This is a genomic window from Enterovirga sp. GCM10030262 (genome assembly GCF_042666435.1).
In the GTDB taxonomy this organism is placed as follows: Bacteria; Pseudomonadota; Alphaproteobacteria; order Sphingomonadales; family Sphingomonadaceae; genus Allosphingosinicella.
Window position 1 is genome coordinate 781390 of sequence record NZ_JBHTDC010000002.1, and the last position, 115033, is coordinate 896422.

At 66.8% G+C, this 115033-nt stretch carries 100 protein-coding genes, 2 tRNA genes and 1 other RNA gene (2 of these 103 running past the window's edge); 71 read left to right on the top strand and 32 right to left on the bottom strand.

Features of this window, described 5'->3' with window-relative positions; genetic code table 11:
• Together ccmA and ACFQRC_RS13100 are read right to left on the bottom strand one after the other, a co-directional pair.
• Positions 1-471, bottom strand: partial view of a heme ABC exporter ATP-binding protein CcmA gene (ccmA, locus tag ACFQRC_RS13095; protein WP_379961951.1) — the 5' portion only. It extends 105 nt beyond the left edge of the window; only the first 471 of its 576 coding nucleotides appear in the window; the start codon lies at positions 469-471; the stop codon falls past the left edge of the window.
• Positions 468-869: a metallopeptidase family protein gene (locus ACFQRC_RS13100; RefSeq protein ID WP_379961953.1), complete on the bottom strand. Its 402-nt coding sequence runs from the start codon at positions 867-869 to the stop codon at positions 468-470. The genes ccmA and ACFQRC_RS13100 overlap by 4 nt, the downstream gene beginning before the upstream one ends.
• 51 nt (positions 870-920) lie before the next feature.
• On the opposite strand from ACFQRC_RS13100, the gene ACFQRC_RS13105 reads away from it, so the two are divergent.
• The 6 genes from ACFQRC_RS13105 (at position 921) to ACFQRC_RS13130 (ending at position 6144) form a co-directional block, all read left to right on the top strand.
• Entirely contained in the window at positions 921-1238 is a 318-nt protein-coding gene (locus ACFQRC_RS13105) for a 4a-hydroxytetrahydrobiopterin dehydratase (protein ID WP_379961955.1), read from the top strand.
• A gap of 23 nt (positions 1239-1261) precedes the next feature.
• Positions 1262-1352 (top strand) — tRNA-Ser (locus ACFQRC_RS13110).
• Positions 1353-1439: 87 nt separating this feature from the next.
• Positions 1440-2651 (top strand): hypothetical protein, encoded by a 1212-nt coding sequence (locus ACFQRC_RS13115; protein WP_379961957.1) that lies wholly within the window; start codon positions 1440-1442, stop codon positions 2649-2651.
• Positions 2651-4390 (top strand): PIG-L family deacetylase, encoded by a 1740-nt coding sequence (locus tag ACFQRC_RS13120; protein WP_379962431.1) that lies wholly within the window; start codon positions 2651-2653, stop codon positions 4388-4390. Before ACFQRC_RS13115 ends, ACFQRC_RS13120 begins: the two co-directional genes overlap by 1 nt.
• 154 nt (positions 4391-4544) lie before the next feature.
• Positions 4545-5447: a glycosyltransferase family 4 protein gene (locus ACFQRC_RS13125; protein ID WP_379961959.1), complete on the top strand. Its 903-nt coding sequence runs from the start codon at positions 4545-4547 to the stop codon at positions 5445-5447.
• A 10-nt stretch (positions 5448-5457) separates the two neighbouring features.
• A complete protein-coding gene (locus tag ACFQRC_RS13130) occupies positions 5458-6144 on the top strand; it encodes a sugar transferase (RefSeq protein ID WP_379961961.1) in 687 nt (228 codons plus the stop codon).
• On the opposite strand, the gene ACFQRC_RS13135 is transcribed toward ACFQRC_RS13130, so the two are convergent.
• From ACFQRC_RS13135 to ACFQRC_RS13145, 3 genes are all read right to left on the bottom strand, one after another.
• Positions 6141-7247 carry a DegT/DnrJ/EryC1/StrS family aminotransferase gene (locus tag ACFQRC_RS13135; RefSeq protein WP_379961963.1) on the bottom strand — a complete coding sequence of 369 codons (1107 nt, stop codon included), beginning with the start codon at positions 7245-7247 and terminating at the stop codon, positions 6141-6143. The genes ACFQRC_RS13130 and ACFQRC_RS13135 overlap by 4 nt on opposite strands.
• A gap of 70 nt (positions 7248-7317) precedes the next feature.
• Positions 7318-8307 (bottom strand): Gfo/Idh/MocA family protein, encoded by a 990-nt coding sequence (locus ACFQRC_RS13140; protein ID WP_379961965.1) that lies wholly within the window; start codon positions 8305-8307, stop codon positions 7318-7320.
• A gap of 218 nt (positions 8308-8525) precedes the next feature.
• A complete protein-coding gene (locus ACFQRC_RS13145) occupies positions 8526-9017 on the bottom strand; it encodes a hypothetical protein (RefSeq protein WP_379961967.1) in 492 nt (163 codons plus the stop codon).
• Between the two features lie 226 nt (positions 9018-9243).
• Here ACFQRC_RS13145 and ACFQRC_RS13150 point away from each other — a divergent pair, with 226 nt between their 5' ends.
• Positions 9244-14523: a sulfatase-like hydrolase/transferase gene (locus ACFQRC_RS13150; RefSeq protein ID WP_379961969.1), complete on the top strand. Its 5280-nt coding sequence runs from the start codon at positions 9244-9246 to the stop codon at positions 14521-14523.
• 112 nt (positions 14524-14635) lie between these two features.
• Here ACFQRC_RS13150 and ACFQRC_RS13155 read toward each other — a convergent pair whose 3' ends face one another.
• Positions 14636-16519: a PQQ-dependent sugar dehydrogenase gene (locus tag ACFQRC_RS13155; RefSeq protein WP_379961971.1), complete on the bottom strand. Its 1884-nt coding sequence runs from the start codon at positions 16517-16519 to the stop codon at positions 14636-14638.
• 125 nt (positions 16520-16644) lie between these two features.
• Here ACFQRC_RS13155 and chrA point away from each other — a divergent pair, with 125 nt between their 5' ends.
• On the top strand, positions 16645-17988 hold the full coding sequence (chrA, locus tag ACFQRC_RS13160) for a chromate efflux transporter (RefSeq protein WP_379962432.1): 1344 nt from the start codon (positions 16645-16647) through the stop codon (positions 17986-17988).
• A 41-nt stretch (positions 17989-18029) separates the two neighbouring features.
• A complete protein-coding gene (locus ACFQRC_RS13165; RefSeq protein ID WP_379961975.1) occupies positions 18030-18470 on the top strand; it encodes an RrF2 family transcriptional regulator in 441 nt (146 codons plus the stop codon).
• Here the strand turns inward: ACFQRC_RS13165 and ACFQRC_RS13170 are convergent.
• Both ACFQRC_RS13170 and ACFQRC_RS13175 read right to left on the bottom strand, forming a co-directional pair.
• Complete coding sequence (locus ACFQRC_RS13170; RefSeq protein ID WP_379961977.1) at positions 18467-19807, bottom strand: sensor histidine kinase; 1341 nt, start codon at positions 19805-19807, stop codon at positions 18467-18469. The two genes, ACFQRC_RS13165 and ACFQRC_RS13170, sit on opposite strands and share 4 nt — an antisense overlap.
• Complete coding sequence (locus ACFQRC_RS13175; protein ID WP_379961979.1) at positions 19797-21194, bottom strand: sigma-54-dependent transcriptional regulator; 1398 nt, start codon at positions 21192-21194, stop codon at positions 19797-19799. The genes ACFQRC_RS13170 and ACFQRC_RS13175 overlap by 11 nt, the downstream gene beginning before the upstream one ends.
• Before the next feature lie 226 nt (positions 21195-21420).
• Between ACFQRC_RS13175 and ACFQRC_RS13180 the strand changes: the two genes are divergently transcribed.
• The 13 genes from ACFQRC_RS13180 to ACFQRC_RS13240 all read left to right on the top strand — a co-directional run bounded on the left by ACFQRC_RS13180 (position 21421) and on the right by ACFQRC_RS13240 (position 38790).
• The gene (locus ACFQRC_RS13180) at positions 21421-21609 is read left to right on the top strand and encodes a hypothetical protein (RefSeq protein ID WP_379961981.1); all 189 of its coding nucleotides are present in this window, start codon (positions 21421-21423) and stop codon (positions 21607-21609) included.
• Between the two features lie 133 nt (positions 21610-21742).
• Positions 21743-23053 (top strand): efflux RND transporter periplasmic adaptor subunit, encoded by a 1311-nt coding sequence (locus ACFQRC_RS13185; RefSeq protein WP_379961983.1) that lies wholly within the window; start codon positions 21743-21745, stop codon positions 23051-23053.
• A gap of 13 nt (positions 23054-23066) precedes the next feature.
• The gene (locus ACFQRC_RS13190) at positions 23067-23747 is read left to right on the top strand and encodes an ABC transporter ATP-binding protein (protein WP_379961986.1); all 681 of its coding nucleotides are present in this window, start codon (positions 23067-23069) and stop codon (positions 23745-23747) included.
• Complete coding sequence (locus ACFQRC_RS13195) at positions 23744-24241, top strand: Rid family hydrolase (RefSeq protein ID WP_379961988.1); 498 nt, start codon at positions 23744-23746, stop codon at positions 24239-24241. The genes ACFQRC_RS13190 and ACFQRC_RS13195 overlap by 4 nt, the downstream gene beginning before the upstream one ends.
• Positions 24242-24263: 22 nt before the next feature.
• Positions 24264-26762, top strand: a complete 2499-nt coding sequence (locus tag ACFQRC_RS13200; RefSeq protein ID WP_379961990.1) for an ABC transporter permease — start codon at positions 24264-24266, stop codon at positions 26760-26762.
• A gap of 10 nt (positions 26763-26772) precedes the next feature.
• Positions 26773-29277, top strand: coding sequence for an FtsX-like permease family protein (locus ACFQRC_RS13205; protein WP_379961992.1), 2505 nt, complete (start codon positions 26773-26775; stop codon positions 29275-29277).
• Positions 29278-29292: 15 nt separating this feature from the next.
• On the top strand, positions 29293-31797 hold the full coding sequence (locus ACFQRC_RS13210; protein WP_379961994.1) for an ABC transporter permease: 2505 nt from the start codon (positions 29293-29295) through the stop codon (positions 31795-31797).
• Positions 31798-31809: 12 nt separating this feature from the next.
• The gene (locus tag ACFQRC_RS13215) at positions 31810-34299 is read left to right on the top strand and encodes an ABC transporter permease (protein ID WP_379961996.1); all 2490 of its coding nucleotides are present in this window, start codon (positions 31810-31812) and stop codon (positions 34297-34299) included.
• Positions 34300-34307: 8 nt separating this feature from the next.
• Positions 34308-34538, top strand: coding sequence for a hypothetical protein (locus ACFQRC_RS13220; protein WP_379961998.1), 231 nt, complete (start codon positions 34308-34310; stop codon positions 34536-34538).
• 128 nt (positions 34539-34666) lie between these two features.
• A complete protein-coding gene (locus ACFQRC_RS13225; RefSeq protein ID WP_379962000.1) occupies positions 34667-35809 on the top strand; it encodes a calcium-binding protein in 1143 nt (380 codons plus the stop codon).
• Between the two features lie 21 nt (positions 35810-35830).
• Positions 35831-37894 carry a hypothetical protein gene (locus ACFQRC_RS13230; protein ID WP_379962002.1) on the top strand — a complete coding sequence of 688 codons (2064 nt, stop codon included), beginning with the start codon at positions 35831-35833 and terminating at the stop codon, positions 37892-37894.
• Positions 37846-38190, top strand: a complete 345-nt coding sequence (locus ACFQRC_RS13235) for a hypothetical protein (RefSeq protein ID WP_379962004.1) — start codon at positions 37846-37848, stop codon at positions 38188-38190. The genes ACFQRC_RS13230 and ACFQRC_RS13235 overlap by 49 nt, the downstream gene beginning before the upstream one ends.
• Positions 38191-38280: 90 nt before the next feature.
• Complete coding sequence (locus ACFQRC_RS13240; protein ID WP_379962006.1) at positions 38281-38790, top strand: hypothetical protein; 510 nt, start codon at positions 38281-38283, stop codon at positions 38788-38790.
• A 3-nt stretch (positions 38791-38793) separates the two neighbouring features.
• On the opposite strand, the gene ACFQRC_RS13245 is transcribed toward ACFQRC_RS13240, so the two are convergent.
• Both ACFQRC_RS13245 and ACFQRC_RS13250 read right to left on the bottom strand, forming a co-directional pair.
• Positions 38794-39087: a hypothetical protein gene (locus ACFQRC_RS13245; protein WP_379962008.1), complete on the bottom strand. Its 294-nt coding sequence runs from the start codon at positions 39085-39087 to the stop codon at positions 38794-38796.
• A gap of 1 nt (position 39088) precedes the next feature.
• Positions 39089-39595, bottom strand: coding sequence for a hemerythrin domain-containing protein (locus ACFQRC_RS13250; protein WP_379962010.1), 507 nt, complete (start codon positions 39593-39595; stop codon positions 39089-39091).
• An 81-nt stretch (positions 39596-39676) separates the two neighbouring features.
• Here ACFQRC_RS13250 and ACFQRC_RS13255 point away from each other — a divergent pair, with 81 nt between their 5' ends.
• The 3 genes from ACFQRC_RS13255 to glf all read left to right on the top strand — a co-directional run bounded on the left by ACFQRC_RS13255 (position 39677) and on the right by glf (position 44742).
• Positions 39677-40177: a CinA family protein gene (locus ACFQRC_RS13255; protein WP_379962012.1), complete on the top strand. Its 501-nt coding sequence runs from the start codon at positions 39677-39679 to the stop codon at positions 40175-40177.
• A 1-nt stretch (position 40178) separates the two neighbouring features.
• Positions 40179-42236 carry an NAD(+) synthase gene (locus ACFQRC_RS13260; protein WP_379962014.1) on the top strand — a complete coding sequence of 686 codons (2058 nt, stop codon included), beginning with the start codon at positions 40179-40181 and terminating at the stop codon, positions 42234-42236.
• A 280-nt stretch (positions 42237-42516) separates the two neighbouring features.
• Positions 42517-44742, top strand: coding sequence for a UDP-galactopyranose mutase (gene glf / locus ACFQRC_RS13265; protein WP_379962016.1), 2226 nt, complete (start codon positions 42517-42519; stop codon positions 44740-44742).
• Positions 44743-44766: 24 nt separating this feature from the next.
• Here glf and ACFQRC_RS13270 read toward each other — a convergent pair whose 3' ends face one another.
• Together ACFQRC_RS13270 and ACFQRC_RS13275 are read right to left on the bottom strand one after the other, a co-directional pair.
• On the bottom strand, positions 44767-46938 hold the full coding sequence (locus ACFQRC_RS13270) for a family 1 glycosylhydrolase (protein ID WP_379962018.1): 2172 nt from the start codon (positions 46936-46938) through the stop codon (positions 44767-44769).
• A gap of 97 nt (positions 46939-47035) precedes the next feature.
• Positions 47036-48034: a ligase-associated DNA damage response exonuclease gene (locus ACFQRC_RS13275; RefSeq protein WP_379962020.1), complete on the bottom strand. Its 999-nt coding sequence runs from the start codon at positions 48032-48034 to the stop codon at positions 47036-47038.
• A 67-nt stretch (positions 48035-48101) separates the two neighbouring features.
• Here ACFQRC_RS13275 and ACFQRC_RS13280 point away from each other — a divergent pair, with 67 nt between their 5' ends.
• Together ACFQRC_RS13280 and ACFQRC_RS13285 are read left to right on the top strand one after the other, a co-directional pair.
• Positions 48102-48299 (top strand): hypothetical protein, encoded by a 198-nt coding sequence (locus ACFQRC_RS13280; protein WP_379962022.1) that lies wholly within the window; start codon positions 48102-48104, stop codon positions 48297-48299.
• Between the two features lie 9 nt (positions 48300-48308).
• Positions 48309-50735: a ligase-associated DNA damage response DEXH box helicase gene (locus ACFQRC_RS13285; protein WP_379962024.1), complete on the top strand. Its 2427-nt coding sequence runs from the start codon at positions 48309-48311 to the stop codon at positions 50733-50735.
• Here ACFQRC_RS13285 and ACFQRC_RS13290 read toward each other — a convergent pair.
• On the bottom strand, positions 50732-51640 hold the full coding sequence (locus ACFQRC_RS13290; RefSeq protein WP_379962026.1) for a hypothetical protein: 909 nt from the start codon (positions 51638-51640) through the stop codon (positions 50732-50734). The two genes, ACFQRC_RS13285 and ACFQRC_RS13290, sit on opposite strands and share 4 nt — an antisense overlap.
• A 190-nt stretch (positions 51641-51830) precedes the next feature.
• Here ACFQRC_RS13290 and ACFQRC_RS13295 point away from each other — a divergent pair, with 190 nt between their 5' ends.
• From ACFQRC_RS13295 to ACFQRC_RS13310, 4 genes are all read left to right on the top strand, one after another.
• On the top strand, positions 51831-52853 hold the full coding sequence (locus tag ACFQRC_RS13295) for a lyase (RefSeq protein WP_379962028.1): 1023 nt from the start codon (positions 51831-51833) through the stop codon (positions 52851-52853).
• Positions 52850-53242 (top strand): c-type cytochrome, encoded by a 393-nt coding sequence (locus ACFQRC_RS13300; protein ID WP_379962030.1) that lies wholly within the window; start codon positions 52850-52852, stop codon positions 53240-53242. Before ACFQRC_RS13295 ends, ACFQRC_RS13300 begins: the two co-directional genes overlap by 4 nt.
• A 36-nt stretch (positions 53243-53278) precedes the next feature.
• Positions 53279-55288, top strand: a complete 2010-nt coding sequence (locus ACFQRC_RS13305) for a putative bifunctional diguanylate cyclase/phosphodiesterase (protein ID WP_379962032.1) — start codon at positions 53279-53281, stop codon at positions 55286-55288.
• A gap of 81 nt (positions 55289-55369) precedes the next feature.
• The gene (locus ACFQRC_RS13310; RefSeq protein ID WP_379962034.1) at positions 55370-55657 is read left to right on the top strand and encodes a hypothetical protein; all 288 of its coding nucleotides are present in this window, start codon (positions 55370-55372) and stop codon (positions 55655-55657) included.
• 86 nt (positions 55658-55743) lie between these two features.
• On the opposite strand, the gene ACFQRC_RS13315 is transcribed toward ACFQRC_RS13310, so the two are convergent.
• Complete coding sequence (locus ACFQRC_RS13315; protein WP_379962040.1) at positions 55744-57273, bottom strand: M20/M25/M40 family metallo-hydrolase; 1530 nt, start codon at positions 57271-57273, stop codon at positions 55744-55746.
• 68 nt (positions 57274-57341) lie between these two features.
• Here ACFQRC_RS13315 and ACFQRC_RS13320 point away from each other — a divergent pair, with 68 nt between their 5' ends.
• Genes ACFQRC_RS13320 through ACFQRC_RS13330 form a run of 3 tightly spaced genes read left to right on the top strand, consistent with a single transcriptional unit; the run spans position 57342 to position 60317 of the window.
• Positions 57342-57797, top strand: coding sequence for a hypothetical protein (locus tag ACFQRC_RS13320; protein WP_379962042.1), 456 nt, complete (start codon positions 57342-57344; stop codon positions 57795-57797).
• Between the two features lie 4 nt (positions 57798-57801).
• Positions 57802-59091, top strand: coding sequence for an APC family permease (locus ACFQRC_RS13325; RefSeq protein WP_379962044.1), 1290 nt, complete (start codon positions 57802-57804; stop codon positions 59089-59091).
• 47 nt (positions 59092-59138) lie between these two features.
• Positions 59139-60317: an LL-diaminopimelate aminotransferase gene (locus tag ACFQRC_RS13330; RefSeq protein WP_379962046.1), complete on the top strand. Its 1179-nt coding sequence runs from the start codon at positions 59139-59141 to the stop codon at positions 60315-60317.
• A 19-nt stretch (positions 60318-60336) separates the two neighbouring features.
• Here the strand turns inward: ACFQRC_RS13330 and ACFQRC_RS13335 are convergent, their stop codons facing one another.
• The gene (locus tag ACFQRC_RS13335; RefSeq protein WP_379962048.1) at positions 60337-60723 is read right to left on the bottom strand and encodes a hypothetical protein; all 387 of its coding nucleotides are present in this window, start codon (positions 60721-60723) and stop codon (positions 60337-60339) included.
• Between the two features lie 49 nt (positions 60724-60772).
• Here ACFQRC_RS13335 and glpX point away from each other — a divergent pair, with 49 nt between their 5' ends.
• From glpX to ACFQRC_RS13350, 3 genes are all read left to right on the top strand, one after another.
• Positions 60773-61759 (top strand): class II fructose-bisphosphatase, encoded by a 987-nt coding sequence (gene glpX / locus ACFQRC_RS13340; RefSeq protein WP_379962050.1) that lies wholly within the window; start codon positions 60773-60775, stop codon positions 61757-61759.
• Positions 61760-61885: 126 nt separating this feature from the next.
• On the top strand, positions 61886-63679 hold the full coding sequence (gene recJ / locus ACFQRC_RS13345; RefSeq protein WP_379962052.1) for a single-stranded-DNA-specific exonuclease RecJ: 1794 nt from the start codon (positions 61886-61888) through the stop codon (positions 63677-63679).
• A 46-nt stretch (positions 63680-63725) separates the two neighbouring features.
• Positions 63726-63800 (top strand) — tRNA-Glu (locus ACFQRC_RS13350).
• 15 nt (positions 63801-63815) lie between these two features.
• Here ACFQRC_RS13350 and msrA read toward each other — a convergent pair.
• The 3 genes from msrA to ACFQRC_RS13365 form a co-directional block, all read right to left on the bottom strand.
• Positions 63816-64451, bottom strand: a complete 636-nt coding sequence (msrA, locus tag ACFQRC_RS13355; RefSeq protein WP_379962054.1) for a peptide-methionine (S)-S-oxide reductase MsrA — start codon at positions 64449-64451, stop codon at positions 63816-63818.
• 67 nt (positions 64452-64518) lie between these two features.
• The gene (locus ACFQRC_RS13360; RefSeq protein ID WP_379962056.1) at positions 64519-65454 is read right to left on the bottom strand and encodes an aldo/keto reductase; all 936 of its coding nucleotides are present in this window, start codon (positions 65452-65454) and stop codon (positions 64519-64521) included.
• A 15-nt stretch (positions 65455-65469) separates the two neighbouring features.
• Positions 65470-66456: an LD-carboxypeptidase gene (locus tag ACFQRC_RS13365; RefSeq protein ID WP_379962058.1), complete on the bottom strand. Its 987-nt coding sequence runs from the start codon at positions 66454-66456 to the stop codon at positions 65470-65472.
• 216 nt (positions 66457-66672) lie between these two features.
• Here ACFQRC_RS13365 and ACFQRC_RS13370 point away from each other — a divergent pair, with 216 nt between their 5' ends.
• From ACFQRC_RS13370 to ACFQRC_RS13385, 4 genes are read left to right on the top strand one after another with little or no spacing between them, the layout of a single operon-like run.
• Positions 66673-68061 (top strand): TIGR03013 family XrtA/PEP-CTERM system glycosyltransferase, encoded by a 1389-nt coding sequence (locus ACFQRC_RS13370; RefSeq protein ID WP_379962060.1) that lies wholly within the window; start codon positions 66673-66675, stop codon positions 68059-68061.
• Entirely contained in the window at positions 68061-70145 is a 2085-nt protein-coding gene (gene prsK / locus ACFQRC_RS13375; RefSeq protein ID WP_379962062.1) for an XrtA/PEP-CTERM system histidine kinase PrsK, read from the top strand. Before ACFQRC_RS13370 ends, prsK begins: the two co-directional genes overlap by 1 nt.
• Positions 70142-71518, top strand: coding sequence for a PEP-CTERM-box response regulator transcription factor (gene prsR, locus ACFQRC_RS13380; RefSeq protein WP_379962064.1), 1377 nt, complete (start codon positions 70142-70144; stop codon positions 71516-71518). The genes prsK and prsR overlap by 4 nt, the downstream gene beginning before the upstream one ends.
• Positions 71515-73446 (top strand): tetratricopeptide repeat protein, encoded by a 1932-nt coding sequence (locus ACFQRC_RS13385; protein ID WP_379962066.1) that lies wholly within the window; start codon positions 71515-71517, stop codon positions 73444-73446. The genes prsR and ACFQRC_RS13385 overlap by 4 nt, the downstream gene beginning before the upstream one ends.
• 22 nt (positions 73447-73468) lie before the next feature.
• On the opposite strand, the gene ACFQRC_RS13390 is transcribed toward ACFQRC_RS13385, so the two are convergent.
• From ACFQRC_RS13390 to pip, 3 genes are all read right to left on the bottom strand, one after another.
• Positions 73469-73954, bottom strand: a complete 486-nt coding sequence (locus ACFQRC_RS13390) for a hypothetical protein (protein ID WP_379962068.1) — start codon at positions 73952-73954, stop codon at positions 73469-73471.
• 84 nt (positions 73955-74038) lie between these two features.
• Complete coding sequence (locus tag ACFQRC_RS13395) at positions 74039-75883, bottom strand: ABC-F family ATP-binding cassette domain-containing protein (protein WP_379962070.1); 1845 nt, start codon at positions 75881-75883, stop codon at positions 74039-74041.
• Between the two features lie 123 nt (positions 75884-76006).
• A complete protein-coding gene (pip, locus tag ACFQRC_RS13400) occupies positions 76007-76957 on the bottom strand; it encodes a prolyl aminopeptidase (RefSeq protein ID WP_379962072.1) in 951 nt (316 codons plus the stop codon).
• 94 nt (positions 76958-77051) lie between these two features.
• Here pip and ACFQRC_RS13405 point away from each other — a divergent pair, with 94 nt between their 5' ends.
• Entirely contained in the window at positions 77052-78932 is a 1881-nt protein-coding gene (locus tag ACFQRC_RS13405; protein WP_379962074.1) for an ABC-F family ATP-binding cassette domain-containing protein, read from the top strand.
• 4 nt (positions 78933-78936) lie between these two features.
• Here ACFQRC_RS13405 and ACFQRC_RS13410 read toward each other — a convergent pair whose 3' ends face one another.
• From ACFQRC_RS13410 to ACFQRC_RS13420, 3 genes are all read right to left on the bottom strand, one after another.
• Positions 78937-79296 (bottom strand): hypothetical protein, encoded by a 360-nt coding sequence (locus tag ACFQRC_RS13410; RefSeq protein ID WP_379962076.1) that lies wholly within the window; start codon positions 79294-79296, stop codon positions 78937-78939.
• A gap of 99 nt (positions 79297-79395) precedes the next feature.
• Positions 79396-79944, bottom strand: a complete 549-nt coding sequence (locus ACFQRC_RS13415) for a hypothetical protein (RefSeq protein WP_379962078.1) — start codon at positions 79942-79944, stop codon at positions 79396-79398.
• Positions 79945-80055: 111 nt separating this feature from the next.
• Entirely contained in the window at positions 80056-81636 is a 1581-nt protein-coding gene (locus ACFQRC_RS13420; RefSeq protein ID WP_379962080.1) for an amidohydrolase, read from the bottom strand.
• A 134-nt stretch (positions 81637-81770) separates the two neighbouring features.
• Here ACFQRC_RS13420 and ACFQRC_RS13425 point away from each other — a divergent pair, with 134 nt between their 5' ends.
• The 8 genes from ACFQRC_RS13425 to ACFQRC_RS13460 all read left to right on the top strand — a co-directional run bounded on the left by ACFQRC_RS13425 (position 81771) and on the right by ACFQRC_RS13460 (position 88999).
• Positions 81771-82088, top strand: a complete 318-nt coding sequence (locus ACFQRC_RS13425; protein WP_379962082.1) for a PepSY domain-containing protein — start codon at positions 81771-81773, stop codon at positions 82086-82088.
• Between the two features lie 97 nt (positions 82089-82185).
• Positions 82186-82851: a response regulator transcription factor gene (locus ACFQRC_RS13430; RefSeq protein ID WP_379962084.1), complete on the top strand. Its 666-nt coding sequence runs from the start codon at positions 82186-82188 to the stop codon at positions 82849-82851.
• Between the two features lie 99 nt (positions 82852-82950).
• Complete coding sequence (locus ACFQRC_RS13435; RefSeq protein ID WP_379962086.1) at positions 82951-84327, top strand: sensor histidine kinase; 1377 nt, start codon at positions 82951-82953, stop codon at positions 84325-84327.
• A 55-nt stretch (positions 84328-84382) separates the two neighbouring features.
• Positions 84383-84646, top strand: coding sequence for an AbrB/MazE/SpoVT family DNA-binding domain-containing protein (locus ACFQRC_RS13440; protein ID WP_379962088.1), 264 nt, complete (start codon positions 84383-84385; stop codon positions 84644-84646).
• Positions 84643-85029 (top strand): type II toxin-antitoxin system VapC family toxin, encoded by a 387-nt coding sequence (locus ACFQRC_RS13445; RefSeq protein ID WP_379962090.1) that lies wholly within the window; start codon positions 84643-84645, stop codon positions 85027-85029. The genes ACFQRC_RS13440 and ACFQRC_RS13445 overlap by 4 nt, the downstream gene beginning before the upstream one ends.
• Complete coding sequence (locus ACFQRC_RS13450; RefSeq protein WP_379962092.1) at positions 85026-86042, top strand: polyprenyl synthetase family protein; 1017 nt, start codon at positions 85026-85028, stop codon at positions 86040-86042. The genes ACFQRC_RS13445 and ACFQRC_RS13450 overlap by 4 nt, the downstream gene beginning before the upstream one ends.
• 106 nt (positions 86043-86148) lie before the next feature.
• Positions 86149-88683, top strand: a complete 2535-nt coding sequence (hrpB, locus tag ACFQRC_RS13455) for an ATP-dependent helicase HrpB (protein WP_379962094.1) — start codon at positions 86149-86151, stop codon at positions 88681-88683.
• 37 nt (positions 88684-88720) lie between these two features.
• Positions 88721-88999 (top strand): ETC complex I subunit, encoded by a 279-nt coding sequence (locus ACFQRC_RS13460; RefSeq protein ID WP_379962096.1) that lies wholly within the window; start codon positions 88721-88723, stop codon positions 88997-88999.
• 179 nt (positions 89000-89178) lie between these two features.
• Here the strand turns inward: ACFQRC_RS13460 and ACFQRC_RS13465 are convergent, their stop codons facing one another.
• The 4 genes from ACFQRC_RS13465 to ACFQRC_RS13480 form a co-directional block, all read right to left on the bottom strand.
• Positions 89179-89733 (bottom strand): NUDIX domain-containing protein, encoded by a 555-nt coding sequence (locus ACFQRC_RS13465; protein ID WP_379962098.1) that lies wholly within the window; start codon positions 89731-89733, stop codon positions 89179-89181.
• The gene (locus ACFQRC_RS13470; protein ID WP_379962100.1) at positions 89730-90410 is read right to left on the bottom strand and encodes a TPM domain-containing protein; all 681 of its coding nucleotides are present in this window, start codon (positions 90408-90410) and stop codon (positions 89730-89732) included. Before ACFQRC_RS13470 ends, ACFQRC_RS13465 begins: the two co-directional genes overlap by 4 nt.
• Positions 90404-91150: a TPM domain-containing protein gene (locus tag ACFQRC_RS13475; RefSeq protein WP_379962102.1), complete on the bottom strand. Its 747-nt coding sequence runs from the start codon at positions 91148-91150 to the stop codon at positions 90404-90406. The genes ACFQRC_RS13470 and ACFQRC_RS13475 overlap by 7 nt, the downstream gene beginning before the upstream one ends.
• Before the next feature lie 136 nt (positions 91151-91286).
• Positions 91287-91892, bottom strand: a complete 606-nt coding sequence (locus ACFQRC_RS13480; protein WP_379962104.1) for a LemA family protein — start codon at positions 91890-91892, stop codon at positions 91287-91289.
• Positions 91893-91965: 73 nt separating this feature from the next.
• Between ACFQRC_RS13480 and mscL the strand changes: the two genes are divergently transcribed.
• From mscL to ACFQRC_RS13505, 5 genes are all read left to right on the top strand, one after another.
• Complete coding sequence (gene mscL / locus ACFQRC_RS13485) at positions 91966-92421, top strand: large conductance mechanosensitive channel protein MscL (protein WP_379962106.1); 456 nt, start codon at positions 91966-91968, stop codon at positions 92419-92421.
• Positions 92408-92789: a transfer-messenger RNA gene (ssrA, locus tag ACFQRC_RS13490) on the top strand. The genes mscL and ssrA overlap by 14 nt, the downstream gene beginning before the upstream one ends.
• A gap of 219 nt (positions 92790-93008) precedes the next feature.
• The gene (locus tag ACFQRC_RS13495; RefSeq protein WP_379962108.1) at positions 93009-93287 is read left to right on the top strand and encodes a hypothetical protein; all 279 of its coding nucleotides are present in this window, start codon (positions 93009-93011) and stop codon (positions 93285-93287) included.
• 135 nt (positions 93288-93422) lie between these two features.
• The gene (locus ACFQRC_RS13500; protein ID WP_379962110.1) at positions 93423-93911 is read left to right on the top strand and encodes a flavin reductase family protein; all 489 of its coding nucleotides are present in this window, start codon (positions 93423-93425) and stop codon (positions 93909-93911) included.
• 78 nt (positions 93912-93989) lie between these two features.
• Entirely contained in the window at positions 93990-94436 is a 447-nt protein-coding gene (locus tag ACFQRC_RS13505; protein WP_379962114.1) for a hypothetical protein, read from the top strand.
• Positions 94437-94469: 33 nt separating this feature from the next.
• Here the strand turns inward: ACFQRC_RS13505 and ACFQRC_RS13510 are convergent, their stop codons facing one another.
• Together ACFQRC_RS13510 and ACFQRC_RS13515 are read right to left on the bottom strand one after the other, a co-directional pair.
• On the bottom strand, positions 94470-94877 hold the full coding sequence (locus ACFQRC_RS13510; RefSeq protein WP_379962116.1) for a hypothetical protein: 408 nt from the start codon (positions 94875-94877) through the stop codon (positions 94470-94472).
• A gap of 66 nt (positions 94878-94943) precedes the next feature.
• Positions 94944-95363 (bottom strand): VOC family protein, encoded by a 420-nt coding sequence (locus tag ACFQRC_RS13515; protein WP_379962118.1) that lies wholly within the window; start codon positions 95361-95363, stop codon positions 94944-94946.
• A 158-nt stretch (positions 95364-95521) separates the two neighbouring features.
• Between ACFQRC_RS13515 and ACFQRC_RS13520 the strand changes: the two genes are divergently transcribed.
• From ACFQRC_RS13520 to ACFQRC_RS13535, 4 genes are all read left to right on the top strand, one after another.
• A complete protein-coding gene (locus tag ACFQRC_RS13520) occupies positions 95522-96649 on the top strand; it encodes a hypothetical protein (RefSeq protein WP_379962120.1) in 1128 nt (375 codons plus the stop codon).
• A gap of 9 nt (positions 96650-96658) precedes the next feature.
• Positions 96659-98323, top strand: a complete 1665-nt coding sequence (gene lnt / locus ACFQRC_RS13525; RefSeq protein ID WP_379962122.1) for an apolipoprotein N-acyltransferase — start codon at positions 96659-96661, stop codon at positions 98321-98323.
• Between the two features lie 71 nt (positions 98324-98394).
• Entirely contained in the window at positions 98395-99576 is a 1182-nt protein-coding gene (gene metK / locus ACFQRC_RS13530) for a methionine adenosyltransferase (RefSeq protein WP_379962126.1), read from the top strand.
• 16 nt (positions 99577-99592) lie between these two features.
• The gene (locus ACFQRC_RS13535; protein WP_379962128.1) at positions 99593-100273 is read left to right on the top strand and encodes a tRNA (guanine(46)-N(7))-methyltransferase TrmB; all 681 of its coding nucleotides are present in this window, start codon (positions 99593-99595) and stop codon (positions 100271-100273) included.
• A 16-nt stretch (positions 100274-100289) separates the two neighbouring features.
• Here the strand turns inward: ACFQRC_RS13535 and ACFQRC_RS13540 are convergent, their stop codons facing one another.
• Positions 100290-101195, bottom strand: a complete 906-nt coding sequence (locus tag ACFQRC_RS13540) for an FtsW/RodA/SpoVE family cell cycle protein (RefSeq protein ID WP_379962130.1) — start codon at positions 101193-101195, stop codon at positions 100290-100292.
• A 25-nt stretch (positions 101196-101220) separates the two neighbouring features.
• Positions 101221-102381, bottom strand: a complete 1161-nt coding sequence (locus ACFQRC_RS13545) for a PQQ-dependent sugar dehydrogenase (RefSeq protein WP_379962132.1) — start codon at positions 102379-102381, stop codon at positions 101221-101223.
• A gap of 92 nt (positions 102382-102473) precedes the next feature.
• Here ACFQRC_RS13545 and ACFQRC_RS13550 point away from each other — a divergent pair, with 92 nt between their 5' ends.
• The 12 genes from ACFQRC_RS13550 to pnp all read left to right on the top strand — a co-directional run.
• Entirely contained in the window at positions 102474-103538 is a 1065-nt protein-coding gene (locus ACFQRC_RS13550) for a type III polyketide synthase (protein ID WP_379962134.1), read from the top strand.
• Positions 103535-104035, top strand: a complete 501-nt coding sequence (locus ACFQRC_RS13555) for an isoprenylcysteine carboxyl methyltransferase family protein (RefSeq protein WP_379962136.1) — start codon at positions 103535-103537, stop codon at positions 104033-104035. Before ACFQRC_RS13550 ends, ACFQRC_RS13555 begins: the two co-directional genes overlap by 4 nt.
• Positions 104036-104044: 9 nt before the next feature.
• Positions 104045-104662, top strand: a complete 618-nt coding sequence (locus tag ACFQRC_RS13560; RefSeq protein WP_379962138.1) for a hypothetical protein — start codon at positions 104045-104047, stop codon at positions 104660-104662.
• 209 nt (positions 104663-104871) lie between these two features.
• Positions 104872-105417 carry a ribosome maturation protein RimP gene (gene rimP / locus ACFQRC_RS13565; protein ID WP_379962140.1) on the top strand — a complete coding sequence of 182 codons (546 nt, stop codon included), beginning with the start codon at positions 104872-104874 and terminating at the stop codon, positions 105415-105417.
• Between the two features lie 3 nt (positions 105418-105420).
• The gene (gene nusA / locus ACFQRC_RS13570) at positions 105421-107061 is read left to right on the top strand and encodes a transcription termination factor NusA (protein WP_379962142.1); all 1641 of its coding nucleotides are present in this window, start codon (positions 105421-105423) and stop codon (positions 107059-107061) included.
• A gap of 91 nt (positions 107062-107152) precedes the next feature.
• Positions 107153-107821, top strand: coding sequence for a DUF448 domain-containing protein (locus ACFQRC_RS13575; protein WP_379962144.1), 669 nt, complete (start codon positions 107153-107155; stop codon positions 107819-107821).
• A gap of 1 nt (position 107822) precedes the next feature.
• Positions 107823-110357 carry a translation initiation factor IF-2 gene (gene infB / locus ACFQRC_RS13580; protein ID WP_379962146.1) on the top strand — a complete coding sequence of 845 codons (2535 nt, stop codon included), beginning with the start codon at positions 107823-107825 and terminating at the stop codon, positions 110355-110357.
• A gap of 103 nt (positions 110358-110460) precedes the next feature.
• Complete coding sequence (gene rbfA / locus ACFQRC_RS13585; protein WP_379962148.1) at positions 110461-110862, top strand: 30S ribosome-binding factor RbfA; 402 nt, start codon at positions 110461-110463, stop codon at positions 110860-110862.
• Entirely contained in the window at positions 110859-111398 is a 540-nt protein-coding gene (locus ACFQRC_RS13590) for a GNAT family N-acetyltransferase (RefSeq protein WP_379962150.1), read from the top strand. Before rbfA ends, ACFQRC_RS13590 begins: the two co-directional genes overlap by 4 nt.
• Positions 111377-112369, top strand: coding sequence for a tRNA pseudouridine(55) synthase TruB (truB, locus tag ACFQRC_RS13595; RefSeq protein ID WP_379962152.1), 993 nt, complete (start codon positions 111377-111379; stop codon positions 112367-112369). The genes ACFQRC_RS13590 and truB overlap by 22 nt, the downstream gene beginning before the upstream one ends.
• Complete coding sequence (gene rpsO / locus ACFQRC_RS13600) at positions 112366-112635, top strand: 30S ribosomal protein S15 (RefSeq protein WP_379962154.1); 270 nt, start codon at positions 112366-112368, stop codon at positions 112633-112635. The genes truB and rpsO overlap by 4 nt, the downstream gene beginning before the upstream one ends.
• A gap of 155 nt (positions 112636-112790) precedes the next feature.
• Positions 112791-115033 carry the 5' portion of a polyribonucleotide nucleotidyltransferase gene (pnp, locus tag ACFQRC_RS13605; protein WP_379962156.1) on the top strand. 109 nt of this gene lie beyond the right edge of the window, so only the first 2243 of its 2352 coding nucleotides appear in the window; its start codon is at positions 112791-112793; the stop codon falls past the right edge of the window.

Genomic DNA, 115033 nt, shown 5'->3' on the forward strand with positions numbered 1-115033 from the left:
CCTCTCCCGTCCCTCGGCATCGAGCCCGTTGGCCGGCTCGTCGAGCAGCCACAAGGGCGCGCCGCTCGCTACCGCCCGCGCCAGCACCGCCCGCTTCTTCTGCCCGGTGGACAACATCCGCACCGGCACCCCGGCGAGCGGAACCAGCCCCATCGCCTCCAGCCCCGCCCCCGCATCGACACCGTCGATCCGCGCCCAGAAAGCGAGCGCACGGCCGAGGGTCAGCCGCTCGTCGAGGGCGGTGCGCTCGTCGGCGAGCGCCGCCGCCCCTGCCCGCTCGACCCGCCCGGCGGCCGCGCGCAACAGGCCGGCCGCGACCCTGAGCAGGCTCGACTTGCCGGCGCCGTTGGGGCCGGTAACCACTGCCGCCGCCCCCGGCTCCAAAACGAGGTTCAGCCCCTCGAACAGCAGCCGCCCGCCGCGAACGCAGCTCAGCCGTTCGATCCTCAGCAGCAGCAGCTCGGCCGTCACCCGGCGGCGTCCTCAATGGCGTGCATGTCGTCGTCGGAGAAGCCGAAATGGTGCCCCACCTCATGGACGATGACGTGGGTGACCAGCTCCTCCAGGCTCACGCCCGTCTCCGCCCATTCGTCGAGCAGGGGACGGCGATAGAGGTGGATCATCGCCGGCAGCTCGCCCGACAGCATCGACGATTGCTCGCCCAGCGGCCGGCCGGTGTAGAGGCCGGAAAGCTCGAACGGATTGTCGATGCCGAGCTCTTTCAGCACGGCTTCGTCGCCAAACTCCTCGACGCGGAAGACGACGCCGTCGAGATGCCGCCGGAAGCCTTCCGGGAGCCGCGCCACCGCCGCGTCCGCCAGCCGCTCGATCGCCGCCGCGTCGGGCGCGAATGTTTGACCCTCGCTCACCAAGAGCGACATAAAGGGGAAGAGGCGGCGAGGCCAGCGAGGGAGAGGATTATGATCGAGAAACTGTCGGACGCGGAGCGGAACGAGGCGTTGCCGGCGCTTGCCGGATGGACCCACGATCCGGCCCGCGACGCCATCTCGAAGCGCTTCAAGTTCGCCGATTTCGGCGAGGCCTTCGGCTTCATGACCCGGGTCGCGCTCGCCGCCGAGAAGGCCGACCACCACCCCGAATGGCGCAACGTGTGGAACCGGGTCGACATCCTCCTCACCACCCACGAGGCTGAGGGACTTACGCGGCGCGACATCGCGCTCGCCGAAAAGATCGACGCCATCGCCGGCCAGCTTGCCCTGGGCCGCGCCGCCGACTAGAGGGCGTTCCTTCCAGTGCATGCGGAGCGGTGGCCGAGTGGTCGAAGGCGCTCGCCTGGAAAGTGAGTATACGTCAAAAGCGTATCGAGGGTTCGAATCCCTCCCGCTCCGCCACCGACCCGCGGCACCGGCCGCTGCTTCAGGGACTTCCGCGAACAGGCGTAGCGCCGCTCGGCCGCACTCGCCGAGGGGCAGCCCCTCATGGCCTTGGGCCTGCGGCGCCCAACGCCACAACTCCGCTCACCGGGACAAGTCGCGATTGGACTGGCAGCACTTTCCGAAGCTATGGTAGCGCCGGGGCGGCACCGAGATTGGGGTGGGAACGGGTGGCGAATCAAGGCGGGCTCTATGATTGAGAGCGGCGAAAAAGGCGCGCGCGTCCTCATTTGCTGCGCGGAGTTCCATGGCTATCACAATATCTTCAAGGCGGCGTTCGAGCGCTCGGGCTATCGCTGCGAATTGTTCGACGAACGGGACTGCGCCAATTCCACGAGCAAGGCGCTGACGCGGCTGAACCTCCGACAACGCTTTCCTTGGGCGATGCGGGCCTATCGCGCGAAGCTCGTGCGCCGGGCCCGGGAATTCCGCCCCGACGTGATTATCGTCATCACGCCGGAGATGATCGATCCGCGCGCCGTGCAGGCGCTGCGCGCCGCGGCACCGGGTGCCCGGATCATCCTGTACATGTGGGAAGCGCTCCTCCGCAAACCGAAAGGGATCGCATTGATCGATATGGTCGACGCTGCCTTCAGCTACGATCCGCTCGACTGCGAAGTGGTGCCTGGCCTGCAGTTCCTGCCGCTCTTCCATACGCTGGGCGATGTGCCTTCTATTTCCGAATCAGGTGCCGGCCATGACGTCGTCTTCATCGGGTCGGTGCAATTCGCGCGTTTGCAGGCGTTGGCGACGATTTCCAAGACGATCGCCAGGCAAGGCCGGCGCGGTTTCTTCTTTCTCTATGCTCCGACGCTGATTCATTGGGGGATCTTCGCGATTGCTGCGCGAACGCTCGGCTTTCGCGGCAGGATATCGCGCAAGCAGATACCCCATCGGGAGTACCTCCGGCTGCACGACGAGGCGCGCTGCGTGATCGACATACAGCGGGGCACCCAGTCCGGTCTGGCGCTCCGCTCGCTCGACGCGATCTTCGCCGGCAGGCCGTTGCTCACGACCAATAAGCTCATCCGACGCTATGATTTCTTCGACAAGGCGCCCGTCGGCGTCTTTTCCCCGACGGACGACGTCCTGACCTTTCCCGATACAAGCGACGACCTCTGGCCGGACGCGGAACTGCATGACCGCTATAGCCTATCAAGCTGGGTCGCCATATTGATGGGCCGGAGGGCGCCGGGCGCATATTTCCTGCCACCCAAGCCCGGCCGGATCGCCGACGCCGAGCTATCTCTCGCGTGATGAGCGGCAACCTTCGCCTGCTCGCGATCGTCCCGCATCCCGACGATGAATCCTTCTTCATGGGCGGTACGCTCGCCAAATATGCGGCGGTTGCGCAAGTCGGGCTGGTCGTGGTGACCGATGGCGGCATGGGCAAGCGAGCCCGGCTGGACGCAAAGGGACGATGGTCCACGAACGCAGGCGGTGGAGAAGAATTGGATTGCGGCCCGGAGCTTGGCCGCGTGCGAGAAGATGAGCTGGCGGGAGCCGCGCGGGAACTGGGCGTCAGGGAGATTGCCTGGCTGGGGTGGTCTGAGAACCTCGAGACGTCCGCGCAATTCCTGCGCTCCGCAATTCGTCGGCAGATCAGATCCTTCGACCCGCACGTGGTCATCACCTTGAATGAAGCGGGGATTACGCGCCATGCGGACCATAGCTGGCTGGCGCTGGCCAGCCATCGGGCTATTCTCGATCTGGCGAACGACCCCTCGCTATCGCTCGAGCGCTTCTACACCGTCTCCTTGCCCGCGGCGTGCGGCCGGTTCGATTATTGGGGCGAGGTCCTCACTCGTCCGGACCAGAGGGTGGAGATCGACGTCGCGGATGCCCGGGCGCGGAGCCTGGCCGCGTGCCACCGGCACCGATCTCAAGCGCATTGGGTGAGCTACCTGGACTCGGTTGGTCTGCTCGCCCCCGACAAGGAAATCTTCATTCCCCGCTGGTCACGAAATAACCGGGGATCGAACCGGACCGACCTGTTCGCCGAGTCACCCGCGGGCGACACGGGCGCGCCGGTAATGCCGATGCCGGCCGCCAACCCCGCCGCCTACACCTCCGATCAGCCGGATCTGGCGGAAACGATCTTTTGGCGTGACCGCCGCTTGCGCGACAATTCGATGCGAGCGGTCATCCTGGCGTCGGGCCACGGGACGCGCATGAACAACCCGTCGCTGCCAAAGAGCATGGAAGTCGTGGCCGGGCACCCTATGCTCCACTACCCGCTCACGGCTCTTTCCGAAGCCAATGTCGATGAACGCCCTGTGGTCGTCACGGGCCCCAGGGGGCAGCCTATCCGCCAAGCATTTGCCTGTCTTGAGTTCGTCGACCAACCACGGCCGCTCGGCACCGGCCACGCTCTGAAGCAGAGCCGGCAAACACTGCGGCGATCCGGCGCGCGGCATGTCTGCGTGACCTATGGCGACATGCCGATGATTTCCGCGGCTAGCATCAGGCGCTTGGCGAGTTGTCATTGCGAAAGCGGCAGCGTCCTTTCCCTCGCCACGATAAAGGTCGCGGACTTCACGGGTGACGGCCGGCATTTCAAACGGCACGGCCGGATCACGCGCGACGCCGATGGTGGCATCACTGGCATCATCGAGTTCAGCGACGCCGATGATGAGCAAAGGGAAATCACCGATCTCAATCCAGGCATATATTGCTTCGACACGAACTGGCTCTGGCCGGCGCTGGACAGGATCGAAAGCCGTAACCGGCAGGATGAGTTCTACCTGACCGATCTGGTGAGCATCGCGGTGGCCGACGGGAGCGCCGTGGCGGAGATCGTCATCCCTGCAATGGAAGGCCTGGGCGTGAATTCGCGCGAAGACCTGGCAGTGGCCAACGCGCTACTGGGTGGTGGACGCGAAGCCAGCGACGGTCGCGGCAACCCGACGGTGGCCGGCAAGTTGATTTCGGTCCAGTGCACTGCCGGTCACCCCGGACTTTCGGCACCGCCCAAGTCGAGGATCGGCATTGGCTGAGTATCGATCGGCAATGGCCAGGCATTCGCGCGTCTTCTTCTCCGGGCAATTCCAGCCGGCCGTGAGCGGTCAGGCCGTCGCCACGCGGGATTTGGCGAACTTGCTCGAGAGCAGGGGGGTGGTCCTCCGGCGGCACGTCACGTCCGGCGCGGCCTTGACGCGTCTCTGGCGCTATCTATCGGGCACCGTCCTGATCTTGTTCGGCCCCGAGCGGATCGTCTACCTGTCGGTCAACATGCGGCGTGGGCTGCCCTTCAACATATTGATGGCAGCGGCGGCGCGCCTGGCAGGCAAAGCGCTGCGTGCCCACCATCACAATTACGGGACGATCGCCCGCTTCCACCCATTGATGGCTGCCTTCGTCCGCGTAGCCGGCAAGGACTGCGTCCACTTCTCAAACTGCGTTCCGATGGGACGGGAGATGGAAGAGAGGTACCGGGCGATCGGTCGGGTCGTGAGTCTTTCGAACATTGGGTCGGTCGATGACAGGCTCCATCCGGTGTGCCGCCCCGATCGGCCGGTTACGATCGGTCATATGAGCAGCCTGATGGAGGAGAAGGGCATCGACACCGTGATCGATGCCGTCATCGCCATGCGGGCCGGAGGCGTGCCTGCCAGGCTCGTCCTGGCCGGCCCGGATCTGGAGCCGTATGCACGAGGACAAATCAGGCGGACACAGAGTGCATTGAAGGATGATTTTCGCTTTGTGGGGCCGGTGCATGGCGAAGCGAAGCAGGCGTTCTTCGACTCAATCGATATCTTCGCTTTCGCGACCCGCTATGCCGAGGAGACGCAGGGAATCGTCAACCTCGAGGCCATGGCTTGCGGCAAGCCGGTGGTGGCGTTCGCCCAATGCTGCATCGCCAGCGATATCGGCGAGCAGGGCGGCGTGGCGGTCTCGCCAGGGTCCGATTTCAGTGCTGCTCTCACGGGTTACGCCGAACATTTTCTAGGCGATCCCGCGACCGCCAGCCGAAAGGCGCGTGCGAGGTTCGAGACGTTGCGGGAGGAATATCGGAGCGAGGTCGAACGAGTCGTCGAGACGTTTCTCCTATGATCGGGTGCCGATGCCGCGCCCGGTGAGAGCAATCGAGACGATCGACTCATCGCCAGGTCGGGTCAGCGTCCCGATCCGGGGCAAGCGTTTCCTCGACATGGTCGTCTCAGTGACCTTGCTGCTGGTGCTCGCGCTGCCGTTCTTCGTGATCGCCACTTTGGTTGCCCTGGATCTTCGCGCCTTCCCGATCTTTCGAGGGCAGCGGGTTGGATGGAAGGGAGAGCCATTCGCGATCTACAAGTTCCGCACCATGAGGAGAGACTATCGGCCGACCCGATCCGCCGGCGACGCCGAAATCTCGTTTCTCCATGTGCCGCGTGATGATCCGCGCATTACGCCGCTGGGCAAATTCCTGCGACGGTACAGCATCGACGAGACGCCGCAGCTGCTGAACATATTTCTGGGAGACATGAGCCTGATTGGACCGAGGCCGTTCGATGCGGAGGAATTCGAGCAGGGGCCGTTTCCCGACCCCGGTTATCACGAATGGCTTCGGAAACGCCATTGGGTCCGGCCCGGGATGGCGGGATTGTGGCAGGTGTCTGGCCGCAATGACACCAGCTTCGCCGACCTTGTCGCCCTCGACCTGAAATACGTACAGGAATGGACGCCCGGGCTGGAATGTTCGATTTTTTGGCGAACCTTCGGCGGGTGGTACGTGGGACCGGCGCGAGTTGAGCTTCGTTCCGCCTGCTAGCCTTTGCGCATGGCCGCGCGCGCGACATCGCACACCTCGTCGACCTGCCCTTCGCTCATTTCCGCGAATAACGGCAGCGAAAGGGTCCTCTCCGATATCCGCTCGGCGACGGGGAAATCACCCCGGGAGTAGCCGAGGTTGGCATGGGCAGGCTCCAGATGCACCGGGCGCGGATAGTGGATTCCTGTCTCGATCCCGGCTCGGGCCAAGTCGGCGCGAACGCGGTCACGATTGGCGATTTCGATCGCGAACACATGGTGGACATCGCTGCATCCGGCGAGTGCGAGTGGATGGTAGGCGATGCTGTCTGCGAGCCCTCGCGCGTAGCGGCATGCATGACGCTCCCGCGCCTCCGACCAAAGGTCCACATGATTTAGTTTGACGCGCAACATCGCCGCCTGCAGCGCATCCATGCGCATGTTGAACCCGGCAAGGTCGTGTTCGCCTTTTCGCGTCTGTCCCCAGTTGCGCAGCAGGCGCGCGCGTTGGGCGATCTCCGGATCTTGGGTGATAATGGCGCCGCCTTCCCCCAGCGCGCCGAGGGGCTTCGCGGGATAGAAGCTGAACGCGCCGACATCGCCGATACCCCCGACGCGGCGGCCGCCGTGACGGGCGCCGTGAGCTTGCGACCCATCCTCGACCAGCCACAGGTCATACTCTTCCGCGAGCGCGGTCAATGCCGTCATATCGGCGGGGCGGCCATGAAGGTGAACGGGAACGATGGCCTTGGTCCGCGGCGTGACGGCCGCCCTGACCGCGCTGGCATCGATCGTCCAGGCTCGAGGTTCGATGTCGATCAGCACCGGCCGCGCGCCGGTAAATCGGATCGCCGCGACGGTCGCGACGAAAGTGAACGCTACGGTGATGACTTCGTCGCCTGGGCCGACGCCGCAGGCCAGCAGGGCGAGCTGCAACGCCGACGTGCCGGAATTGACGGCCACGGCATAGGGCGCCTCGCAATAGTGCGCGAAAGCGTCTTCGAAGCCTTCAACCTCAGGCCCAAGGCCGTAACTGCCGGATCGGATGACTCGAATGGCAGCGGATTCAAGAGGCTCGCGGATGGAGGCATTCTGCGCTTCAAGATCGACGAGCGGGATTTTCACTTCGTCGCCCCGAGCGCTCTGAGAAAGTTTGTCGATCGGGCATGCTGGATGGACTTCCTCGACTGCATCCTCACCGGCCGACTTCCGTCCACTGTCCCACTCCTTTGGCGGAACAGAGGCAGGCATCGAGAATGGCCGCGAGACGCACCCCCTGCCACCCGTCGGAGGCGGGCCTCTCTCCGGTTCGGATGCAATGCAAGAAGTTCTCGACCGCGTTCGCCAAAGTTTCTGTCGTGCTTTCCAAAGGCAGGACGCTGCCATTATGCCGACCGGAGCCAATATCGCCGAAATTGATTGCCGGTGCGCCGGGACTGAGATGTTGGTGGATCCTCACCTTGTCACGCAATTGTGTGTCATCGAATTCGATAGACTGATCATGGGAACTGATCGTGATTCGTCTGACCCGATCTGGAGCGCACCAGTTGACGCGGATTTCAGCCTTGAGTCCTGACGAATAAGTCAGGGCAATATGTTGCTCCTCATCCTCCGCCTGCCCTGTCACGGCAACGGCGAGAGGACCCTCCCCGACCAGGAAATCCAATATTGCGAGGTCATGAACCGCAAGATCGTGAAAAATGGACGAGTCTTTGCGCGCCCGGCCATTATTTATCCTGACGGAATGATAACGCTGCATTTCACCGAAATCTTTTTCGGCCATCATCTGTTTAATTAATCTGATGCTGTCGCTGTAAATATGGGTGTGATCGATGAAGAGAAGACGCTTCCGCTCCTGCGCCAGCAAGACCAGCGCCGTCGCCTGTTCCGCCGTTTCCGCGACGGGTTTCTCGATCCAGACGTGCTTCCCGGCCTCCAGAGCAGCTTTGGCGATTTCGTGATGCGTGTTCGATGGCGTGGCGATCACCAGAACGTCGGCATCCTCCATGTCGACGGCTTCGGCCGATGTCGATGTCAGCACGGCGTTCGCGAATTGGCGCCGCGCCTCCACGAGCCTTTCCGGCGCGATGTCGGCGATACAGCAAATCTCGACGTGGGGAGCGCGCGCAAAGCAGCGGGCGAGGATCGTGCCCCAATATCCGAACCCGATGATTCCAATACGCATGTACCCCCCTGTCAGACAGAGCCTGCCAGCGCACGAACGGCGTTACAAAGACTCAAGGAAGTCCCCGTCTTTGATCATCCATTCTGGAAGTAAAAAGCAATCCATGACCGCTCTCAGGGCTGTCGGCGGGCTGGAGTGCGCAGGCCAAGGCGACGAGGGCCAGCGCCGGCGCGAAGGCGGTCACCTTCATCCGCTGCTTCTCCTCGGTGGACGGCGGCTCAGCCGCGCGGGGCGTTGTCGACGCACCATGCGACGGCGGCCTGGCGGAGCGGCGCGGGCGTCGGCTGGAGCATGTTGACGCTGCTGCCGATCATCTGATTGGCCTCCGTCTCGCCGCCGAGCTCCCGCGCGAGGCCGCGCCGCCAGGCATCGCTGGCGTTGTCCAGGGCTTCCTGCTGGCCGACCGGCACGGGATCCATTTGCCCGATATGGACCACGCAATCCGCCGCGTCGTAGCTGCCGTCGGGCGCGACCTGCTGGCGGAGCTGCGGGTCGTCGATCCCCGCGAGAGCGGCTTGAAGCTCGTCCGGCGACGGGACCGTCAGTCCCACTTCCGTCAAGTCCGCGCCCTCGCCCGGCGCCGCAACGCTGTCGGCGGCGGCGGGCGGCGCCTCCGCCGGTTGCCCGGTACGGACCTCTTCACCTGATGCCCCGTCGCAGCCGGCGAGGCAGACGCTCATTGCAAGCGTACAGATGCGGATCACCATCATCGTTTGCCCCCCACTTTTTCAAGACGTCAGCCTGGCATATAGAAATTGCGGGCCTCGTCGAGCTTGCCCGGGCAGGTGACCTTGGTGGACTGCAAAGCGCCTTGCGGTTTCTACCGCAGGAGACCCCCATATCCTCGTCAACGGATGGCCGGTAATAGGGTCGCCGCGGCATCGGCCGCGAGTAACCTTAACGGAGGCGCGGCGACAGTCCGCCGCGCGGGCTGCCATGAATTTCGTTTCCATCACCTTCGATGATCTCAACGCCTTCGCCTTCCTCAAAGCGCTCTACGGCAGCCAGCTCCACACCCCCAACATCGATCGCGTGATGGCGATGGGAACGACGTTCGACAATGCGTTTGCCCAGGTCGCGATCTGCAACGCGTCGCGGACTTCGGTGCTGAGCGGCCTCGATCCGGCCGCCACCGGCGTTCACGCGAATTTCGAAATATGGCATGAATTCGTCGATCCGGCGGGAACGCTGCCGGCGCTGCTCAAGGATGCGGGCTATTCGACCAGCATCATCGGCAAGGTCTTCCACCAGTCGGACATGCCCGAGCACGTGGCGTCGGTGGTCGCCGACTACATCTTCCGGGCGCCGGGCGATTCCTACGAGGATTCCACCGTGATCACCACCCGCCCGTCGACCGGCGGGGCGGAAGCGCAGGGAGACTATATCAACGTCGATCACGCGATCGACATCGTGAACGCCGCGGGGTCGGACCCGTTCGCGCTGTTCCTCGGCATCTTCAAACCGCACCTCGGCTGGGTCGTTCCCCAGGAATATTTCGATCTCTATCCGCTCGACCAGATCGAGCTTCCCTTCGCATTGGATGGCGACCTTTCCGACGTCCCGGAATTCATGAGAGCTCTCGTCCATGACGACCTCCACGCCGACGTTCTGGCGGCCGACGCCTGGAAGACGGCGCTGCAGGGCTATTTTGCGAGCATCAGCTTCGCCGACGCGATGGTGGGCCGGCTGCTCGATACGCTGGAGGCCAACGGCCAGATGGACGACACGGCGATCCTGCTGTGGACCGACCACGGATACCATCTCGGTGACAAGGACAATTGGCACAAGTTCACCTTGTGGGACGAAGCAGGCCGCGCGCCCTTCATCCTCGCCCTCCCCGGAACAGGGGATGACGGGCAGAGAGTTCAGCAGGTTGTCGAAATGGTCGACATCATGCCGACCGTGCTCGATCTATTCGACATCGCGCCGCCTCCGGGGCTCTCCGGCCGCTCGCTGCTGCCTTTCATACAGGATCCGGCGCTCATCGACGATGGCGTCGCCGTCACGACGATGTATGGCAGCGCCGCCATCCGCACGAACGGCTATCGCTATATACGCTACGAAGACGGCTCCACGGAGCTTTACGATATCGTCGCCGACCCGAACGAGTGGCGCAATCTGGCCGGCGACCCCGCATGGGACGCGGTCGAGGCGGAGCTGGACGCACGGCTCCGGTCTGACCTTTCCAGCCAGGGATGGGTCTGGGTCGATGCGGACGCATCGGCCGCGGGCACCGACATCTCCGAGCTGTTCGTTCTCGCTTCGGGCACCTCCGCGAGCGCCGGAGGCCGGGGCGACGACACCTATTTCATCAGCGACAGCCAGACCCTTGTGCTGGAGGAAGCGGAGAGCGGCGAGGACACGGTCTATACGTCGGTCAGCTTCACCCTCCCCGATCATGTCGAACATCTCTATTTCCGGGTGCCCAGCCGCAACCCGGACATGGTCCTGATCGGCAATGGCGGCGACAACATCATCGTCGGCATCCATCGCGTCGAAGGGCTGGATGGAAATGACAGCCTGCGCATGTGGGGCGCGGGCCTGGCCGACGGCGGCCTTGGCGACGATGCCGTTCAAGGGTCTCAGTGGCACGACGATCTGCGCGGCGGCGACGGGGCCGACGTCATCACTGCCAGCCGCGGCGACGATGTGCTCGACGGCGGCCTCGGCGATGACAGCCTCCACGGCGGCGACGGCGCGGATACGGCGTCCTACGCTTCGGCAAGCACGGGCGTGTCCGTGACCCTGGGATTGGTCGACGAGCAGGACACACTGGGCGCTGGCATAGACAGGTTGAACTGCATCGAAAATCTCGTCGGCTCGGAATTTGCCGATTCCCTGACCGGCGGCGACGAAGCCAATGTCATCGACGGAGGCCTGGGGCACGACTGGCTGGAGGGCGGCGCGGGCATCGACACCGTCTCTTTCGCATCCGCTATCGGCGGAATTGTGGTCAATCTCGCGCAAAGGCTGCAGCAGGATACGGGCGGCGCCGGCATCGACACGATCTCCGGCTTTGAAGGCATTGCCGGCTCTGCCTTTGCCGACAGCCTGACAGGAGATGGGGGTGCCAACCGGATCGACGGCGGATCGGGCGACGATGTGATCGATGGCGGGGAAGGCGACGACAGCCTGCTGGGTGGCGACGGCGACGACACGGTTTCTTATGCCGGAGCTGCGGGCGGGGTGACGGTCAGCCTCACCGAACGGGGGGTTCAGGCGACCGCCGGCGCCGGGGCGGACACGCTGGCGGATATCGAGAATTTGGTCGGGTCCGGCTGGAACGACAGCATCACCGGAACGGTTTCCGCCAATCGTCTGCTCGGCGGCACCGGGGAAGACATTCTCGAAGGGGTCGCCGGCGATGACGATCTGGAAGGCGGCGACGGTAACGATATGCTGCTCGGCGGCGGCGGCGCCGACCGGATGCGCGGCGGGCTGGGCGACGACGTTTTCTATGTTCAGGAAGAAGGCGATGTCGCCATCGAGGAAGCCGAGGGCGGCCACGATCAGGTTCGGGCGTTCCTCGACCATGCGCTGGCGGACAGTTTCGAGGAGTTGCGCCTCTATGGCGACGCGCGAAACGGGACGGGCAATACGAGCTCCAACTTCATCGCCGGGACTGGTTACAACGACATCCTCCAGGGTCTTGGCGGCGAGGACAGGCTGCGTGGCCGAAGCGGCGACGATGAGCTTGGCGGCGGAGCCGACGCGGATCTGATCGAAGGGGGGACCGGTGGCGACCGGCTGGCGGGCGGCGACGGCGACGACCGGCTCGCGGGAGAAGAGGGCGATGACATCACCGAAGGCGGAGCGGGCGCCGACGCGATGGACGGAGGCATCGGCCTCGATACCCTGTCTTACTCGACGGCCACGGCGGGCGTGGCGATCAGCCTCGCCGTCACCGTTGCGCAGGACACGATCAGCGCCGGCAGCGACACCGTTGCCGGGTTCGAAAACCTCGTCGGATCGTCCTTTGCCGATCATTTGACGGGAGACGCGGCCGCCAACCTGATCGTCGCCGGCGACGGAGACGATATGTTGGAGGGCGGCGCCGGGGGCGACACGCTCGATGGCGGTATCGGGGCGGACGCCATGACCGGCGGGATCGGCGACGACATCTATCTCCTCGACGATGCCGGCGATGTCGTGACGGAGGCCTCGGAGGAAGGGCAGGACGAAATCCGCACCGGGCTGGCTCAAATGGTTCTGGCGGACAATGTCGAAGGGCTGACCGGCACTTCGGGCGCAGGCCAATCGCTTGCCGGCAACGCACTCGCGAACAGAATCACTGCCGGAGACGGAAGCGACATCCTGGAGGGCGGTGGTGGAGCCGACACGCTCGAAGGCGGGTTCGGCGCCGACGCCATGGCCGGCGGGTTCGATGACGATGTTTATTTTGTCGACGACCCGGGGGATGTGGTGACGGAGGGCGTCGAGGAAGGAGGGGACGAAATCCGCACCGGGCTGGCCGAAATAATCTTGGCGGACAATGTCGAAACACTAACCGGCACCTCCGGCACGGACCAGTCGCTCACCGGCAACGCCCTTGCGAACAGCATCGGCGGCGGCGCGGGCAATGACAGGATCGACGGCGGCGGCGGCGCCGACATCATGTCGGGAGGGCTCGGCGACGACGTCTATTTTCTCGATGACGTCGCCGACATGGTCCTCGAGGAGGATGGCGGGGGAAGCGACGAAGTCAGCACCAGCCTTGTCGCCTACACGTTGGCGCACAATGTCGAAATATTAAGCGGCACCGCCACCGGTGGCCAGGCACTGACCGGCAATGGACTGGCCAACGTGATCCGGGGCGGCGCGGGCGACGATGTGGTCGACGGCGCCGGCGGCGCGGACGCCATGGCGGGCGGTCTCGGCGATGACATTTACGTCATCGACGATTCCGGAGACGTTGTCGCCGAAAGCCTCGAAGGCGGCCATGACCAAGTTCGCACGGAGCTCGGCTCTTATGCGCTGGGCGACAATTTCGAGGCGCTGATCGGCTTGTCCGCCACCGGCCAGTCGCTCACCGGCAACGCCCTGGCCAACGTGATCGCCGCCGGAACCGGCGACGATCGGCTGGCCGGCGGCGAGGGCGACGATATGCTGACCGGCGGCGCCGGCGCCGACACCGCGAGCTATGTCTCGGCCACGTCCTCCGTTGTCATCGACCTGTCGCTGACGACGGCGCAGCAGACGGGCGGCGCCGGGATGGACACGCTGGCCCAAATCGAGAGCCTCGCCGGCTCCTCCTTCGCAGACGCTCTGACCGGCTCCGCGAAGGCCAACGTCCTGGACGGCGGCGCGGGCGCGGACAAGATATTCGGCGCGTCCGGGGACGACATGCTTTTTGGCGGCGACGGCGACGACACGCTGACCGGCGGCCGGGGCATCGACATCTCGGCCGGAGGGCTGGGCGACGATCTTTACCGCGTCGGCAATGCCGAGGACGCCGTGGTCGAGACGGCCGGCGAAGGGTATGACGCTGTGCGGGCCATGGTCGATCATGTGCTGGCGGACAATGTCGAGGAGCTGCGCCTGATCCGCGACGCTCGTAACGGTACAGGCAATGAGTCCGACAATCGGCTCTTCGGTTCGGCCGGCGACGATATGCTCGCCGGCCTGGATGGCGACGATTCTTTGCGCGGCCTGGATGGGGCCGACAATCTTCAGGGCGGCACCGGCGATGATATTTTCTATGGCGGTTCGGGCGCCGATCGCGGATTCGGCGACGATGGCAGCGACCGGCTGAACGGCGAAACCGGCGACGACTGGCTCGAGGGCGGCGGCGGCGACGACGCCCTGTACGGCCGCGCCGGCGCCGACAGCCTGTTCGGCGGCGACGGAAATGACGGCCTGGTCGGCGGACTGAACACCGACGTTCTAAGCGGCGGCGGCGGCGCCGACGGCTTCCTGTTCGACATCGGCCATTCCAGCGCGGACCGCCTGTTGTCGGACGTGATCGCCGATTTCAACAACACCGAGGGCGACCGGATCAACCTGAAACATATCGACGCGGACGCCCGCGACTCCGTCGATCAGGCCTTCGCCTTTATCGGCGGGGCGGCGTTCACCGGGGCGGCGGGGGAGCTGCGCTGGGAAGCGTTCGAAGGCGGAATCTATGTCGAGGGCGACGTCAACGGCGATGCCCTGACCGATTTCGCAATCCGGCTGGACGCTGTCGCGACGATTTCCTCTTCGGATTTCAATCTGTGACGGGGCCACTGCGCGGCGGCGACGGACGGGGTTGGATGAATGCCGGCCAGGCCGAGACGCGCTCTTCACGCGCTGGACCCGATCGCCGAAATTGCGGGCTCGCCGCGGCCGGCTAAATCAGGATCTGACCCGCCAACTGCTCCAGGGTCGTATCCGCGACGATCAGCGATTCGGCGCCGTCGAACCGGAAGACGACATTGCCGTTGCCGAGGTTCCGGCCATGGCCGAGCGCCTCCCCGGCATCGGCGAAATCGAAGGCGCGGAGGTCGATCCGGTCGTTGCCCTGAAAATCCCTGAAACGGTCGTTACCGTCCCCGGGCGCGAAGATCAGGGTGTCGATGCCCGCGCCGCCATGGCTATCGTCGTCGCCGGCGCCTCCGACCAGAAGGTCGTCGCCCGCGCCGCCCCGCAGCATGTCGGCTTCGGCGCCGCCCTCGAGCCGGTCGGCGCCGTCATCGCCGGCCAGGCGATCCGTTCCGGCGCCTCCGAACAGGCGATCCTCGCCAAGGCCGCCGAATAGCCGGTCTGCCCCATCGTCGCCGTGCAGCCTGTCGAACCCTGCGCCGCCATAGGCCGAATCGTCGCCGGCCCCGGCGCGCACCAGATCGTCGCCGTCCGCCGCGCCGGGCGAGGGATCGAGCCGGTAGATCTGGCCCGGAAAAGCGAGGACGTAGAGATTATCGGCGGCATCGGCCGCGAACGATACGATTCCGCCGATGCTTCCGGCGTTCGTGACGATGCGGTCGCCGAGATTGGTGAAATCGACAGCCGCGCCATCCTGGACGCGGAAGGTGGCGATCCGGCTCGATCCGAAATCGCCGAAGATGTAGAAGCCGTCCATGCCGGCCGAAGGGCCGCGATAGACATAACCGCCGGTCACCGAGACGCCATTCTCCTCGCTATGGGCGTAGACGTGAACAGGATCGACCAGGCTCGGATCTTCGGGCGAAGGATTGCCGGGCCTGTCGTCGCGGCGGACTTCATATCCTTCCTTCACCACCCAGCCGTAATTCTCGCCGCCGCCGCTCGATGCGGGCTGCCAGTTCACCTCCTCGAAGCGCGCCTGGCCGACGTCTGCGATGTAGAAATCGCCGGTCGCGCTGTCGAAGCTGTTGCGCCACGGATTGCGCAGGCCGAAGGCCCAGACCTCGGCCGCGCCGCCCCCGTCCACGAACGGATTGTCCGGGGGAATCGCGTAATTGCGGTCGGAATCGCCGGGAAAATCGTCGCCGTTCACATCAATGCGCAATATCTTGCCGAGCCACGAGCTGGTGTCCTGCGCTTCGTTGTTCGGGTCGTTGCCCGGCCCGCCGTCGCCCGACGCGATATAGAGATAGCCATCCGGTCCGAAATCGATCCAGCCGCCGCCATGATTGGTCGCCTCGGGGTTGCGCGGGAAGGTCCAGACCAGGGTCTCGCTGGCCGGATCGACCCGCGTCGGATCGTCGGCGAACGTTTCAAACCGGAGTATTTCCGTCTCCCCGGCGGAGTTGGTGAGGCTGACGAATAGCTGGCGATTGTCCTCGAAATCGGGATGGAAGGCGAAACCGAGAAACCCCTGCTCGCCGCTGGAGCCGAGCCGCGCATTGTCGAGATCGAGGAAGGGCGTCGGCGCGATGGTTCCGGAAGCGATATCCAATATGCGGATATCGCCCGTCCGAAGCTCGCCGACGTAAAGATGGCCGGGATCGCCAGGAGCGGCCGTGGCAAAGACGGGACGGTCGAGGCCGTTCGCGACGCGGGTCGCGGCGATGGCGCCGGCCTCGGGATCGCGCCGGCCGTCGCCATGGCCGAAGAGGATGTCGTCGCCGGCGCCGCCGAACAGGCTGTCGGAACCGTCGCCTCCCCGAAGGATATCGATATCGTCGCCGCCGTTCAAGGCGTCGCGCCCGCGTCCGCCGAGCAGCCGGTCGCGGCCGCCAAGGCCGCGCAGGACGTCGCCTTCGTCCCTGCCGCGAAGCAGGTCGGCGCCTCCGTTTCCGGTGAATTCCGCCATGATATCCTCCTGCGCGGCCAGCCTGGACAACGAACATTCCGCGAAATTGTGTCGCGCTTGCCACTTGCACCGGTTGGGCTACGGGCTCAACTGGCGCGGTGGGCCGGAACGACGACAATGCGGCGATGGGGCACGGCATCGGCTTCGGCGAGGCGGCGCGTGTCTGGGCGCGGATCGCGCTGCTGAGCTTCGGCGGGCCGGCCGGCCAGATCGCCGTCATGCACCGCATCCTCGTCGACGAGAAGAAGTGGATCGGGGAGGACCGATTTCTTCACGCGCTCAACTTCTGCATGCTCCTCCCCGGCCCGGAGGCGCAGCAACTCGCAATCTATATCGGCTGGCTGCTCCACAAGGTGAAAGGCGGCCTCGTCGCCGGCATCCTGTTCATCCTCCCCGGCCTCGTCTCGATCATGGCCTTGAGCTGGCTCTACGTCCTCTACGGCGATGCCGGCCCGGTCGAGGCTTTGTTCTTCGGCCTCAAGGCGGCGGTGCTAGCAATCGTCTTCCAGGCGGTCGTCCGGATCGGCGGCCGCGCGCTTGGCAACCGCGCCCGGCTCGCCGTCGCGGGCGGGGCGTTCCTCGCCATCTTCCTGTTCGCCCTGCCCTTTCCCCTGATCGTGATCGGCGCGGGGCTGATCGGCTATCTGGCCGCGCGGGGCGGCGGCACGGCGTTCGCGGCGGGCGGAGGACATGGTTCCGGCGCGGCGGCGGCGCCGAACTCCGACAGCCTGCTCGGCGCGACGACGCCGAACCACGCCCGGGCCTACGGCCGTACGCTGCCGCGCCTGGCGCTCATGCTGCTCCTGCTCTGGCTCACGCCGGTGGCGCTGCTGATCGCCACCGGCGCGGGTACTTATGCCGACATCGCCTTGTTCTTCTCGCAGATGGCGGTCGTCACCTTTGGCGGCGCCTATGCCGTGCTCGCTTATGTCGCCCAGGCGGCGGTGGAGACCTATGGCTGGCTCGCGCCCGGCGAGATGCTCGACGGGCTCGGCCTCGCGGAGACGACGCCGGGGCCGCTCATCATGGTGACCCAGTTCGTCGGCTTCCTCGGCGCCTATCGCGATCCCGGCGCGCTGCCGCCACTCGTCGCGGGCACGCTCGGCGGCCTGCTCACCACCTGGGTGACCTTCGTCCCCTGCTTCCTCTGGATCTTCGCCGGCGCGCCCTTCATCGAACGGCTGCGCGCGAACAAGGCGCTGACCGGCGCGCTCGCCGCGATCACCGCCGCGGTGGTCGGCGTGATCCTCAACCTCGCTTTGTGGTTCGCCCTCCACTATTTGTTCGGCGCCGTTTCGGAGCGGCGATACGGCCCGCTGAGGCTCGATCTGCCTGAGTGGAGCAGCCTCGATCCGACGGCGACGCTCCTCGCGGCGGCCGCCCTCGTCGCCGTGCTTCGCTTTCGCGCCGGCATGGTCGCCGTCATTATCGGCTGCGCCATCGCCGGGATGGCGGTAAGGGGACTTTAGCCGCGGTTGCCAAGCGCCCGGCCAGCGGTCATTAGCCAGCCATGCTTTCTCAACGGACCCGGTATACAATACGTGCTTTGCTCCACCTCGCCGACCGTTACGGCCAGGGGGCGGTCCAGTTGGGAGAGATCGCCGAAGCGCAGAATATCCCGCCCAAATTCCTCACCGTGATGCTCTCGCAGATGAGCCGCGACGGCCTCATCGCCAGCCGGCGCGGGCGCGACGGCGGCTATTGGCTGGCAAGGCCGCCGTCCGAGATCAGCTATGGCGAGATCGTCCGCCTGACCCGCGGCTCGCTGGGCCTCCTCCCCTGCGCGAGCCGGCTCGCCTATCAGCAATGCGCCAATTGCATCACCGAGGAGAAATGCCGGCTCCATTGGGTGATGCTGATGGTCCGCGACGAGACGGCGCGGATTCTGGACGGGCTCAGCCTCGCCGACCCGGTCCCGATCGACACGTTCGAGCCGGCGCCGCTCGCCTAGATCATAATCCGGAACAACGCGCCGCCACTGCCGCTCGTCACCAGGTCGATCGAGCCGCGATGGGCCAGCACCAGCTGGCGGGCGAGGCTGAGGCCGACACCGGTGCCCTTGGCCTTGGTGGTGAAGAAGGGAAGGAAGATATCGTGGCGCAGCGTCTCCGGCACGCCGGCGCCATTATCCGCCACTTCGATCCGGACACGGCCGCTCTTGGCCGCGCCGAAGGACAGCGAGACGGCGGGCTCAGGGGCATGGGCGGCGGCGGCCTCAGCGGCGTTGCGCATCAGGTTGATCAGGACCTGGGCGAGCAGGTCGGGATCGGCGTCCAGGGTCAGATCGGGCGGCTCGACCGCGAGCGCGAACGCGACGCCGGCGGCGGCATCGCTCGCCCGGAACAGGGCTTCGAGCTCGCGCGCCCAGGGCAGCGCCTCATAGACCCGGCGGCGCACCTCCGGGGTGCGGCTGATCTGACGGTAGCTTTCGACGAAATGCATGACCCCGTCGGCGCGGCGGGCAAGGGTCTCGACCGCGGCCCGTGCGTCGGCGATCAGGGGGTCGCCGCCGGTGTCCGCCTCGGCGATCAGCGTCGCGGCGGTCTGGGCGAGCGAGGTCACCGGAGTCATTGAGTTCATGATCTCGTGAGTGAGCACGCGCACGAGATCGCTCTGCGCCGCGATCTCGACCGCGTTCAATTCACCCTGAATGGGCTGGACCGCGACGACCCGGACCTTCGACCCGAGCCGGTGGACCGTCGCCGCGCTTACCATGGCCGTCTGGGGCACGGAGTCGAGGGTGAGCGGCACCAGCTTCGGCCGGCCGACCGTGGCGTCGGCGAGGCTGTTGGCGAAGGCGTCGCCATAATCGCGGAAATCCTCGATCCTGACGCCCGAATGACGCACCAGCAGCCGCCGCGCCGCCTTGTTGGCGAGCTCGACCTTGCCGTCGCCGTCGACGGTGAGCAACGCGGTCGGCGCATCGTCGAGCACCGCCTCGAAGAAACGGGTGTCGTCGCTCAGCCGGTGGCGCTCGTCGCGCAGCCGCCGCATTCCCTGATCGAGCGCCTCGCCGAACTCGCTGAAGCCGCTGCCCTCATGGCGATGCGTGAAATTCTGCGACAGGTCGCCGAAGCGAACGGCGTCGACGAAGCGGGCAAGCTCGACATTGGTGCGCTGGATGAAGCGCCACAGGCCCGCGACCGCGCCCACACACAGCAAGGCCGCCAGCAGCCGCGCCGCGCCCAGCCCTTCCATGTCCAGCGAATAGACGAACAGGAAGGCGGCCGAGAGCAACAGGCCGACCCGCCACGCCAGCCCCAGGATGAAGCGGCGCTTAAAGCCCATGCTTGTCCATGCGGCGGTAGAGCGAGGCGCGGGTGAGGCCGAGTTCGGCGGCGGCGAGCGAGATATTGTAGGAATGCTTCTTGAGCGCCGATTCGACCATGTGCCGCTCCGCGCGGTCGAGGTTGAGATCGTCGCCCGGCGACGGCGATGGCGGCGCGGAAGGCTTGGGCGCGGTGCCGCGCGACAGCGAGAAATCCTCGACCGTGAAACGATCCTCGCCGGCGAGGATGACGGCGCGCTCCGCGGCGTGGCGCAGCGCGCGCACGTTGCCCGGCCAGTCATAGGCCTGGAGCGCGGCGGCGACGTCGCCCGGCAGCTCCCGCACCGGCTTTCCGTATTTCTTCGCATAGAGCGCAACGAAATGGTCGACGAGCAGAAGGATGTCCTCGCGCCGTTCGCGCAGGGGCGGCAGCTCGATCTCGACGGTGTTGAGACGGAAGAGGAGATCCTGCCGGAACAGGCTCTCGTCGGCGAGTCGATCGGGCGGCAGGTTGGTGGCGGCGATGACCCTGACGTCGATCGGCACCGGCTTGTTGGCGCCGACGGGGATCACCTGGCGCTGCTCGAGCGCGGTCAGCAATTTGGGCTGGAGGTGGAGCGGCAGATTGCCGACCTCATCGAGGAACAGGGTGCCGCCGTCCGCCGCCTGCAGCCGGCCGATGCGATCGCCGCGCGCATCGGTGAAGGCGCCCTTCACATGGCCGAACAATTCGGATTCGAAGAGATTTTCGGCGACCGCGCCGAGATCGACGGAGACGAGGACGCCGTCGGTGCGGCGCGAGCGTCGGTGAAGCTCGCGCGCGACCAGTTCCTTGCCGGTGCCGTTCTCGCCCAGGATCAGCACGTTCGCCTCGGTCGGCGCGGCGCGATCGATCAGCGAGAAGACGCGGGCGATGAGCGGCGACTTGCCGAGCAACGGGGTCTCGCCGCCCGCGGTCGGGGTGGTGACGGCGGCGGCGCGGCGGCGCTCGGTGACCGCCTCCTCGCGCGAGCTGCGCAGCGCCGCCGCCGTCCGCACCGTCGCCAGCAATCGCTCGTTGGACCAGGGCTTGGAGACGAAATCGGTCGCGCCCCGCTTCATCGCCTCGACCGCGATCTGGACGCCGCCATGGGCGGTGATCATCACCACCACCGCCTGCGGATCGTGCTTCAGGAATTCCGCCAGCCAGTGGAAGCCCTCCGCGGCGTTGGTCGCGCCGCGGCCGAAATTGGCGTCGAGCAGGATGACGTCCGGCAGCGCTACGTCCATCGCCGCCATGGCCTCGTCGGGCGAGGTGAAGGTCGCCACCTCCTCGAACAGCTCGCGCAGCAGCAGCCGCGCCGACAGCAAGATGTCGGGATCGTCGTCGACGACGATGCACCGTGAAAATTTTGGTCCCCGCTTCACGGCCCCTACTCCTAAAGCCTGCCTTCCCCCCGACAATCAAAATTCGTGCCACCGCCGTCCGCTTTCGCGCACCGGCGGCCGGGCGACGTCCGAATGCGGACAGTCGCGGCGCCCTCGCGACCGGCCGAGACGGCCCCGATTTCGCGGAATTCCGCCATTCCCGCCGACTGGCACGGCCGATGCGTGAGGGGAGGCGACAGGGAATTTCAAGCCGGGGAGACACGACATGACCAACGCTCGTTCGATCGCAGGCGCGGCCGCCTGGATGATGGTGACGCTGACCCTCGCTTTCGCCGCTCTGGCGCCGGTCGAGGCGGCGAGCCCGTGCGAGCAACCGAAGATGATGGTGGGGCAGGTCTGCACCAACCTCGTCACCGGGGCGGCGGCATCCGGTTGCAAGCCGATCCTGGCCTGAGCATTGTCCGCACACGAACAGTCGATGTCCGAAACCGGACAGAATCGGCCGGCGCGGTTCGCGTCGTCCCTTGGATCGCGGCCGCTCCGCTCCTGGCACGGCTTTTGCCAATGGAAGGCGGGAGGGTTCCTGAATGAGCGTGATTAAGATGAAGGCGTCTGACGGCGAGGCAAGTCCGCTGAGCGGCGGCGGAATGGACCGCGTGGTCGAGAAGAAAGGCCTGTCGAAGCGCGTGAAGCTCGGCATTGGCGGCGCCTTGCTGCTCGTGGCCGCCACCGGCTTCTACACGATGGCGCCCGATGCGAGCAGCCAGACCGTGGCCGCGGATCGTGTAACGGTCTCCACCGTGGAGCGCGGCACCTTCGACGACTTCCTACCCTTGCGCGCCCGCGTCACGCCCCTCGTCAGCGTCTATCTGGACGCGGTCGAAGGCGGCCGGGTCGAGGAGGTGCTGGTCGAGGACGGCGCGCAGGTCCAGAAGGGCCAGCTGCTTGCGGTCCTGTCCAATTCCGACCTCCAGCTCAACCTGCTCGCCCGCCAGACCGAGGTCTCGCGCGAGGTCAACTCGATGCGCAGCCAGGAGCTCGCGCTCGCGCAGACCCGTGTGCAGGACGAACGTTCGGTGATCGAAGCCGAGCTGGCCGCCGAAAAGGCGCAGCGGCAATATGAAGTGCAAAAGCCGCTCGCCGCGAAGGGCTTCGTTCCGGGAAAGGTGTTCCGCGACAGCCGCGACGAATATCTGTCCGCACAGAAGCGCGCCGATGTGCTGCGGCGCGGCCAGGCCGTCAACGAGCGGTTGCAGACGAGCCAATTGGCCCAGTTGCGCCAGTCCAACGCGGCCTTGAGCGGCAGCCTCGACATCGCGCGCGCCACGCTCGACGCGCTCAATCTGCGCGCGCCGGTCGCGGGGCAACTCACCGCTTTCTCGATCCAGGTCGGCCAGTCGATGAACCGGGGCGAACGGCTCGGCCAGATCGACACCGAAGGCAACAAGCTGGTCGCGCAGGTCGATGAATTCTATCTCGGCCGTGTCGAACCCGGCCAGACCGCGACCGCAGAGTGGGGCGGCAAGACCTACAAGATGAAGGTCGCCAAAATCTATCCGCAGGTTCGCAACGGCACGTTCGAGGTGGATTTCCACTTCGTCGGACCCGCGCCCGCGGACGTGCAGCGCGGCCAGACGCTCCAGACCAAGCTGACGCTCGGCGATCCGGCGCCGGCTTTGCTCATCCCCAACGGCGCCTTCTACAATGAGACGGGCGGAAGCTGGGTCTTCGTCGTCACCCCCGACGGCGGCGAGGCGGTGAAGCGCACGGTGCGCCTCGGCCGGCGCAACGCCAATTATATCGAGGTCCTCGAAGGGCTGGAGCCCGGCGAGAAGGTCCTCACCTCCCCCTATACCGGTTTCGCCGACAAGGATCGGCTCGACCTCGAATCCCAATGAAGGAGCTGATCTTATGCTGAACATGCGCGACCTTTCCCGGGTCTATCGGACCGACACCGTCGAGACGACGGCGCTGGACGGCGTCAATCTGGACATCGAGGACGGCGAATTCGTCGCCATCATGGGTCCGTCGGGCTGCGGCAAATCGACCTTGCTCAACGTGATCGGCATGCTCGACAGCCCGTCGAGCGGCTCCTACGTCTTCAACGGCGAGGAAGTGGCCGGCCTGCCCGAGGCCAAGCTCGCCGACGTCCGCAAGAAGAATCTGGGCTTCATCTTCCAGAGCTTCAACCTGGTCGACGAGCTGTCGGTCCGCGAGAATGTGGAGCTCGCGCTTCTCTACCACGACGTGCCCGCCTCCGAGCGGCGCCGCCGCACCGACGAGGTGATGGACAAGGTCGGCATCGGCCACCGCGCCAAGCATCGTCCGAGCCAGCTTTCGGGCGGCCAGCAGCAGCGCGTCGCGGTCGCCCGCGCATTGGTCGGCAATCCCAAGCTGATCCTTGCCGACGAGCCGACCGGCAACCTCGACACCCACCATGGCGAGGAAGTGATGAAGATGCTCCAGGCGCTCAACGCCGAAGGCTCGACCATCGTCATGGTGACCCATTCGCCGGGCCACGCCGATTATGCCGGCCGCGTCGTCAACATGCTCGACGGCCGCGTCCTGCAAGAGCGGCGGCGGGCCGCGTGAGGCCGGCGCCCGCCATCCGGGCCGGAGCGGCCCTCGCCGCGTTGGTCGCCACGGTCTTTCCGGGGCCTGTATTCGGCCAGGCGCGGACGGAGTCGACCGTGCTGATGTCGACCAACGAGCAAGCGCGGGCGGACCAGGAGCAATATGGCTATGCCGACGCCGTCATCGCCGGCGACCTTATCTTCCTGTCCGGCATCGTCGCCGGCCGCGCGCCCGGCGAGACCGACCTTGTCCCTGCTTACGAGCGGGTCTTCCGGCACATCGGCGCGATCCTCAAACGCGCGGGGGCGGACTATGAGGATATCGTCGACATCACCAGCTTCCACACCGACATCACCGCCGAGATCGGCGCGATGTCGGAAGTGCAGAAGCGTCATTTGAAATCGCCCCCGCCGGCCTGGACCGCGATCGATATCGACCGCCTCCTGCCCGACGGCGGCGTCACCGAGATCAAGGTCATCGCGCGGCGCCCGGGCGCCGCCAGGTCCGAATAGCTCTGCGCGGGAGGACATCACGATGTGGCGGAATTACCTGACGGTCGGCATCCGGGCCCTGGCCAAGAACAAGACCTACGCCTTCATCAACATCTTCGGCCTCGCCATCGGCATGGCGGCCTGCCTGATGATCCTCCTCTACGTCCGCTACGAGATGAGCTACGACAAATGGATCCCGGAGGCCGACCGGGTCTACCAGATCCAGAGCTGGTACAAATCGAGCGAGACGGGCGAGGAAACCCAGCTCCAGATGACGCCTTATGCGTCCGGCAAGGCGCTCCAGAAGGATTTCCCGCAGGTCGAGAGCCAGGTTTATCTATTCAACAACAACCCGGTCTTCGTGAAGGACGGGCAGGCGACGTCGAGCGAGGACTTCCTGTTCACCGACGGCGACTTCCTGGGAACCGTGCCGCTGCCGCTCGCGCGCGGCAGCCGCGATGCGCTCGGCCAAGTGAACACGGTCGTGCTGACCGAGAGCGAAGCGCGGCGGCTCTACGGCACCGACGACGTCGTCGGCCAGACGCTCAGCATGATCACCCGCGGCATCACCCGCGACTTCCGCATTACCGGCATTCTCAAGGACCTGCCGAAGAACACCCATTTCAAGATGACCGGCGTCGCGCGGCTCGATTATCCGGGCTATAATTTCGACACGCCGGACGTATTGACCTGCTGGGGCTGCCAGAACGGCCACGTCTATGCCAAATTGAAGCCGGGCGCCGACGCGGCCGCCATCCAGGCCGGCTTCCCCGCCTGGGAAAAGCGCAACATCCCCGATCAGAATGCCGGCGAAGCGAAGTTCAATGCCGGCGACGATCAGGACTGGCACATCGTCAATATCGAGGACGTGCATCTCGGCAAGGCGCAGGCCGGCGCGATGTCGGTCGGCAATGATCGCACGACGATCATCACCTTCGGAGTGATCGCATTGCTCATCCTCGGCATGGCGGTGGTCAATTTCACCAACCTCGCCACCGCCCGCGCCAGCCAGCGCGCCCGCGAGGTCGCGTTGAGGAAGGTCCTAGGGGCGACGCGGCGGCAGTTGATCGTCCAGTTCATCGGCGAATCCATCATCGTCTCGGTGGTGGCGATGCTGATCGCGCTGGCGATGGTCGAGCTTGCGATCCGGCCCTTCGCCGCCTTCCTCGAAGCGGACCTCTCCGTCTCCTATCTGGGCGCCGGAGGCATATTGTTGCCGGTGCTCCTGCTGGTGCTGATCGTCGGCATATTCGGCGGCCTCTACCCGGCCTTTTTCCTGTCGCGCTTCCAGCCCGCCTCGGTGCTGAAGGCGAACAAATCCTCGGCCGAGACGCCGGGCAGCGGACGGCTGCGCAACGCCCTCGTCATCGCCCAGTTCGCGGTGTCGATCGGGCTCATCATCTGCACCGCCGTCATTTACGGCCAGACCGTCTACGCCCGCACCGTCGATCCCGGCTACAACCGCGACAACATCCTGCAGGTCGACGAGCTCTCCCGCTACCAGTTGATCGACAAGGGCGAGATGATCGCCGAGCGGACGAAGCGGGTTCCCGGCGTGGAGGCGGTCGGCCGCACCACGATCGGCGTCGCCACCACCAACAACAACAATACCGGCTTCATGGTGCCCGGCAACCCTGAGCCGATCTCGATCGGCACCTACCAGGTCGACGAGGGCTTCAAGGAAGCGATGGGGCTGACGCTCGCCGCCGGCCGCTGGTTCGAGGAAGGGCGGCCGATGGACGACATGACCCTGCCCTATCCGCCCGACGACGCGACCCAGCGTGTCATGGCCCAGCGCGGCGGCAACATCATCCTCAACGAACTGGCCACCGAGCGTCTCGGCTTCAAAGAGCCCGCCGACGCGGTTGGCAAGACCTTGAAGGCGGCGCTCGTCGACAACGAGATCGGCCTCGTACCGGTGACGATCATCGGCGTGGTCAAGGATTCCCGCTTCCGCTCGGTCAAGCTGCCGCTCGATCCGATCATGTTCTCCAACTGGAACAGCGGCCACACCCACATGATCGTGCGCTACAATGGCGATCCCGCCGCGGTGCGCGCGAACGTCGAGCAGGTGTGGAAGGGCATCACCACCGACGTGCCCTTCGATGCCGAATATAGCGACGACATCATCGGCGAGCTCTACGAGGCCGAGGATGCGCGGGCCCAGACCTTCGCCGCCTTCGCGCTGCTGGCCGTCGTCGTGGCCTGCCTCGGCCTGTTCGGCCTCGCCGCCTTCACCGCCGAGCGCCGCACCAAGGAGATCGGCATCAGGAAGGTGATGGGCGCGCGCTCGCGCGACATCGTGCGCCTGCTCGCCTGGCAATTCTCGAAGCCGGTCATCATCGCCAACCTCATCGCCTGGCCCGTCGCCTGGTGGATGATGCGCGACTGGCTGAACACGTTCGACGCGCGCATCGACCTCGGCCCGGGGCCGTTCGTCCTGGCCGCCCTGCTCGCCCTCGTCATCGCGATCGGCACGATTGCCGGCCACGCCTTCAAGGTCGCGCGCTCCAACCCCATCCACGCCCTTCGCTACGAATAGGATAAGAACCATGTGGCGCAATTATGTGACCGTCGGCTTTCGGGCCCTGGCCAAGAACAAGACCTACGCCTTCATCAACATATTCGGCCTGGCGCTGGGCCTCGCCGCGTGCCTGATGATCCTGCTCTATGTCCGCTATGAGCTGAACTACGACAAGCAGCTTCCCGGAGCCGAACAGGCCTATCAGTTCCAAACCTATTATCAGAGCGACGAGACCGGTGAGGAGATGAACCTCCAGATGGCGGCCTATGTCACCAAAGCCGCGCTCCAGAAGGATTTCCCGCAGATCGACAAGGCCGTCCATGCTCTGGGCACCGCTCCCGTCGTGTTGAAGGACGGCGAAGCGAGCGCGACCGAGGATTTCCGTTTCGTCGACGGCAATCTGTTCGAAATACTGCAATTTCCCTTCGTCCAGGGCGATCCGGCCACCGCGCTCGATGAAGTCGGCTCGATTGTCCTGACCGAGAGCGAGGCCGTCAAGCGTTTCGGGTCGCAGAACCCGATGGGCCAGATCCTGACCCTCGCCGCCGCCGGCAAGCAGACCGATTACCGCGTCACCGGCATCCTCAAGGACCTGCCGAAGAATTCGCACTTCGAGGCGACCATGGTCGCCCGCTACGATCCGGCCACCTATTTCGCGGACACTCCCGATTTCCTGACCAATTACGGCTGGCAGTCGGGCTGGGTCTATCTGTCCCTGAAGCCGGGAGCCGACCCGTCGGCGATCAACGCCCAGCTCCAGGCGTGGGAGAAGCGCAACATCCCCGACGAGAATTTCGGCGGGCAGACGTTCAACCAGGGCGACGAAGGCGATTTCGCCCTGGTCAACGTCCAGGACGTCCATCTCGGCGAAGCGCAGCGCGGGTCGATGACGCCGGGCAACGACAAGCGCACCATCGTCACGTTCGCGATCATCGCCGCGCTCATTCTCGGCATGGCCTGCGTCAACTTCACCAACCTCGCCACCGCCCGCGCAAGCCAGCGCGCCCGCGAAGTCGCCCTGAGGAAGGTGCTCGGCGCCAACCGCCGCCAGCTGATCGTCCAGTTCCTCGGAGAATCCATCCTGGTAGCGGCGATCGCGATGCTGGTCGCGCTGGCCTTCACCGAGCTCGCCCTCCCCTTCTTCGCCAAATTCCTCGATGCCGATCTCAGCCTCGATTATGTCGGCGAGGGCGGCCTGCTCTTGCCGATCATCGGCCTGGTGCTGCTGGTCGGGGCGGCGGGCGGACTTTATCCGGCCTTCTATCTCTCCCGCTTCCAGCCGGCGCAGGTGCTCAAAGCCAACAAGTCGTCGGCCGAGGCGCAAGGGTCCGGGCGACTGCGCAACGCCTTGGTCGTCGCCCAGTTCGCGGTTTCGATCGGCCTCATCATCTGTACGGCCATCGTCTATACGCAGACCGTCCATGCCCGCACCGCCGATCCCGGCTACAACCGTGAAGGATTGCTCCAGGTCGAGAATATCGGGCGCCGCGAGGTCTTCCCCGTCATCGACACGCTGAAGCGCGAGATCGGCGCCATCGACGGCGTCAGCGCGGTCGGCATGACCGGCATCGGCATCGCCACCGGCAACAACAGCGAAACCGGGATACAGCTGCCCGGCCGCGACGAGCCGGTGACGCTGGACACCTATGCCGTCGATGCAGGCTTCTTCGAGACGATGGGCATCGAGCGCATCGCCGGCCGCCTGTTCGACGAGAACCGCCCGGCTGACGACGCCACCACCCCGTTCCCGGAGGATCCGGCGGCGGAGCGGGCCCTGGCGGCGCGGGGAGTCAACATCATAGTCAACGAATTGGCGGTGAAGCGCATGGGCTTCGCCAGCCCGGCCGAGGCCGTGGGCAAGCCGGCTAAGCTCTCCTTCGCCGAGGAATATGGCGGCATCCTCCCCGCCACGATCATCGGCGTCGTCAAGGATTCGCGCTTCCGCTCGATCCGCGATCCCATCGATCCGATCATGTTCCGCTTCAACCGCGTCGGCCAGAACTGGCTTCTCGTCCGCTACAATTCGGCCAATCCGATTGCCGTCCGCAACGAAGTGGAAGCGGTATGGAAGCGGGTCGTGCCGGACGTGCCGTTCGATGCCGAATATAGCGAGGAGATCGTCCGCGAGCTGTATGAAGCGGAGGAAGCGCGCGCGCAGACCTTCGCGGCCTTCGCCTTGCTCGCCGTTATCGTCGCCTGCCTCGGCCTGTTCGGGCTCGCCGCCTTCACCGCCGAGCGGCGGACCAAGGAGATCGGCATCAGGAAGGTGCTGGGCGCCCGCTCCCGCGACATCGTCCAGCTGCTGGCCTGGCAATTCTCCAAGCCGGTGGTGCTGGCCAATTTGATCGCTTGGCCGATCGCCTGGTGGGTGATGCGCGACTGGCTGAACACGTTCGACGCGCGGATCGCGCTCGGCCCGACGCCGTTCCTGCTCGCGGGCGTGCTGGCGCTGGCCATCGCGATCGGCACCATCGCCGGCCACGCCTTCAAGGTCGCCCGCGCCAACCCGATCCACGCATTGCGCTACGAATAAGGGAGGCCAGGGGGCATGTGGCGCAACTATCTGCTGATCGCGACCCGGCTCCTGGCGCGCAACCGGGTCTATGCCGCGATCAACATCGGCGGGTTGGCGCTCGGGCTGGCGGGGTGCCTGCTGATCCTCAATTATGTCCGCTACGAGCGCAGCTACGATTCATGGCTGCCGGACAGCGAGCGCATCCACCAGGTCCAGTCGACCTGGCACGAGCCGGGCCAGCCGGTCACGCACGCGCAGACCAGCCCGTTCCCGATCCGCGAGACACTGGCGGCCGGCTTCCCGCAGATCGAGGCGCTGACCGTGCTCAGCAGCGGCCAGACCGTGACGATGCGCGACGGCCAGGCGATATTCCTCGACTGGGCCAGCGTCGACCCGAGCTTCTTCGACATCTTCCAGCTGGAGTTCGTCAGCGGATCGGCGAAGACGGCGCTGCCGGACACCAACACGATCGTCCTGACCGAGAGCGAGGCGATCCGCCAATTCGGCACCAGCGACGTCGCCGGGCGGACGATGACGCTCGGCGCGGGCGAGGGGAAGCGGGACCGTAAGGTCGGGGCAGTGCTCAAGGACCTGCCGAGCAACAGCAGCCTCAAGCTGACGGTGCTAGCCCTCTGGAATCCCGCCGATTACGACTGGATGCCGGCCGAAGCCAAAGGCTGGGGCAACATGAACCAGCAGCATTATGTGAAGCTGCGTCCCGGCGGCGACGCGGCGGCGATCAACGCCGCCCTTCCCGCCTGGGAAAAGCGCGTGATCGCGCCCCAGATCATCGACGGCACGCCTTCGTCCCAGGCCGACATATTGGACCTCAGGCTGATTCCGATCGGCGATGTGCATCTGGGCGAGGCGCAGGCCGGCGCGCTTACCCCCGGTGGCGATCCCCGCGCGCTCGCCACCTTCGCGGTCGTGGCGCTGCTCATCCTCGGCATGGCGGTGATCAACTTCGTCAACCTCTCGACCGCGCGCGCCACCCAGCGCGCCCGCGAGGTGGCGTTGCGCAAGGTGCTCGGGGCAACGCGCGCGCAGCTCGTGGTGCAATTGCTCTGCGAATCCCTTTTACTGGCGGCGGCGGCGATGCTGCTCGCGCTGACGGCGGTGGAGCTGGCGACGCCGTGGATCAGCGCCTGGGTCGGTGCCGATCTGCGGATCGACTATTTCGGCGAGGACGGCATGCTCGTTCCCGCGCTGGCCCTGTTCGCGTTCACCGGATTGCTCGGCGGCCTCTACCCCGCTTTCTATCTGAGCGGTTTCCAGCCCGCTGCGGTGCTCCGCGCCAACAAATCCTCGGCCGAAACGCCGGGCAGCGGGCGGCTGCGGACGATGCTGGTGGTGGTCCAGTTCGCGATCGCGATCGGGCTGATCGTCTGCACCTCCGTCATTTATTCGCAGACGCGTTACGTCGAGACGGTCAATCCCGGCTTCCGCCGCGACGGGCTGGTCCAGATCGACGCGGCCTGGCGTTTCGCGGGCGACAACAGCCGCTACGAGGCGGCGCGGCGCGAGATGCTGGCGATACCGGGCGTGGTCGCGGCCGGGCGGACCAATCTCGGCCTCGCGGCGACCAACAAGAATTTGCTGGCGGTGCGGCGCGACGGCGGACCGCAGGATCTGTCGATCGGGGTGTATGACGTCGATCCCGGCTTCTTCGCGACGATGGACATGCGGCTGCTCGCCGGCCGTTTCCTGGACGAGCGCTACGCCAGGGACCGCGCGCCCGGTTCCGGCGACTATAGCGATGCCGCGCTGGCGGCGGCCGCGGCGGAGCTCGCCGCGCGCGGCCTGAACGTGGTGGTCAACCGCAATGCGACGGCGGCGATGGGCTTCCAGTCTCCACGGGCCGCGGTCGGACAGACGATCAAGGTCGGCATCGGCGGCGGCAATCTCGCGCCGGCGACCATCGTCGGGGTGGTCGAGGATACGCGCATCCGCACCGCGCGGGACCGGATCGAGCCTCTGGTCTACAGCTACAATCCGGAGCGGACGAGCCAGGTCGTCGTCCGCTATGCCGAGGCCAGGCCGGGCGAGGTGATGGCGGGGCTCAACCAGGTGTGGCGGCGGTTCGAGCCGGAGATTCCGTTCCAGGGCCGGTTCGCCGAGGACATCGTCGCCGAAGTCTATGCCGCCGATCGCGCGCGCGGCGCCCTGTTCGCCGCCTTTGCGGCCCTGGCGGTGGTGATCGCCTGCCTCGGCCTCTACAGCCTCGCTTCGTTCGCCAGCGAGCGCCGCACTAAGGAGATCGGCATCCGCAAGGTGGTCGGCGCCAAGGTCCGCGACATCGTGCGCCTGCTCGCCTGGCAATTCTCCAAGCCCGTCATCCTCGCCAACCTCATCGCCTGGCCGGTCGCCTGGTGGGCGATGCGCGACTGGCTGAACACGTTCGACGCACGCATCCCGCTGGGGCCGACTCCGTTCGTCCTGGCCGGTCTGCTGGCGCTGGCCATCGCCATCGGCACGGTGGCGGGCCACGCCTTCAAGGTGGCGCGGCTCAACCCCATCCACGCCTTGCGTTACGAATAAGGAGAGCGGGCGATGTGGCGCAATTATCTGACGGTCGGCTTCCGGGCGCTGACCAAGAACCGCACCTACGCTTTCATCAACATCTTCGGACTGGCGCTCGGGCTCGCCGCCTGCCTGCTGCTATTGCTCTACGTCCGCTACGAGACAAGCTACGATGCGTGGCTGCCGCAAGCGGAGCGTGTCTATCAGGTGCAGAGCATCCGCACAGACCCGGAGACGGGCGACGTCCGGCGCCTGCAGGCCGCGCACGGCGTCGTCACGGAAAGCCTGGCCAAGGATTTCCCGCAGATCGAAGCGATCGCGCGAGCGGATTCGTCCGAGCTGGTATTCCTCGAAAACGGACAGGCGACCTATGGTGACGTTTATTTCGCGGACGCCAGCTTCTTCGACATCCTCCAGCTTCCGTTCGTGGCGGGTGACCGGGATACCGCGCTCGATGAGGTCGACAGCCTCGTCATCAGCCGTTCGGAAGCGATCCGGCGGTTCGGGACGGCCGACGCGGTCGGCAGGACGACCACGCGCGTCCGCCGCGGCGAGAAAGCGGACATGCGGGTCACCGGCGTGTTCGAGGATATCCCGCGCAACAGCCATCTCGAACTTCACATGGTGTCCCGGATCACGCCGGAAATGGCGGCGGAATGCGGCTGGGGCTGCATCAACGGCTATGTCTATCTTAAGCTGCGCCCGGGCGCCTCGGCCGAGGATATCGCGCGCGGCCTGCCGGCCTGGGAAAAGCGCAACATCCCGGTGAACACGGTCGGCGACGTCCAGACCAGCGAAGGCGAAGCGTTCGACTGGCGGCTCGTCAACCTCGCGGACGTGCATCTGAGCGAAGCCGAGGGCGAGCCCGAGCGCCCGGTCAACGACCGGCGGACCATCGTCACCTTCGCCGTGGTGGCGCTCCTGATCCTCGCCATGGCCGCGATCAACTTCATCAACCTCGCCACCGCCCGCGCCAGCCAGCGCGCGCGCGAAGTGGCGCTCCGCAAGGTTCTCGGCGCGCGCCGCGAGCAGCTCGTGATCCAGTTCCTGGCCGAATCCCTGCTGCTGACCGGCGTCGCCATGCTGATCGCGCTGGCGCTGGTGGAATTGCTGCTGCCGATGTTCGGGCGCTTCCTCAACGCCGAGTTCGAGCTTCATTATCTGGGCGAGGGCGGCATGCTGCCGCCGATCCTCGCCATGCTGCTGGCTGTGGGGCTGGCCGGCGGTCTGTACCCGGCATTCTATTTGTCGCGCTACCAGCCGGCGGCGGTGCTGAAGGCGAACCGGTCCTCGACCGAGCCGGCGGGCACCGGACGCCTGCGCAACATCCTGGTCGTCGGCCAGTTCGCGGTCTCGATCGGCCTCATTATCTGCACCGCGATCGTCTATGCCCAGACGGAATATGCGCGCTCGGCCGATCCCGGCTTCCGGCGCGGCGGACTGATCCTCGCGAGCAACATGAACCGCGCGGCGATGGTGCCGGTCGCCGAAACCCTGATCCGCGAGATTGCCAGGGTCGACGGCGTGGAGAATGTCGCCGGAACGAGCATCGTTCCCGCTACCGACAACGTGACCAACACGCTCGTCCAGGTTCCCGGCCGCGCCGAGCCGGTGACGATCGGCAATTACAGCGTGACTCCGAGCTTCTTCGACACGATGGACATCCAGCTCCTCGCCGGCCGGACCTTGTCGCGCCGCTACGCCAACGATTACGCCTGGACACCCTACGAGCCCGAGGAGGCGGTGGCGCCGGCCGAGCGGGCCTTGGTGGCGCGCGGGATCAATGTCGTCGTCAACCGGCTGGCGGCGGAGCAACTGGGCTTCGCCGAGCCCGGTGCGGCGATCGGCAAGACCGTGAGCCTGAGCTTCTTCGGCGATGAGATCGGGTTGCTCCCCGCCACCATCGTCGGCGTCGTCGAGAATAGCCGCTTCCGCTCGATCCGCGAGCCGTTCGAGGCGCAGCTTTTCTACGACCGCGGCATCTATTCGGACCTCGTCGTCCGCTATGCCTCGGCCGATCCCGAGGCGGTGCGGAGCCGGATCGGAGATATCTGGAGGAACCTCGCCCCCGAAGTCCCGTTCGACGGCGCCTTCGCCGATCAGCGCCTGGCCGAATTGTACCGCACCGACCGCGCCCGCGGCCAGACCTTCGCCGGCTTCGCTTTTCTCGCCATCGTCATCGCCTGCCTCGGCCTGTTCGGCCTCGCCGCCTTCACCGCCGAGCGGCGGACCAGGGAGATCGGCATCAGGAAGGTGTTCGGCGCGCGGGTGAAGGACATCGTGAAGCTGCTCGCCTGGCAGTTCTCGAAGCCGGTGATCCTCGCGAACCTGATTGCGTGGCCGGTCGCCTGGTGGCTGATGCGCGACTGGCTGAACGGCTTCGACGCGCGCATCGACCTCGGGCCGACGCCCTTCCTGATCGCGGGGCTGCTCGCCCTCGCCATCGCCGTCGGCACGATCAGCGGCCACGCCGTCAAGGTCGCCCGCGCCAATCCCATCCACGCCCTCCGCTACGAATAGGACAATCGATGACGACCGCATTGATCTGGGCGGGCGCCGCCCTCGCCATCACCGGGATGCTCAGCCTCGCCTTGCTGAAGGGATGGCGCGGCTGGCTCGACCTCAGGCGCTACGAGATCGCGGCCGATCGCTCGGCGCCGGAGGCGCTCGACCCCACCCCCGGCGTCCGCATCGAAATGGCCGACCTCAAGGAACGTCTCCGCCGCCTCGAGGCGATCGCGCAGGGGGTTGATCTCTGACGGACGGCGGGCCCGACTCTGTCGCCCACCCCTTCTTTAGTCCCCGCGCCGGCGGGTCGCCATCCGCGCTTTCTTGTCCGCGCGGCTTTCGATAAGGTTCTCGTCTCCACGGACGAAAGGACGAGGCCATGGCGATCATCGACGGCACGAGCGGGAACGACGCTTTGTTCGGGACTCGCCTGGGCGACGAGATTAACGGGCTGGGCGGCAACGACGTGCTGCGCGGGCGGAGAGGCGGCGACCGGCTGAACGGCGGCGCGGGGGCGGACGAGATGCGCGGCCGGTTCGGCGACGACCTCTATTTCGTCAACCACAAGGGCGACCGGGTGGGCGAGCGCTTCGGCGAGGGCACAGATACGGTGTACGCGACATTGGCCTATCGGTTGCAGCAGCATATCGAGAATCTGGTGCTGATCGGCACGGCGAAGATCGGCCGCGGCAACGATCTCGACAACCGGCTGGACGCTTCGGACCAGCAGGGCGCTCCCGGCTCGGGCGTGCGGGCGATCGCCAACATCCTCGACGGCGGCTCGGGCGCCGACGTGATGGCCGGCGGCTACGGCCGCGACACTTATTATGTCGACAATGCAGGCGACACGATCGAGGAAATGGGGTCGCTTTCCACGGCTCCTAATTCTGGCCCTCCCGTCGCTGACGACTCCAATCTCGACCAGGTGTTCAGCTCCATTACCTACATTCTGCCCAGCCGTTTCGACGAGGATGTCAATGTCCATATCGGCGTGGAGAACCTGATCCTCACCGGGACGGCCGACCTGAGCGGCACCGGCAATGCGGTCCAGAACCAGATCACCGGCAATGACGGCAACAATCTCCTCCGTGGCCTCGGCGGCGCCGACAACCTCAGCGGCGGCGACGGCAACGACCGGCTGGAGGGGGGGGATGGTAGCGACGTCCTCAATGGCGGAGTAGGCAACGACATACTCATCGGGGGAGAGGGCGGAACAACCTTCAGATTCGACAGCTTCGATGCCGACACCACCGACTGGAAGCGCGGAGACACCATTAGGCTCGACGTGAAGGTTTTCACGGAGCTGCGTGATTTTGACAACCGTCCAAGTCGGAGCATTGATGAAGAAGCGTTCACAGAAGCGACATCCGCTTCGCAAGCGGACCATCGGATAATTTATAATTCAGCGAGCGGAGAGCTTTTCTACGATCCGGATGGATCGGGAGCGCAAGCGCAAGTCCTGTTTGCGACCGTAAATCCCGGATCACAAATGTTTTGGCTGGACCTTTCTACCTATGGATAAGGGCTGAACGGGGGGTGACGAGTGCCTACAGACTTTTCAACGAGAGAATTCCTAAAGGATGTTGATGCCGACGATGTCTATGTTGTCGTTCCCGACGGCGTCGCCATAATCACCGACGAACCCGGCAAGCAGGGCACGCGCTGGATCTGGAACCCCGGCGACCAGTCCGGCACATTGGCAACCGGCTCGATCACGATCCAGCCGACCAGCGAGCCGGGCCACATCGTCAACATCGATGGCCATGAGTTCACCCTCACCGATGGCTCGATCTCGCCGTCGCCGGCGAGGCCGGTAACGATCGGCGCCGACGCCGCCGCGACGGCCGAGAATTTGCGTTCCGCCATCGCCGGCCTCGCCGCCGACCCGACATTTCCCGCCACCGCCACCCGCTCGGGCGCCATCGTCCGGCTGAAGGCGAAGAAGAAGGGGCTTTCCGGCAATTACATCGCGCTGAGCACCATCCCACGCCGCCCGCCGATCAGCTTCAAGCTCAGCGGCCCGCTGCTCGCGGGCGGCCTCTATTCGGCGGCGGCCGACCGCTACATGGTCGAGACGGAAATCTCGAATAATGGAACTGTGGCGACCTTTTCGTTCGACGCGGAAGTGCGGTTGGCGCCGAGCAGCGCGGCGGGCGGCGGCAGTGGCGCCTGGTTCTATTCGCCGGACGTCGATGCGACTTACGCAAAGCCCAAGATCACGCCTTATTTCTTCGGCCGCTACATCAGTGCCGATCCCACGCACAATCGGCGGGTTCTGCAAGCCGCCGTAGAGACTTCGTCACGGTTCGGCTGGGTCGTCGAGTTGGATGGGGACGATCCGGACAATCCCCTACCGGGCGGCGAATGGATCGTCGACGGCCTCATCCGCCTCACCGACGACTGCGACCTGCGCGGCGAAAAGGGATTCACGATCGTGTCGATCAGCCGGCAGGGCGCCGGTTTCCGCGCGCCGGTCAAGCTGGGCGGCTATGCCAGCGCCTTCGTGGCGAACAACGATTTCGCTTCGACGCTGCCGGACGGTCCCCGCTGGTGGCAATATGTCGACTGGATCGACTGCACGCAGGCGGATTCCACGACCCTGACGGTCGATCCCTCCATCGACCATATGCTCCCGGTCGGATCGATGCTCCTCATCCGCGACCGGAGCTATTATCCAACCAAGGGCGGCCAGAGGCCCTTTGTCCTGATGCCCAACGTGCGGGTCGATCCGGCCACGGCGGGCACCGGCGCGATCAAGCTCGAAAGGCCGCTCGACATTCCCATCGCCCACGCGCAGGTCGCGTTCGCCACCTGCCCGGTCAGTCTGGTCGGGGCGGACGATGTCATCCGCCCTGACCTTCCCGGCCTCGTGAAGGGCAAGGTGCTCAAGGATCACGCCGGGCAACGAGGCTATTATGAGGGCGGCTACATGGGCGTCGCCAGAGGCGTCCGGGTACGGCGGGTATCGCTGGAAAGCCGGGGCCAGACGGTAGTGACGCCGCAAGGGCCGAAGGTCTACACGCCCGGTCCGGTATTCGCGATCGGTATCGCGGCCTATGATTGCCACCTCAGCCTCGACAGTGCGATCGGCCGGTCGGTCGCCTTCCTCAACTGCTTCGCTTATTCGGACCTCCACATCGCCGAGGCCGAGGCGTGGGAAAAGATCGCCGAGATCGCGCTCGGCGGCGGGGAGAGCACGATCACGATCGATCGGGCGACTGCGGTGCCGCCGCCCGTCGTGCCGGACGATGACGATGACGATAATGAGGATGAGGATGACACCGAGCAGGATGTCGGATCGATCGTTCAGCTCGGCGAGAATGTGAACGGGACGACCGTCACCATCGATCGGCTGATCGTTCAGCAGGATTATGAGGACAGCGCCGCGGTCGCGGTGATCCGCTCCGCCTCCAACTGCACGTTAGACATCGTCAATCTCAAACTTCCCGAGCCGCCAGCGACGACCTGGAGTGGAGCCGTGCTGTCGATCCAGAACGATCTAAGGGACGAAGTCGATTCCGGCCCCGACGAGGCTCAAAGCGAACCAAGAACAACACCGTGTTCGCGCGCTACGTCTGGGGCGGGCCGTGCGCCGGTTATCTGGTGATGGACAATGACGGCAGCCAATTGATCGGCGCCGACGTGACCGCGAACTTCAATATCGACCTGACTCCGAAAGCTTCGGGGGAGCTTCCCTGGGCCCTGCTCCTGCGCGGAGCGAACGTTAAGGTTCGGGGCCGTATCAAGGAGGGGGACGTGAACGTCGCCCACACGACCGACGTCGATGTCGAGATCGAGAGCGGAAGCCCGGATTCCGATGTGGCGGGGGAGTCGTTCGCCTGTCCCAACCCGCCTCACGTCATCATCGACAAGCCGCCATCCCAGGCGGTGGCGGCGGAATAGTCCCCGGCTGAGCATCTCTGATTTCGGTTCGCTTCCACCCCTTTCCCGGCTAATCCTGCTTATATCCATTGCGCGGCGGGAGAGACGTCTTTGAAAGAGTCCCACCCCAAGCTCGGCAGCCGGCTGCTGATCGGCGCCATCGCCGGATTCGCGGGCACGCTCGCCATGACGGCGGCGATGCGGCGGATGCACGAGAGGCTGCCGCCGAAGGAGCTTTATCCGCTTCCGCCGCGCGAGATAATCGATTCCGCGGCCGAGCTGGTCGGCGCGCCGCTCCCGAACGAGGCGGCGAAGGACGCCGCCACCGCCGGCCATTTCGCTTATGGCGCGGCAACCGGCGCCCTGCTCGGCGCGGCCAATGTGATGATGGGGCCGGTCAGCGGCGGCGCGGCGGGCGTCGGCGTGTGGCTGGCAAGCTATATGGGCTGGATTCCGGGCATGGGCATATTGAAGCCGGCGACGCGGCACCCGGGCCGGCGCAACATGCTGATGATCGCCGCCCATATCGTCTGGGGCGCCGCCACCGCGCGGGCGATGCGGGAGCTCGCCATCGCGCGGGAGACGATTTTCACCGAGGGCGCCGACCGGGACGCCGCCTGAAATTCAGTCCACGTGCGGGCTGAGGTTGGGCGGGTCGCTGGCCGGGAAGCTCTCGTCCGAGGCCTCGTCCACCTTGTCCCACGTGCGCGGCGGATCGCGCATCGCGCCTCGGCCGGCGGAGCGGACATTGCCGCTGTCCCCCACCGGCCCGGGCGGGCGGCCATGCTTCAGCGCGGGCGCCGGGCGGTCGGCATTGTTGCGGTGGCGTATGAGCCGGGTCGCGACATAGCCCGCGCCGGCGGCGAGCGCCGCGCCGAGGCCGGTGATGAGCGCCGACTTGCGGTTCCATTCGGCCATGTCAGGCGGTCTCCACGGCAGTCGTCGTGGCGGGCGGCAGGCCTTCGCTCTTCGCCATCCGCATCAGCTCCGCCTTGCGCGCCGCCATCTGCTCGCCAAGCGCGTCGAGATCGACATCGGCGGCGCGGGCCTGCTGGAAGATGTTGCCGTGCATCTTCTCTTCTTCCTCGACATGATGCTCGATCTGCTCCTGGAGCACCTTCACCTTGGCGTCGTAAAATTCCTCGTCGGGCTCGGCGGCCTCGATGTCGTTGATGAGCAGCTTGGCGCCGTCATGCTCCACATAGGCTTCGTCGAGATCGTCGCCGTCGATCTTGCCGCGCAGCGCCGGATAGAAAATCTCCTCCTCGATCATCGCGTGGATCTTGAGCTCGGTGCAGATTTCCCGGGCCAGCTTCTCCTTCGACGAAGCGCCCGTCGCCTTCTCGAATTTCGCGAACAATTCCTCCACCTCGCGATGGTCCCGGGCGAGGAGATGAGTCGCGTCCTGCTTGCCTTCACGTGCCATTTCATGCCTCCTGATTTCGGAAGGGGAACATTCGGAGCGGCGCGCCGGTTCCCGCCTCGCCGAGCAATGATGGAGCCACGAGTGGCCGAGACCGAGACCCTCTCCCCCGTCCTGACCGACGAGATCGAGCAGGCGACACGCCGGCTGCTCGAAAAAGCCTGCGAGCGCGACCTGACCCTGGCGACGGCGGAGAGCTGCACTGGCGGGGTGCTGGCGTCGCTGCTGACCGATGTGCAGGGCTCGGCCCATGCCTTCGACCGGGGCTTCGTCACCTATACCGACGTATCCAAGGCGGAGATGCTCGGCATCCCGCTCGACCTCATCAAGCGCGAGGGCGCGGTCTCAAAGGCGGTGGCGATCGCGATGGCGGAGGGCGCGCTGGAGCGGTCCAAGGCCAATATCGCGCTCTCCGTGACCGGATTCGCCGACCAGGGCGAGGAACCGGGCCTCGTCCATTTCGGCTGCGCGCGGGCGGGGCGGACCACCGCCCATCGCGAGGAACATTTCGGTCCCGTCGGAAGAGGTGCTACGCGCGTCGAAAGCCTGCGCGTGGCGATCGAGATGATGACGGAGATGCTCTGAAATGGCGACCAAGGCCCCGTTCGAGGCGATCCACCGCCATGGCTATGTCCGCGCCGCCGCCGCGACCCCGACCGCTTCGTCGGGCGACGTCGCCTTCAACGTCGCGCAGACGATCGCGCTCGCCAGGGAGGCGGATGCCCGGGGCGTCGACCTGGCGGTCTTCCCCGAGCTCAACATCTCCTCCTACGCCGTCGATGACCTGTTCCTGCAGGAAGCGTTCCTGGACGCGGTGGAGACGGGGCTCGACGCAATCCGCGCCGGCACGGCGGACCTGGGCACCGTCCTCGTCCTCGGCGCTCCGCTCCGCCGCAACGGCCGGCTCTATAATTGCGGAATCGTCCTCTCCCGGGGCACAATCCTCGGCGTCGTTCCCAAGAGCTTCCTGCCGAATTACCGCGAATATTACGAGAAACGCTGGTTCGTGTCCGGCGTCGGCCTCGACGGCATCGACATCGCGGTCGCCGGCGAGACCGTGCCGTTCGGCACCGACCTGATCTTCGCCGCGACCGATCTCGCCGACTTCATCTTCCACGTCGAGATTTGCGAGGATTATTGGGCGCCGCAGCCGCCCTCCACAATCGGCGCGCTGTCGGGCGCGCTGATCCTGTGCAACCTCTCCGCCTCCAACATCACCATCGGCAAGGCCGACGAGAGAAAATTGCTCTGCGCCTCGCAGTCGAGCCGCTGCTGCGCCGCTTACGTCTTCGCCGCCGCCGGCCCGGGGGAAAGCACGACCGACCTCGCCTGGGACGGGCAGGGCCTGATCTACGAGACCGGGGAGCTGCTCGCCGAATCGAGCCGGTTCGACCCCGAACCGGAGCTGTGCGTCGCCGATGTCGACGTGCAGCGCTTGCGGCTCGAACGCATGCGGATGCCGACCTTCAACGACAATGCGGTCGCCGCCGGCCATCCCGAGAAAAAGGCGCGCCGCATCGCCTTCGAGCACCAGCCGTCGCTGAAGGATATCGGCTTCGAGCGCAGCCTCCGCCGCTTCCCCTTCGTCCCCAACCGGCCCGAGCAGCTCGATTTGGACTGCTACGAAGCGTTCAACATCCAGGTCCAGGGCCTCGCCAAGCGCTTTACCGCGACGTCCGGATCGAAGCTGGTGATCGGCGTTTCGGGAGGGCTGGACAGCACCCACGCCCTGATCGTCGCCGCCAAGGCGTGCGATTTCCTCGGGCTGCCGCGCTCGACGATCCTCGGCTTCACCATGCCCGGCTTCGCCACCGGCGAGACGACCAAATCCAACGCGTGGGCGCTGATGAACGCCCTCGGCATCGTCGGCGAGGAGATCGACATTAGGCCGGCCGCCCGGCAGATGCTGGGCGACATGGGCCATCCCTTCGCCAGCGGGGAGCCGGTCTACGACATCACCTTCGAAAATGTGCAGGCGGGCCTTAGGACCGACTATCTCTTCCGCCTCGCCAACCAGCGCCGCGGCTTCGTGGTCGGCACCGGCGATTTGTCCGAGCTGGCCTTGGGCTGGTGCACCTACGGCGTCGGCGACCATATGAGCCATTACGGCGTCAATGCCGGCGTGCCCAAGACCCTGATCCAATATCTCATTCGGTGGTGCGTCAAATCGAACCAGTTCGACGCCGAGACCGATCGCGTGCTCACCGCCATACTCGACACCAAGATTTCGCCCGAACTGGTGCCGCCCGACGAGCAAGGCGAGATGCAGAGCACGGAGGACCGGATCGGCCCATACGAGTTGCACGATTTCTTCCTGTTCCACACGTTGCGGAGCGGCCAGCCGCCGTCCAAGATCGCGTTCCTTGCGTGGCAAGCATGGCAGGATGCCGAGCGGGGACTGTGGCCGATCGGCTATCCCGACCAGCTCAAGCGCGCCTACGACCTCCCTACCATCCGCGGTTGGCTGGAGGAGTTCCTCACCCGGTTTTTCAAGACCAGCCAGTTCAAGCGATCGGCGCTGCCCAATTCGCCGAAGGTGTCGATGGGCGGCAGCCTGAGCCCCCGTGGCGACTGGCGCGCGCCTTCGGACGGCGTCGCCACGCTTTGGCTTGACGAACTGAGGGACGCGCTGGACCCTGCCTGACCCGGTCACGGCGCTTACTGCACCGCAGCATCTACCGGCGAACCGCCGGACGCCTCCGACCGGCGCGAATTAACATCGATCAGCACGGTTCCCCGGAACTCGTTACGCCCCCTGACGTTCTCCAAAAGTCCTTTAAACTTCAGGGGTTCACGTGATCAGCTTCTCCACAGCCTCTCAACAGGGGCACGCCGTCTCCTCCCGCGCCCTTCCCCCCGGCCACACGCTGATCTGTTTCTCGCATTTGCGGTGGAACTTCGTTTTCCAGCGCCCCCAGCATCTGATGAGCCGCTTCGCGCGCGACCGGCGGGTCGTCTATTGGGAAGAGCCGGAAGCCGCGCCGTCCGATTGCGAGCCCGCGATCGGCGTCCGCACCTGTGCCGAAACGGGCGTGACCGTCGTGACTCCGTCGCTCCCCGAAACATTGGGCGACAGCGAGCGCGAGGCGGCGTTGGGGCATATGCTAGACGCCTATCTCGCCAGTGAAACGCAACCGCTCATCCGCTGGTATTATACGCCGATGATGCTGCCTTTCTCGCGGCACCTCGATTCCGCCTGCACCGTCTACGACTGCATGGACGAACTGGCCAATTTCCGCTTCGCGCCGCCGCAATTGCTCGGCCTCGAACGCGAGCTGTTCGCCACCGCCGACATCGTCTTCACCGGCGGCTACAGCCTGTACGAGGCGAAGAAGAACCGGCACCCGAACGTGCACCCTTTCCCATCCAGCGTCGACCGCGCCCATTTCGCCCAGGCGAGGGCGACGGACGCCGCGCCCGACGACCAGGCGATGCTGCCGCGTCCGCGCCTGGGCTTTTACGGCGTGGTCGACGAACGGATGGATCTTGAGCTGCTCGCCGCGCTGGCGGACGCCCATCCCGACTGGTCGCTGGTCATCGTCGGCCCGGTGGTGAAGATCGACCGCGCCGACCTGCCGCAGCGCAGCAATATCCATTATCTCGGCGGCAAGACCTATGAGGAGCTGCCCGCTTATCTCGGCGGATGGGACGTCGCGTTGATGCCCTTCGCGATCAACCCGTCCACCCGGTTCATCTCGCCGACCAAGACGCCCGAATATCTCGCCGGCGGCAGGCCGGTGGTTTCCACACCGATCACCGACGTCATCCGCCATTATGGCGACCTGGAGGCGGTGTTCATCGCAGAAGACGGCGCGTTCATCGAGGCCTGCGAGGAAGCACTGGCGCTCGCGCGCAGCGGCGGCAACTGGCTGGACGAGGTCGATGCCAAGCTCGCCCATCTGAGCTGGGACACGACCTATGCCCGCATGGCCGGCCTAGTCCACGAAGCGATCTCCGTCCCGACCGCGGGGCCGCGCCTCGTCACGACGGCCGGGAAGAAGAAATACGATTATCTGGTGGTCGGCGCCGGTTTCGCCGGCTCGGTGCTGGCCGAACGGCTGGCCAGCCAGCACGACGCGCACGTGCTCGTCATCGACAAGAGACCGCACGTGGCGGGCAACGCCTACGATCATCTCGATGAAGCGGGTGTGTTGATCCACCAATATGGGCCGCACATCTTCCACACCAATTCCGACGACATCGTCGATTATCTGTCGAAGTTCACGCGGTGGCGGCCGTACGAGCATCGTGTGCTCGCTTCGGTGCGCGGGCAACTCGTGCCGATCCCGATCAACCGCACCACGCTCAACCGCCTGTTCGACCTCGCTCTCCAGACCGACGAGGAGGCGGCCCAATATCTGGCGTCGCGCGCGGAGCCGGTGGTGGATGTCCGGACCAGCGAGGACGTGGTCGTCTCGGCCGTCGGGCGCGAGCTCTACGAATTGTTCTTCCAGGGCTATACAAGGAAGCAATGGGGCCTCGACCCGAGCCAGCTCGACAAATCGGTGACGGCGCGCGTGCCCACCCGCACCAGCACCGACGACCGCTATTTCTCGGACAAGCACAATATCATGCCGGCGGACGGCTACACGGCCATGTTCAACGCGATGCTCGATCACCCGAACATCGACGTGCTGCTGAGCACCGATTATCGCGACGTGCAGGAGGAGGTGGTCGCCGACCATATCGTCTTCACCGGGCCGGTCGATGAGTTTTTCGGCTTTCGCTACGGCAAGCTCCCCTATCGGAGCCTCCGTTTCGAGCATCAGGTGAAGGATGTGGAGCAATATCAGCCGGTCGCGGTGGTGAACTATCCCGATCCCAAGCTGCCCTACACCCGCGTCACCGAATATAAGCATCTGACCGGGCAGCGGCATCCGCGGACCAGCATCACCTTCGAATATCCAAGCGCGGAAGGGGATCCTTATTATCCCATCCCACGTCCCGAGAACCAGGCCCTGTTCAAGAAGTACGAGGCGCTCGCGCTGGCCACGCCCAACGTGACGTTCGTCGGACGGCTGGCGACCTATCGTTACTACAATATGGACCAGGTGGTCGGGCAGGCGCTGGCCACGTTCCGCAGGCTGGACGCGAAGCGGAAAGCCGCCGAGGCCAGCAGGCCCAGCGTCTGGACCGAAGCAGCGGAATAGGATTCCCCTGCGGGAGGCGGCGTTCTACTCCGCCGCCTCCCGCCAAAGGCTTCGATTTTCCTCGCAATAATCGTCGATCGCATGATCGAGCGGTCGCAGCATCGCGCCGCGATTGCTGACGAGAGCCGTATTGGCGTGCTCGCCATCGATGGGAATGATGAGGGCGGCATCGTAGCCGGCGCCCTCCGCCAACCTGGTAGCGAACTGGTGCCAGCTGAGCTTCCCCTGATTGGCGAGATGCCACAGCCCGGTTTCGCCGTCGATCAGCAGATCCAGCGTCGCGTGGCAGAGGTCCGGCACATAGGTGGGCGACACGGCGACGTTCCGATCCGCTCGCACCGGATCGCCGCGCGCCAGCGAATCGAGGATCGTCCGGGCGAAATTATACTTGTCCCACGGGCCGAAAAAGGCGCTTGTCCGGATGACGAGGGCGGCTTCGGCAATGCCCAGAACGTGCTGCTCGGCTTCGGCCTTGCTGAGCCCGTAGACGCCGGTCGGACGCACCTCGTCATGTTCGGCATAGGCCCGGCCGAGCTTGCCGTCGAACACCAGGTCGGAGGAGAAGGTGACGAGCGGCAGCCCCGCTTCCGCGCAGGCGCGCGCGAGCTTCTCCGGGCCGGTCGCATTGGCGCTGAAGCACGCGTCCCGCTCATTCTCCGCATCGGCCACCCGCACAAAACCAGCGGTGTTGACGATCGCCCAGGGCCGGAAGCGCGCGATGGCGGCCGCGATCGACGTCTCCCGCGTGATGTCGAGATCGTCGCGGGTCGTCAGGCAGAAGGGAATGCCGCGATGCTCGGCGATGCGGGCAAAAGCCTGGCCTAGGGTGCCGGTGGCGCCTGTGATGAGCAGCTTGCGGCCGCCGCCGCCAATATCCTGGCATCGGCCATGCCAGGGATAAAGCCGATCCGGGCGCCGCCACCAGCCGGGCGTGTCGAGCACCGGATGGTCGTATCGCAAGCCACGTGAATAGCTTCGGGCCGCCTTCGCGAGCGCCGTCGGACGCGGCTCCGGTCCCCGCACGTCGAACGCGCCGACATCATAGACACCCTCTTTTCGCGTCAGCAGCGAGCGCCAGTCGACCGCGCCGAACAGCGACCACAAGGTCACCGCGCGCAGGTCGACACCTTCCTTGCGAAGCTCGCGGGCGGCCTCCCACACCTCGGCGAACCAGCGCAACTGCTCGTCGCGAGTGCAGCCATGGTGGACCTCCGAGACGATTATGGGGAGGCGATAGCGCCGCCAGGCCTCGCGCAGCCGCGGCGCGATGCCGGTCCGTTCGTGCAACCGCTTCACCCGCACCGCCTCGGCGTCGATATAGATATCCCGGCCGTTTCCGCCCGGCCGGAGACCCGGATAGAAACCGAGGCGGTGGTCGAGGAACCTCTCGCTAGTGAGATAATGGTTGATCCCGAGCATGTCCGGCGTCGCCGCGCCATCCGCGAACGTCTCCAGCTCGGCCTCCGCGATCCCGTTGTCGCGCATGATCCGCCACCAGCCGTGGCGCTCGTCCACCCGGCCGGAAAGAAGGTCGAAACTGAGCCAGCGCCGCTCATTCTCATGCGCGGCCTGGTAACGGAGCGGCGCGGTCGAGAAGGTCTTCCCCAGATCCTCGGTCTGGAGCAGCTGCGCACGGGGATTGACGGCGCGGATGGCCACCATCGCCGCGGCGATGCCCCTGCACTGGTTGACCAGCGCCCGCAGGAAGGTGGGATAGTCGCTCCCATGCGGATACCAATGGCCGTAGAGGCCGGAGAAGCGCGCGGTCGTCAGCGGCTCGTTGATCGGCGTCCACAGCTCGATCCAGGGGTAGCGCTCGGCCACGCGCGCCGCGAAATCGGCGAACTTCCGATAAAAATCGGGATCCAGCAAATCGGTGTATCGCGGCCCCGACCCATGATGCAGTAGACCGCCCACCACCCTGATCCCTCGCTCCCTCAGCAAGGCGAGGCGATCGTCGGTCCAGGCGAAATCGCAGCGATCGGACCGGTCGGGCGCGATCGATTCCCACAGGATCGGATATCGTATCGTCGAGATACCGAGATCGGCGATCCGCGCGATGTCGTCGCGCCGGACGAGATGTCCCGTCTCGGCTACTTCGTCCCGAAATTCGTCGCCGACGCGGGCGGTCGTGCACTCGACGCCTCCCCAGAGTTCCGGCGGCGAGGCCTCTTGTGTCTCGGGCGGGTGGATCATAGGCGGTTCAAGGTTCCTGACGCTTGCGTCACGAACGGGTGGGGAAGCCGGGCGTTCCACGAAAAGAACAGCCGCCGGAGCAGTTTAGGCGCCGCGCCTAATCATCCTCATCCTCGTAGCCGACAAGGTTCAGCTCGCGCGCCTTGATCTGGCGCATCGCGCACCAGTGAATCAGCGCCTCCTCGCGGCCGTGGGTGACCCACACTTCGCTGGGCGCGATTTCGGCCAAGGTGGTCGTCAGCTCGTCCCAGTCGGCATGGTCGGAGATGATGAGGGGCAGTTCGACATTGCGCTGGCGGGCGCGCTGGCGGATGCGCATCCAGCCCGACGCCATGGCGGTGATCGGATCGGGCAGGCGCCGCGACCAACGGTCGTTGAGGGCGCCGGGGGGGCACAGGATGATCCGGCCCTTCAACTCCTCCTTTGCCGCGCCGGTGGCGGGGCGGAGGTCGCCCAGCTGGACTCCATGCTCGACATAGAGGTCGCACAGCCTTTGCAGCGCGCCGTGGATGTAGATGGGATCGTGGTGGCCGCGGCACCGCGCTTCCATGACGACGCGCTGCGCCTTGCCGAGCGCATAGGCGCCGACCAGCACGCAGCGATCGGGATTTTCGTGGAGGCGCAGCAGCAGCCGGTCGATTTCGCTCGCCGTCTCGGGATGGCGGAAGACGGGCAGGCCGAAGGTCGCCTCGGTGATGAAGATGTCGCACGGCACGGGTTCGAACGGGGCGCAGGTTGGGTCGGGTCGGCGCTTGTAATCGCCCGAGACCACGACCCGCTCCCCGGCATGTTCCAGCACGATCTGGGCCGAGCCGAGGACATGGCCGGCGGGGACGAAGCGGACGTCCACCTCGCCGATGCGCAACGTCTCGCCATAGCCGACGGCATGGCCTGTCTGGGGCCCGTAGCGGCATTCCATGATCGCCAGCGTCTCGGGCGTCGCCCACACATTTTCGTGGCCGCCGCGCGCATGGTCGGCATGGCCGTGGGTGACGAGCGCCCTGGACCTGGGCCGGCTGGGATCGACCCATGCGTCCGCGGGCGCGACATAGATACCTTCGGGAAAAGGCTCTATCCAGGAACCGAGACGGACCATCGGGAGCTATATGGTCGGACAGGCGGCCCGGTTCCACGGACACCGCCCACAGGATAGGAGGAAATGCATGGACAGCCCCAGCGGAGCCTTTTGGAGCATCATCACCATCGCCGGACCGCTGCTGCTGGGAGCGGTCCTGCTCTGGGCCCTGCTGCGCAACCGCAAGGCCGCCCCCCGCGACGACGCGCGCACCGAAGAGGCGACACGAGAGCTCTACGACGAGGAGGATCGCGCCCATCGTGGCGAGGGCGACAATGTGCCCTGACGGCGAGCGGTGAGGAACGACGACGCACGGGATCTTCCGCCGGTCATCGCCGGCTGGTTCGCCGCCAAGGGCTGGAATCCGCGACGCCACCAGCTTGAAATGCTCGCCGCCGCCCGCGCGGGGCGCAACGCCCTGCTCGTCGCGCCCACCGGCGCGGGCAAGACGCTGGCGGGCTTCCTCGCCAGCCTGATTGAGCTCGTCGAGCGGCCGACGGACGGCCTCCACACCCTATACGTCTCGCCGCTGAAGGCGCTGGCGGTCGACGTTCAGCGCAACCTCCTGAAGCCGATCGCGGAGATGGGCCTCGACATACGGGTCGAGACGCGCACCGGCGACACGCCGTCCGACCGCAAGGCGCGGCAGCGGGCGCGGCCGCCGCAGATGCTGCTGACCACGCCCGAATCGCTGAGCCTGCTGCTCAGCCACGAGGACAGCCCGCGCCTGTTCGCGGACCTCAGGACCATCGTCATCGACGAAGTCCACGCTTTCGCCACCGGCAAGCGCGGCGACCTTCTCTCCTTGTCGATGGCGCGTCTCCAGCGGCTGGCCCCCGACATGCGCCGCGTCGCGCTCTCGGCCACCGTCGCCGATCCCGAAGCCTATCAGGGCTGGCTCGCACCCGACGCCGATATCGAGACCGTGGACCTGGTGCTCGGCGATCCCGGCGCCGAGGCGGAGATCGGCATCCTGCTCCCGGAGGACGAGCGCATCCCCTGGTCCGGTCACAGCGGCCGCTGGGCGGCTCGGCAAGTGATGAAGGAGATCGAGCGGCACAAGACAACCCTCATCTTCTGCAACACGCGCAGCCTCGCCGAGCTCATCTTCCAGGATCTGTGGGCGGTGAACGACGATCATCTTCCGATCGGCATCCACCACGGTTCCCTTTCGATCGAGGCACGGCGCAAGGTCGAGGCGGCGATGGCGGACGGGCGGCTTCGCGGGCTGGTGTGCACGGCGAGCCTCGACCTCGGCGTCGATTGGGGCGACGTCGACCTCGTCGTCCAGATGGGCGCGCCCAAGGGTTCGTCGCGCCTGCTGCAGCGAATCGGCCGCGCCAACCACCGTCTCGACGAGCCGAGCCAGGCGATCCTCGTCCCCGGCAACCGCTTCGAATATCTCGAAGCCCGCGCCGCGCTCGACGCGATCGACGAGGCCGAACTCGACCCCGAGATATTCCGCCCGGGCGCGCTCGACGTGCTCGCCCAGCATATCATGGCGGCGGCCTGCGCCGGGCCGTTCCGCGAAGAGGAGATGCTGGCCGAGGTCCGCTCGGCCGCGCCTTATGCGGGGCTCGCCGAAGGCGTTTTCCGGCAGGTCCTGAGCTTCATCGAGAATGGCGGCTATGCGCTTCGCGCCTATGACCGATTCCAGCGGCTGAGCCGCGATTCCGAGGGGATATGGCGCGTATCCCACCCGCGCTTCATCCAGCAGCATCGGATGAACGCCGGCATCATCGTCGACGCGCCTCTCCTCGACGTGCGCTTCAGGAACGGGCGCAGGCTCGGCACTGTCGAGGAGGGTTTCGGAGCGACCCTGTCTCCCGGCGACACCTTCTTCTTCGCCGGGCTCGTGCTGGAGGTGGAGAAGACCGACGGCACCGACCTGATCGTGCGGGCCTCGTCGAAATCCGCCCGCATCCCGACCTATATGGGCGCGCGCATGGCGATGAGCACCAACCTCGCCGACCGCGTCCGCGGCTTTCTGGACGACCGCGGGCAGTGGCCGCGCTTTCCCGACGACGTGCGCGACTGGCTGGAGGTGCAGGATTATCGGTCGGTCCTGCCGCGCCCCGATCAGCTCCTCGTCGAGACATTCCCCCACGAAGGCCGCCACTATATGGTCGCCTACAGCTTCGAGGGCTGGAATGCGCACCAGTCGCTTGGCATGCTGATCACGCGGCGGATGGAGAGCGCCGGGCTCAAGCCGCTGGGCTTCGTCTCCAACGATTATGCCCTCGCCTGCTACGGGCTGGAGCCGATCGAGGATCCCGCCGCCCTCTTCTCCGCCGACATCCTGGAGGACGAGTTCGTCGATTGGGTGCAGGGATCGAACCTGTTGAAGCGCGCCTTCCGCGAAGTGGCGGTGATCGGTGGCCTGGTCGAGCGCCACCATCCGGGCAAGCGCAAATCCGGGCGCCAGGTGACCTTCTCGACCGACCTCATCTACGACGTGCTTCGCCGCTACGAACCCGACCATCTTTTGCTCAAGGCCGCCTGGGAGGATGCGAAGGCGCGGCTGACCGATGTCGGCCGCCTCGCCAGCCTGCTCGACCGCGCCGCCGGGACGATGCTCCACGTCGAGCTGGACCGCGTCTCGCCGATGGCGGTCCCCGTCCTCGTCATCGTCGGCCGCGAACGCACCGCCACCGGCACCGTCGACGACGCGCTCTTGATCGAGGCCGAAAGCCTCGCCGAGATCGCAATGCGGGTCGATTAGGCGCCGAGCGCGGCCAGCAATTCCGCTTCCGGCAGGTTCGGGTCGGCCAGCTTGTTGGTTCCGTTGACCTGCGCATACCAGTCGTTGACCGGCGGCGCCTGCGGGCGTGAGAAGCGGATCCAGTCGACATCGAGTGCCATGTCGACGCGGGCGTCCTTCAGCACGAGAGCATTGATCCGCCCGGCATCCTCCGGCTCATCGGGCACGTCGACGCTGTGTGTGTAGGCGATGAGGCCGACCTGCATGTAGGGCGAGCCCTCCATCCGGTAGAAGCGGTCCCGCACCTCCCAGGGGCTGCTCTCGTCGGGGCGGGCAAGCGCGAACAGCGCCATGCCGACGCGGACCAGCCTCAACTCCATCCAGCCGCTGCCATAGGGCCTGAGTTTCAGCGACGAATAGCTGTTATAGGTGCCCTTGGTCTCTGTCATCGTCCTGCCGGGCTCGTGGCCGACGCCGGTGGTGATGAAATGCCAGTTTTCCGCGCGCGGTTTCCAGGCCTCGGCCTTGATCCCGTTCGGCACCCGCACCATCAGCCCGCCCAGCGACCAGGTGCCGCCCGGCACGGCGCCGTCCAGCCCGCGCACCCGCACCCGGGCGCGGACGTCGAAATCGCCCGCCACGGTCTTGAACAGGAACGGCGCGTTGAGATCGCGCACCCAGGCGGAATGATAGGGCTGAAGGGTCAGCACGCCGGGCTCGGCGGCGCCCACGTCCAGCGCCTTGATCTTGTCGGGCCAGCCATAAGCCGAGTGGAAAAGACTCCATTCGGGCGCGAGCGCGATCCCGTCGAATTCGTCGCCGAGGGTTGCCGGATCGGCCGGCAGCGGTGGCGGCGCCTGAGCCGACAAAAGTCCCGCGGCCAGAGGCGCGAAGGCAAGGAAGCGGAAGCATCGAATGGCCGACATGAATATCCCCCTGGAAGAGTGGCGCGTATCCATCCGGTTGAGGCGTGAGCGGGCCGCCTCGGCAGGCATTTTCGACGAGCGGCGTTGCCCGCTCGATCAACATGCGTGGGAGGGCGCCTCCCCGGTCGATTGGACCGGGCGCCCGTCGCGCGTTAGGGTCCGGACAATCGATACGCACAGGGAGACGAACATGGCCCGCCCGACCGCCGCTTTCGCCATCGCGGCTGCTTTCACCTTCGCTGCTCCCGCCTGCGCCCAGCCGGCGGAACAGACGGAGGAGCAGGCCATGGCCGAAGCCGCCGCCACGGCCACCGCGACCAAGGTGTTTCAGCTTCCCGAGGGCTCGCGGCCGCACGACGTGGCGCCCGCTCCCGACGGCAAGATCTGGTACACCGCCCAGCGCCAGGGCGCGCTCGGCATCCTCGATCCGGACACCGGCGAGATACGCCAGGTTCCGCTCGGCCCCGATTCGGCGCCGCACGGCGTCATCCAGGGGCCGGACGGGGCCGCCTGGATCACCGACGGCGGCCAGAACGCGATCGTCCGCTACGATCCCGAAGCCGAGGAAATCAAGGTCTGGAAGCTGCCGGCGGAGACGGGCTATGCCAACCTCAACACCGGCGCGTTCGACGGCGACGGCATTCACTGGTTCACCGGCCAGAACGGCATTTACGGCCGGCTCGACCCGAAGACTGGCGAGATGAAGATATTCAAGGATGCCGACGGCCGCGGCCCCTACGGCATCGCCGCCACTCCGGCGGGCGACGTCTATTACGTCTCGCTCGCCGGCAGCCACCTCGCCCGCATCGACCGGGAGACCGGCGAGGCGACAATGATCGAGCCTCCGACCAGGGACCAGGGCGCCCGCCGCGTCTGGGCCGACAGCCATGGCGACCTGTGGATATCCGAATGGAACAGCGGACAATTGAGCCGCTACACGCCGGCGAGCGGCGAGTGGAAAAGCTGGAAGCTGCCCGGCGAGGCCCCCAAGGCCTATGCCGTCTATGTCGACGAGCGGGACATCGTCTGGGTCAGCGATTTCGGCGCCAACGCCACCCTCGCTTTCGATCCCGCGACCGAGCAATGGACGCGTTATCCCGGCAGCGGCCCCGAAGCCAATGTGCGCCAGGTACTGGGCCGGCCCGGCGAGGTATATTTGCCGGAATCGGGCACCGACCGGCTGATGATCGTATATACTTCGTCGCAAAGGTGAAGCCGGCGCTCGCCCTCGTCCCGGCTCTGCTGCTGGCGGCGGTGGCGCTCGCGGCCCCTCCCGCCGCCCAGGGCGATCCGAAGCGCGGCGAAATTGCCTTCCAGAAATGCTATGCGTGCCACGATCTGGCGCCCGCCAGCGATGTCGCCGGCCCCAGCCTCCACGCGATCATCGCCCGCCCCGTCGCCGCGCGCCCGGGCTTCGATTATTCGCCGGCCCTGCGCGCCTTCGCCGCGCGCGAGCCCCGCTGGACAAGGGAAATGCTCGACCGCTTCATCGCCGATCCGGAAGCGCTCGTTCCGGGCACCAGCATGACCTTCACCGGCATGAGCGACCCGCGCGAACGCGCCGATCTCATCGCCTATCTCCAAGCATCGAACGCCCCCTAAGGCGCATTTTAACGGTTGTGCGGTACAGGCCCGATCATGGGTTCGACCGTCGCGCGCGCCATCGCACGAATCATCGATGCCGGCGACGTGGACAGCGCCGCCGGCCGCGCGTTGCTCGAAGAGCGCTATCGCGCCCTCCAGCGCCAGATTCCCTTGCTCTACGGCATCGCGGTCGCGGCGTTCCTCGGGCTGCATATCGCGACCGGAAGCGATATCCGATCGGCGACCCATCCGGTCAATTATGTGTTCGGACTGGTGCTGCTGCGCCTCGTGCACTGGGTGAGGACCCGGTCCAGAACGCTACCGCCAGAAAAAATACGGCGGGAGTTGACGAAGACCTATGCGCTCGCCGCGTTGATCAGCCTCTTCCTTTCTTATTGGGGCCTTCGCCTCTGGGATGCGGGCGGCGCGATGTGGCAATCCTACATCGTCCTGTTCGGATCCCTCGGCGCAATCGGCTGCTCCTACGGCCTCAGCAGCTTCCCCAGCGCCGCCCGGCTGCCGCTTCTCATCGTGGCCTTGCCCTTCGCGCTCCGGCTGATGGTGTCGCTGGAGCCGGCCATGATCGGCATCGGCTTCAGCCTCAGCCTGGTGACGCTGATCACCGTCCGGCTTATCAATGTCCAGAATGCGAGTTTCACCGCCCTCGTTCAATCGCGCTCGGAAATCGCGGTCGAGCGGGAGCGCGCGCGGAGGGCCGAGGAAGCGGCACTGGTCGAAAAGGCCAAGGCGAGAGCCGTCGCCGACACCGACCCGCTGACCGGGCTCGCCAATCGCCGTGCCTTCCTGGCCGCGCTCGAGGCGAAGGCGTCGGCGGCCAACGGGGACCGTTCCGCGTTCGCGCTGGCGCTGGTCGATCTCGACGGTTTCAAGCCGATCAACGATACGTTCGGCCACGCCACCGGCGATGCCGTGCTGATCGAGGTGGGCGCGCGCCTGAAGCTGGAGGCCGGGGCCGACGGGTTGGCGGCGCGGATGGGCGGCGACGAATTCGCCCTGCTCCTGCCCGATCGCACCTCGCGGGCCGCGGCCGAACGGCTCGGGCAGAGCGTCTGCGCCAGCCTCAAACGGCCCTTCCATGTCGGCGGTCGCGAGTTCCGCATCTCGGGCTGCTGCGGCCTGACCCTGATCGGCCGCGGCTGCTACGACGTGCCGGTCGCGCTGGTGCGCGGTGATGCCGCTCTCTACAGCGCCAAGCAGAGCGGGCGCGGGACCGTGACCCTCTTCTCGCCGAAACTGGAACGCTCGCATCGGCGCCGCGCGGCGATCGAGAAGGCGCTGCGCCTGCCCGGAACCCGCGACGAGATCGATCTGGTCTTTCAGCCGATCTTCGACCTTTTCACCCACCAGTTGCGCTGCTTCGAGGCGCTGGCCCGCTGGGAGCATCCCGAACTCGGCCTCGTCTCGCCGTCCGAATTCATTCCCATCGCGGAGCAGATCAACGTCATCGAGCCGATCGGCGAGGCCTTGCTCGCCAAGGCGGCCCGCGAGGCGAAGCGCTGGCCCGACGCGATCCGCCTGTCCTTCAATCTGAGCGCGGTCGAACTCTGCTCGGTCGCCTCCTCGGCGCGGATATTGGCGATCCTGGCCGTAGAAGGCCTCGATCCCGCGCGCCTCCAGATCGAGGTGACGGAGACCGCTTTGCTGGTCGATTTCGAGGCGGCGAGGACCAACCTCAACGCGCTGCGCTCCGCCGGGGCGTGGATCGTGCTCGACGATTTCGGCGCCGGGCACGCCTCCATATCCTACCTGCGCGAAATGCGCTTCGACGCGATCAAGCTGGACGGATCGCTGATCGCGCGCGTCGCCACGTCGCAGAGCAGCCGCCGGCTCCTCAAGGGCGTGCTCGACCTTTGCGCGTCGCTCGGCGTCGCCTCCGTCGCCGAGCATATCGAAACGGATGGGCAGCTCAGCCTGCTGCGCGAGATGGGCTGCCGCGACGGCCAGGGCTTCCACCTGTCGCGCCCGGTCCCCGCCGAAGCCGCCCGCGCCCTCGCCGAGACGCGGATGCTCTCCCTGCCGTCCGAAGACAGCAAGGTCGCCTAAGGCGGACCTCGCTCGGGCGGAATCGCTTGTCGCAACCGACTGGGGGCGCCTTCGTTGTCCCGGAACCAGCATGGGAAAACGATGAAGCACCCTTACATTCTCGCCGCCCTCCTGTCCCTCTCCGCTTGCGGCGGCGCGGGGCCGGCGGAGAACACCGCCGATCGCCTCGAGGAAGCGGCCGAGCAGAGCCACCCGGCGGCGGCCGACGTGCTCGAAAACGCCGCCGACGAGATCGAGGCGGGGAATGTGGAGAGCCCAGACCGTGCGGCGCAGCAGGCGCTAGAGCGCGCGGGCAATGCCCAGGCCCCCAATGCCGGACCCCCTCCGGGAACATCGCAGCCGGTCGATTCGCTGGAGAATTCCTATTGAGGAAACGGGGGCCGGCCCCGGTGCGGATCGCGAAATCGGCGCGGCCGCCCATCCCCCCGGAATTCCGACCGCCGCGCCGCGCTCCGTCAGGTGATGCTGGCAATCTGATAGAGGAAATCGACATAGCCCATGGTGGCGCCGTCGAGACCCTCCACCTTGGGGTTGCTGCTTTCGATCACATAATATTCGTCCGGCGCGTGGGCGCCGCTGCCGTGACCGAGGCCGAACTGGCCGGCGGGCAGCGATAGCGGCGCGCCGGTGAACACGACGCCTGGCCACGAGCCCGCGCTCCTCGGATAGAGGCTGTGGGGCACGCCGGCGCGGGTATAGACAGCCTGCTGGGCGCGGATCACGCGGCTGTCCTCGGCGGTTTCAGTGGGATCGTAGCCGCCGCTCATATTCACCTCGACGTCGCCGAACCCGCGTTTGGCGAGATGCGCCTTCAATTTCGCGAGCGTGTCCTCGGCGGTCATGTTCGGCACCATGCGAAGGTCCAGCTTGGCCACGGCGCGCGCCGGCAGGATGGTCTTGCCGCCGGGTCCGGTATAGCCGGCGACCAGCCCCTCGATGTTGACCGTGGGCTGCGACGCGAGCCGCTCCAGCGACTGCTGCCAAGGCTCGTCATTCACCCAATGCTTGACGCCGAGCGCCTTCATCGCATCGGCCTCGCTATTCTCGCGCGCATTTTCGGCGATCAGCGCTTTCTCGCGCGCCGTCAGCGGGCGGACATGCTCGAACAGGCCGTCGATGGCGGGAGTGTTGCCGTCGGCGCTGACCAGGGTCTGGAGCGCCTGGACCAGCCGCCAGACCGGGCTGTCGACATGCGCCTTCTGGCTGGAATGGATATCCTTCAGCGGGCCCCGGCCCCATTTCTCGCCGCTCGACACCAGTTCGACCTCGATCAGGCCCTTGGCGCCGAGGTTGATGCTGACCGCGCCGTTCTTCGCCTGCCAGCCGGCGGGAATGATGACGCCCTCGCACTTCTTGAGCGCCGCGAAGACATTCGGCCGCTGGACGATCTGCGAGAAATGCGGCGATCCGATCTCCTCCTCGCCCTCGGCGACGAGGACGAGGTTGACCGGCAGCTTGCGCCCCGCCGCGCGGATCGCGTGAAGCGCGGCGAGGAAGGTCGCCTCTGGTCCCTTCTGGTTGACCGCCCCGCGCCCCATGATGACCTTGCCCCAATCGGGCTTGTCGAGGATTCGCGCCTCCAGCGGCGGCGACGACCACTCGGCCGGGTCGAACTGCTTCACGTCGTACATGAAGTAGATGCCCATCCAGCGCTTGGCGCCCGCGTCCAATGTCGCGAACACGCCCGGATGGCCGTCGGTCGGCACCTTTTCGACATGCTGGAAGCCGGCGTCGCGAGCGAGGCGCGCCATGTAATCGGCGCCCTGATCCATGTTGAGGTCTTCGGCGGCGATGGAGGGATTGCGGATCCAGTCCTGGATCCGCGCGACCGAGGCGTCGTGCCCCGTCTCGACCGCCTTGCGGATCGCGGCCATGTCGCCCGACTGGGCGAGCGCGGCGCCGGGCGCGAACAGCATCGCCCCGGCGGCGGCCCCCTTCATCAAGGTGCGGCGGCCGGTGGCGAAAGCGTTTCTGTCGTCCTGCATCTTCAAAAAACCCCCTTCGATGGCTGTCGGTGGACAGTAGAGCCCGAAAGGGGAATAGCGTCCAGCCCATGCGCTATTTTCTGGACACCGAATTTAACGGCCTCGGCGGCGAGCTGATGAGTCTGGCGCTCGTGCCCGAGCATGGCGACCAGGAATTCTACATCGTGCTGCCGCTGCCCTCGCCGCTTCACCCCTGGGTCGCGAAGCATGTCGTGCCCTATCTCAATAACGTGCCTCCCGGCCACGATTGCGCGCCGGTCTCGCGCCTCGCCGCGGCCGAGCAGCTCGCCGAGTTCCTCGCCGGCGATCTCGATCCGTTGATCCTCGCCGATTGGCCGGACGACATCGCACTCTTCTGCGCCCTGCTCGTCACCGGCGAGGGCGAGATGGCGCCGGTCGGCACCCTGCGCTTCGAATTGATCCGGAGCCCCGGTTTCAGCACCGCCGCGATCAGCAAGGTCCCGCACAACGCCCTCCACGACGCGCGGGCGCTGAGGGACTTCATGACCCATTGGGAAGTCTGAGCGGATGACCGGCCGGTCGGACGAAGTTTCGGCGCCCCTTCGCCGAGAGATCGGCTTCGCCGGATCGGCCTTCCTGTCGTTCAACGGCATTGTCGGCGCGGGCATCTTCGCGCTGCCGGCGACGCTCCACTTTCAGTTCGGCGCGTTCAGCCCCTGGCTGTTCCCGATCTTCGGGCTGCTCATCCTGCTCGTCGCGCTCCCCTTCGCGCGGCTGGCGGCCCTGTTCCCGCAATCGGGAGGGCCGGTCGCCTACACCGCCGCGTTCGGCCCGCTCGCCTCCTTCCAGGCCGGATGGCTTTACTACCTCGCCCGCGTCACCGCGCTCGCGGCCAATGCAAACGTATTCGCCCTCTACGCGACCGCCTTGTGGGCGCCGCTCGGCACCGGAGCGGGGCGGGCGGCGACGATCCTGGCTCTGTGCGGCGGGCTGACATGGGTCAACATGGTCGGCGTCCGCCGCGCCGTCCGCGCGCTCGACGGCCTCACCTTGCTGAAGGCCGCGCCGCTGGTCGGCATCGCTTTGTGGGGTCTCGGCGCCGCGGCCGACGCGCTGCCCGCGCCCGGCCCCGTGCCGCCGCTCGCCGGCATCGAGGCCGCCGCCCTGCTCGTGCTCTACGCCTTCATCGGTTTCGAGAATTCGGTCGTGCCGGCCGGCGAGACCGACGATCCCGGCCGCACGATCCCGCGCGCTTTGATCCTGACCATCGTCGCCACCGCCGCGCTCTATTTCATCATCCAGCTCGCTTATGTCGCGGTGATGCCGGCCGGCGAGACGCCCGATGCGCCGCTCGTCGCCTTCGCCGTCGCGGTGGCGGGTCCGGCGGGCGGGCTGCTGCTGACCGTGGCGGCGCTCGCCTCGGTCGCCGGCAATCTCGCCGGCTCGCTCACCTCGACGCCGCGCGTCACCTTCGCGCTCGCCCGCGAGGGATTGCTTCCGCGCTGGTTCGGCGCGGTGAACGGACGCTTCCACACACCGGCCAACTCGGTCCTGTTCATGGGCCTGCTCGGCGCCATTCTCGCGCTCACAGGCAGCTTCCTGTGGCTGGCGGTGGTGAGCACGCTGGCCCGTCTCTTCGTCTATGCCGGCTGCATCGCCGCACTGCCGCGCGCGGAGCGAAAAGCGGGAAGGAAGACGAAAGCCGCCACGATCGTGCTGATGGGATTGGGCCTCACCATCTGCCTGTGGGCCGCCTTCCAATCCGAATGGGCATCGTGGCGGATGCTGATCGGGCTGCTCGCCGCCGGATTGCTGCTCTATGCGGTCGCCCGGCGCCAGGGGCGCGAACAGCAATGAATTCCCGCGGGCTTCACCCGGCGCGGGGGAAGCTCTACAGGCGCCCGATGAACGACGAATTCTACCGCATCCGCCGCTTGCCGCCCTACGTCTTCGCCGAAGTCAACGCGATGAAGGCCGCCGCCCGCGCGCGCGGCGAGGACATAATCGACCTCGGCATGGGCAATCCCGACGGTGCGCCGCCGGCGCACGTGGTGGAGAAGCTCGCCGAGGTGGCGCGCAACCCGAAGGCGCATGGCTATTCGGCGTCCAAGGGCATTGCCGGCCTCCGCAAGGCGCAGGCGGGCTATTATAGCCGCCGCTTCGGCGTCGATCTCGATCCGGACAGCGAAGTGATCGTCACTTTGGGCTCCAAGGAAGGGCTCGCCAACCTCGCCCAGGCGATCACCGCGCCGGGCGACGTCGTGCTCGCGCCCAACCCGTCCTACCCGATCCACCAGTTCGGCTTCATCATCGCCGGCGCCGCGATCCGGTCGATCCCGGCCGCGCCGGGGCCGGACTTCTTCACGCGCCTGGAATATGCGATCCGCTATACGGTGCCCAAGCCGACCGTGCTGGTGATCGGCTATCCCAGCAACCCGACCGCCTATGTCGCCGACCTCGCATTCTACGAAAAGGTCGTCGCCTTCGCCCGCGCGCATAAGCTCTGGGTCATCAGCGACCTCGCTTATGCCGAAATCTATTTCGGTGACACGCCCACCCCCTCGATTCTCCAGGTGCCGGACGCGCGCGAGGTGGCGGTCGAATTCACGTCCATGTCCAAGACCTATTCGATGGCCGGTTGGCGGATCGGCTTCGCGGTCGGCAACAAGACGCTGATCCACGCGCTGACCCGGGTCAAATCCTATCTCGATTATGGCGCCTTCACGCCCGTCCAAGCGGCCGCCTGCGCCGCGATCAACGGACCGCAGGACATCATCGCGGCCAACCGGGCGCTCTACAAGGCGCGCCGCGATGTGCTGGTGGAATGCTTCGCCCGCGCCGGCTGGGACATCGCGCCGCCGCAAGCCAGCATGTTCGCCTGGACCGCGATCCCCGAGGCCTTTCGCCACCTGGGATCGGTCGAATTCGCCAAGCGGCTGCTGACCGAGGCCGGCGTCGCCGTGGCGCCCGGCGCGGGCTTCGGCGAGGAAGGCGAAGGATTCGTCCGCATCGCCCTCGTCGAGAACGAGCAGCGCATCCGCCAGGCGGCGCGCGGCGTGAAGCAGTTCCTCGCCAGGGTCTGAGCGTTCGCCGGGGAGCGACTCAATCGTCGCCCTCCAGCAGGCGCCCGATGCCCTTGGCGAACTTGATGACCATGTCCAGATTGACGCCGACCTGGCTCTGGCAGAGCCGGATGCACCGCTCCGCCGACAAGGCATCGCTGCCCGTCGGCGCTTCGCCGATGCGCGGCCCGACTTCGCCCGGATCTCGCTCGATCGGCAGCGGCAGGCGCCGCCCCGCCTCTCCGTCCCGCCGGCCGCAGACGACGATCTCGCCTTCGCCGGTGGCGGTCGGGCAGCCCGCATCGGCGACGGGCCGAAACTGGTCCCGGTAATTCTCCAGCGCCTGCTCCGCCGTGATCGTCTGGGCCGTCGCGGCGCCCGGCAGCGCCGCGGCCATGAACATCGCCGCCATTCTCGACTTTGACAAAGGCCTCGCCTATCGCAGCCTCGACACTTCAACAGGGATGACAGAAAAAATGGTGACCGCAAGCCATGTGCTCGACCGCGTGCTCGTATTGGAGATGGTGCGCGTCACCGAAGCCGCGGCGGTCGCGGCGTCGAAGCTGATCGGCCGCGGCGACGAGAAGGCCGCCGACCACGCCGCCGTCGAGGCGATGCGCGCCGCCTTGAACACGCTGGAAATGGACGGCACCGTCGTCATCGGCGAAGGCGAGCGCGACGAAGCGCCGATGCTCTATATCGGTGAGAAAGTGGGTTCTGCGCAGGGCAGCGGCCCGTGCATCGACATCGCCCTCGATCCGCTGGAAGGCACCACCATCACCGCCAAGGCGGGGCCGAACGCGCTCGCCGTCCTCGCCATCGCCGAGCAAGGGTGCCTGCTGAACGCGCCCGACGTCTATATGGACAAGCTCGCCATCGGGCCGGGCTATCCGGAAGGCACGATCGACCTCGCCAGAAGCCCGAGCGACAATATCCGCTCTATCGCCAAGGCAAAGGGGGTGGAGCCCGGCGACATCATCGCCTGCGTGCTCGACCGGCCGCGCCACGAGAAACTGATCGCCGAGCTGCGCTCGCTCGGCTGCGGCATCATGCTGATCCCCGACGGCGATGTCGCCGGGGTGATCGCCGTCACCGATCCCGACACCACGATCGATGTCTATATGGGCCAGGGCGGCGCGCCCGAAGGCGTGCTGGCGGCGGCGGCCTTGCGCTGTGTCGGCGGCCAGTTCCAGGGCCGGCTGGTGTTCCGCAACGACGACGAGCGTGCCCGCGCCGCCAAATGGGGGGTCGAGGACCTTGACCGCATCTATCACCTCCAGGATCTCGCCAAGGGCGACGTCATTTTCGCCGCGACCGGAGTCACCGACGGATCGCTGCTGGAAGGCGTCAAGCGCCGCAAGAATTGCATTAGCACCGAGAGCGTGGTGATGCGCGCCAGCACCGGCACGGTGCGCTGGGTACGCGGCGAGCATCGGAATGAGCCGGGGATGCAGTGCGGCTGAGCGGGATCGAGAGAAACCCCCTCCCCGTCATTCCCGCGAAAGCGGGAATCCCACTTCTTTTGAAACAAGCCGTGATAAGAACAAGCGGGATTCCCGCTTTCGCGGGAATGACGTAGGGGTGAGGACGTGAACCTTCACCTTCCCGCTTCCGACTTTGTCCACCCCTGCGGCGTCTCCCGCTCGATTCTCGGCCAGCCTTGGGGCTGGCGCGGGGCGGTGGGCGACGTGACCGACGCGGGGTTCGTCCCCGACGACCTGGTCGATCAGTTGCTGATGGCTCGCGGCATCGTCCGCGAGGAGCTGGAACGGCACCGCGCGCCCACCATCCGCGGCTTCATGCCCGACCCGTCCATATTCCAGGACATGGACAAGGCCGCCGAGCGGCTCGCCGACGCCGTCGCGGCCCGCGAGCCGGTGACGATATTCGGCGATTACGATGTCGACGGCGCCACCTCGGCGGCGCTCCTCATCCGCCTGCTGCGCGCGCTCGGCTGCGATCCCAAGGCCTATATCCCCGACCGGCTGATGGAAGGCTATGGCCCGTCCGGCGAGGCCCTGGTGCGCATCGCCGAGGGCGGCGCGACCCTGATCGTCACCGTCGATTGCGGGGCGCAGGCGTTTGAGGCGCTCGACATGGCGCGGGCCGCCGGAGTCGACGTGGTCGTGGTCGACCATCACAAATGCGCCGCCGCCCTCCCCGCCGCGCTCGCCTTGGTCAACCCCAACCGCCTCGACGAGAGCGAGGAAGGCGCGGCCCACGGCCATCTCGCCGCCGTCGGCATGGCCTTCCTGCTCGGCGCCGCGCTCGTCCGGGTCCTGCGCCGGCGCGGTTTCTTCGCCAACCGCGAGGAGCCCCGCCTCGTCGATCTGCTTGACATCGTCGCCCTCGGAACGGTGGCCGACGTGGCCCAGCTCCGCAGCCTCAACCGCGCTTTCGTGACCCAGGGCCTGAAGGTGATGGCCGCGCGCCGCAACATCGGCCTCGCCGCGCTGATCGAGGCTTCCCGCCTCACCCGCGATCCTACCTGCACCGACCTCGGCTGGGCGCTCGGCCCCCGCATCAATGCCGGCGGCCGGGTCGGCAAGTCCGACCTCGGCGTCCGCCTTCTCACCACCGATGATGCGGAGGAGGCGCGCGCCATCGCCGCCGAGCTGGAGCGGTTGAACGAGGAGCGCCGCGCGATCGAGATGCTCGTCGCCGAAGCCGCCGAGGCCTTGTGCGCCGCCCAGGGCAATCGCGCCGTGGCCCTGGTCGCCGGTGAGGGCTGGCATCCCGGCGTGATCGGCATCGTCGCCGGCCGCCTCAAGGAGAAACTGGGCCGCCCCGCCATCGTCGTCGCTTTGGGCGAAGATGGCATCGGCAAAGGATCGGGCCGCTCCATTTCCGGCGTCGATCTCGGCGCGGCGGTGCTCGCCGCCAAGGATAGCGGGTTGCTCATCGCCGGCGGAGGCCATGCGATGGCGGCCGGGCTCACCGTGGCCAAGGACAGGATCGACGCCCTCGCCGATTTTCTCGACGAGCGCCTTGCGGGCGCGGTCGCCGCCGGCCGCGACGGCCGCGCCTTGATGCTCGACGCCGTGCTGGCTCCCGGCGGCGTCTGCCCGGACCTGTGCGACGCGCTCGACGGCGGCGGTCCTTATGGCGCCGGCTGGCCCGCCCCTCGCGTCGCCGCCGGCCCGGTGCGCATCGTCAAGGCCGACGTGGTCGGCCAGAACCACCTGCGCCTGATCGTCGCCGGCGACGACGGCCGCCGCATCAAGGCGATCGCTTTCCGCATGGCCGAGGGCGCGCTCGGCGAGGCGCTGCTGGCCGCGCCCGGCCACCGCAAGCTCTGGGTCGCCGGCCGCATCAAGCGCGACGAATGGGGCGACCGTCCCAGCGCGGAAATGCATCTGGAGGACGCCGCCTGGGCCGACTAACCGGTTGACCGGACGGCAAGCCTCACTTAAGCGCCTCTCCGGCTCAGGCCCCTTCGTCTAGCGGTTAGGACGCGGCCCTTTCACGGCTGAAACACGGGTTCGATTCCCGTAGGGGTCACCATTTCCGCGCGACGTCCTAGCCCGCGCTCCCCCACAATTCCGCGAGCCGCGCGTCGCGGCCGCAGCGGGTTCGGTAGAAGCGGTATTTGAGGCTGTTGGCCTTGTAATAATCCTGGTGATAGGCCTCGGCGTCATAGAAAGGCGCGGCGGGGAGCACCGGCGTCACCACCTCGTCAGCGAGCGCGGCGACGGCTTGCGCTTTCTCCGCCTCGGCGATCCGCCGCTCCTCCGGCCCGCTGACGAAGATGGCGGTGCGATAGCTGTCGCCCCGGTCGCAGAACTGGCCGCCCGCATCGGTCGGATCGACGGTGCGGAAATAATAATCGACCAGTTGCGTGTAGCTCACCTGGGTGGGATCGTAGGTCACCCGCACGGCCTCGTAATGGCCGGTCCCGCCCGCCGACACCTGCTCGTAGGTCGGATCCTTGAGCGTTCCGCCGGTATAGCCGGACACCGCCGAGACGACGCCCGGCACCTTCTCGAAATCGGCCTCGGTGCACCAGAAGCAACCGCCCGCGAAGATCGCGGTCTCGGTCTCGCCCGACGGCGCCGGCGCGGCCGCCACGCCGTTGCCGCCTTCCACCTTGGGCTGGTAATCGGGCGCGCAGGCGGCGAGGCCGAGCGCGGCGAACAGGGACAAGCGGCGGATCATGAAAGTCCATCTGGCCCCCGACGCACGCGAATCAAGGCTTGGCGGGCGGAGTTCGCGGAAGGGCCGGCTAGGTAGACGCCGCCGAGAGCCGTGCGACCTGCGCCTCGCTCAGCTCCAAATTCATCGCGCCGATCAGCTCCTCGACCTGCGCGACACTGGTGGCGCTGGCGATCGGCGCGGCGACGCCCGGCTGGGCGGCAATCCAGGCCAAAGCGACCTGCGCCGGCGTCGCCCCCGTCTCCGCCGCCACCGCATCGAGCGCGGCGAGGACGCGCGGGCCGTTGCCCTCCAGGTAGGTCGCGACGCCCCCGCCCCGGACGCTCTGCCCGAGATCGGCCTCGGTTCGATATTTGCCGGTCAAATATCCGCTGGCGAGGCTGTAGAAGGAGACGGTGGCGACCCCTCGCTGGCGCGCCACGTCGGCCAGCGCGCCTTCGAAGCGCGGCCGCTCGACGAGATTGTACCAGGTCTGGAGCACCTCGTAGCGCGCCCACCCATGCGCTTCGCTGATGTCGAGCGCCTGGCCGAGCCGGTCCGGCTCGATCTGCGACGCGCCGATCGCGCGCACCTTGCCCGCTTTGACCAGCCGGTCGAGCGCGCCCAGCGTCTCCTCCAGCGGAGTCTCTTGGTCGTCCTTGTGCGTGTAATAAAGGTCGATCGTATCGATCCCCAGCCGGACAAGCGAACGCTCCGCGGCGGCCGCGATCCGGTCCGCCGCCAGCCCCTCGGCATAGCCGCCTTTGGTGGCGATGAGCATCTTGTCGCGCAGCCCGCGCGCCTTCAGCCACTCGCCGATGATGGTTTCGGATTCGCCGCCTTCATTGCCCGGAACCCAGGAGGAATAGACGTCGGCCGTGTCGATCATCCTTCCGCCGGCGGCGGCGAAGGCGTCGAGCACGGCGAAGCTCGCCGCCCGGTCGGCCGTCCATCCGAACACGTTGCCGCCGAGGATGAGGCGCGGCGTCGAAAGTCCGCTCCGCCCCAGCTTCCGCATCTCGCTCATGCTTTTCTCCTTCATCTAGGCCACGGCTGGTTCGAGGATACGGATCGTGCCGGCCTCGGCGTCCATCTCCGCGCGGATTCCGACGGGGATGCTGAACTGATTGGCCACGTGACCGATCAGCGCGCCCTGGAAGGCGGGCACGCCGAGGGGCTCTAGGTGCTGCTTCAGCACCTGCGACAAGGTGAAGCCGCCATAAGAGGGCGTGGAGGCGCGGCAATCGGTACACTGGCCGAATATGACGCCCGCGACGCGTCGCAGGATTCCGGCGAGCGCCAGCTGCGTCAGCATCCGATCGATGCGGTATTCGGCCTCGGCGACATCCTCGAGAAACAGGATCGCTCCGTCGAAGTCCGGCAGATAGGGGGTCCCCGCCAGGGCGGCGAGGACGGTGAGGTTGCCGCCGAGAAGCCGACCTGAAGCTTTGCCGGGCCGTAGCGTCCGCGTCCGCCAGCGCGTCCGGACCAAGCGATCGTCGGTCGCTTCCGGATTGCGGTAGAGAGGCGTCCCGGCCTCGAAGGCGAGTTCTCGAAAGCTGTTCCAGGACAGCTCTCCCCACGAGCTCGCGGCGTTCGGTCCGTGGATCGTCGCGAAGCCGGCGCGGGCGGCGAAGGCCAGGTGCAAAGCGGTGATGTCGCTGAAGCCGATGAGCAGCTTGGGATTGGCGCGGATGCGGTCGAAATCGAGGTGGGGCAGGATGCGCGCGCATCCCCATCCGCCGCGCACGGCGAAGACGGCGTGCACATCCTCGTCCGCATAGAAAACGTTGACGTCGGCGGCGCGCGCCTCGTCCTTTCCGGCGAGATAGCCGTAGCGCTGGAGGAGGTGCGGCGCGGCCTTGGGGACGAGCCCCATCGCGCGCACATTTTCCTCGACGAGCCGAAGATCGAATTCGTCGTCGGTGAAACCGGCCGGCTCGATCAGGCCGACAACGTCCCCGGGGCGCAGCCGGGGCGGCTTGCGAATGGGGGACCGGGCGGAAGCCGCGGCAGGCGGAAACGTCAAGACGGCGGCGGCCGCGGCCAGGCCTTGCAAGGCTGTTCGTCTGCTGAGCATCCCCCGTGCATAGCAGCGTCGGTCTCCGGCGGCGACACCCGTCCCGAAACCGGCGCCAGTCCCGGTTTTCCGCGCCCTTCAGGAAATATTTGTCAATTTGAGCGACACTGCCGCCGTGCCGGAATTCCTTACACATGCAAGCCGGTCAGGCGAGGCGGCGGGTCGGTGATACGGCTGTTCAAACATTATGTCCCGCACACCGTCCTGCTGCTCGGGCTGATCGATTTCGCGATGCTGATGCTTGCGGCCGAGGGCGGCTGGATGCTGCGCGGCTGGCAGATAGCGGGCAAGCTCGATCCGGAAGCGGCGCGGCTGCCGCTCATGACGACCTTCGCCCTCGTCCTCCAGCTCGCCATGATCGGCGTCGGAGTCTACGGAGTCGAGGCGTTGCAGTCCCTCCGCTTCGCCGTCCCGCGCCTGTTCGTCGCGATCACGCTTGGCGTCCTCCTCCTCTCCTTGATCTTCTTCCTCGTTCCGTCGGTCACCTTCTGGCGCTCCAACCTCCTCTACGCGACGGTCCTCGCGCTCGTCGCTTTGGGCGGCGTCCGGCTGATGCTCGGCCGCTCGCTGGGCGCGGACCTCTTCAAGCGGCGCGTCGTCGTGCTCGGCGCCGGCCCCCGGGCAGCCCGGCTCGAAGCGCTCGCCCGCCGCGGCGGCTCGGGCTTCGCCGTCGCCTGCTATATCGCGATGAACGACGGGCCGACCGCCGTCGCCCAGGCCGTCAACCGCGCCGACATCGCGAACCTCCCCGCTTATGTCGTCCGGCTGGGCGCCAGCGAAGTCGTGCTCGCGCTGGAGGAACGCCGCAACGCGCTGCCGCTCCAGGACCTGCTCCGGGTCAAGACCACCGGCGTCCATGTCAACGATCTGTCCTCCTTCCTCGAGCGCGAGACCGGCCGGGTCGATCTGGACAGCCTCAACCCCAGCTGGCTCATCTTCTCCGACGGCTTTTCTGCGGGCCGCCGTCTGTCCAGCATCGGCAAAAGGCTGTTCGACATCGTCGTCAGCGCCGCCATCCTCGTCCTTGGCATGCCGATCATCCTGCTGGCCGCGCTGGCGGTGCGGCTGGAGAGCGACGGGCCGGCCTTCTTTCGACAGCGGCGGATCGGGCTGTACGGCCAAAGCTTCGAGATATTGAAGCTGCGCTCCATGCGGCTCGACGCGGAGGTCGGCGGAATCGCGGTTTGGGCGCAGGAGGACGATCCCCGCGTCACTCGCGTCGGCGCGGTCCTCCGCAAGCTCAGGATCGACGAGCTGCCGCAGGCGTGGAGCGTGCTGAAGGGCGAGATGAGCTTCGTCGGCCCGCGCCCGGAACGCCCGCAATTCGTTTCCGACCTGGAGGCGCGGCTTCCCTATTATGCCGAGCGCCACATGGTGAAGCCGGGCATCACCGGCTGGGCGCAGATCAACTATCCCTATGGCGCCTCAACCGAGGACGCCCGCCACAAGCTTGAATATGACCTCTATTATGCCAAGAACTACACGCCCTTCCTCGACGTCCTGATCCTGATCCTGACGATGCGGGTCATCCTCTGGCCGGAGGGCGCGCGCTGATGGTGGCGGTGATCGGCCTGTGGAGCCACGCGCTCGCCGCCTTACTGTTCGGCGCGCTGGCGGCGTGGCAGCTCCGCCACTGGAACGGGGACCATATCAACCGGCCGCTGGTGGCGGCCTTCGCCGTCACCTCGTGCTGGGCGATCTTCATCGCTCTGCTCGGCCCCGGCCACCTCCTCTCCGGTCTCGCCGAGAGCGCGCGCAACTTCGCCTTTTTGGCCTTCATGTACGGCATCGTCATGAGCGCGGCGGAGGATGACCGGCAGCGGGCGGTGAAGCTCGTCTATTTCACCGTGGCCGGCGTGATCGGGCTGCAGATCGTGGTCGCCGGCGTGCTGCCGCGCTTCGCGAACGAGCCCCTGATCCACGCCGCGCTCTCCTCGACCGCGCACATCATCGGCCTCACCATCGCCGCTGGATCCCTGGTGCTGGTCCACAATCTGTATGGGCAGGCCGCTCCGGATTCGCGCTGGGGCATCCGCCTGCCGATGATCGCTTTGGCGGGCATGTGGGCCTACGACCTCCACATCTACACCGTCGCCTATCTGACCCGGGGGCCGGTCGCGGACCTGTTCGCGATGCGCGGTGCGGCCCTCGCCATGATCGTGCCTCTGTTCGCGCTGGCGAGCCGGCGCAACGCCGAGTGGCGGATGCGGCTGTCGCGCGCGGCGACCTTCCAGTCGCTGTCGGTGCTGGCCATCCTCGCCTATCTCATCCTGATGATGTCGGCGACCCGGGCGCTCGACGTGATTGGCGGCGAATGGGTGCGGATCGGACAGATCGGCCTCATCTTCACGATGACGCTCGCGGCGACGATCCTGCTTCCGTCGGGCAAGGCGCGAGCCTGGCTCCGCGTCATCCTCGCCAAGCATTTCTTCGAGCACCGCTACGACTATCGGGAGGAATGGCTCGGGTTCACCCGCACCGTCGGCCGCGGCGGCGCCGACGCGGCGCCGCTCGGCGACCGGGTGATCAAGGCGCTCGCCGACATCGCCGGATCACCGGGCGGCCTGCTATTCCTCGCCGACGATCAATATCGGCTGACACCCTCGGCGCGGTGGAACTGGCCCGGGCCGATCGGCGAGGGTCCGGCGCGCGACCATGATTTCGCCCGCTTCCTCGAAGCGACCGCCCATGTCGTCGATTTCGACACGGCGCGGGAGGGGATGCTCGCCGCGGGGCCGAACAGGGTCGCGGTGCCCGGCTGGATCGTCGAGGACGGCGCCGCCTGGGCCGGCATCCCCTTGCTCCACAGCGACCGGCTGGTCGGACTGGTCGTGCTTCGCCATCCGCTGGTCCGGCGACCGCTCGACTGGGAGGATTTCGACCTCTTCCGCACCGCCGGCATCCAGGCGGCGAGCTACCTCGCCGAGGCGCGGAGCCAGGAGGCGCTCGCCAACGCGCAGAGGTTCGACGAGTTCAACCGCCGCTTCGCCTTCATCATGCACGATATCAAGAATCTGGTAAGCCAGCTCAGCCTCGTCGCCCGCAACGCCGAGCGGCACGCCGACAACCCCGAATTCCGCGCCGACATGGTCGCGACGCTGCAAAGCTCGGTCAAGAAGATGAACGACCTGCTCGCGCGCCTCAATCGCGGCAACAGGGCCGAGACGGCGGCGCTGCGCGACATGCCGCTCCACCCCCTTCTGGCCGCTCTCAGCGGCGCCAGACAGCATCTCCATCCCGTGCTGCTGTACGGCGATCCGGCGGTGGCCGTGCGCGCCGATCCGGCACGGCTGGAGCAGGCGCTCGGCCATCTCGTCCAGAACGCCATCGACGCGAGCCATGCCGGCGATCCCGTCAGGATATGCTTCGGCCATCGGGGCTCCGAGGTCGGGGTCGAGATCATCGACAGCGGCGTCGGCATGTCGACCGAATTCGTCGCCGGGCGCCTGTTCCAGCCGTTCGCGTCGACCAAGGAAGGCGGCTTCGGCATCGGCGCCTTCGAGGCGCGGACGCTGATAGCGGCGATGGGCGGCCGTATCGAGGTCGAGAGCCGCGAGGGCGAGGGCAGCCGCTTCACCATCTTTTTACCCGCCGGGGCGATCGAAGCACCCCCGCATTACGAACGGATGAGCGCATGAATGCCGAGGCCAAGGCGAAATTGCTGCCCAAGCTGCTGGTCATCGAGGATGACGAGGGCCTGCAGCGGCAGCTCCGATGGGCTTATGACGATTACGAGGTACTGGTCGCGTCGGACCGGAACGCGGCCGTCGATCTCCTGCGCTCGCAGGAGCCGGTCGTGGTGACGCTCGATCTCGGCCTCCCGCCCGACCCCGACGGGGTGAGCGAAGGCTTCGCCACGCTGGAGACGATCCTGTCCCTGAAGCCGGACACCAAGGTAATCGTCGCGTCGGGCCACGGCGCCCGCGAGAGCGCGCTCCGCGCCATCTCGTCGGGGGCCTATGATTTCTACCAGAAGCCGGTCGATATCGATCAATTGGGCCTGATCGTGCGCCGCGCCTTCCAGCTTCACGGCATCGAAAGCGAGAACCGGCGCCTCGAAAGCCAGATCGGCGACGACCGCACCGTGCTCGGCACGATGATCACCGCCGCGCCCGAGATGCTGAAGGTCGCGCGCACCATCGAGCGCGTCGCCAATGCCGACGTCTCCGTCATGCTCTTGGGCGCGAGCGGCACCGGCAAGGAGTTGCTCGCCAAGGGCCTGCACCAGGCGAGCGGCCGCCGGGGCGGCGGCTTCGTCGCCATCAATTGCGCCGCCATTCCCGAAAATCTGCTCGAATCCGAATTGTTCGGGCATGAGAAAGGCGCCTTCACCGGCGCGATCAAATCCACCGAGGGCAAGATCGAGCTCGCCCATGGCGGCACATTGTTCCTCGACGAGGTTGGCGACATCCCGCTGCCGCTCCAAGTCAAATTGCTGCGCTTCCTCCAGGAACGGGTGATCGAGCGTATCGGCGGCCGCAAGCCGATCCCCGTCGACACCCGCATCGTCTGCGCCACCCACCAGGATCTGCCCGAGATGATCAAGGCGGGGAGCTTCCGCGAGGACCTCTATTACCGGCTCGCCGAGATCGTCGTGAACATCCCGTCGCTGGCGGAGCGGCACGGTGACGCGACCCTGCTCGCCAAGCATTTCCTGCAGCGCTTCGCCCGCGAGATGAACCCCCAGGTCAAGAGCTTCGCGCCGAGCGCGCTGGCGGCGATCAACGGCTGGCACTGGCCCGGCAATGTGCGCGAGCTGGAAAACCGCATGAAGCGGGCGGTCATCATGGCCGACGGCAAGCTCATCACCGCCGAGGATCTCGACCTCGCGGTCGGCGAGGGGGACGACCTGCCGGTCAACCTCAAGTCGGCGCGCGAGGAAGCCGACCGCAAGGCCATCCGCCAGGCCCTCGCCCGCACCAACAACAACATTTCCGGCGCCGCCAAGCTGCTCGGCATCAGCCGGCCCACGCTCTACGACCTCTTCAAGGAATATGGGCTCCAGCCGTGATCGCGCGGCGCATCCTTCTCCCGATCCTGCTGTGCGGCGTCGCCGCCTGCTCCAACGCGTCCGGCGAAGGCGGAGCCGAAGGAGCCCGCGCCCGCGCGGTCGCCGCGCTCGAGCAGGGCCAGCCGCGCACCGCCCGCGTCGAACTGCTCAACGCGATCAAGGCCGCCCCTTCCGACGGCGCGCTCCGCATCCTTCAGGCACGGGTCTATCTCGCGCTCGGCGACGGTGTCGCCGCCGCCGCCGAGATCGACCGGGCCCGGGCGCTCGGTGTCGCCGCCCGCGAAACCAGCCATCTTCTGGCTCACGCCTTCCTCCTCCAGAACGAACCCGAACGGGCGATCAAGGAAGCGCAAGCCGCTCTCCCTCGCCATGCCGGCTATGCCGCGCGCATCCGCGGCCAGGCGCTAGTCCGGCTCGGCGATGTGGCCGGCGCCGCGGCGGCGTTCGACGCGGCCGTCGCCGCCGCGCCGGGCGACAATGCCGCCTGGATCGAAATCGCGCGCCTGCGCCGGTCGAGCGGCGACCTTGCCGGTGCCATCGCGGCGGCCGACAAGGCACTGAAGCTGGCGCCGAACGACGTCGACGCGATCTCCCTGCGCGGCGAGCTGACTCGCGGCCAATATGGCCTTCAGGCGGCGATGCCGTGGTTCGACCGGGCGCTGGAGATCGACCCCGAACATGTCACCGCCCTCGTCGAGCGCGCCGCCACATTGGGTGACCTCGGCCGGATGACCGAGATGCTGGCCGAGACCCGCAAGGTCCAGTCGCTCTCTCCCGACAATCCGATGGCTTATTACCTCCAGGCCATGCTCGCCGCGCGGGCCGGCGATTTCGCGCTCGCCGGCAGCCTCTATCGCCGCACCCGGGGCGCGATGGACGATCAGCCGGCGGGGATGCTTCTCGCCGGCGCGATCGACTATCGGACGGGCAATATCGAGCAGGCGGTCAAGCGGCTGGAGCGGCTGGCGGCGATCCAGCCCCACAACCGCAAGGCGCGCCGCCTGCTCGCCGCCGCGCAGTTCAAGCTCGGCGACATGGACGCCGTCATCGCCACGCTGCGCCCGATCGCCGAAGGGACCGACGCCGACAGCTATTCGCTGACCCTGATCGGCCGGGCGCTGGCGAAGCAGGGCGACGCGAAGGCCGCCTCCGCCTTTCTCGCCCGCGCCGCCCGGCCGCAGCAACGATCCTCGACCGCCTTGTGGTCCCGTCGGGTCGACGACCGCGAGTTCGCCGAGATTCAGCGTCTGGCGGCGGCCGAACCGGGGCAGGCGCCCGCCCAGATCGCCCTGATCGGCGCCTTGCTGTCACGCGGCATGGGCCAGGAAGCGCTGGCCCGCGCGCTCGCGCTCCAGTCCGCCCATCCCGGCGTGCCGGACGCCCATATATTGGTCGGCGACGCGCGCGGGATCGGCGGCGACTTCAAGGGCGCGGCCGAGGAATATCGAAAGGCGGCCAACATCGCCTTCACCGAACCGGTGGCGATGCGGACCATCGAGGCGCTCGAACGCTCCGGCCAGGCCAAGGCGGCGACCGAGGTGCTCCAGCTCTTCCTTCACCAGAATCCGCAGAGCGTCCCCGCCCAGCAGCTCGCCGCGGCGCGTTACATGGCGGCAGGGAGCTGGCCCGAAGCGATCCGCATCTACGAGGGCCTGCGCGCCCGGCTGGGTGACGGCGACGCGGTGATGCTCAACAACCTCGCCTGGGCCTATGCCCAGCAGGGCGACACGGAACGCGCGCTGCCACTGGCCGAAAGGGCCTGGACGCTCGACAAGGACAATCCCGCCACCGCCGACACCTATGGCTGGCTGCTGTTCAAGACCGGCAAGGACCGCGCGCGCGGCCTCGCCCTCCTCGAACGCGCCTCCCGCGGCGCCCCCACCGACGCCGAAATCCGCGCCCATCTGGAGGCGGCGAAGCAAAGCTAGCCATCGGCCTGGCGCGGCGGCCTCAGGCAGGGCTGTTGGTGCATTTGCAATAAGCCGAGCCGCGCGGCGAGCAGACGTTCTCCACCTTTGTACATTCGCCTGCGACGTGACCCTTGGACCGGCAATAATCGTCGCAATCATAGGGCACGTCGTCGGCGGCGATGTGGCAAGCGGTGTTGGTCCACTCGAACAGAGTGTTCCCCATGCATATGTCGCCGGAGGAATTGAACCTGTCGACGCTGCATTGCGCATCGCGATAGGCGACATGGCAGCCGGGTTTTCCAGGATCGTCGCCACCGTCCTCCGTGTCGCGATAGGAGCCGGCGGCGCGGCACAAGGACGTCTTGGCCAGCGCGCCGGAATGGCAGTCGATATTGCTTTGCCTCGCCTCCTGTCGCGCGCCTTGGGCCGAGGCAGCGGGTTGCGCGGAGGGGCCGGCGCAAGCGGCGAGCGCGAAAGTGGAAACGAAAACGCAAAACCACGCGAACCAGGGATTTGGACGAGCCATGGCGTCCTCCTTGCCTGAAGGAGCGGGTCCGCATTGCCTAGCAGAAGCGCGTCATCGCGGCGAGGCCCGACGCGGCCGTGACGGTCAGGCTAGCGCCTCGACCTGCTCGGCCAGCTCCAGCCAGCGATGCTCGGCGGCGTCACGCTCGGCGCGGGCTTGCTCGACCGCGGCGGTGAGGGCGGCGAAACGGGCGGGGTCGCGGGCGTAGAGGTCGGGATCGGAAAGAATATCCTCGTCGCGCGCGATCTCCGCTTCCAGCGCGTCGATCCGCCCGGGCAGCAGATCGAAGTCGCGCTGGTCCTTGTAGCTGAGCTTGCGATTCCCCTCCCGCTTGCGGGAGGGGTTGGGGGAGGGCCTGTCCGGGGAAGGGCCACCGGATTTGACAGCCCCTCCCGCGGCCCCTCCCGTGCGCGGGAGGGGAGAAGGACGGCGCTTGCGCTCCCAATCCTCATAGCCGCCGGCGACCACGTCGACCTTGCCCGAACCGTCGAGGCCGAGCGTGACCGTCACCGTCCGGTCGAGGAAGTCGCGGTCGTGGCTGACGATGAGGACGGTGCCGTCATAATCGGCGATCACCTCCTGGAGGAGGTCCAGCGTCTCGAGGTCGAGGTCGTTGGTCGGCTCGTCGAGCACCAGCAGGTTCGATCGCCGCGCGAACTCGCGCGCCAGCAGCAGCCGCGAGCGCTCGCCGCCCGACAACGTGCCGATCCTGGCGTCGACCAGTTCGGGCGCGAACAGGAAGTCTTTCAGATAGCCCTGGACGTGCTTGCGTGTCCCGCGCACGTCGATCCAGTCGCCGCCGTCGGCGAGGATGTCGCGGACGCTCTTGGCAGGATCGAGCAGTTTCCTCTGCTGATCGATGACGACTCCGTCGAGCGTCCTGGCGCGGCGCACCGTCCCTTCGTCGGGCTCCATCTCCCCGGTCAGCAGCTTCAGCAGGGTCGTCTTGCCGGTGCCGTTCGCGCCGACGACCCCGATCCGGTCGCCGCGCGTGATGCGCAGAGTGAAGTCCCTGACGATCGTCCGCTCTCCGCCTGTCCCGAGCGAAGTCGAGGGGAAACGCTTGGTCACCCTGTCGGCGTCGATCACCATTTTCGTCTTGACGTCGTCATTGGCGAGTCCGAGCTTCGCCGTCCCCGGCGGGCCGAGCATCGCCGCTCGGGTCGCACGCATTTCGTGCAATTTGGCGAGCCGGCCCTGGTTGCGCTTCCTGCGCGCGGTGACGCCGCGCTCCAGCCAGTGCAGCTCCAGCTTCAGCTTGGCGTCGAGCCTGTCCGCCACCCGTGCCTCCTCGGCATAGACCTGCTCGGTCCACGCGTCGAACCCGCCGAAGCCGATCTCCGCGCGGCGGATCGCGCCCCGGTCGAGCCACAGGCTGGAGCGGGTCAGGCGCTTCAAAAACGTGCGGTCGTGGCTGATCGCGATGAACGCGCCGGTGTAGCGCGCCAGCCAGTCCTCCAGCCACTCGATCGCGGCGAGATCGAGATGGTTGGTCGGCTCGTCGAGCAGCAGCACGTCCGGATTTTGCGCCAGCGCCCGGGCGATGGCGGCGCGGCGGCGCTCCCCGCCCGAGGCGGTGGCGGCGGGCCGGTCGAGGTCGATGCCGATCTGGTGCGCGATGGCGTCGACCGCGTGCGCCTCCGGCGCCTCGGGCGCGGCCAGCGCGAAATCGCGCAACGTCTCGAAGCGGGCCACGTCCGGATCCTGCTCCAGCAGCACCACCCGCGTCCCCGGCTGGATCGTCCGCCGCCCCTCGTCGGTCTCGATCAGCCCGGCGAGGCACTTGAGCAAAGTCGTCTTCCCCGCCCCGTTGCGCCCGATCAACGCCAGCCGGTCGCGCGGCCCGACATGAATGTCGAGGCCCCTGAACAGCCAGCCGGCGCCCTGGACGAGGCCGAGGTTTTCATAAGCGAGGACGGGTGGAGGCATGGCGGGGGGAACTAGCCGCTTTCGGGCAGGATCAAAACCCGCAAATCGGCGCGCATATCGGCCGTGGCTCTCCTCAGTCGTCGCCCAGGCCGGAGACGCGGCCGAGGCCGTGAACGCCGGTCGTCAGGCCTTGCCCGCATAGCGATCCGTCGCGCGGATCAGCTCATCGAGAATGCCCGGCTCCGAATAAGCATGGCCCGCGCCTTCGACGAGGCGGAAGTCGGCCTGGGGCCAGGCCAGATGGAGGCGCCAGGCGAAACGCGGCGCGCAGGGCATGTCGTAGCGGCCGTGGACGATGGTGCCGGGAATGGCGGCGAGGCGGCCGGCGTCGCGGATCAGCTGGTCGGGCTCCAGCCAGGCGCCGTGCATGAAATAATGGGTCTCGATGCGGGCGAAGGCGAGCGCGAAATCGGGATCGTCATGCTGCTCCGTGAGCTTCGCATCGGGGAGCAGGGTGATCGTTTCCCCTTCGTAGAGGCTCCAGGCGCGGGCGGCCGCGAGTTGCACCTCGCGGTCGTCCCCGGTCAGGCGGCGGTGATAGGCGGCGAGGATGTCGCCGCGCTCCGAATCCGGGATCGGCGAGACCAGCTTGTCCCATTTGTCGGGAAACATCTCCGACACGCCGAACCGGTAATACCAGTCGAGTTCCGCTTTGGTGCAGGTATAGATGCCGCGCACGACCAGCTCGGTCACCCGCTCCGGATGCGTCTCGGCATAAGCGAGCGCCAGGGTCGATCCCCAGGAACCGCCGAACACCAGCCACTTCTCCACGCCCGTCAGCTCGCGAAGCCGCTCGATGTCGGCGACCAGATGCCAGGTCGTGTTCGCCTCCAGGCTCGCATAAGGCGTGGATTTCCCGCAACCGCGCTGATCGAACAGCAATATGTCGTAGAGCGCCGGATCGAACTGCCGCCGATGCTCCGGGGAAATGCCGCCGCCTGGCCCGCCATGCAGGAACACCGCCGGTTTCGCCCCCTTCGTCCCGCACCGCTCGTAGCGGATCGTATGTCCGTCGCCGACGTCGAGCATCCCGCTCTCATAAGGTTCGATCGGAGGATAGAGGGTGCGCAGCATCGGAGCGTTCCTTGTTGAATTGCCCCTCTTAAGGCCGCGGCTCCCCGTCCGAAACCCTCCTGACAACCCAGCCCCGCCCCTGTAAGGGGCCGCCATGCTTTCCCTCAACGCCATCACGGTCCGCCTCGGCGGGCGCACCATCCTCGACCGCGCGACGGCGACTCTGCCGCCGGGCAGCCGCGTCGGGCTGATCGGGCGGAACGGGGCCGGCAAATCGACCCTGATGCGGGTCGTCGCCGGGATGCTCGAGCCGGACGAGGGCGGTGCCGAGATGCCGCGGGCGGCGCGGATGGGTTATATCGCGCAGGAGACGCCGTCCGGCCCCGGCACGCCGTTCGAGACCGTGCTCGCCGCCGACACCGAGCGCGCGCGGCTGCTTCACGATGCCGAGACCAGTTCCGACCCCCACCGCCTCGCCGAGATACACGAGCGGCTGAACGCGATCGGCGCCCATGCGGCGCCGGCCCGCGCCGCGCGCATCCTCGTCGGCCTCGGCTTCGACGAGGAGATGCAGCAACAGCCGCTCGACAGCTTCTCCGGCGGCTGGCGGATGCGGGTCGCGCTCGCCGCCTTGCTCTTTTCGGGGCCTGACCTTCTGTTGCTCGACGAGCCCTCGAACCATCTCGACCTCGAGGCGACGATGTGGCTGGAGAATTTCCTCAAGAGCTACCGCGCCACGATGCTCATCGTCAGCCACGAGCGCGACTTGCTCAACAACGTCGTCGACCACATCCTCCACCTGAAGCAGGGCAAGCTCACCCTCTATCCGGGCGGCTACGACGCGTTCGAGAAACAATATGCCGAGCGGCTCGCCCAGCTCGAATCGGCGCGCGCCAGCCAGGCCACGCAGCGCGCCAAGCTGCAGGATTATATCGCCCGCAACTCCGCCCGCGCCTCGACCGCCAAGCAGGCCCAGTCGCGCGCCAAGGCGCTGGCGCGGATGGCGCCGATCGCCGCGGTCGCCGAGGATCCAAGCCTGAGCTTCGATTTCCCCAGTCCGGCCGAGCTGAAGCCGCCTCTGGTCACGCTCGACATGGCCGCGGTTGGCTACGCGCCCGGAAAGCCGGTCCTGTCGCGGGTCAGCCTCAGGCTCGATCCCGACGACCGCATGGCCCTGCTCGGGCGCAACGGCAACGGCAAGACCACGCTCGCCCGCCTGCTCGCCGCCCAATTGCCGGCGATGGAAGGCGAGATGAACGCCTCGGGCAAGCTCCGGGTCGGCTATTTCACCCAATATCAGGTGGAGGAGCTCGACGCGGGCGACACGCCGCTGGAGCATATGGGCCGGCTGATGAAGGGCGCGACCCCGGCGGCGGTGCGCGGCCAGCTCGGCCGGTTCGGCTTTTCGGGGCCGATGGCGACGCAGAAGGTGGGCAAGATGTCCGGCGGCGAGAAAGCGCGGCTGGCGCTGGCGCTCATCACCCGCGACGCGCCGCATCTGCTGATCCTCGACGAGCCGACCAACCATCTCGACGTCGATGCCCGCGAGGCCCTGGTCCAGGCGCTCAACGATTATGGCGGCGCGGTGGTGGTGGTCAGCCACGACCGCCACATGCTGGCGCTCACCGCCGACCGGCTGGTGCTGGTCGATGGCGGCACCGCGAAGGAATTTTCCGGCAGCCTCGACGATTATACCGACCTCATCCTCGGCAGGACCGGCGACGGCGCGGCCGCCAAGGAAGCGCCGAAGCGCAACCGCAAGGACGAGCGCCGGGCGATGGCGCAAGCGCGCGAGCAGAGCCAGTCGCTCCGCAAGTCCGCCAAGGCGGCCGAGGCGGACATCGCGCGGCTGGAGGCGCGCAAGAGCGAGATCGAGCGCGCGATGTTCGACCCCGGCTCCGCAACCCCCGCCGACGCGGAACGGCCGATGAGCGCTTTGATGCGTCTGCTCGCCGAAATCAGCGCCGACCTCGCCGGCGCCGAGGCGCGCTGGCTCGAAGCCTCCGAAGCTGTCGAGAAGGCGGAAGCGGCCTAGCCGATTACTCCGCTTCGGCCGAGGTGCTACCCGTCTCGTGGTCGTAGCGGAGCGAGACGATCGAGATCTCGCACAGGTTCACGCCCTGCCATGCCGCGGTTTCGCCATCGTCATAGGTGACCTTGATGTCCCAGAGGCAGCTTTCCTCGTCGCTGTCGAAACGCACCCGGGTGCGCTCTCCGTCCTCCAGGATTTCCGAGCCGAGCACATCCTCCTCCCAGACATCCTTGGTCGAAGCCGCGACGTGGAGCTGTTTGATCGTATAGCCGGTATTGTTGAGGATCACGAAATCCTGCGTCCCCGCGCTGGCCGGCGATGCGAACGAGGCGGCCAAGATGGCGGCGGCCAGAATGTGCGTCTTCATGAACTTCTCCCCCAGGAATTTGCGCGTTGATGGCGCGGAATTGGGCGGCAGGCAAGGGGGCTGATCGCGGGCGCGACTCCTTTGGCCGGACACCGCGCGCTAAAGGCAACCCTCGACATATTGGATCGCGGGTCCGCCGGCGTGGACGGCTTCGACGGCGCCGCCTTGATCCACTTCGTAGCGAAGACCGCGCGCGCCGGGCGAGCGGACATGGGGTTGCTCGCCGCCGCCGCTCGCCCAAACGGTGAGGTAGGCGGCCGGAGCCTCCTGATATTCGTGCGCGCTCGCCTTCAGCACGTCGCCATAGGCCGTTTCGACCGCCGCGGCGGAGTCGCCGGGGCCGAAGCCGCGGTCCGTCTTCACCTCGGTCGGGGCGGAGAGGGAGATGCGGGCGAGGCGGCCGTCCTCGATCATCACCATCAGCCCCTCGGGCGCGCGCGCCGGATGGAAGATGTCGCACGATTCCGGCTCCGGCCCGCCGACCGCCTCCGGATCGGAATCGGGTCCGGCGGCGGCGACGACCTCGGCCAGCGTCATGCCGATGCGGAGCGGACCCCACCCCTCGGCGGTGAGCGGCGTAATTCCGGGCGCGGGCTCGGCCAACGGCGGTGGGACGATTGCGTTCTTCGCTGTTTCGATGGCTATCACGGCATTCGGCGCCTGGCGTGCGGCAGGATCGGCAGGCTCGTCCCGCTCCGGCGAGCAAGACAATAGAGCCGTCGTCGCGACGAACAGCCAAAGCCTGTTCGATTCCATCCGCTATTTGCCCTCCTGCGCCTCCACCATCGCCGCCACGTCCGCCAGCAGCTGCTGGGCGTCGTAGACGATGCCGTCCTTAATGGTCCAGCGGACGCCGCCGACGCGTTCGACCTGGCCGTTCTCGTCCAGTCGCTCGAAGCCGGTGCCGTAGAGCGTCTTGAAATTGTGCAAGGGGTTTTCGGGCACGATGACGAGGTCGGCCAACATGCCTTCCTTGACCATGCCGATCGGCGCCTCGACGCCCTTGGGGCGGTAGAGCTCATAGGCGCCGTTGCGGGTCGCGGCGACGATCGTCTCCAGCGGCGTGAAGCCCGCTTCCTGGAGCATCTCCAGCTCCTGGATGTAGGGGAAGCCCCAGCTCTGGTAGATATAGCCCGGATCGGAGCCGACAGTGACGATGCCGCCCATATTCTTATAATCGTTCATCAGCCGCATATAGGGGCCATAGAAGCGCCGCCAGGCGATCTCCTTTTCGGTCGTCCAATCGTACCAATAGCTGCCGTGGTTGACGCGGCTGGGCGCGAAGAAGGCGGTGAGCGAGGGCAGGGTGTATTTGTCGTGCCAGTCGGCATTGCGCGCCCGCATCAGGTCGCGGCCGGCGGAGTAGATGTTCAAGGTCGGATTGAAGATGACCCCGTTTTCGAGCTGCGATTCCAGATAGGCCTGCCATTCGGCGCTGCCCGGTTCGACGATCTGATCGGCCAGCGTCGCGATCTCGTAGAAGCGGTCCTGCTCGTTGAACATATTATAATCGGCCGGATATTTGGGCAGCCGCCCGTCCTTCAGCAGGCTTTCGAAATGGCCGTAGAAATGCGTGACGGTGTCGAGGCCGAGTTCGCCGGCGACGCGGGCATTGACGTCGGCGACGCCGCCTTGGCCGAGATGGGCGATGGTGCCGAGCCCGTGTTTCTCCGCCTCGCCGATCGCCGCCGCGGTGACGGCGCGCGAATTGGAGTTGAAGAATTTGACGCCGTCATAGCCTTGGGCCGCGGCCCAGCGCACCCAGGCGCGGACCTTTTCCGGCGTATCGACGGCGCCGCCGCCCCATTCGGAGCCCGGCACGATATAGGCGAAGAGGCGCGGCGCGACGATGGCGTTCTCGGCGCTCCTTCTCTTGTCGGCGAGCGCGACGGGGCCGTCCTGCATCGGCACGCCGCGCACCGTGGTGACGCCGTGCGCCAGCCAGAGCTTGTAGCCGTAGCTCGGCTGCGGCGCCTTGCCAGGATCGCCATTATGGGCGTGGGTGTCGATGAAGCCCGGCAGGACATACATGCCGGTGGCGTCGATCTCATGGGTGAAATCGCGCGGCTCACGATCCGCCTCCATCGGCAATCCGGGCGTGCCGGCGCCGCGTATCTCCGCGATCCGGTTGCCTTCGACGACGATGTCGACGGGTCCCATCGCCGGCGCGCCGCTGCCGTCGATCAGGGTGGCGCCGCGGATGACGAGCTTCTGGAAAGGGCCGGTCCCCTCGTCCGCGCCGCGCGCCGGCACCGGCTCCATCTCGGCGGCGGCAAGAGGCGCCGGCGCCCACGCCATCGCGGCCGCGAGAGCCATCGCCTTGAAACCCCATCCACGCATCACTCTATTCCCCCTGATTTCAACAGCCTGGCCGCGCCGTGCCGAAGCTTAAGCTACGCCTTCCAAGGCATTCATGGCTTATTCAATGGCCACTGGCTATTCCGCTTCTCGATCGAACGATAGATGTGGAGCCGATGGTCAAGCATATTCCCCTCCTGATGGCTGTTGCCGCGCTCGGCGTGACCTCGCTCGCGCCGGCGGCCGACGCGCGTCCGCGTCGCGACCACCGGGAGCAGGACGCCGCCTACAAGGCGCGCCAGCAGGGCCGCATCATGTCGCTTCGCACCATCGAATCGCGGATCATGCCGCGTATGCGCGGCGCCGAATATCTCGGCCCCGAACTCGATGCCGGCTCCGGCACCTATCGCCTGAAGTTCATGCGCGGCGGCCGGGTGATCTGGATCGATGTCGATGCGCGCACCGGCCGCGTCCTCGGCCGGTCCGGCCACTAGCTGCGCTCGCGCGCTCATCCCCGGTACAGGAAACCATTGGCAATCGCACCGGTTGGGCGGATAGACTGACCGCGACGAACAGCCAGAGGGGATAAAGATGCGGGTTCTCATCGTCGAGGACGAACCGAACCTGGGGCGCCAGCTCCGCGCCACACTCGAAGGCGCGGGCTACGCGATCGACCTCGCCACCGACGGCGAGGACGGCCATTATCTCGGCTCCACCGAAAGCTACGACGCGATCATCCTCGATCTGGGGCTTCCGGAGATTGACGGCCTGACCGTGCTCGACCGCTGGCGCAAGGAAGGGATCAAGATACCGGTCCTCGTCCTCACCGCGCGCGACAGCTGGTCGGACAAGGTGGCGGGGCTCGACGCCGGCGCCGACGATTATCTCGCCAAGCCCTTCCAGACCGAGGAATTGATCGCGCGGCTGCGCGCCCTCATCCGCCGTGCGTCTGGCAATGTCAGCTCCGAGCTCATCGCCGGCGACGTCCGTCTCGACACCCGGTCGGGCAAGGTCACTTTGGCCGGCGAGCCGGTCAAGCTCACCGCGCAGGAATATAAATTGCTCTCCTATTTGATGCACCACAAGGGCAAGGTCGTCAGCCGCACCGAGCTGATCGAGCATATTTACGACCAGGATTTCGACCGCGATTCGAACACGATCGAGGTGTTCGTCACGCGCATCCGCAAGAAATTGGGGCCGGATGTCATCACCACCATCCGCGGGCTCGGCTATTCGCTGGAAGACCCGAACGGTTGAGGCAAAGAGAGGCCGTCATGCTGAACGCGTTTCAGCATCCCGTTTCGAGCTTCGCGGCGGGCGTAGGATTGGACCCTGAAACAAGTTCAGGGTGACGCTGTGGCGGTAAAGCTCTCCTCCTTCCTTCCCCGGCCGCGCCGGCGCGGCACCGGGTCGCTCACCCGGCGGATGATCGTCGTCGCGGCGATCTGGATCGTCCTGCTGCTCGGCTTCGGCGGCCTCGCGCTCGACCGGGTGCTGGCCAACGCCATCACCCGCAATTTCGACGCCCAGCTCGATTACCTGCTGACCGCGCTCATCGCTTCGGCCGAAATCGGGCCGGACGGCGAAGCCTATTTGAACCGTCCGCCCGCCGACCAGCGCTTTCTCGAACCTTACTCGGGCCTCTATTTCCAGATCAGCGGCCAGGATTTCGACCCGTTCCGCTCGCGCTCGCTGTGGGACCGGGCGCTCCAGGTCCGTGCCGCCCATCGCGATTTCCAGGTCCACACCTACGACAGCGCCGAATTCGAGGCGGAGAATCTGCGCATCCTCGAACGCGACGTGCGGCTGCCGGGATCGCCGGTGCGCTGGCGCTTCCAGGTCGCGCAGAGCCGGGCCGCGCTCGACGAGCAGATCGGCGTCCTCAGACAGACCATGGTCCGCTCGTTCGGCGCGCTCGGCCTCGGGCTGATCGCGATGGCCGCGCTCCAGGCCTTTTACGGCCTCTGGCCGCTGCGCCGCGTGCGCAAGGCGATCGCCGCGATCCGATCCGGCGAGAAATCGCGCATCGAGGCAAGGTTCCCGCAGGAGATCGCGCCGCTGACGGCCGAGCTGAACGATCTGCTCGCCCATAACGAGATGCAGGCGGAGGAGGCGCGCCGTCACGCCGGCAACCTCGCCCATGCGCTCAAGACCCCGCTCACCGTCGTCACCAACGCCGCCACCGCGGGCAGCCCCGATCTCGCCGCGACGGTGGTCCGCGAAGTCACCGTGATGCGCCGCCAGGTCGACCATCACCTCGCCCGCGCCCGCGCCATCGGCCGCAGGTCCAGCGCCCAGGCGCGCGCCCAGGTCTGGCCGTCGCTGGAGGCGGTCGAGCGCGCCGTCGACCGCCTGTACGAGCATGTCACGATCGACCTCGCCGGCGACAAGGCGGCGTCCGTCCGCGTCGAGCGGCAGGATCTGGACGAGATGCTCGGCAACCTCATCGAGAATGCCGCCAAATATGGTGGGGGCCGCGTGTTCGTGACGGTAAAGGCGAACCCGGATTGCGTCGAGATCGAGGTCGAGGATGACGGCAGGGGCATCCCCGAAGCCGAACGCGCCGGAATCTTCGACCGCGGCGCCCGGCTCGACCTCGAAAAGCCCGGCACCGGCCTCGGCCTCGCCATCGTCCGCGACGTCGCCGAGATTTATGGCGGCTCGATCGGATTGGAGGAGAGCGAGGATCTGGGCGGCCTGCTGGCGCGGCTCAAGCTGCCGATCGGCGGGTGAGCTTGAACGGCGTAAGCGTAAGACGTATCTTACCGCGATGAACGCTCACACAAGATTGTCCGCCAAGGGCCAGGTCGTGATCCCAAAAGCGGTCCGCGAGCGCCTGCAATGGCAGGAGGGCGCGGATCTCGAGGTGATCGAGACCGCCAGCGGCGTTCTGCTGCGGCCGAGCGCGCCCAAACGGGAGCGCATCACGATCGACGAGTTCAGACGGCGCCATCCGCCGCAGCCGGGCCCGGCACTCACCCTCGAGCAGATGGACGAAGCCGTGATGCGGGAAGCGCGGCGGCGGTATAACGAATACAAGCACGAACGGTGAAGGCGGTCGACACCAACGTCGTGCTGCGATTCCTGCTGGGCGATGATCCGAACCAGGGTGCGGCCGCCAGAGAGTGCATGGCTGGGGGCGTCTTCGTCTCGCATTCGGTCCTGATCGAATCCGAATGGGTTCTTCGTAGCACCGGCTGGCCTCGCGAGAAGGTCAACCGCGCCTTCGCGGACTTCGTCGCATTGGAAAGCGTCGAAGTCGCGCGGATCGACCAACTCCAATGGGCGCTTGACCGGCACCGCCGGGGGGCCGATTGGGCCGACATGCTCCACCTGATCGCCGCCTCCGGCCATGAGTGCTTTGCCAGCTTCGAAAAGGATCTTGCGAAGCAGGCCGGCCCCGCCGCCCCCGTTCCGGTCGAGCGGCTCAAATGACCGCAACGATCCACCAACTCGGCGGCACAGGCCGCGCCCCGTCGCTCGACGCGATGTTCCAGCTCGTCGCGGCCGACCTCAATCATGTGAACAGCGTCATCCTGGAGCGGATGCAGAGCGAGGTCGCGCTCATCCCGGAGCTCGCCGGCCATCTCATCGCCGGCGGCGGCAAGAGGATGCGGCCGATGCTCACCCTCGCCTGCGCCCGCCTCCTCGATTATGGCGGCGCGCGGCACCACAAGCTCGCCGCCGCCGTCGAGTTCATCCACACCGCGACCCTGCTCCACGACGACGTCGTCGACATGTCGGGCCTCCGCCGCGGCCGCCGCACCGCCAACATCATCTGGGGCAATCCGGCGAGCGTGCTGGTCGGCGATTTCCTCTTCTCCCGCTCCTTCGAGCTGATGGTCGAGGACGGCAGCCTCAAGGCGCTGCGCATCCTCTCCCGCGCCTCCGCGATCATCGCCGAGGGCGAGGTCAACCAGCTGACCGCCCAGCGCCGGGTCGAGACCAGCGAGGACCAATATCTCGACATCATCGCCGCCAAGACCGCCGCCCTCTTCGCCGCCGCCTGCCAGATCGCGGCGGTCGTCGCCGAGCGTGACGAGAGCGTCGAGGCAGCCCTCGACGCCTATGGCCGCAACCTCGGCATCGCCTTCCAGCTGATCGACGACGCCATCGACTATGCCTCCGACGCCGAGACGATGGGCAAGGGCGTCGGCGACGATTTCCGCGACGGCAAGGTCACCCTCCCCGTCATATTGGCGGTCGCCCGCGGCAGCGACGAGGAACGCCGTTTCTGGCGCGACGCGATGGAAGGCCGCCGCAACTCGGACGAGGACCTCGCCGAAGCCACCCGCCTGCTCCGCGCCCACAACGCCCTCGACGACACCATCGCCCGCGCCCGCCACTACGGACAGCGCGCTATCGATGCCCTGGGGCCGTTCCCGGCGGGGAAGGCCAAGGCGGCCCTGGTCGAAGCGGTCGAATTTGCCATTTCGCGGGCCTATTGAACATACCATTCGTCATTCCAGCGAAAGCTGGAATCTCCCTCCTGTCGGCCTCCTCGAAGAAACAATGAGATTCCAGCTTTCGCTGGAATGACGTTAGGGGGTGCGGGTGACTCTCCCGATCGACTTTGTTCTCCCAGATCTCCTCGCCGCGCTCCGCGACAATTCGAACGCGGTGCTCGTCGCTCCCCCCGGCGCGGGCAAGACGACCGCCGTCGCCCCTGCTTTGCTCGATCAGCCCTGGTGCACGGGCGAAGTCCTGCTGCTGTCCCCCCGCCGCCTCGCCGCGCGGGCGGCGGCGGAGCGGATGGCCGAGCTGGCGGGGGAGAATCCGGGCGGGACGATCGGTTATGCGACGCGGCTGGACACGAAGCGTTCGGCGAAGACACGTATTCTCGTCCTCACCGAAGGTATCTTCCGCAACCGCATCCAGGCCGATCCCGAGCTTGCCGGCGTCTCGGCCGTGCTGTTCGACGAAGTGCACGAGCGCGGGCTCGACAGCGATTTCGGCCTCGCCCTCGCCCTCGATGCGCAGGCGGCGCTCCGCCCCGACCTCCGCCTCGTGGCCATGTCGGCGACCCTCGACGGCGCCCGCTTCGCCGCGTTGATGGGCGATGCCCCGGTCATCGAAAGCGAAGGCCGCAGCCACCCCATCGACCTTCGCCATCTCGGCCGCTCGCCGGAGAAGCGCATCGAGGACGCAATGGCCGCCGCCATCCGCCGCGCCCTCGCCGACGCGGAGGGGAGTCTGCTCGCCTTCCTCCCCGGCGTGGCGGAAATCGAGCGCACGGCCGAGCGGCTGGACCGCCTCCCCGCTGATGTCGACCTCCACCGCCTCCACGGCTCGCTCGACCCCAGGGAGCAGCGCGCCGCCATCGCCGCCGCGCCGCCCGGCCGCCGCAAGATCGTGCTCGCCACCTCGATCGCCGAGACCAGCCTCACCCTCGACGGCGTCCGAATCGTCGTCGATTCCGGCCTCGCCCGCCGCCCGCGCTACGACCGCGGCGCCGGCATCACCCGCTTGGTCACCGAGCGCGCCAGCCAGGCCGCAATCACCCAGCGCGCCGGCCGCGCCGGGCGGCAGGGGCCGGGCAAGGTCTACCGCCTCTGGGAGGAAGCCGCGACCGCCGCCCTCCCCCGCTTCGACCCGCCGGAGATTTTGGAGGCCGACCTCTCCGCCCTCCTCCTCGACTGCGCCCTCTGGGGCGTCGCCGACCCGCGTGACCTGAAATGGGTCGACCCACCCCCCGCCGCCGCCATCGACGAAGCAAGAAGGCGGCTGACCTCCTTGGGCGCCTTGGACGAAAGCGTCCGCCCCACCGCCCACGGCAAGGCCATCGCCGCTCTGCCCCTCCCGCCCCGACTGGCCCATATGATGGTGGAAGCGGGAGCGCGCGGCTGGGGCGAAACGGCGGCGGAAGTAGCGGTTTTGCTGTCCGAGCGCGGCCTCGGCGGCAACGACACCGACCTGGAGCTGAGGCTGAGACGCTGGCGGAGCGAACGCGGCAAGCGCGCGGAAGCGGCGCGGGGGCTGGCGAAGAGATGGTTGCAACTCACCCGTTCGTCCCGAGCGAAGTCGAGGGACCCTTCCGAGCGAAGCCGAGGATCTGAGTCCGCAAGTCTCGACGTCGCTCGACGGGATTTCTCGACTGCGCTCGACACGAACGGGGTGGGGACGTGCATCGCCCTCGCCTTCCCCGACCGCCTCTCGAAACGCCGCGACTCCTCTGGCGAGAACTGGCTCTCCGCCGGCGGCCGTGGCTTCCGCCTCGACCCCGCCTCGCCGCTCGCTCGCGACCAATGGCTGGCGGTCGCGGAAGTCGGCGGCGCGGCCTCGGGCGCCCGCATCCTCTCCGCCGCCCCGATCGACGAGACCACCATCGAAGCCCTCTTCGCGGACCGCATCGAAACCGGCGCCCACGTCCGCTTCGATCCGGCGACCGGCGGCGTGAAAGCCATCCACGGTCGCCACCTCGGCGCGATCCGCCTTTCCGGAGGTCAGGACAGCCGCGCCGACGCGCAAGCCGTCGCCACGGCGCTGGTCGAAGGCGTGCGGACCCACGGCCTCCATCTTCTTCCGTGGAGCGACGCCGCTTTGTCGCTGCGCCGGCGCGCCGCCTTCGCCGCCGAGGCGCACGATCCCTCGCTGCCCGACCTTTCCGATGCCGCCTTGCTCGCCTCGCTCGACGACTGGCTGCCCGGCCTCGTCGCCGGCAAGCGCCGGCTGGCCGACATCGATCCGGGCGCGCTCGCCGGAATGCTCGACGCGATGCTCGGCTGGGAGGGGCGCAAGGCGGTCGACCGGCTGGCTCCGCACGCTTTGGCCACCCCGGCGGGGAGCCACCACGCCATCGACTATGAAGCCGAAGCCGGCCCCACCGTCACCGCGCGGCCGCAGGCTTTCTTCGGCCTGTCCGAGCATCCGGCCATCGCCGGCGGCAAGGTCCCGCTCGTGCTGAGCCTGACCTCGCCGGCGGGGCGCCCGATCCAGACCACCCGTGACCTCCCCGGCTTCTGGGCGGGAAGCTGGGCGGCGGTGGCCAAGGAAATGCGCGGCCGCTATCCCCGGCACCCCTGGCCAGACGATCCCGCCGCCGCCGATCCGACGCTCCGCACCAAGAAGGCTTCCGCCCGTTCGGGGTGAGCGATATAGGGCGGCTTCTGATAGGGAGACGGGATCAATGGCGGCGCGCATCTTCAGGCGGTCCAGGAACGCGATGCAATCGGGCAAGGCCCGCGAAGGCGCATGGGTGCTCGAGTTCGAAAGCCACGCCCCGCGCCGCCCCGATCCCTTGATGGGCTGGTCGGGCGGCACCGATACCCAGTCGCAAGTCACCCTGACCTTCGACAGCTTCGAGGCGGCCAAGGGCTATGCCGACCGCCAGGGCATCGCCTACCATCTCGTCCCGCCGAGCGAGCGCAAGCTCAGGCTCCAGTCCTATGCGGATAATTTCCGGTAGATTGCAGGTCCGTAGCCCGACCCGTGGGGCCAGAGTAGGCGAAGCGGACCCACTCCCGTTCGTCCCGAGCCCTTCGGCTGCCGCCTGCGGCGGCGGCTCAGGATAAACCAAGGCCGAGGGGCGCTGGTGCAGACTCATCACACACGCCCCTCGACTACGCTCGGGACGAACGAATCCAGTTACCTTTTCGTGGTTGAGAGAAATGTCGAGGCGAGAAGCAACAGCAGCTTCACATCGATCGCCACACCCTCGGCCCGCTTGGCATCGACGAAGGCTGGCACATCCGCGACCCGGACGCGGTGGACGATAATGTCCTCGCCTTCGACTCCGCCGCCCTCGCCCACCTTCGTCAGCCCCTCCGCCCGCAGCAGGGTGAAGCCCTCCGAGGACATTCCGGGCGACGCGTGGAAGCGGCCGAGATCGACCATGCGCTCGGCGCGATAGCCGGTCTCCTCCTCCAGTTCGCGGATGGCGGCGGCTTCGGCTTCCTCGCCTTCGGTCTCGTCGCCCACCAGTCCGGCCGGCAATTCGAGGCAGTTGCACCCAAGAGGGACGCGATATTGCTCGACGAGGAGGACATGACCGTCGTCGATCGCGAGGATCACCGCCGCGCTGACGCCGCGGGTTCGCGAGACGTACTCCCATTTCCCCATCCGCTTGGCGGCGAGGAACCGGCCCTCCCACATGATCTCGACGGGTTCGGGCGTGTCGGGCGCGCGTTCGGCTTCGGTCATAATTCGATGAGGCGGTCCGGAAGCTCGTTGGTGTCGGCGGCGCTCCTCGGGAGGCACTGGGCGAGCACGGCGCCGACATTCGTCACCGCCTCGGCCATGCCGTCGCCCGGCCGCCCCGCTTTCACGCCCTCGACCAGAGCGGCCATCGCCTCGCCCCAGACTTCGGGCTCGACCTTGCTATGGATCGCCTCGTCGGCGACGATCTCGGCGCGGTGCTCGAGCAACGACAGATAGATGAGCACGCCGGTGCGGCCCGTCGTCCGCCGCTCGGCGCCGACCTTGAACATCTGGAGCGCGCGGCGGCCGACGCGGCGGGATTTGGTGCCGCCCGGCGTCATCGCCATGCGCAGCGGCATCCAGGCGAGCGCGAAGCGGACGATCAGGAAGGCGAGCGCCAGCGCGACGAACAGAAAGATCATCAGCGCGCTTTGGCTCAAGGCGGCGTTCCAGCCGAGCAATGGGCTCATCGCCCATTCGAGGCAGCGTTCCGGCACGAAGGCGATCAATGCCGGCACCAGCAACATCGCCATCACCGCATAATGCAGCCCGACATCGTGATAGCTGTCCGATTTGTCGGCGACGATGGTGACGATCTCGCCGTCGCTCGCCCGCTCGGCCGCGGCCACCGCATCGGTGACCAGTTTATGGTCGGCTTCGCTGAAGCGCGGCGTCACCATCCTCCCGACGCTCCGCCGCCGCCGAACGACCCGCCGCCGCCGGAAAAACCGCCGAAACCGCCGCCGCCGCTCGATCCGCCGCCCCAGCCGCCGCCGCCGGTGCCGGGACCCCAGATGACGATCGGGAGGCCCCCGCGCCGGTAACGCCGCCCGCGCTTTCCGCCGCCGATCATCGGAATGAGGATGAAGAGGATCACGATGCCCCAGAAGATGAGCGGGAAGATGGAGCCGCCCTCGTCGCTCGCCTGCTGCTGCGCGGCCGCTTCCATCGCGCGCTGCTCGGCGAGTTCGGGCGGCGCCTGGAGCTGGGCGATGATCGCATCCGCGCCCGCCATGATGCCGCCGGGAAAATCGCCGTCGCGAAAGCGCGGCAGTATCTCGGTCTGGATGATGATGCTCGACAATGCGTCGGTCAGGATCGGCTCCAGCCCGTAGCCGACTTCGATCCTGACCTTGCGCTCGTTGGGCGCGACCAGGAGGATCGTGCCGTTATTCGCCTCTTCCTGCCCGATCCCCCAGGCACGGCCGAGCCGGTAGCCGTAATCGGCAATGTCGTAGCCCTGGAGGTCCGGCACCGTCGCCACCACCAGCTGCCGCGTGCTCGCCGTCTCCAGCGCCTCGAGCTTCTGCGTCAGCGCCGCTTCTTCGGCCGGGGCGAGGAGCTCCGCGGCATCGACGACCCGGCCGCTAAGCTTGGGGAAGTCCTGCGCCTGGGCGGGGAACGCCAGCAGCAGCAGCAAGACAAAGCATAACGTGCCCCAAATCCGTTCGGCCCCGGACTGGACCCGGGGCTGTCGAAGCCCTGCCCTTCCTCGGTCGGCAAAAGAAGGACAGCCTTTCGACAGGCTCAGGGCGAACGGGGTGTCGGGCATCAAATTACTGCGAATTGCCGAAGCTCACGGTCGGCGCTTCCTCGGCATCTTCGGTCGTCGCCTCGAACGGCACCATCGGCTCGGCGCCGTAGAAGATCTTTGCGCCGATCACGGCCGGGAAGGTGCGGATGGTCGTGTTATAATTCTGCACCGCCTGGTTGTAGTCGCTGCGGGCGATGGTGACCCGGTTCTCGGTGCCTTCGAGCTGCGACTGCAAAGCCAGGAAATTCTGGTTGGACTTGAGGTCCGGATAGGCTTCCTGCAGCCGCTGCAGCGGGACGATCGCCGCGCTCAGCCGCGACTGCGCCTCGCTGAAGGCGCGCATTGCTTCGGGATCGGTCAATTGCTCGGGCGTCACCGTGATGCGGTTCGCGCCGGCGCGCGCCTCGGTCACCTCGGTCAGCACCTCGCGCTCCTGATCGGCATAGCCCTGCACGGTCGCCACCAGATTGGGGATGAGGTCGGCGCGGCGCTGATACTGGTTCTCGACATCGGCCCAGCGCGCCTTGGCCTCCTCCTCGGCGGTCGGGATCGAGTTGATGCCGCAGGCGGTCAGCGAGAGAAAGGCGGCGGGAGCCAGGAAGACGGCCGCCAGGCGCTTAAGGTTCATCGAAAATCCCTCCCTTGCATATCGTGACGCCTGAAGTAGGCATTTCGATGCGCTACCGCAACGGGGGGCTCACATGCTGCACGGGTTCAGGGACTTCATCAATCGGGGCAATGTCGTCGATCTGGCGGTGGCCGTCATCATCGGCGCCGCCTTCACCAAGATCATCAGCTCGCTCACCGACGATCTGTTGATGCCGGTCATCGGCTGGCTGGTCGGCGATCTCGATTTCTCCAATTATTTCGTGAGGCTCGGGCCGCTGCCGGCCAGCTATGCCGGCGATCCGGACAATTATGCCGCGCTCAAGGCGGCCGGCGTGCCCATGGTCGGCTACGGCCAGTTCGTGACGGCCGCGGTCAATTTCCTGATCGTCGCCTTCCTCATCTTCCTCATGGTGCGGACGCTCAAGAAGGCGATTCCGGACAAGGACATACCCACTCCCGCCGAACCGGCGGACGTCGCCCTGCTCAGGGAAATCCGGGACGAGCTCAGGAAGCGGAACGGGGACGAAGCGCCGCTCACTTCACATTAATCCGCCAGCCCCTATATGGGGAAGTGCCGGGCTTGCCCGGATATGGCGATAAACGATGCCGTGTAATAGACGCAGCGGACCCGGGGGCAGTACCCGGCGGCTCCACCAAAAGCTGAGTCCGCGTGAGAAGGCACGCTTCATGCGTGTCGGCTACGCGGGTCTCTTCTCCTGATGGGGCCGAACCAGGATCGACGTGTGTTCAAAGACGGTGTTTTCTCCCGGCCTGAGTAAGCCGTTAAAGGCTCAAAACCATAAGTGCCAACGATAACGAGGCTCTTGCGATTGCTGCGTAAACCGGTCCTCACGGACTAGTTTATATCAGACAAAAGCGCGGTTCGGACCCAACCGGGCAACAGAATGGGAAACCAGCGGCCGCCAGGGGGGCCGGGCAACAGAACCCCCTGGACCTCCTTCTTCGCATAAAGCGCGCGCGGGGCAACGGAAGCCCGGACTTTCCGGGCGTTTAGCTGCGATTCGCCGTGGCAGGAGCCCATTTCGTCGCGCGCGCCGCCACTCGCTTCGTCGCATCGTTTCGGAACCAGAGCGTCCCAGCGGGATTATAGCCCTCTCTTGAAAGGGGAGTGACTATGAAGATTCTGTCCACAGCGATTGCCCTGTCCGCCTTCGCCGCGCTCGCGGCCTGCGGCGGCGGCGGTGACGACGCGGCCGCGAATATCGAGGCCGCGGCCGACAACCAGTCCGACATGCTCGAAATGGAGGCCGAGAATTTAATGGACCAGGCCGACAACACCACCGGCATGGCCGAAGACAGTCTTGAGAACCAGGCCGCCGCGCTCGAGAACCAGGCGGACGCGGTCGAGGATGCCGGCGAGAACAAGGCCGAAGCGGTCGACGACGCCAATTAAGCGCTCGCACGCATGATTGAAGGGGCTGCCGGCGCGCCGGCGGCCCCTTTTTCATCTCCGGCCCATGCCCCGGGCGGTGCCCGATTTCGCATTTTCGATTGTCACCCGGCGCCTTCATGCCCATGTCGGCGGACCATGTTCGAGACGGATATTCCTCTGGCCGCCACGTTCCGCCAGGCGATGCGGCGCGTCGCCTCGACGGTCAACGTCATCTCGATCTGCGTCGACGGCCGCCCGATGGGGATCACCGCCACCGCCATGTCGAGCCTGGCGATCGACCCGCCCAGCCTGCTCGTCTGCATCAACCGCGCCGCCAGCCTCCACGCGTCGATGGAGGACGTCTCCCATTTCGGAGTCAATGTGCTCCACCGCGATCAGGAGCATCTCGCCCGCATGTTCGCCGACCGCGAGCGTCACGCTTTGCGCTTCGCCGAAGGCTGGGAGCTCGACAGCGCCCGCCCGCCCCGCCTCGCCGACGCCCAGGCCTACCTCCTCTGCCGCCGCATCGACCTCCACCAGTTCGGCACCCACAGCATCTTCATCGGCGTGGTCGAGGATGTGGAGGTGCGCGAAGATGTGCATCCGCTGGTCTATCTCGACGGGCGCTATGGGAGCGTGGGGTAAGGCTCGCTTGGGCCGAATGTCCGCAATGGGTGGAAAGCGGACATTGAACATCTCTCGGTGGCGTGCGAGCTTGAGGCGATGACCGATACCCCCACCGTAGAAGCGGCTCGACGCTTCTTGCGCCTACTGAGAGACGATGAGTCCCCTTCAGACGAGGAGCTCGCGCGCGGACTCGATGAGCTTGCAATGGCTTATCACGCGGCTCCCGAAGGCGCTCCAGCGGATGATGACGGCGAGCCGCCAAAGTTTGATTTCCGCGAAAGCTATGCCCGAATAGGCACGAGGTTCCCCGCATATGGCTACTACGCCGTGGCAGACCCTACCGAGCCCATCAACGGAAAGGACTTGGTCGGTGATGCCATCGACGATCTGGCTGACATCGCGCGAGACCTCGACGAGGTGGTTTGGAGGTTCGAGCAGCTCGGGGCTGACGACGCACACTGGCACTTCAAACTGCTCTACCGAAGCCACTGGGGGCGGCATCTTCGCGAGCTATCCCACTACCTCCACACCAAGATTTGGTGAATGTCCGCAATGGGTCGAGAGCGGACATCGCCACTAGCGCGTTAGACCAATCGTCTTCGTCTTGTGGAGGTCGTCGAGGGCAATCGCATAGCGGCGGGCTTCCGAGCCGAGATAGGGGTCCACCAAGCTGAAATCGAAGCCACTTTCGCGCGTCGCAGTCCAAATCTGCCCCACCATGCAGGTCGCGACGGCATTCGAAACTTCTGGCGATGCCTGCTTCAGAAGCCTCTCCGCGAAGGCGAATAGCTTCTTTTTGTCGGTATCGGATACTGGCTGCCGCTTTGACGCAATGGCGGATCCGATCGCACGGAAGGCTTGGGTTACCTGCTCAGAGCCCGTCCAGCCGAACGACAGAGCCTCGTCGAAGCGGTGCTGTGTTTGAGGAGAAAGCGCCGCCAGCTGTCGCGCCGCTTCGAACTCGTTCAGATCAATTCTAGTCATCAGAGCCAAGGTATCTAGGAGGTCGCGAATGTCCGCAATGGGTCGAAAGCAGACGCCGATGGGAAGCTATTTCGCAAACAGCTTGGCCGGATCGCGCATCGCCTTCAGTTCCAGCGCATTGCCGGACGGGTCGAGGAAGAACATCGTCGCCTGCTCGCCCGGTTCGCCTGCGAAGCGCACGGTCGGCGCGATGACGAAGGCGGTGCCGGCGGCTTCCAGCCGCTCGGCCAGCGCGCGCCATTCCTCCAACGGCAGTACCGCGCCGAAATGCGGTACCGGCACGTCGTGGCCGTCGACCGGATTGGTATGCGCGCGCGGCTTCGCCTCGGGCGAGAGGTGCGCGACGATCTGGTGGCCGAAGAAATCATAATCGATCCAGCGCGCGTCGCTGCGCCCCTCCGGGCAGCCGAGCAGCCCGCCGTAAAAGGCGCGGGCGGCGTGAAGGTCGTGGACGGGAAAGGCGAGGTGAAAGGGCGGAAGGGTCATAAACTCCTCATAGCGAAAGAAGCGGCGCGGCGGAATGTCGGAAAACCATCGCCAAGAGACAGGCCGCCGCCCCTGCCAGCACCGGCGTGTCAAAAAACACTTTCCTACAGCAACCTCTTTGGTTCACGTTCTGTTCCGAGTCGCCGGAGGAACGCGCCATGGAGGATTACAACCCTTTGATCGACGGCCATACCGATCCGGCCAATGTCGGAAGCCTCGTCTCCCAATCGCTAGAAGACAGCTTCACCGAGACCGGGCGCCGGCTGCGCCATGACGGCTGGACGCCCGAGCGCGAGCGCATCTTCTGCGAACGCCTTTCCGAATGCGGAATCGTCGCCGACGCGGCCCGCGCCGCTGGAATGAGCGCGCAGAGCGCTTATGCCCATCGCAACCGCGCGGCCGGCCGCGCCTTTCATCTCGGCTGGGAAGCGGCTCTCATCCTCTCCCGCCGCCGCCTCTCCGACGAGCTCCTGTCGCGCGCCATGAACGGCTGCATCGAGGCCATCCACCGCGACGGCGCGATCGTCGCCGAAAAGCATCGCTACGACAATCGCCTGTCGATGGCGGTGCTCACCCGGCTCGACCGCCAGACGGAGGACAGCCGCCAGGACGCATCCGCCGCGCGCGTCGTCGCCGACGAGTTCGAGCAATATCTCGATCTGCTCGCGACCGGCGGGGAGGGCGTGCGCGATTTCATAGGCGCGCGCCAACCAGCGGACGCGCCCATTCCGAGCCCGGAGGAGGCCCTGCTCGCCCGCCTCGAAAACTATCGCAAATATCGAGCCGGCTTCGCCGCCGAGATCGATGTCGCCGATCTCGATCCGGCGGCGATGGAGGATTGGACCGAGGACCAGATCGAGCGCGCCGACCTGAGCGGCCTGCTCGCCCGGCTCGGCCGGGACCAATGGCCGGCGGCGGTCCGCACGGCCGCTTTGGAGGAGTCGCATGGCATGTCTCAACTTCATCAACTTTACCGCCGCCTGAACCCGGAATCGACCGGGCCGGCGGACGATGAATTCGGCGGCCGCGACGTGTGGGATGACGAGGATGGCAATTGGTGGACGGATTTTCCGCCGCCCGCCGGATTCGATGGCGAGGAGGATGGCGAATGGGGCGATCCCGATTACAAGCGCGCGCTGGCGGCCGACGAGCAGGCGGTCATAGACGCCTGGAACGATGAGGATCGGGCTGATGAGCTCGCGGGGGCCGAGGCGGCGCGCAGGCGCTATTTCGGCGCCGACGCCGGCGATGAGCCGGCTTGTAACGACTGCGGTTCCTCCACATAGCAAGGCCGCATGAAATTCCTCGCTTTGTCCTTCCTCGCCGGCTTGGTCGCCGCCTGCGGCTTCGAGCCGCTGGCGCTGTGGCCGCTCACCATCCTCGGTTTCGCCGGCTTGCTGTGGCTGGTCCATCGCGCGCCGACACTGCGCTCCGCGCTGGCGCGGGGCTGGTGGTTCGGGGTTGGCCATTTCGTCTTGGGCCTCAACTGGATCGCCACCGCCTTCACCTTTCAGGCGGCGATGCCGGCCTGGCTGGGCTGGGTGTCGGTGGTCCTGCTCTCGCTCTATCTCGCAGTCTATCCGGCGATGGCGGCGGGGCTGGCATGGCGCTGGGGAATCAATCGCGCCCAAGCCCCCCACCGTCATTCCCGCGAAAGCGGGGGCCGAAGACGACCGCGGGTCAATCTCACTTCTTCCGCTCAGTCCGAGGTGAAAGAGCAGCGGGATTCCCGCTTTCGCGGGAATGACGAGGATGGGGGTTGGCCGCAGTTGGCCTTCATCCTCCTCTTCGCCGCCGCCTGGATCGTCACCGAATGGCTCCGGGCGACGATGTTCACCGGCTTCGCCTGGAACCCGGCCGGCGTGGTGCTGATCGATTCCTGGACGGCCTCGTTTGCGACGTTGGTGGGAACATACGGACTTTCAGGCATCGTCATTCTGCTGGCGGGCCTTGCCTTGTTCATCCTCTCGTGGCGTTCGCGCTGGCGCTTCCTCGCGCTCGCCGCGCTTGTCCTCGTGGTCATGATCGACCTCAACCTCGTCTCCCGGCAGGACGAGGCGAGGCTGGCGGAGCAGCCGCTGGTCCGGATCGTCCAGCCGAATATCGGCCAGGAGCATAAATGGACCGAGAGCTTCGCCGAGCGCAATTTCGAGCGGCTGCGGCGGCTGTCCGGGGCTCCGGGCGCGGAACCCCGGTTGCTGCTCTGGCCCGAGGCGGCGGTGACTGAGCCGTTGCGCGACGAAAGGGTTGATCCCTTCTACCAGCGCCGGGCGGAGCGGCTGCGGGAGCAGGTGGGGCAATTGCTCGGCCCGGGCGACATGCTCCTGACCGGCGGCTTCACCTTCCGGTCCGAAGACGGCGTGGAGGTCAGCAGCGCCACCAATAGCGTGTTCGCGATCGACGGGCGCGGGCGCATCCTCGGCCATTACGACAAGGCGCATCTGGTGCCCTATGGCGAATATCTGCCGGCGCGGCCTTTATTGTCGCGGATCGGTCTGTCGCGGCTCGCTCCCGGCGATTTCGACCTGGATTCGGGGCCGGGGCCGCGCACCCTGAACCTGCCCGGCATCGGCGCGATCGGCTTCCAGATCTGCTACGAGATCATCTTTTCGGGCCATGTCGTCGATCCGGACAACCGCCCGGACTTCATCTTCAATCCTTCGAACGACGCCTGGTTCGGCGCCTGGGGTCCGCCCCAGCATCTGGCGCAGGCGCGGATGCGGGCGCTGGAGGAGGGCCTGCCGGTGCTGCGCGCGACGCCGACCGGCATTTCGGCGGTGATCGACGCCAACGGCCGTCTGCTCCACAGCCTGCCATGGCGCGCGGCGGGCGTGATCGACGCGCGGCTGCCGCCGCCCGAGCCGCCGACATTGTTCGCGCGGCTCGGCAATGTCCTGCCCTTCCTGCTCGCTTTGCTGCTCGTCGCGCTCGCGATTGCAGTCCCGCGCAAAGGACGCTAGAGGGCACATATAAGGATATGTTTATATCCGCATTTCTCCTTGTCGCTCCTTAGAAAAGGCCGATTCTCGCGATGCGCAGCAATTTCCTCTTCACGTCCGAGTCGGTGTCCGAGGGCCATCCCGACAAGGTCGCCGACCAGATTTCCGACGCCGTCGTCGACCTGTTCATCGGCCGCGACCCGGAGGCGCGCGTCGCCTGCGAGACGATGGTGACGACCAACCGCATCATCCTCGCCGGCGAGGTGCGCTGCCGCGAGGAGGTGACGCCCACGGTCGCCGAGATCGAGCAGGCCGCGCGCGATACGGTCAAGAGGATCGGCTATGAGCAGCGCGGCTTCCACTGGCAGTTCGCCGAGTTCGCCTGCCACCTGCACGGCCAGTCGGCGCATATCGCCCAGGGCGTGGACGAGAGCGGCAACAAGGACGAGGGCGCCGGCGATCAGGGCATCATGTTCGGCTATGCCTCGGATGAGACGCCGGACCTGATGCCGGCGACGCTTTATTATTCGCACCGCATTCTCGAAAAGCTCGCGCTCGATCGCCACACCAGGGCGGTCGATTTCCTCGAGCCCGACGCCAAGAGCCAGGTCACTTTGGCCTACGAGAATGAGAAGCCGGTGCGCGCCACCGCTCTCGTGGTTTCGACCCAGCATTCGGGCGAGTTCAGCAACGATGCCGGGCAGAAGCGCCTGCGCGACTACGTCAAGGGCGTGATGAACGACGTCCTGCCGCGCGGCTGGATGCCGGGCGACGACAATGCGATCTTCGTCAACCCGACCGGCCTGTTCGAGATTGGCGGCCCCGACGGCGACGCCGGCCTCACCGGCCGCAAGATCATCGTCGACACCTATGGCGGCGCGGCACCGCATGGCGGCGGCGCCTTCTCCGGCAAGGATCCGACCAAGGTCGATCGTTCGGCCGCCTATGTGAGCCGCTATCTCGCCAAGAACATTGTCGCCGCCGGCCTCGCCCGCCGCGTCACCATCCAACTCAGCTACGCGATCGGCGTCGCCGAGCCGCTGTCGCTCTATGTCGACACCCACGGCACCGGAACGGTCGATGAATCGAAGCTGGAAGCGATCCTGCCCCAGCTCGTCCGCCTGACCCCCAAGGGCATCCGCACCCATCTCGGCCTCAACAAGGCGATCTACCTCCCCACCGCCGCCTACGGCCATTTCGGCCGCACCCCCGACGGCGACCTCTTCACCTGGGAAAAGACCGACCTCGTCGACGCGCTGAAGCAGGCGGTGTGACGTTGGCGGGCGGATGATGTCCGATCCCACCACCATCCGCCGACTCTATGGCCGGCGATCCGGTCACAAGCTTCGTCAGGGGCAGGCGGCGCTCGTCGAGGAATTGCTGCCAGCGATCAGCGTGCCCGAGGAGGGGGCGCTGAGTGCGCAAAGCCTGTTCGGCGATGAGCGCCCGCTCCATTTCGAGATCGGCTTCGGTTCGGGAGAGCATCTCGCCTTTCGCGCCGACCTGCTGCCGGACCACGGCTTCATCGGCTGCGAGCCTTTCCTCAACGGCGTGGTCGGGGCGCTGGCCCATGTCCGCGACAAGGCCCTGCCCAATGTCCGCCTCCACATGGGCGATGCTCTGGGCGTATTGGAGCGGCTGCCCGACGCCTCGCTGCGCTTCGTCTATCTGCTCCACCCCGATCCCTGGCCCAAGGCGCGCCACGCCAAGCGCCGCATGGTCAATCACGGCCCGCTCGACCTGATCGCGGCCAAGCTCCAGCCCGGCGCCGAGTTCCGGCTCGGCACTGACGATCCGACCTATTGCCGCTGGTCGATGATGGTCATGAACCAGCGCCGCGACTTCGAGTGGCTCGCCGAGAGCGCCGGAGACTTCCTCGTCCGTCCCGGCGGCTGGCCCGAGACACGCTACGAAGCCAAGGCGCGCCGCAAGGGCCACGAAGTCTGGTACTTCCGGTACCGGCGGGTCTGAACAGGTTCGTTGTCGGTCAGTTCAGGCTCGCCGCGAGGCTCGAACCGTCATTCTCTCCGATTACTTGGCCGCGTGTGCTCGCAACCGGTGCCTTCTCGGAGCGTGAGGCCTTCGGAAAGACCGACAGGCTCAGCAGATAGCCGATCACCGCGCTGCCGCCATAACCTACCAAAGGCGTCGGATAATTGCCGAGCGCCGCGGCGGCGATGATCGCAAGCCAGATTGTGCCGAACAGGACAGAGGCATGGCGATGACCCTGACCCCATCCGCTGATGGCGGGGACAAGAAGCAGCGCCGCTCCGCCGACGACGGCGATTCCGGCCAAGGGATGGACGTCGAACGCCGAATAGAAAATGCCGTCCACATAGGGCATCGCCGGCAGGCCGTCGGGCCGCAGCACCGTCACGGCGAAACAGGCAATGGCACCCAGCAAGCCCGCCGCAGACCAAGGATCGCGACTCCAAAGAGCGAGCGCGGCCAGGCTCGCGGCGAGGGCACCCGCCATGGCGCGATCGGGCTGGATCGCGAGCGCGACGGCGGCGAGAAGAGCGCCCGCCATCGCCAGCGGCTCCCGCGTGCGGGCGAGAAGGACGACCAGCATCGGCAGCAGGATCAGGCTGGGCTGTATCAATATTGGCCCAAGCTTCGCCCAGCGTGTCGCGCCTTCGCCCGAGACGCCGAACAAAGCTGTCGCCATCAGGGCCAGGCCGATGGCCAACGCCACCGGGGCATTGCGAAGCCGTGCGGGCAGCTGGTCGACCGCCGCGAACAGCAGCAACCCGATCAGCAAAGCCGCTCCATTGACGAACGGATATCGCCCCGGGGCGCCGGCGGCCATCATATAGGCGATACCCGATCCGACGGCCGCGACGGCGCAGGCGATGCCGACGGACCGCATATCCTTCAGCAAGCCGGTCATCATCTTATCCCCCCAAGAACGCCACGGATCATCCCGCCGGCGTCAGCTTCAGCAGCCGTCCACCCGATCCCTCGTCCTCATCCTCCAGCAGCCAGATCGCACCGTCCGGGCCCTGCTCGACCTCGCGGATGCGCTGGCCCATGTCCCAGCGGTCGCCGACCTTGGCATTGGTGCCGTCCAGATCGATGCGCAAGAGCGCCTGGCCCGAGAGGCCGCCCATCAAGGCGTCGCCCCGCCATTGGGGAAACATGTCGCCGGAATAGACGATGAGGCCGGCGGGCGAGACGACCGGCGTCCAGGTGATCTTCGGCGCGGCGAATTCGGGCCTCGTGTCGTGGTCGGGTATCTCCCTGCCGTCATAATGGTCGCCGTTGGAGACGATCGGATAGCCGTAATTCCTTCCCCTCTCGATCAGGTTGAACTCATCTCCGCCGGCCGGACCCATTTCATGCTCCCACAGCCGCCCCTCGGCGTCGAACGCGATCCCGAGCGGGTTGCGGTGGCCCAGCGTCCAGATCTGCGCGGTGACGCGGCCCTGATCGTAGAAGGGATTGTCGCCCGGCACACCGCCGGCGTCGGTCAGGCGGATGATCTTGCCGAGAGTGGCGTTCCTGTCCTGCGCCGGGTCGAATTTCTGCCGGTCTCCGTTGGAGATGAAGAGGAATCCGTCGGGCGAGAAAGCGAGGCGGTGGCCGTAATGGCCGCGACCGGTGACCTTGGGCTCCTGCCGCCAGATCACCTGCATGTCGTCGATCCGGGCGGTTTCGCCCATCAGGATCAGCTTGCCGCGCCCGACGGCGGCGCCGCGCGTGTCGCCTTCGCCGGCTTCGGCCCAGCTCAGATAGATGAAATTGTTATTCGCGAAATCCGGGTGAAGGACGACGTCACCGAGGCCGCCCTGGCCGCCATAATCGACGGCCGGGACGCCCGGCACCTCGGAGACGGGGCCGCCGTCGTTCCACAGCATCAGCCGGCCCTTCTTCTCGGTGATGAGCGCCTGGCCGGTGGCGGGGATGAAGGTCATCGCCCAAGGCTCCTCGAACTGGGCGATATCCTGCACCTGGAACGGCCGCTCGCCGGGCGCAGAGGTCGGAGCGGGCTGGGCCGCCGAAGCGTTGGTGGCGGTGCTTTCCGACGGGTTGCAGGCGGCGAGCAGAATGGCTGTCGTGACGAGGAGGAGAGAGCGCATCGGGGAACCTCCGAATTGGGGCTTGTCGCGAAACGAACCTTTCCGTGTCCGCGCTGTTGCGTCAAGGTGGACGCGCCCGATCGGGATATGAGATGCCGAGAGAAAGTCACCGTCGGGTGGCCCTGCTGTCGCTCGCGACGGCGGTTCCTCCCCACATCCTCCAGCAGGAGGAGGCGAAGGCGCTTGCCCGCGCCTTGTTCGGCCTCAGGATGCGCCTGTTCGAGCAATTGGAGCCCGTGTTCGACAATGCGGGCATCGCCAGGCGCCACATCGTCCGCCCGGTGGAATGGTATCATGGCGATCATGGCTGGAAGGCGCGCAACCATGTCTATCTGGAGGCGGCCGAGGCGCTGTACGTCGAGGCGGCGCGCGGGGCGCTGGATCGGGCCGGGATCGAGGCCGGCGAGGTGGATTGCCTGGTCACCGTCTCGACCACCGGCATCGCCACGCCCAGCCTGGAGGCGCGGGTAGCGGGAAAGATGGGCTTTCGCGCCGATGCCGAGCGGGTGCCGCTGTTCGGCCTTGGCTGCGCGGGCGGGGTCAGCGGTCTGGCGACGGCGGCGCGTCTCGCGGCGGCGAGGGAGAACACGACAATCCTGTTCGTCACCGTCGAACTTTGCTCGACCTCGATCCGGCTCGACAAGCTCTCCAAGGCGAACATCGTCGCGACCGCTTTGTTCGGCGACGGTGCCGCCGCGTGCCTGCTCCGTTCCGGCGAGAGCGAGGGCTTGGCGAAGATCGAAGGCGGCGGCGAGCTGTTGTGGCCGGACTCTCTCGGCATCATGGGTTGGGAGGTCGAGGACCCTGGCCTCGGCGTGATCTTCGACCGCGCCATTCCGCCTTTCGTCGAGGAACATATGGCCGAGGCCGTCGAGCGCATTCTGGGGAAGACGGGGATCGACCGCGACCGGATCGGCCGCTTCACCTGCCATCCGGGCGGGGCGAAGGTGATTGCCGCCCTCGAGGCGAGCCTGGAGCTGGCCGAGGGCACGCTCGATCATGAACGAGGCGTGCTCCGTGATTTTGGCAACATGTCCGCGCCGACGGTGCTGTTCGTACTGGAGCGGCTGCTGCAAGCGGGCATGCCGGCGCGGACCCTGCTGCTCGCGCTGGGGCCGGGTTTCACGGTCAGCGGGCTTTCGCTGGCGCGGGCATGAGCGCGGCCGTCGTCATTCTGGCGCTGGTGACCGCGCAGCGGCTGGCCGAGCTGGCGCTGGCCCGCCGCAACACGAGGGCGCTGCTCGCGCGCGGTGCCCATGAGGTCGGCGCCGGGCATTATCCGCTGATCGTGACGGTTCACGCGCTCTGGCTGGCCTCGCTCTGGTGGCTCGCTCCGGGCGAGGCGATCGACTGGCCGCTGATCGGCCTGTTCCTGATACTCCAGCTCGCTCGCCTCTGGGTGCTGGCGACACTTAAGGAAAGGTGGACGACCCGAGTCATCGTCCTGCCGGGCGAACCGTTGGTGACCGGTGGTCCCTTCCGCTTCGTGCGCCATCCGAATTACGCCATCGTCGTCGCAGAGATCGCCGTCCTGCCGCTCGCCTTCGCCTTGTGGGAGGTCGCGGCCGTCTTCACCGTCCTCAACGCGGCGGTGCTGGCGGTCCGGATCCGGGCCGAGGAACGCGCGCTTGGCAGTGACCGCCTTTCCCCCTAGCGTCGCCCGATGAAAAGGATCGTGCTCCCGTTCGCTTTGCTCGCCCTCGCGGCCTGCGCCCCCGAAAACGATGCCGCCGCCAACAACGAAGCTGAACCCGTGGCGGTCGCGGATAGCGAAGCCGACCGCTTCTTCGCCAACCTCTCCGCCTTGTGCGGCAAGGCTTTTGAGGGGCGGGTCGTGTCGGACGAAGCCGCCGACGAGGATATGCGCAGCGCCCGCCTCGTCATGCACGTCCGCGAATGCAGTGACGACGTGATCCGCATCCCCTTCCATGTCGGCGAGGATCGTTCGCGCACCTGGGTCATCTCGCGCACCGACACCGGCCTCCGCCTCAAGCACGACCACCGCCACGAGGACGGCAGCGAGGATGTGCTCACCCAATATGGCGGCGACACCGCCACGCCCGGCACCGCGACCCGGCAGGAATTCCCGGTCGATCAATTCTCCAAGGATTTGTTCAACCGCGAGGATGCGGCGGTCTCCACCACCAATGTCTGGGCGATGGAATTCGAGCCCGGCCGCATTTTCGCCTACGAGCTGAGGCGCCCGAACCGCTATCTCCGCGCCGAATTCGACCTGACTCAGGCGGCCGAGGCGCCTCCGCCGCCCTGGGGTGCGGAGTAGAGCCGGGTCGAGGGATTCTGTCGGAAGCGTGGAGCAGGCGCCTTTTTTTGACCGGCCGCGCGCTCTTGGCGAGGGATTGGCGGTTAATCGCTTGCTCCCGCACTTGCTCCGGCCTATATAGCCCCTGCCTTTCTCGACATCGGTAACAATGTTGAGGCTGGTCCCAGGGGTGGGGCCGGCGCCGGAGGCCTTTGGCTATTGGAGCGCGCGTGGCGGATATCGCCTTACTGACCAGGTTGATCGAGCCGGAGGCGGAGGCCGAGGGGCTGGCGCTGGTGCGCGTCAAGATGACCGGCGGCAAATCCGATCCCACCTTGCAGGTGATGGCCGAGCGGCCCGATACGCGGCAATTGACGCTCGACGATTGCGCGCGGCTGTCGCGGCGGCTGTCGGACATGCTCGACGCGCTGGAGGCGGAGGGGCGCGACCCGATCGAGGAGGCCTATCGGCTCGAGGTCAGCTCGCCGGGGATCGACCGGCCGCTGACCCGGCTCGCCGATTATGACGACTGGAAGGGGCACGAAGCACGGATCGCCCTCGTCGAACCGCTCCAGGGCCGCAAGCAATTGAGCGGCGACCTGATCGGCGTCGAAGGCGACAATGTCCGGATCGACGTGAAAGGCCTCGGCGAAACGACGGTGCCCCTTTCCGACATTCGCAACGCCAAGTTGCTGATCACCGACAAACTCATTCAGGCGACCGCTCCGCTCAGCGCGGAAGGCGCCGATTCCATCAGAGTAGAAGGACAGGAATAAGACATGGCCAGCAACGCAGCAGCCTCTGGCGCGCCGGGCGCCATTTCCGCCAACAAGGCGGAGCTGATCGCGATCGCCGACGCCGTCGCGCGCGAGAAACTGATCGACAAGGCGATCGTCATCGAGGCGATGGAGGACGCGATCCAGCGCGCCGCGCGCTCGCGCTACGGCGCCGAGAACGACATTCGCGCCAAGCTCGACCCCGTCTCGGGCGACCTCAGGCTGTGGCGCGTCGTCGAGGTGACCGAAGAGGTCGACGATCATTTCAAGCAGGTCAGCCTCAAGGATGCCGAGAAGCTCCAGCCGGGCGCGGTCGTCGGCGACTATATCGTCGACCCGCTGCCGCCGATCGAATTCGGCCGCATTGCCGCCCAGGCCGCCAAGCAGGTCATCTTCCAGAAGGTCCGCGACGCCGAGCGCGAGCGGCAATATGAAGAGTTCAAGGATCGCGCCAGCGAGATCATCACCGGCGTGGTGAAGCGCGTCGAGTTCGGCCATGTCGTCGTCGATCTGGGCCGCGCCGAGGGCGTCATCCGCCGCGACCAGCAGATCCCGCGCGAGGTTGTGCGCGTCGGCGACCGGACCCGCTCGCTGATCCTCTCCGTCCGCCGCGAAAATCGCGGGCCTCAGATTTTCCTCAGCCGCGCCCACCCCGATTTCATGAAGAAGTTGTTCGCGCAGGAAGTGCCGGAAATCTACGACGGCATCATCGAGATCAAGGCGGCCGCCCGCGACCCCGGCAGCCGCGCGAAAATCGGCGTCATCAGCCACGACAGCTCGATCGACCCGGTCGGCGCCTGCGTCGGCATGAAGGGGTCGCGGGTCCAGGCGGTCGTCCAGGAAATGCAGGGCGAGAAGATCGACATCATTCCCTGGTCCGACGATCTCGCCACCTTCGTCGTCAACGCATTGCAGCCGGCGACCGTCGCGCGCGTCGTCATCGACGAGGAGGAGAGCCGGATCGAAGTGGTGGTGCCGGACGACCAGCTCAGCCTCGCCATCGGCCGCCGCGGCCAGAATGTCCGCCTCGCCAGCCAGCTCACCGGCTCGGCGATCGACATCATGACCGAGGCCGACGCCAGCGAGAAGCGCCAGCGCGAATTCGTCGAGCGTTCGGAGATGTTCCAGAACGAGCTGGACGTCGACGAGACGCTGGCCCAGCTGCTGGTCGCCGAGGGTTTCGGCGCGCTCGAAGAGGTCGCTTATGTCCAGGCCGAGGAGATCAGCTCGATCGAAGGCTTCGACGAGGAACTGGCCGCCGAGCTCCAGAACCGCGCGACCGAGGCGCTGGAGCGCCGTGAGGAAGCGAGCCGGCAGGAACGCAAGGAATTGGGAGTCGAGGACGCCCTCGCGGATATGCCTTACCTCACCGAAGCGATGCTGGTGACCCTGGGCAAGGCAGGCATCAAGACGCTCGACGACCTCGCCGACCTTGCCACCGACGAGCTCGTCCAGAAGAAGAAGCCGGAACAGCGCCGCCAGCGGGAATCGAACCGGTCCGAGGACAAGGGCGGAATCCTCACCGATTACGGCCTCAGCGACGAACAGGGCAACGAGATCATCATGGCCGCCCGCGCCCACTGGTTCGACGACGAATCGACGGACAATGCCGGGGAGGACGCTGTTGCGGAAACCTCCCAATGAGCGGCTGACGAGTCAGCCGCGAACCCCGGCGAAAGCCGGGGGCCAAGATAGAGAAAGAACTGGACCCCGGCCTTCGCCGGGGAACAGCCATATGCCCGAACGCAAGTGCATCCTTTCCGGAGAGCATGGCGGGCGGGATGATCTCATCCGCCTCGCGTTGGGGCCGGACGGCCAAGTCGCGCCCGACGTCCGGGCGAAGGCGCCGGGGCGCGGCGCATGGATCGGCGTCGATCGGGCGGCGCTCGAAGCGGCGAAGGCCAAGGGCCGGCTGAAGGGCGCGCTCGCCCGTGCCTTCAAGACAGGCGAGATCGCCATTCCCGCCGACCTCGGCGAGCGGATCGAGGCCGCGCTGCGCCAGAATGCGCTGGACCGGCTGGGGCTTGAAGCACGGGCCGGCACCCTGCTGACCGGCAGCGAAAAGATCGAAACGGCGGCGAGAAGAGGCGAGGTACGCCTCCTCATCCACGCCTCCGACGCGGCCGGGGATGGCAGCCGCAAGCTCGACCAGGCCCTGAGAGTCGGGGCCGGCTCGGACAAGAGCGAGAGCCAAGGGGTGGTTTTCCCTGCGGAAAGGTCCATATTGTCGTTGGCGCTGGGGCGTCAGAATGTGGTACATATCGCATTGATCGACCGAGCTGCCGCTGCGCGTGTCAGGCACGCGATCGACAGGTGGCGCGCTTTTATCGGACCTGATGATGGGCTAAGCGCCACGGCGGCGGCAACGCCGGGTGCATCGGCTATGAATGGACACGAAGGATAGTATGAGCGAGACGACAGACAAGCCGAAACTCGGAGCGCGCGCGCCGCTGGGGATCAAGCGCACGGTGGAAACCGGCAAGGTGAAGCAGAGCTTCAGCCATGGCCGGTCGAATACCGTCGTGGTCGAAGTGAAGAAGCGCCGCATCCTTGGACGTCCCGGCGAGGCCGAGGCGCCCAAGGTCGAGGAGGCTCCCGCGCCGGAAGCGCCCGTCGCCAAGGCATCGCCCGCGCCTGAACCGGCGCCCACGCCCAAGCCGCCCGCGCGGCCGATAAACGATGCGCTCTCGCGCCGCGAGCTTCAGGAAAAGCTGCTTCGCGAGGCCGAGGAAGCCCGCATGACCGCGCTCGAGGAAGCGCGCCGGCGCGAGGACCGCCAGGCGCAGCAGAGCTCCGTCGAGGAGCGCCGCCGCGCCGAGGAAAATCGCCGCGCCGAGGAAGAAGCTCGCGTCAAGGCCGAGGAGGAAGCGCGCCTCGCCGCCGAGGAAGCCGAACGCGCCGCGTCGCAGCCGCCGGTCGCCGACGTGCCCGCGCCAGCCGCCGAGGACGAGGACGAGCGTCGCGGCGGTCATGGCCGTGCCAAGCACGCCCCCGCCGCCAAGCGGCCTGAGCCGACGCGTCCCGCTCGTGGGGCGCGCGACGATCGCCGCCAGTCGGGCAAGCTCACCGTCAGCCGCGCCCTCAATGATGGCGACGGCGGCGCCCGCGCCCGCTCGCTCGCCGCGCTGAAACGCGCCCGCGAGAAGGAAAAGCGCCACCATCAGCAGGCCGGCCCCTCGGCCAAGCAGTATCGCGACGTCGCGGTGCCCGAGGCGATCACCGTGCAGGAACTCGCCAAGCGCATGGGCGAGCGCGGCGCCGATCTCGTCAAGTCGCTGTTCAAGCTCGGAATGCCGGTCACCGTCACCGAGTCGATCGATCAGGACACCGCCGAGCTGCTGGTCGAGGAGTTCGGCCACCGCATCAATCGCGTCTCCGAAGCGGATGTCGAACTCGGCATCGCCGGCGACGAGGATGCGCCCGAGACGCTCAAGGCGCGTCCGCCGGTCGTGACCATCATGGGCCATGTCGACCACGGCAAGACCTCTTTGCTCGACGCCATTCGCGGCGCCGACGTGGTCTCCGGCGAATCCGGCGGCATCACCCAGCATATCGGCGCCTATCAGGTGAGCCTGCCCGACAAGTCGAAGGTGAGCTTCCTCGACACGCCGGGCCACGAGGCCTTCACCGAGATGCGCGCCCGGGGCGCCAACGTCACCGACATCGTCATCCTGGTGGTGGCGGCCGACGATGGCCTGAAACCCCAGACGATCGAGGCGATCAACCACACCAAGGCGGCCGGCGTGCCGATGATCGTGGCGATCAACAAGATCGACAAGAATGGAGCCAACCCGCAGAAGGTGCGCGAGGAATTGCTCCAGCACGAGATCATCGTCGAGGATATGGGCGGCGACGTGCAGGATGTCGAAGTCTCCGCGCTCAAGAAGACCAATCTCGACAAATTGCTCGAGGCGATCGCGCTGCAGGCGGAATTGCTCGAGCTGAAGGCCAATCCCGATCGTCCGGCCGAGGCCACGGTGATCGAGGCCAAGCTCGACAAGGGCCGCGGTCCGCTCGCCACCGTGCTCGTCCAGCGCGGCACGCTTCGGGTCGGCGACATCTTCGTCGTCGGCGCCGCCAGCGGCAAGGTCCGCGCGATGATCGACGACAAGGGCCGCCAGGTGAAGGAAGCCGGCCCGTCGGTTCCGGTCGAGGTGCTCGGCCTCTCCGCCGTCCCGTCGGCGGGCGACCCCTTCTCTGTCGTTGAAAACGACGCCCGTGCGCGCGAGGTCGCCGCCTATCGCCAGACCATTCTCGATCGCAAGCGCACCGCGACGGCGCCGGTCAACCTGGAGAATATATTCGCCGCCAAGAGCGACAAGGTCGTCGAATTCCCGCTCGTCATCAAGGCGGACGTGCAAGGTTCGGTCGAGGCGATCGTCAATGCCGTCAACCGCATCTCGAACGAGGACATCAAGGTCCGCGTCCTGCATTCGGGCGTCGGCGGCATCACCGAGAGCGACGTCACCCTGGCGGGAGCATCGGGCGCGCCGATCATCGGCTTCAACGTCCGCCCCAACGCCAAGGCGCGCGAGATCGCCGAGCGCAACAAGGTGGAGCTGCAATATTACGACGTCATCTACCACCTGACCGATGCGGTGCGTTCGGCGATGGCGGGCGAATTGGGTCCGCTGATGATCGAGAATGTCGTCGGCCGCGCCGAGATCCGCGAGGTCTTCTCGGCCGGCAAGCACGGCAAGGCGGCCGGCCTGCTGGTGACGGAAGGTGTGCTCCGCAAGGCTCTGAAGGCGCGCATCACGCGCGACGACGTCATCATCTACAATGGCGAGATCGCGTCGCTCAGGCGCTTCAAGGACGATGTGGCCGAGGTCCGCGCCGGGCTCGAATGCGGCGTGACGTTCACCCAGAACTTCACCGACATCAAGCCGGGCGATTTCCTCGAGACGTTCGAAGTCGAGGAACGCGAGCGGACTTTGTGAACTAAAGCGTCACCCCGGCGAAAGCCGGAATCTCGTCGTGAAGGGCTGCGACCTTTCTCCACGAGATTCCGGCTCTCGCCGGAATGACGGCAGGGTGAAGGTCATGCGACACACTGAATCCACCGAAGGCCGCTCGGTGCGCCTGCTTCGCGTCGGCGAGCAGGTGCGTCATGCCCTATCGGAGATACTGATGCGCGGCGACGTGCATGACGAATTGCTGGCGACCCACCCGGTCTCGGTGACCGAAGTGCGGATGTCGCCCGATCTTCGCCATGCCACCGTGTTCGTGAAGCCCTTGCTCGGCGCGGACGAAGAAGCCGTGCTGAAGGCGCTGCGCGTCCACGACCGTTACTTGAAGACCGAGGTCGCGCGGCGGGTGAATACCAAATATGCGGCGCGTCTGAAATTCCTGCTCGACGAGAGCTTCGACGAGGGGGGGCATATCGATCGCCTTCTCCGTTCGCCCAAGGTTGCCGCCGATCTCAAGGGGGACGACGAAGCGTGAACCTCGCCGCGCCGATGCGGGACGATGCGCTGCGGCTGGAGGCTCTTTGCGAAGATCATCGCGCCGCGCTTCGCGCCGCCTGCGCCGAGGATTCGGAAATCTGGCCGATCTACGCCATTTCCTACGATGCCGATCATTTCAATGCGAGCTTCGACGCCTTGCTCCGCCGCGCCGATGGCCAGGCATTCGCCATCCACGACGGCGAGAGACTGATCGGGATGAGCGCCTATATCGGCATCGAGCCCGAGCGCGGCGTACTGGAGATCGGCAATACCTATTATGTGCCGGAGATGCGCGGCACCGGCCTCAATGCGCGGGTCAAGGATCTGATGATCCAACGCGCGATCGATTCCGGGTTCCGGCGGATCGAGTTTCGAGTCGACGCCCGGAACCAGCGCTCGCAGGCGGCGATGGCCAAGCTCGGCGCGGTACGCGAAGGCGTGATACGCGCGGAACGGATCACCTGGACCGGCCATGTGCGCGACACAATTTTGTTCTCGATCCTGGCGAGCGAATGGCCCTCCACGGCTGGCTGATCGTCGACAAGCCGGTCGGGCCGGGGTCGACCCAGATCGTGTCGGCGGTGAAGCGCGCATTGAAGGCGGGCGGCTATCCGAAGGTGAAGGTAGGACATGGCGGCACGCTCGATCCGCTGGCGAGCGGCGTGCTGCCGGTGGCGCTGGGCGAGGCGACCAAGCTCGCCGGGCGGATGCTGGACAGCGACAAGGTCTATGACTTCACCATCGGCTTCGGGACGGAGACGAGCACCCTCGACGCGGAAGGGGAAGTGGTCGCCACTTCCGAAATACGGCCGACGCTGGCGCAGGTGGAAATGGTCCTGCCGGACTTTACCGGCGCGATCGAGCAGGTGCCGCCCGCTTATTCGGCGCTGATGGTGGACGGGAAGCGCGCTTACGACCGAGCACGGGCCGGCGAAGACGTGGACATGAAGATGCGAAAGGTCACCATCCACAGCCTCATGATCCGTCATTCCCGCGAAAGCGGGAATCCCGCTTCTTCCGCCGCTTCCGCCCCTGACGAGGAAGAAGAGCGGGATCCCCGCTTTCGCGGGGATGACGTGGTGGGCCAGATCACCCTCACCGCGCGCGTCTCCAAGGGCACCTATATCCGCTCGCTCGCGCGCGACATCGCCCGCGCGCTTGGCACCGTCGGCTCTGTCACCATGTTGCGCAGGACCAAAGCCGGCCCCTTCGGCCTCTCCCGGGCAATTTCGCTGGACAAATTGGGCGAAGCCGCTATGGCCCGCCAGCTTGAACACACCCTCCTGCCGCTGACGGCGGGGCTGGACGACATCCCGGCTCTCCCCGTCACCCCCGATCAGGCAGGAGCGCTCCGCCAGGGGCGCAAGTTGATCGGGATCGCCGCAGCACCCGGCCTCCACCTTGCGACCGACGCTGATGTTGCGGTCGCTCTGGTCGAGCTTTCCCAAGGGGAAGTCCGGGTGGTGCGCGGTTTCAATATGATGATGTCGAAGGAAGCAACATGACGATTACCGCGGAACGCAAGGCCGAACTGATCACCGAACATGGCCGCCAGGAAGGCGACACGGGAAGTCCCGAAGTTCAGGTTTCGATCCTCACCGAGCGCATCAACAACCTCACCGACCATTTCAAGACCCACGCCAAGGACAATCATTCGCGCCGTGGCTTGCTGATGATGGTCAACAAGCGCCGCTCCCTCCTCGACTTTCTGAAGAAAGAGGATGCGGACCGCTACACCGCTCTCATCGCGAAGCTTGGCCTTCGCAAATAATAAAGACGGCCCCCATTGCGGGGCCGTCTCTCGTTTCGGGCGCCCGCAATTCGGCGGGCCCGAAAAGGACCAGCTAGGTCCGGCGCGGCGGGCGAAAGCGCCTCCCGTATAGACCACCGGCCGCATCCGGCCGCCGGTGACGCAAGGAAAAACAGATGTTCAACATGAAAAAAGTAGAGATCGAGTGGGGCGGAAAGACCCTGACACTCGAAACCGGCCGCGTGGCCCGTCAGGCCGACGGCGCCGTGCTGGCCACCCTGGGCGAAACCGTCGTCCTTTGCGCCGTGACCGCGGCCAAAAATGTGAAGCCGGGGCAGGATTTCTTCCCGCTGACCGTCCACTATCAGGAAAAATATTCGGCCGCCGGACGCATTCCGGGCGGCTTCTTCAAGCGTGAGCGCGGCGCCACCGAAAAGGAAACGCTGACCAGCCGCCTCATCGACCGGCCGATCCGTCCGCTCTTTCCGGAAGGCTTCTATAACGAGGTTCTCGTTATCGCGCAGGTGCTCTCCTACGATGGCGAGAACGAGCCCGACATCGTCGCGATGATCGCGGCGTCGGCGGCGCTGACCCTCTCCGGCATTCCCTTCATGGGCCCGATCGCCGGCGCCCGCATCGGCTATGTCGACGGGGAATATATCCTCAACCCGACGCTGGAGCAGATCAAGGAAGGCGATCTCGACCTGATGGTCGCCGGCACGCACCAGGCCGTGATGATGGTCGAATCGGAAGCCAAGGAGCTTTCGGAAGACGTCATGCTCGGCGCCGTGATGTTCGCGCACCGCGAATGCAAGACGGTGATCGAAGGCATCATCAAGCTGGCCGAGCAGGCCGCCAAGGAGCCCTGGGAACTGACCCAGGCGACCGACACGTCGGAAGTGAAGCAGAAGCTGCGCGACCTCGTCGGCGAGGACATCGCCGCCGCCTATCGCACCACCTCCAAGTCCGATCGTTCGGCGATGCTCAACGCCGCCCGCGACAAGGCCAAGCTCGCTTTCGCCGAGGCGGAGCCGCAGGCACAGCTGGCCGCCGGCAAGCTGGTCAAGAAGCTCGAAGCCGAAATCGTCCGCGGCGCGATCCTCAAGGACGGCCGCCGCATCGACGGCCGCGACACCAAGACGGTCCGCCCGATCGAGGCGATGGTCGGCTTCCTGCCGCGCACCCACGGCTCCGCTTTGTTCACGCGCGGCGAGACCCAGGCGATCGTCACCACCACGCTCGGCACCAAGGATTCGGAGCAGATGATCGACGGTCTCGTCGGCCTCAGCTACGAGCGCTTCATGCTGCACTACAACTTCCCGCCTTATTCGGTCGGTGAAGTGGGCCGCTTCGGCGCCCCGTCGCGGCGCGAGACCGGCCATGGCAAGCTCGCCTGGCGCGCGCTCCACGCCGTGCTGCCGACCCATGAGGAATTCCCGTACACGATCCGTGTGCTCGCCGACATCACCGAGTCCAACGGCTCTTCTTCGATGGCGACGGTGTGCGGCGGCAGCCTCGCGATGATGGATGCGGGCGTTCCGCTGCGCCGCCCGGTCTCGGGCATCGCCATGGGGCTGATATTGGAAGGCAAGGACTTCGCCGTCCTCTCCGACATCCTGGGCGACGAGGATCATTTGGGCGACATGGACTTCAAGGTGGCAGGCACGTCCGAGGGCATCACGTCCCTGCAGATGGACATCAAGATCGCCGGCATCACCGAGGAGATCATGAAGGTCGCCCTCGCCCAGGCCAATGAAGGCCGGGCGCATATCCTGGGCGAGATGGCCAAGGCGCTCGACCATACGCGCGGTGAGCTCTCGGCCCACGCGCCGCGCATCGAGACGATGCAGATCGACAAGGCGAAGATCCGTGAAGTCATCGGCACCGGCGGCAAGGTCATCCGCGAGATCGTCGCCGAGACCGGGGCCAAGGTCGACATCGACGACGAGGGCGTGATCAAGATCAGCTCGTCCGACGTCAAGCAGATCGAAGCCGCGCGCGCCTGGATCCTCGGCATCGTCGAGGAGCCGGAAGTCGGCAAGATCTACACCGGCAAGGTCGTCAACATCGTCGATTTCGGCGCGTTCGTGAACTTCATGGGCGGCAAGGACGGGCTCGTCCACGTCTCCGAGATGAAGAACGAGCGGGTCGAAAAGCCCGGCGACGTCGTCTCCGAAGGCCAGGAAGTGAAGGTCAAGGTGCTCGAGGTCGACCAGCGCGGCAAGGTCCGCCTGTCGATGCGGGTCGTCGATCAGGAAACCGGCGCCGAGCTGGAGGATACCCGTCCTCCGCGTGAAGGCGGCGACCGCGACCGCGGACCCCGTGGTGATCGTGGCCCCCGCCGCGACGGCGAAGGCCGTGGCGGCCGCGATCGCGGCCCGCGTCGCGATGGCGGCGGCCGTGGCGGCGAGCGTGGAGA

Bases quoted from the DNA above. Each gene is read 5' to 3' on its own strand.
- ACFQRC_RS13425 (WP_379962082.1), top strand. From the start codon at position 81,771: ATGGTCAAGCATATTCCCCTCCTGATGGCTGTTGCCGCGCTCGGCGTG.
- ACFQRC_RS13505 (WP_379962114.1), top strand. From the start codon at position 93,990: ATGACCGATACCCCCACCGTAGAAGCGGCTCGACGCTTCTTGCGCCTA.
- ACFQRC_RS13275 (WP_379962020.1), bottom strand. From the start codon at position 48,034: ATGGTCCGTCTCGGTTCCTGGATAGAGCCTTTTCCCGAAGGTATCTAT.
- ACFQRC_RS13190 (WP_379961986.1), top strand. From the start codon at position 23,067: ATGCTGAACATGCGCGACCTTTCCCGGGTCTATCGGACCGACACCGTC.
- ACFQRC_RS13290 (WP_379962026.1), bottom strand. From the start codon at position 51,640: ATGTCGGCCATTCGATGCTTCCGCTTCCTTGCCTTCGCGCCTCTGGCC.
- ACFQRC_RS13480 (WP_379962104.1), bottom strand. From the start codon at position 91,892: ATGAACCTTAAGCGCCTGGCGGCCGTCTTCCTGGCTCCCGCCGCCTTT.
- ACFQRC_RS13180 (WP_379961981.1), top strand. From the start codon at position 21,421: ATGACCAACGCTCGTTCGATCGCAGGCGCGGCCGCCTGGATGATGGTG.
- glpX (WP_379962050.1), top strand. From the start codon at position 60,773: ATGGTGACCGCAAGCCATGTGCTCGACCGCGTGCTCGTATTGGAGATG.
- chrA (WP_379962432.1), top strand. From the start codon at position 16,645: ATGGGGCACGGCATCGGCTTCGGCGAGGCGGCGCGTGTCTGGGCGCGG.
- ACFQRC_RS13510 (WP_379962116.1), bottom strand. From the start codon at position 94,877: ATGACTAGAATTGATCTGAACGAGTTCGAAGCGGCGCGACAGCTGGCG.
- ACFQRC_RS13420 (WP_379962080.1), bottom strand. From the start codon at position 81,636: ATGCGTGGATGGGGTTTCAAGGCGATGGCTCTCGCGGCCGCGATGGCG.
- ACFQRC_RS13220 (WP_379961998.1), top strand. From the start codon at position 34,308: ATGACGACCGCATTGATCTGGGCGGGCGCCGCCCTCGCCATCACCGGG.
- ACFQRC_RS13540 (WP_379962130.1), bottom strand. From the start codon at position 101,195: ATGATGACCGGCTTGCTGAAGGATATGCGGTCCGTCGGCATCGCCTGC.
- ACFQRC_RS13310 (WP_379962034.1), top strand. From the start codon at position 55,370: ATGAAGCACCCTTACATTCTCGCCGCCCTCCTGTCCCTCTCCGCTTGC.
- infB (WP_379962146.1), top strand. From the start codon at position 107,823: ATGAGCGAGACGACAGACAAGCCGAAACTCGGAGCGCGCGCGCCGCTG.
- ACFQRC_RS13120 (WP_379962431.1), top strand. From the start codon at position 2,651: ATGAGCGGCAACCTTCGCCTGCTCGCGATCGTCCCGCATCCCGACGAT.
- ACFQRC_RS13495 (WP_379962108.1), top strand. From the start codon at position 93,009: ATGAAGATTCTGTCCACAGCGATTGCCCTGTCCGCCTTCGCCGCGCTC.
- ACFQRC_RS13535 (WP_379962128.1), top strand. From the start codon at position 99,593: ATGTCCGATCCCACCACCATCCGCCGACTCTATGGCCGGCGATCCGGT.
- ACFQRC_RS13115 (WP_379961957.1), top strand. From the start codon at position 1,440: ATGGCCTTGGGCCTGCGGCGCCCAACGCCACAACTCCGCTCACCGGGA.
- ACFQRC_RS13205 (WP_379961992.1), top strand. From the start codon at position 26,773: ATGTGGCGCAATTATGTGACCGTCGGCTTTCGGGCCCTGGCCAAGAAC.
- pip (WP_379962072.1), bottom strand. From the start codon at position 76,957: ATGCTGCGCACCCTCTATCCTCCGATCGAACCTTATGAGAGCGGGATG.
- ACFQRC_RS13105 (WP_379961955.1), top strand. From the start codon at position 921: ATGATCGAGAAACTGTCGGACGCGGAGCGGAACGAGGCGTTGCCGGCG.
- ACFQRC_RS13470 (WP_379962100.1), bottom strand. From the start codon at position 90,410: ATGGTGACGCCGCGCTTCAGCGAAGCCGACCATAAACTGGTCACCGAT.
- prsK (WP_379962062.1), top strand. From the start codon at position 68,061: ATGGTGGCGGTGATCGGCCTGTGGAGCCACGCGCTCGCCGCCTTACTG.
- ACFQRC_RS13430 (WP_379962084.1), top strand. From the start codon at position 82,186: ATGCGGGTTCTCATCGTCGAGGACGAACCGAACCTGGGGCGCCAGCTC.
- ACFQRC_RS13465 (WP_379962098.1), bottom strand. From the start codon at position 89,733: ATGACCGAAGCCGAACGCGCGCCCGACACGCCCGAACCCGTCGAGATC.
- ACFQRC_RS13130 (WP_379961961.1), top strand. From the start codon at position 5,458: ATGCCGCGCCCGGTGAGAGCAATCGAGACGATCGACTCATCGCCAGGT.
- ACFQRC_RS13260 (WP_379962014.1), top strand. From the start codon at position 40,179: ATGGCGACCAAGGCCCCGTTCGAGGCGATCCACCGCCATGGCTATGTC.
- glf (WP_379962016.1), top strand. From the start codon at position 42,517: ATGAGCCGCTTCGCGCGCGACCGGCGGGTCGTCTATTGGGAAGAGCCG.
- lnt (WP_379962122.1), top strand. From the start codon at position 96,659: ATGAAATTCCTCGCTTTGTCCTTCCTCGCCGGCTTGGTCGCCGCCTGC.
- ACFQRC_RS13575 (WP_379962144.1), top strand. From the start codon at position 107,153: ATGCCCGAACGCAAGTGCATCCTTTCCGGAGAGCATGGCGGGCGGGAT.
- ACFQRC_RS13270 (WP_379962018.1), bottom strand. From the start codon at position 46,938: ATGATCCACCCGCCCGAGACACAAGAGGCCTCGCCGCCGGAACTCTGG.
- ACFQRC_RS13410 (WP_379962076.1), bottom strand. From the start codon at position 79,296: ATGAAGACGCACATTCTGGCCGCCGCCATCTTGGCCGCCTCGTTCGCA.
- ACFQRC_RS13395 (WP_379962070.1), bottom strand. From the start codon at position 75,883: ATGCCTCCACCCGTCCTCGCTTATGAAAACCTCGGCCTCGTCCAGGGC.
- ACFQRC_RS13250 (WP_379962010.1), bottom strand. From the start codon at position 39,595: ATGGCACGTGAAGGCAAGCAGGACGCGACTCATCTCCTCGCCCGGGAC.
- ACFQRC_RS13405 (WP_379962074.1), top strand. From the start codon at position 77,052: ATGCTTTCCCTCAACGCCATCACGGTCCGCCTCGGCGGGCGCACCATC.
- ACFQRC_RS13450 (WP_379962092.1), top strand. From the start codon at position 85,026: ATGACCGCAACGATCCACCAACTCGGCGGCACAGGCCGCGCCCCGTCG.
- ACFQRC_RS13145 (WP_379961967.1), bottom strand. From the start codon at position 9,017: ATGATGGTGATCCGCATCTGTACGCTTGCAATGAGCGTCTGCCTCGCC.
- ACFQRC_RS13280 (WP_379962022.1), top strand. From the start codon at position 48,102: ATGGACAGCCCCAGCGGAGCCTTTTGGAGCATCATCACCATCGCCGGA.
- ACFQRC_RS13185 (WP_379961983.1), top strand. From the start codon at position 21,743: ATGAGCGTGATTAAGATGAAGGCGTCTGACGGCGAGGCAAGTCCGCTG.
- ACFQRC_RS13325 (WP_379962044.1), top strand. From the start codon at position 57,802: ATGACCGGCCGGTCGGACGAAGTTTCGGCGCCCCTTCGCCGAGAGATC.
- ACFQRC_RS13215 (WP_379961996.1), top strand. From the start codon at position 31,810: ATGTGGCGCAATTATCTGACGGTCGGCTTCCGGGCGCTGACCAAGAAC.
- ACFQRC_RS13200 (WP_379961990.1), top strand. From the start codon at position 24,264: ATGTGGCGGAATTACCTGACGGTCGGCATCCGGGCCCTGGCCAAGAAC.
- metK (WP_379962126.1), top strand. From the start codon at position 98,395: ATGCGCAGCAATTTCCTCTTCACGTCCGAGTCGGTGTCCGAGGGCCAT.
- ACFQRC_RS13165 (WP_379961975.1), top strand. From the start codon at position 18,030: ATGCTTTCTCAACGGACCCGGTATACAATACGTGCTTTGCTCCACCTC.
- ACFQRC_RS13150 (WP_379961969.1), top strand. From the start codon at position 9,244: ATGAATTTCGTTTCCATCACCTTCGATGATCTCAACGCCTTCGCCTTC.
- ACFQRC_RS13225 (WP_379962000.1), top strand. From the start codon at position 34,667: ATGGCGATCATCGACGGCACGAGCGGGAACGACGCTTTGTTCGGGACT.
- ACFQRC_RS13555 (WP_379962136.1), top strand. From the start codon at position 103,535: ATGAGCGCGGCCGTCGTCATTCTGGCGCTGGTGACCGCGCAGCGGCTG.
- ACFQRC_RS13360 (WP_379962056.1), bottom strand. From the start codon at position 65,454: ATGAGCGAGATGCGGAAGCTGGGGCGGAGCGGACTTTCGACGCCGCGC.
- ACFQRC_RS13560 (WP_379962138.1), top strand. From the start codon at position 104,045: ATGAAAAGGATCGTGCTCCCGTTCGCTTTGCTCGCCCTCGCGGCCTGC.
- ACFQRC_RS13500 (WP_379962110.1), top strand. From the start codon at position 93,423: ATGTTCGAGACGGATATTCCTCTGGCCGCCACGTTCCGCCAGGCGATG.
- ACFQRC_RS13390 (WP_379962068.1), bottom strand. From the start codon at position 73,954: ATGGCTCGTCCAAATCCCTGGTTCGCGTGGTTTTGCGTTTTCGTTTCC.
- ACFQRC_RS13545 (WP_379962132.1), bottom strand. From the start codon at position 102,381: ATGCGCTCTCTCCTCCTCGTCACGACAGCCATTCTGCTCGCCGCCTGC.
- ACFQRC_RS13305 (WP_379962032.1), top strand. From the start codon at position 53,279: ATGGGTTCGACCGTCGCGCGCGCCATCGCACGAATCATCGATGCCGGC.
- ACFQRC_RS13330 (WP_379962046.1), top strand. From the start codon at position 59,139: ATGAACGACGAATTCTACCGCATCCGCCGCTTGCCGCCCTACGTCTTC.
- ACFQRC_RS13210 (WP_379961994.1), top strand. From the start codon at position 29,293: ATGTGGCGCAACTATCTGCTGATCGCGACCCGGCTCCTGGCGCGCAAC.
- ACFQRC_RS13550 (WP_379962134.1), top strand. From the start codon at position 102,474: ATGCCGAGAGAAAGTCACCGTCGGGTGGCCCTGCTGTCGCTCGCGACG.
- ACFQRC_RS13295 (WP_379962028.1), top strand. From the start codon at position 51,831: ATGGCCCGCCCGACCGCCGCTTTCGCCATCGCGGCTGCTTTCACCTTC.
- mscL (WP_379962106.1), top strand. From the start codon at position 91,966: ATGCTGCACGGGTTCAGGGACTTCATCAATCGGGGCAATGTCGTCGAT.
- truB (WP_379962152.1), top strand. From the start codon at position 111,377: ATGGCCCTCCACGGCTGGCTGATCGTCGACAAGCCGGTCGGGCCGGGG.
- ACFQRC_RS13515 (WP_379962118.1), bottom strand. From the start codon at position 95,363: ATGACCCTTCCGCCCTTTCACCTCGCCTTTCCCGTCCACGACCTTCAC.
- ACFQRC_RS13245 (WP_379962008.1), bottom strand. From the start codon at position 39,087: ATGGCCGAATGGAACCGCAAGTCGGCGCTCATCACCGGCCTCGGCGCG.
- ACFQRC_RS13170 (WP_379961977.1), bottom strand. From the start codon at position 19,807: ATGGGCTTTAAGCGCCGCTTCATCCTGGGGCTGGCGTGGCGGGTCGGC.
- rpsO (WP_379962154.1), top strand. From the start codon at position 112,366: ATGACGATTACCGCGGAACGCAAGGCCGAACTGATCACCGAACATGGC.
- ACFQRC_RS13140 (WP_379961965.1), bottom strand. From the start codon at position 8,307: ATGCGTATTGGAATCATCGGGTTCGGATATTGGGGCACGATCCTCGCC.
- ACFQRC_RS13320 (WP_379962042.1), top strand. From the start codon at position 57,342: ATGCGCTATTTTCTGGACACCGAATTTAACGGCCTCGGCGGCGAGCTG.
- ACFQRC_RS13315 (WP_379962040.1), bottom strand. From the start codon at position 57,273: ATGCAGGACGACAGAAACGCTTTCGCCACCGGCCGCCGCACCTTGATG.
- ACFQRC_RS13520 (WP_379962120.1), top strand. From the start codon at position 95,522: ATGGAGGATTACAACCCTTTGATCGACGGCCATACCGATCCGGCCAAT.
- rbfA (WP_379962148.1), top strand. From the start codon at position 110,461: ATGCGACACACTGAATCCACCGAAGGCCGCTCGGTGCGCCTGCTTCGC.
- prsR (WP_379962064.1), top strand. From the start codon at position 70,142: ATGAATGCCGAGGCCAAGGCGAAATTGCTGCCCAAGCTGCTGGTCATC.
- msrA (WP_379962054.1), bottom strand. From the start codon at position 64,451: ATGATCCGCCGCTTGTCCCTGTTCGCCGCGCTCGGCCTCGCCGCCTGC.
- ACFQRC_RS13155 (WP_379961971.1), bottom strand. From the start codon at position 16,519: ATGGCGGAATTCACCGGAAACGGAGGCGCCGACCTGCTTCGCGGCAGG.
- ACFQRC_RS13460 (WP_379962096.1), top strand. From the start codon at position 88,721: ATGGCGGCGCGCATCTTCAGGCGGTCCAGGAACGCGATGCAATCGGGC.
- nusA (WP_379962142.1), top strand. From the start codon at position 105,421: ATGGCCAGCAACGCAGCAGCCTCTGGCGCGCCGGGCGCCATTTCCGCC.